Below are 115,028 nucleotides of genomic sequence, written 5' to 3' on the forward strand. Positions count from 1 at the left end.
CTTGCAGTTTTGTTTCAGGTTTCCGCCGTTTTATCCGATGCCCACCGGAATGGCGTCAGGCTGTGGTCCGGTTTTCGAACGCGCCCAGACGGACGGAGTAATGTACCATAAAGGCAGTCGCAATGATCGGAGCCACAAGGTTGACCAGCGGCACGGTCATCAGGAATGTCAGGCCGATCCCGGCAAACCACAGTTTCATCTGGCGGCTCTTGCGAATGGCATTCACCGTGTGCACATCATAACGACGTGCGGCGACCAGTTCAAAATATTCGCGCGAAAGCAGATACCCATTCATCGCATAGAACGCGATGATGTAGACCGGTCCGGCCAAAAGAAGCGGCAGTATCAGGATGTTAAGCGCCAAAGCGGTCAATGCGAATTTAAGGCCGCTGATCAGGGCTTCGGTGATCGGTTGCGGGCGGGTGTCGGGCAGGGTTGGATAATATTTATCTTCAACCGCATCGGCGATCTGATCAAGCAGCAGGCTTGAAATCAGCACGGTCGCCGCCGGGAACATCAACAGCACCAAAAATGCCAGACCAACGCCAAGCAACCAGTCTGCCGCGGTTTCCATCCAGCCGCCATCGGCAAAAAAGGTTACCGAATTCAGGCCAAAGCCAATCAGTATCCAAAGCCCGACAATTGTTGCCAACGCGCCGGCAACGCCGATCCACACAACCTTGCGAAAACGCGGGTCGGAGAACTGGGAAACGGATTTCAGAAAGTCATTGATCATTGGCGGATTTTATCCTGCTGGCACTGTCGTAAATACATTCCAAGGGAATCATGCCAAACATTACTAGGCAATCAAAATTAACAGGCCGTGAAATCGGTAGCGGATTTGACAGATTTTTTGCCCAAAGCGTTGGATATCGTATGTGTTGGGCAGAAAAAAGGCGTCCGGTCAGGGGGGAGAACCGGACGCCAGCGCTCCGATGATCTGGAGCGTGAGGAAAGGTAGGGGAGACCTGTTCCTCACACTTGGCTCCCACATCAAAATTCGGGAACCTTGTGACAGATTTTCATATAGGGACTATAACCCCCGTCTGCCATAGATCAGGGCCGCTTATCGGCGATAAATTTCGTGGATGCAGGTGAAAAATGTCATACCAATTGATCGTTGCGAAACAATAATGTTTGCAAGAGTTTGAATCGGAATGCTTAACCGCTTTGTCAGGCAGATTTGACATTTTCGTGAAGTTGACCGGGAATTTTGAAATCAGCCGCGCTGATTGGGCCAGATGCGGTCAAATTTGAATAATGCCGGGTCCAGCTTCATGCCTTCTTCGGTATTGAACAGGGTCACGGTCGTCTCTACCCCGGCGGGGTCGGTGACAATCCATTGACGCAACTGCATCGGATTTTCCTGAAATACCAGTGTGACACTGCCAGCACCCGGATCGGATTTGCGCACCATTTCAACCCGCATGGTTTCGGCGGTACGTTTGAAATCAACAACCTTGACCTCTCGCGTCAGCGAAACGTCCTTTGCCAGAATGATACCAGCCGGGGTTTCGTCGATATTGAAATAGGTGGGCGCGTTGATTTCCTTGTCATAATAAATGAAATCAGACCCGGTGGAGACCAGCAGGATTTGTGCGGGCGGGTTATATTCAAACCGCATCTTGCCTGGGCGTTCCATATAAAGCTTGCCTTCTGCGGCACCGCCATCCGAGGAAATCTGAACAAAATCACCTTTAAGTGTGGTGATGTCCTCAAGATAGTTTTCGATTTTCTCAATGGTGGCCTGATCAATGGCGCCCGACTGCGCCAATGCGCCTGTCGGCGTTAAGCTGATCGAGACCGGTGCGGCAATCGCAAAGGCCGTGGCAAAGACGGATGCCGTCGTCATGGAGCGGAAGCGCGCGCCCACCTGTTTGATGCGGAATTTGCCGAATTTGCTGAAGAATGCCATGTGACAGCCTGTCTACCCGTTTTAAGAAATTCTGTGATCGCGATTGCGAAACCGGAATGGCGAATGATAAAAATTCAGCCAAATTGTAACCAACCACAATATGTACAACATATCGCATCATTTGGCCGGGAAGGCCAGCCGGGTCAAGTCACGCCCGCAAATGATCACAATTGGCCGGGTTTGGCCGCATTTGCAGCAGTGATCGGCTTTCCGGCAACAGGAGAAAGCGCTTTATGAGTCGTATCGTCGCCATTCAGATGGATCCAATCGCATCGATCGATATCAAGGGGGATTCAACCTTTGTGATGGGGCTCGAAGCCCAGTCACGCGGTTATGATCTTTTGCACTATCATCCCGATGACATGTTTTATGACCGCGGTCGGATCAAGGCCGAAGTCCGCCCGATGACGCTTCGTTACGACAAGGGCAATCACTATGATCTGGGTGAGGCAAAGATCATAGATCTCGCCAAAGAAACCGATGTGATCCTGATGCGTCAGGACCCGCCGTTTGACATGAATTACATCACGGCGACCCATCTGCTTGAAGCCGTTCATCCGGAAAGCTTCGTGGTCAACCACCCCGGCCATGTCCGCAATGCGCCGGAAAAGATTTTCGTTACAGAGTTTCCCGATCTGATGCCGCCGACCCTGATTACCCGGTCGGCTGCGCGTATTCGGGATTTCCGCGAGGAATTCAAGGACATCATTGTCAAGCCGCTGTTTGGCAATGGCGGGGCTGGTGTTTTCCATCTGAAACCGGGTGACGAAAACCTGAATTCGTTGTTGGAACTATTCGCCGCGCAGTCGCGCGAGCCTTTGATGGTGCAGGCTTACTTGCCCGATGTGCGAAAAGGCGACAAACGCATCATTCTGGTCGATGGCAAACCTGTCGGTGCGATCAACCGTGTCCCGGCCGAGGGTGAGGCACGGTCGAACATGCATGTTGGCGGCGTAGCGGAAAAATCCATGCTGACCCCGCGTGAACTTGAGATTTGCGAACGCATTGGGCCGGAACTGAAAAAGCGCGATCTGATCTTTGTCGGGATTGACGTGATTGGCGATTATATGACGGAAATCAACGTCACCTCGCCGACCGGGCTTCAGGAAGTGAACCGTTTTGACGGATCGAAACTGGAATCCCTGATCTGGGATGCGATTGAAACCCGCTTGTCCTGATCGGATTTGACGACGGGACGATTTTCGGGGCAAGCGGTTTAACCACTTGCCCCTTTTTCTGGCCCCCTGTCTGGTCGGAACGGATGGCCGCGAAATGGCCGGATTTCATCGGCAATTCTGCACCAATTTGCTACCTATATCCGTTGATGTGACCGAATTCATGCCCGCAGGCTGGAACCAAATGTCTGTTTCTGCGTATGATTTTGGGATCAATCATCATCAAGGCGGAATCCGATTGCATGGCGGATAAGCAAAACAGCGCAATTTCAACAAACGGTACCTTTGGCCCGTTCCTGTTCGCGCGTGGCAGCGACGATAAAACGGCCCGTCTGGCCGCCCTTGTTGTGACGCCGGAAGGAGCCGATCCGGCCGAGTTTCGAATCATGGGTCAGGATATTGTAACCCCGACAAAGCTTGCGAACCGGTTCGGGCGTCATTACTGGCGTTATGATTTCGAGCTGCCGGTTGCGTCGGATGCGCGTTACAGTTTCGATATCGAAACATATTATGTGAATACCGATTTGACTCATGACCTTCGGATCGGGTTTGTCTCGTGTAACGGACAAGAAGACGGCGATCTGGACCGACCTTTGGCGGATCGTAATGCGCTGTGGATTGATTTGGCCCGCGAACATCGAAAACGGCCTTTTTCCCTGCTTTTGCATGGCGGGGACCAGATTTATGCCGACGGGGTCTGGGGATGCCATCCTGATATTGTCACCTGGAAAAAGACGAGACGTCAGCAGAAACTGGCAGCGGATTTCACCCCCGAGATGCGCAATAGTGTTCTGAAATTCTATCTGGAACATTATCTTGAAATTTATGGGCAGCCGCAGATCAGCCATATACTGGCGCGGGTGCCATCTTTGATGATGTGGGATGACCACGACATTTTTGACGGTTGGGGCAGTCACAAGAAATGGTTTCATGACAGCATGGTAGCAAAGGGCATGTTTGCCTGTGCGCGAGAAGCATTTTGCCTGATGCAGCTTTGCACCGCGCCCGACGAATTGCCGCAGAAAATACTGGACCGTTCGGGGCAAAGCCTTGGCTGGCGTACGGATTTCCCCGGATTTTCGGTGATTGCGCCCGACTTGCGGTCGGAACGGACCCCGCATGCGATCATGGGCGAACATGGTTGGCGGGACATGATTGCGGCACTCGATACGATTCCGGAACATCATCGTATTTTGTTGATGTCGAGTGTGCCGGTGATTGGCCCGCGCCTATCACTGGTTGAGGCGATCCTGCATCTGATGCCCAGTGCGCAGAAATACGAAGATGACCTGCGCGATCAGTGGCAAAGCCGTTGGCATCGTAAGGAATGGTGCCGTTTTCTGGAAACCATTGAAGATGTCGTCGTCAAGCGCGGTTATGACATGACCCTGCTTTCGGGGGAAATTCATGTGGCGACCCGGGGCACGTTTGAAACCCATGGCAAGTCCATTCACCAACTGGTGGCATCGGGCATTTCGCACACTGCCCCGCCGGTGGCGTTTGCGCGTGCGCTTGGTCTTTTGGCATGGATTGGCGATAATCCCCTGCCCGGTCGCCCGACCAAGCTTAAGCCGCTTCCTGGGCGGATTGGCACCTATTGCGCTGCACGCAATTACCTAACACTGGACCGAAAGGGCGAAAACTGGCGTGCCAACTGGCATCTGGAAAATATTGGTTGGACACCGGATTTAACAATCTAGGGAGGATCCCATAGTTCCTACCATGCAGCTTTACTATTCGCCGACATCGCCCTGAAGGTGCGGATCAATGTCCGCGAATTGGGATTGGAAGGCGATATTTCTGAAATTATGATCAATCCTTGGACGGATGCGGCTTTGCGTGACGGTATGATGTCCTCGACCGGGCGGTTATACGCCGATAGCAAACGCCCGGAAACTGAACGTTCCGATTTCGTAATGGATCGTCAGCGTGCCGCGGTTCATGCAAGCATTGACGCTATAGAAGCCGGGATCAGCAGCCTCGCAACAGATAGGCCAGATATCGGCACTCTTTCGGTGGCCGCGGCCCTTGAATATGTTGATTTCCGCTGGCCCGATGGGTGTTTTGCTGTTTCAGACGATCTGCGCCATTGGATGGCGGGCATGGCCAATCGCCCAGCCATGCTTGCCACGCGGTATCATTTGCTTCCGGTTTGACAGATCTGATCTGCATGGATGCAATATTGTCCGGGCCGGTTAAACAAGCTATAGCGTGGCGGGGCAGCCAGATGTGTTATGATGTCGGGCAGCAACTTTTCAGATGAAACGGGTTTCATGACCGACATTACCAAATCCATGCGTGAACGGGCCTGGGCCCGGGCCGGAAAAATTCAGGGTGAAGATTCCGCCGAAGTGCGCAAGCACCGTTCCAGCGGCATCACGATGAAAAAAGAAAGTTTTGGCAAGTTCCGCAATTTTGGCTGGACCGTTGTAGATGGCGTTGCTGTTCCATGCCGCAAGGAATTCCTGCCGCCGCGTGACGGCGATGCGACTGATGGCGATGCATCTGAAGATCTGGCCAAATCCGAACCTTCCGAAGACTGATCATCTGATTCTGTCCTAGCCATTCGTCAGGTTGATCAAATCTGTCAAAAGGTGGCGCGAATCGGAATTCGCGACCAGTGCGTTGAGGTCTTTCTGGGTTTTTTGCCAGATCGGAAAGGCTTTAACAAGCAACGCCATTCCCTGATCGGTTAGAGTCAGCAAACGACTGCGTTTATCCTTGGGGTCGATATCGATTGCAACCAGCCCCCGTCGTTCCAGCGGTTTAAGATTGGCGGTCAGTGTTGTGCGATCCATCGCCAGCAAATCAGCAACATCTTGCATGTGCGGCGGGTGTGGCCGGTTAAGCGACATAAGCAAGGAATATTGCCCGCTGGTCAGGTCAAGCGGGCGAAAAGCATCGTCGAACCGGCGCGCAATCGTGCGTGCGGCCCGCCGCACATGCAGACAAAGACAACTGTCACGCACCATCAGCGTCGATGAAAACGGAACTTTATCGTTCTGGTTGAAATCTTTTTTTGACATGAATTAATTATGTTGATATCAACGTATTTGTCAAACGGGAAAATAAGAAAAAACTGATCAATCGTTTGGTTCATAAAGCGCCACCACGCTTCACCTGATTTCGAATTCACTTCTGAACGGCAAGGAGGAAGCCCGATGCAGAAGATCAGCCCCTTTCTATGGTTTGACGGCAACGCCGAAGAAGCCGTCAATTTTTATGCGTCCGTTTTTCCATATGCCACGATCAGCAAAATTCTCCGCAGCAGCAAGGCCGGACCTGGACCGGAAGGCCATGTTTTGACCGTAAGTTTTGAGCTTGAAGGTCAACAATTCACAGCCCTTAACGGCGGACCGCAGTTCAAGTTTACCGAGGCTGTTTCCTTCACCGTGTCCTGCAATGATCAGGCAGAAGTTGATTATTACTGGGACTGCCTTTCTGAAGGCGGGGAACCTAGGCAGTGCGGCTGGGTAAAGGACAGGTTCGGTCTTTTCTGGCAGATCACTCCGGTTCGCCTTATCGAACTGATGAACGATCCGGATCCGGATGTCGCAGCCAGAGTGGCAACAACCATGATGTCTATGGAAAAATTCGACATCGCTAGGATTGAACGTGCGGCCAAAGGCACCTGAAAACTCCACGCAAAATTTTTGCCCACCCCTCGCACCACCAACGCAAGGAAATGCCCCATGACTGATAAACAAAGTGAAGACAAAGCTGCCATCCGCGAGATTTTTACCCGCTGGTCAACGGCCGCACGTAACAAGGATCTCGACGGAATCATGGCGTTATATAGCGATGATATCTGTTCCTACGATGCGGTCGGTCCGCTGCAATTCAATGGCCGGGATGATTATCGTGCCCATTGGGAACGCTGTATGGCGTTTGATGATGAATTCATCATGGAGCCGCAGGAACCCTTTATCCGGGTGTCAGGTCATCTGGCTGTGGCACGGTTCCTGATCCGGTGCGGCATGCGCAAGGAAGACGGGACCGAACAGGCAAGCTGGATGCGGTCAAGCTATCACCTTGAAAAGCAGGGTGGTGAATGGCGCATCGCGCATGAACATTTTTCCGTGCCTTTTGACTTCGAAAACAGTGCCGCCCAGTTCGGGTTGCAGCCGTAAATCCCCAAACCCACCAGATTTTACACATAAAGGAACGCCCCGATGAAACTGATCACCTATCTGAATTTCGACGGCAATTGCCGACAGGCATTTGAATTCTATCAGTCCATCCTGGGCGGCGAGCTGATCATGATGCCGTTCAGCGATACGCCGATGGCCGGTGACGAGCCTGAGCATAATGACAAAATTGCTCATGCCTGCCTGATGGGCGATGGCTGGCATCTGATGGCATCCGACTGCCCGCCGGAATATTTCACCAAAATGCAGGGCATCACAGCATCTCTCCATTTTGAAAAAGCGACTGATGCCAAAAAAATGTTCGATGCTCTTTCCAAAGGCGGTGAGGTGACCATGCCGTTAGAGGAAACCTTCTGGTCGCCGGGTTATGGCATGTTTACCGACAAGTTCGGCACGCCCTGGATGATCAATACCGAGATGTCGCCAGAAGACGGAGCAGGTTGTGCCTGATCACCGGGGATAAACGACTTGTTGCCTTGATCCCCGTTTCCCGCCAAAGTGGTATATATAACTTGGGGTTACGGGGATCAGTACCACATGACAGCACGGGTTATGACCGTCGCCTTTGCCGGGATTGATACAATTCCGGTCGATGTGCAGGTTCAGATGGCAAGCGGATTGCCCGCTTTTAGCGTGGTTGGCTTGCCCGACAAGGCGGTTTCCGAGGCGCGCGAACGTGTGCGATCCGCGCTTTCAGCGATGGGGTTGGCATTGCCACCCAAGCGCATCACAATCAATCTGGCCCCCGCCGATTTACTAAAGGAAGGATCGCATTTTGATCTGCCGATTGCGTTGGGTCTTCTGGCCGAGATGGATGTGATCGGGCACGAAGACATTGCGAATTTTGTCGTGCTGGGTGAATTGGGGCTTGATGGCAGTATCACCGGCGTCGGCGGGATTTTACCGGCGGCCATGCAGGCAAGTGGCTTGGATCGGGGGATTATCTGCCCGGCAGATAACGGTGCGGAAGCGCTTTGGGCAGGGGAACTTGAAATTCTGGCACCATCGCGTTTGACCGGATTGATCAACCATTTCAAAGGAACTCAGATCCTGTCGCGGCCATGTGCTCCGAAGGTTAGCTCATCTCCCTTATCATTGCCAGATCTACGCGATATCAAGGGGCAGGAAAGTGCCAAACGCGCGCTCGAAATTGCTGCGGCTGGCGGTCATAATTTACTGATGAGCGGCCCGCCCGGTTCGGGAAAATCGATGCTTGCCGCCCGTCTGCCGGGGCTTTTGCCAGAATTGAATGCCAGACAGGCCCTTGAAACTACCGTGATCCATTCGGTTTCCGGGATGCTGCCCGAAGGCGGTCTTATCCGCACAAGACCCTTCCGACAGCCCCACCATTCGGCATCCATGCCTGCACTTGTTGGCGGTGGTGTAAATGAACACAAAATATGAGACTGTAAAATTAAATATGAGAACTTGTGTCGGAAAATATGAGAATGCCAAAATGGTACGGGTGAATCTCAAATTTTCGTTGTGAAGACAGTATTCAGTTTCACATACGAATTTAATTGAACAGCACCATATAATTTTTATATTAGTCATAGTGTGAGTTGCGGGATCAGTTCCCTCGTGCTAGCGAGAAAACCCTGCAGCAAGAGAATTGGAGCGGGTGACTTAGGTTGCGCCGCTTTTTTTATTTAACTTGATTTATCCGATGCGGACGCCCTAGTGATCGTATCAAACGGAGTTTTCGGGATCGCTTTGATCCGTTGAGAACTCCGTCGTATCGGCTAGCTATTCAGATACCCCTGTCTGTTTTGCTGCTGTTGTATTTCGAGATCGATTTTATCAGTTCAAATATCCGTTCACGCAACACATCATCCTCAACACCGTAATAACTGCGTACAAGTTCTAAAGTTTCTCGCCGCTGCATAGGGTCCTCACGAGAAACGAAGAGTTGAGTAACAATCTTGTTGCGTTGAGCAATAGACTTGTCAGTAAGATCGCGTGGTATGTCATCGTAGAAATAACTGACCGGAACTTTGAGTGCTTGGGCAATATCATATAGCCTTGATGCACTTACTCGATTGGTTCCCCGCTCATACTTTTGAACCTGCTGGAAAGTAATACCCAAAAGTTTAGCAATTTCTGTCTGCCCGAAACCGTTAAGCATGCGGAGCTCGCGCAATCTTCTACCGACATGAAGATCAATTGGGTGAGGTCCTACTGTTTTTGTTTTTCGCCGTCCGTTACGCATTGGTTTGCGACGGCGATTATCGTCTGGCTGTTTAGAAGGCATGCTTGTCTGATTCCGCGGACGCATTGAGAGAATAATATTCTAAATAATGCAAATTCGGGAGCTGTTGCTATTCATGTTTGAGCATTTTGATAGTGAAGAAATGTAAGTGATCAGCTCTCTTCTGCACTATTAAAGCGCAATCAGCTTATCTACATTGTGCTGCCTTTCAAATTTTCTGAGAATGGAGCTCTCAATCATCCCTCCTCAAACGGGGTGTGGGAGAAACTATCGGACGTTTTGCGTGGAGGATTGCAAAGCTTTTCGTCTCGGTTATCTGCTGACAATTAGATAGGCTACTGCAGAAAATCCGTTGGCGCGCTGACCTTTCTAAAACGCAAGAAGCCGCCTACCAGGTGGTTAGTCTGGATCAAAGGCGGCTTCTCTAATTGAGAGGTGATTGCTTTAGATAGAACCAACTCGGTATCAGCTGAACCAATGTGTGATTTATTGACGGTATTGTCAATAAATCCCCGATCACAAAACACCCCAGGTATGAGGTCTGTACAATCAATAAATCGCCCATTAAGCGTGCTCAAAACAACACCTTTGAAATCAGACTGACATGCAGTCACTCTCATCATGAAACAAAAAAGAAAATCAGGTTGAACATCGGGTATCATTCATGACCGGTATAATGCTCCGTCTCTAGATTGAAACAATTGTTGGCTATGCAATCATTGTCGTGAGCTTCGTGGGTATCAGTATCGGCATCCGGCTCGGAAGTCATATTTCGGTCGATCTCCTTGATGCTTTTGTCCCGGAAAAATACGTTCCGGCGTTACATGCGATTGCCATGGCCCTCGGGATTATATTTGCCATTGCGCTAATCTATTATGGAGGAAAACTCTTCCTGCCCCCTTGGGCGCGGTCAGTTATCCCCGCCTCTTACAGCATGATCCGGAGACTGATTTTATCATTACTGACAGCACTGCGCACTGAACTGATTGAAGGTAAGTCGAGGGCGCTCACCCCGCCATTTCCATGACAAAGACAAATGAATCACAAGCAACGGATATCACTCAAATAACTTTTATCTCGGCCCTGACACTTCGAAAGGATGTTTGACAGTTAGACTGCTCGAACAGAACTCAGGAATGCTTGCACTTTCTCACGCAATTTGTCTGTTTCATGTAATAAACTGCCCGAAGCATCTAATACTTGTTCAGCTGCTCCACCTGTCGAAACCGCAGCTTCATTCACACTAATAATACTACTAGTGACTTCGGTGGTACCCCCAGCGGCTTCTTGGACGTTGCGAGTGATCTCGAGTGTAGCAGCTCCCTGTTGCTCAACAGCGCTTGCAATTGCTGCCGAAACTTCACTAATCTCCGAGATAGTGGAAGAGATTGCAGCGATTGCCTCAACCGCACCATCAGTCTCACTTTGGATATTTGAAACCTGCGCAGTAATCTCATCAGTTGCTTTTGATGTCGCTGTCGCCAAATTCTTGACTTCTGCAGCCACCACAGCGAAACCCTTACCCGCGTCACCAGCACGAGCAGCCTCAATCGTCGCATTTAGAGCAAGAAGGTTAGTTTTCTCGGCAATATCGCTAATCAGTCCAACAACGTCACCAATCTTTTGCGCTGCATCCGCCAACCCACGTACCCGGACATTCGTTTCTTCCGCATTTACAACGGCTCGAGCTGCAACCGTGGATGACTGCCCCACCTGTTGATTTATTTCGCTAATCGAAGCGCTTAACTCTTCAGTTGCACTCGCTACTGTTTGAACGTTAGTCGAGGCCTGTTCGGCCGCTGTCGCAACTATCCCAGCTTGCCGACTTGTCTCTTCTGCAGTATTGGTCATTCCAGTCGCAGTCGATTGCATTTCCTTGGCCGCAGTTACGAGGGCTTTGAGCACAAAAGCCATTTCACTGTCAAACTCGGCGGTAAGTTCGCTTATCTTCTCGGCTCGTTTTTCTCTTAATTTTAGCGCTTCAGCTTCTTTCGTGGCAAGCTGATCAGCACGAATCATGTTTTCTTTGAACACCAATACTGCTTGAGACATTTCTCCAATTTCATCTCCACGATGCTCACCTGGAACATTTGCTTCTTTGTCCCCCGCAGCTAACTTTTTCATCACTTCAGTAATTTGCACGATAGGTTGAGAGATGCCCCTCCCAATTAACCACGCGAAAATTACACCAATGATGATTGCAGCACCCGCTAGTATCTCGCTGATCAAAACAGATCTTTTAGATGCAGCAGCAGCGCGCGGGCCGATCTCATCTTGCTCTGCTTTTACGTCAAGCTTGAGGTCTTCTAACTCACTGGCAACAATCGGCCCGATACGCTCTAACTCATTGGAAACCAAATCGCCACGTACTGGATCAAAAACCGAGAGCGAAACGATTTCTTCAAAAGATTCAGAATATGCTGTCAAGTTATCTGAAACTACTCTCGAGGCCTCTTTTCGGTTTCCTTCGGACAGTAAAGACCCTAGTTCTTGATTCAACAGCTTAGTCGTGTCGAGCATATCAAGTACTATTTGGGCATCTTCAGGGCTATTGCTTAATAGATAATCTTTAACTGCCACCCGTGCCTCCAACAGCTTCTCCTGCACACGGACCGCTTGATTTGATTGGAGAACAACTTCTCTGTAACGCGTAAAGTCTGTCCCCACACTACTCATGGAAACGACGCCTAACACGGCAACGGTTGCCAGAAGCAACAGGATGAGCGCAAAGCCTCCGAAAACTTTTGTCGAGATTTTTAAGTTACGCATTAGATTAGTCATCGCTTTCCTCCGAACGGCCAGCATTCGCTGGCTGCTGCTTCCAATTGTTATTCTAAGCCAGATGTGTCATTGGCCCTTTTATAATTAGAGATCGAAGATATTATGCCATTTTATTTCAGTAAATGAAGTCGCGTCAGCCAGGATAAACATCTCCTGAGGCTGGAAATAGACATGCGCACGCGAGTAATCCGCTACGCACAAAACTAACCGCGACGCTTACCCTAATCGACGGTCGGGATGCAGCACTGGGATAACTATAGACGAAACGGGATCGGTAAAATGCAGTGACCATGAGCTCCGCAGCATAAAGCTGCCGGTAAAAAGTCCAATCTCGGGAAAATGCAATATCAAACAGCCCTATGACATCGCGAAAAAAAGGGAGGCATGAAGCATATGCGCACACCTCCCTTGCACAACTGGAACGCATCAAGCTCCAGGAACTTTTTGATCCTTCGCCTCTTTCGCTGAGGAGGGTGACGTTGAGAAGTAGTTTCGTGCAAGTAGTGCACTGCCCACAACAATCGCACCCAAAGATACGAGCATGTACGGCGCGACACTGCCAACAGCGACGCAAATGAACAGGCTTCTCATTAGCCGCGACAGAGTGCCATTCATATAGCCCTCTATTGCAGCCGCCAGTGAAATCGTTCCGATAACACCGCCGATCACGGCAAGCCCAATCTCAATGGATGAACCGGAACCGATGATAGCAGGATTCCAAATAAAGACGAATGGCAGCAGAAAGCCGACTGCGGCAAGTTTGACTGCATCAAACGCAATCTTGAATGGATCCTCTTCTGCAATGGCCGCTGCCGCCAGCGCCGCAACCGCAATCGGTGGCGTCAAGGCCGACAGGATCGCGTAGTAAAGCAAGAACATATGAGACTCAAGAAGCGGATATCCCAACTTTGAAAGTGCTGGCCCAACGAGAACTGCTGCAAGAATGTAAGCACTTGGTGTTGGCATCCCTAAACCGAGAATGATGGTCACCACAGCGGAAATCATCAAGGTGATAACCGGATCCGCACCACTGATTGTCATGATCACGTTTGCCGCTTTCATGCCAAGGCCCGTCATAGACAGACCTCCGATTACAAGTCCCGCAGCCGCGCACGCGCCAGCAACGGGGAGGATGCGCAGTGTGGTTTCACCAAGGCCTTCAACTACACGCCAAACGCTCATGCGGGTTCGCGCAGAGCAAGCCGCTGCAATGACGACAGAAGCAGCTCCCAAGCCTGCCGTCATGGTTGGCGAATAACCAAGCGACAGTGCGAGTATGATCACCGCGATCGGGACAATAAACATCCAGCCATTAATGAGGGTTGCCTTAAGCGTAGGGACATCATCTGGATAGGAGCGCAGATCGCGTTTGACCGCGCGCAAGTGAACCTGCGAGAAAACGCCAAGATAGTAAAGGATCGCTGGAATAATCGCGGCGTAGACGACTTCGCGATACGCAAACCCTGTGTACTCAGCAAGAATGAACGCGGCTGAGCCCATGATAGGCGGCATGGCGCTGCCACCTGTGGATGCAGCAACTTCAACTGCGCCGGCGAAACGCGATGAATAGCCAAGGCGCTTCATGATTGGGATCGTTATCGAGCCCGTCGCGACGACATCAGATACGGGACTGCCTGAAATCGTTCCATACATGCCTGATGAGATAACAGCGACCTTTGCTGGACCACCGGGGCTCTTTCCAGTCAGCGAGGCAGCAAGGTTAAAGAAGAAGTCCCCTCCGCCAGCAAATGACAGCAACGTCCCGAACAGAACAAATAGGAAAACATAGCTAGCGACAACCTGGATCGGGACACCAAAGACACCGTCCGTTGTAAAGATTAGCGCATCCAGCAGGTAGGTGTATTCGATCACTCCGTGCCCAAAGGGCGGGGGTAGCAAGTGACCGAACAGGTTGTAGGCCATAAAACCGAGAACAACGATCGTAAGACCTGCACCCGTCGTGCGACGCGTCGCTTCAAGTGACAAGAATAGAAGTGACGACCCGAAGAAAAGTTGAGCAGGTGTAAGCTCTTCAAGCAAAGTAATCCGGCTTGAAATCACACTTGCATTCACAAGGAAAAACACTCCGGTAGCGAGGCTCAGTACACTTAACACCCAATCAATAATGGTCGGTTTGTCCCGTGCATTAGTTGTTGCACCGACCACCAAGAAGAGCATCGAGAACAAGGCGCTAAGAAACAGAATGCCAATTATAAGCGGGTCCGAGATAACGAAGAGGTTGCCGTAAATAACCCCGATCGCAAATAGCGCCGCCAAGCTGATCAGAACTTTGTGGGGTAGGGCCGCAAACGTACGTTTGCGGCCTGTGTTTACAAGTGACTTCATCATTTGAGAAGTCCTGCCTCGCGATATGCCCGTTCTGCACCGGGATGGAACGGCAGAACATCCTGATCAGCCATAAGCTCCGGGGTCAGCGCCTTCATAGAACCGTGAACCGCCTTGATCTCGTCAACATTTGCAATCAAAGCCTTGGTAAGGTCATATGCAGTTTCTTCCTCCATCTGATCCGTCGCCACCAGAAGAGCACCAAGGGCCGACGTTTCGACATCATTTGGCTGATTGGAATAACTTCCTCCGGGGATTGTATAAGTTTGAGTTCCGAAACGGGCATTCGTGGCATCAATTACATTCTGGGGAATGTCGAGGACAATGACTTCATTGTTTTCGTCAATTGCGCGGAATGAGGAATGAAGAACAAAGACACCATTGGTAACAATGTCGATACGACCATCCTTCAGCAGTTCTGCCTGGTCGTTTGCCCCGGCCTGAACAATGCGTCCACCATTTGCCTCAACAGCTTCCGTGGTTAACCCAGCTTGTTCGAGCATGAACAACGCTACGTTGGACGTAATGTTACCCGAACGGTTTACACCAATACGCACCGGTGCTTTTGCTGTTGCAAGATCGTCGAGGCTATCGATGTTGTATTCGTCGGCAATCGACTTCGCCAAGAAGAAATGCATCGGCGCCCAATTATACATGTAACCAATTGCACGCATGTTGTTTACAGGAGCCTTGAAGGGTTCTTCACCTGCCAGAGCAATCTTCACTTCAGCGTTGTGAACTAATCCCGTATCCGTCCGGTTTGCTCCCAGCAAACCAATATTTGCAAATCCACCACCAGTTGCCTGATATGTTACAACGGAATTTGGGTCTGATTGTTTTACGGCACGGTCGATACCTGCGCCGAGAAGGGACCACAAGCCACCCGGATTGCCACCTGAGAGCGTCAGGTTTACCGGTTCAGCCTGTGCAGTGTTAACGCCGAAGGCCAGTCCAATAGCCGCGGCAAGAGTCAAAAGCCTCATTCTTTCCTCCCTAATGGGTAAGATCTCAATTTATAATTTCTGTTATTTTTATTGGATGCCGACCGTCAAAGGTCCCACTGGAACGGCATCAGGCCTCGAAAGTGATATTGACGTTCTTTTGCTCGGTGTAAGACAGCATCTCGCCCAAGCATTCTTCGCGTCCGATGCCGGATTGCTTCATCCCGCCATACGGTGTGCCAAGGAAATGGTCGCTGGAATTGTTGACCCAGACATACCCGGCGCAAATGTCATCAACTGCACGCATAGCTTGTGAGATATCGCGCGTCCAAACCGAGGCAGTGAGCCCGTAATCAACCCCATTTACCGCTTCGATCAGGGAGTCATAGTCACTCCATTTGAGGACGCTCAGCACCGGTCCGAACACTTCTTCTTGCGCAATGCGCATATCGGGGGTGACGTCAGCAAATACAGTCGGTCGAACAAAGAAGCCATGAGACAGCTCTTCGGGTACATCGCCGCCCGCCACCATCCTGGCACCTTCATTCTGCGCTATTTCTATGTAACCGCGGACCTTGTCATACTGACCGCGCGTCGAGAGACAGCCCATTTCGGTACTAGGTGAGAGTGGATCGCCCGGCTTTACTGCATCAAATGCGGCTGCCAACTGATCAACGACGGGATCATATAGGCTTTCATGGACGAATACCCGACTGGTCGAGCCACAAGACTGTCCTGCTGTCCATGGCAGGTTCATGCCCTTGACCGCGCTTTGAACAGCCTTTTCAACATCCGCATCCGGGAACATGACGAGTGCGTTCTTTCCGCCCAGTTCCAATGACACATGTTTAAGTGTATCGGCAGCCTGACGCATGACGGCACGCCCGGTTGCGGCACTGCCGACAACGCTGACGCTGGCGATACCGGGATGGGTTGAAAGTCCTGCCCCCAGATCAGGGCCGCCATTCAGCACATTCAAAACGCCTGGTGGGAAAAGTCCGCCAATAAGTTCGGCAACCTTTAGGCTTGAAAGCGGTGTTTCTTCCGATGGTTTGATGATCACACTGTTGCCAGCCATGATTGGCGGCGCAAGCTTTGCGCAGGCGAACATCAGCGGGTGATTAAATGGGACGATGCGTGCCACGACACCAACAGGCTCTCGCACAACATAGTTCACTTTCCCCGCCCCAACCGGGACGGTCTCACCTTTAATCTCCGTGGCCAAGCCCGCAAAGAATTCCATCAAGGTAACTGCGATATCCACGTCAAACAGCATCCCCCGCAACGAGTTACCGCTGTCGAGAGCGTCAAGTCGCGCGAGTTCTTCCTTGTGCTCCTTGATCTTGCTTGCAGCTTCGCGCATAACACGCGACCGTTCCAAAGGGATCGTCTTCGCCCAAATTTTCTGACCTGCAGTTGCAGCTTTTACAGCGGCTTCAAGTTCTTCCTCGCCGGCACTGTCAACTTTGGCAACTTCTTGTCCGGTCGATGGGGAATAAACCGGTATCTGCTGGCTAGAACTTCTATGCCAAGCTCCACCATAATAAACCCCTTGGGGGAGTTTGTTGGGCAATGTGCCCAGGGCTGCAGAAGCGGCGACTACCTGCTTCATGTGATTTTTCCTCCCGGGAATTTCCGTGTTTATTATTTTTTGTAATCACGGAAAGGTCTCTCTGGTCTTTTTTATAAGATATCTAAATTAAATGGCAGCAAAGGAGATCAGTCAACCATAAAATTAGATATCTTAGTTTTGTTCGAAAAAAATAGCAGGCTCTCAAACGAACCTGCTATCAAAACCTTATTCGGCAGCGACACTTTTCTCTTCCACAAGAGTTCGCCAATCCACTGTCTGCGGATAGACCCCCTCGCGCGAAGCGATGTCTGCATGCGGAATTCTTGGCTCGACGGTACCGATCGCATCGCCACCGGCAGCAACTTTTCTGGCTGCATCAACCATCAAGCGGCGAAACTCGACAATCGCGAGATCGGAAGCCCCAAGAATATCTACCGATCGATCAACAATGGCACCCATAGATACCCACATCACAATATCCTGATTGGGAATACCCTTAACACCCGTGAAACTCCCGAGCTTCATAGCCTGGCGATCCTGCAGGAAATTATTGTGCAATTGACGCTGGGAGACCCAACGATCATCAAGGTGAATGCCTTTTTGTGCGTGATTGAATTTTCGCCACTCTTCGGTTGTCGGACAGGCCTTTCCACCCCAGGCAATGAAATGGAAATGAGTGGTTTCATCGTCAATAGGAACGATAACACTCGCAACATTATAATTGTTATTCGGCGGGATCAGAGATGTATAGGGTGCAATATACTCGGTAATACGAAGATAGTTATGGGTACTAGGATTTTTGATCGGCTTACGGATCGCAGCATAGTGGAAGCCGTAGCTGGTCGTTTGGGTCTGCATGCGCGGAGATTTATCCGTCGAAGGGCGGTACCATGCCTGATCATCCGCGGAAGCGCCTTCAACGCGGGCCGGCTTCATATCCGATGAATGCAAACTGGACGAATGTGCGGAATCGATCTGCCCTTCGGTAATCTGCGCCCAGTTGGCCGGAATCCTGATTTTCAGGATTGAAACCTGGGTATCTTCGGTCGGGGCAAATGCAGGTGGCGAAAACGGATACATGTCTTCTTCTTCGCCAAGCCATGCCCAAACAAAGCCCCCCCATTCGACGGTCTTGTAAGACTTGTGCTTTACCTTCTCATGTAGCGGACTGCCTTCGGGTTCGGACGACATGGCAACACAGTTGCCTTCAACATCGAACTTCCAGCCGTGATAGAGGCACCGCAGTCCGCAATCTTCGTTACGACCAAAAACCAGAGATGCACGTCTGTGCGGGCAGAGCTCATCAAGAAGACCAAGCTTTCCGTTTGAATCCCGAAAGGCGACATAGCGATTGCCAATCGCCTCCACCAGCAGCGGTTTGCCATCCGCTTCGGCAACTTCTTCAATGAGGCAAACCGGCGTCCAGTGCTGGCGCATCAGCTTCCCCATTGGCGCATCACCCGAGACGCGGGTTAACAGGTCATTCTCTTCATGGCTGAGCATAACGTGAACTCTCCTCCTTTGTGTTTTCTTAGATATCAAAGAATCAATATCACATCATTACAGGCATCTAGTGACTTGACAAGAATTATTAGATATCTAATTTATTCATCAAAGTTACTTCGGGAGGAAAAAATGTCAACAGAATTAGAAAGCATAAAAATGCGCGTAGAGGCACGGCGTCAGCTAACGCCTTATATTTGCGAGTTTACGCTTTCCCCCGTGGATGAGATCGAACTCCCTGCCTTTGCGCCGGGATCGCATATCACCGTCGAAACGCCATCCGGCGCGATGCGCCGCTATTCGCTTGTTAATGATGGGGAATTTCCGGAAACCTACGTGATTGCCGTGAAACGCGAGCCTGAATCGCGTGGCGGATCATCCTCAATGCACGAGTCAGCTACTGAAGGTAGCGAGATTACAATTCAGGCACCCGAGAACTCGTTCGCACTCAAAAATGCACCGAAATATTTGCTGATTGCAGGCGGAATCGGGGTCACTCCAATTTACGCAATGGCCAATCACCTGTCTGCGCAGGGCAAGCCGTTCGAGATGATCTACTGCACCCGATCTGCCGAGGAAACTGCATATCTGGATGATATCAAAAACGCATTCGGATCACGCGTTAAGTTTCATCACGACAATGGCGATCTCAATCAGGTTTATGATTTCTGGGATCACTTCGAAGAGCCCGGTGCCGGGCATGTCTATTGCTGCGGTCCATCCCCCTTGATGGAAGAAATCAAAGCCATCTCAGGCCATTGGCCGGAAGGGCGTGTGCATTTCGAAGACTTCAAAGCCGTCGATGCCGTGCGCGAAGACGATAAACCGTTTGAAGTGAAAGTCGCCAATCTCGATACCACCATCACGGTTCCTGCTGACAGGTCCGTTCTCGAAGCACTTCGTGATAATGGCATCAAAACGGTAAGCTCTTGTGAAAGCGGCACCTGTGGCACTTGCCGCTGCAAGCTGATCGAAGGGGATGTTGACCATCGCGACATGGTCCTGATGGATGAAGAAAAAGACAGCCAGATCATGATTTGTGTCTCCCGCGCAAGGGAGGGAAATCTTGTCATCGAACTCTAATCAGCCGAAGCTTGAGGCGCCCTTGCGCCTTGGCGTCATCGGGCTTGGTCGCGGGTTCATGCTGACATTGCCAAGCATCAATGCAGATGATCGGGTGCAACTTGTTGCGGCATGCGCACCGCGGGAATCTTCACGTGCGGCGTTCGAGCAGGAGTTTGGCGGGCGCACCTATCAGAACGTCGAGGATATTTGCGCCGATCCGGACGTCGAAGCCGTCTATATCGCCACACCGCATCAAATGCATGTCGATCACGTGGAAATTGCTGCGAAAGCCGGAAAGCATGTTTTGGTTGAGAAGCCACTTGCGATCCATCTTGAAGACGGCATCAAAATGGTCGAAGCCTGTGAGAAAGCGGGCGTGCAACTGATTGTGGGCCCCAGCCACAGCTTTGATGGGGCTGTAATGTTGGCCCATAAGATCATTCAGTCTGGCGATGTCGGCAACGTCCGCATGATTCATGCAATGAACTATACCGACTTCCTATATCGTCCGCGTCGACCGGAGGAACTCGTCACAGAAGAAGGCGGCGGAGTGATTTTCAGTCAGGCTGTCCACCAGCTTGATATTGTCAGGCTTCTGGGTGGCGGCATGATGAAAACCATCACTGCGGCCACCGGGAACTGGGATCCGGCCCGCCCGACTGAAGGCGCATATAGCGCATTGGCTACATTTGAAGGCGGTGCCTTTGCCTCTTTGACCTATTCGGGCTACGCGCATTTTGATTCCGATGTATGGCAAGGCTGGGTTGGCGAACTTGGCTATCCGAAGGACCCTGAAAGCTACGGTCAAGCCCGCAAAGCCTTGACCAAGGTTTCAAGCCCGGAAGAAGAATCCGCCCTGAAATCCGGTCGAACATATGGCGAAACCCCGGCACGACCACCCGCGCCAAACCACGAACATTTTGGCCCGATCATTGTCTCGTGTGACGGCGGCGATCTGCGGATTACGCCCAACGGGGTTTGGCTGCACGGCCATTTCGAACAGAAATACATTCCTGCACCGCTGGAGATGGGCCCACGCGCCGGCGTTAACTCCGCCTTGATTAAAGCTGTCCGCTTTAACGCTCCGCCATCACAAACCGGGCGCTGGGGCCTTGCCACGCTTGAAGCGTGCCACGCGATTTTGCAATCCGCAGAAGCGGCAGCACCGGTCAAGCTGCTTCATCAAATACAGACACAAAAAACAAATATTGGAGGAAACTCGTGAGTAATCTGACACTTTCACTTGCCTACGGAGACTATGATCGCACCAGGCCGATTTTTGATGGACGCGTCAAAATTGATGGCGTAGATCCCGTATCAATGCTGCTGTCCCCGGAAGAAATGTTCTTCCGGGCATTCCGTAACGAAGATTTCGATGTCAGCGAGCTTTCATTTTCGTCCTACTGCGTAAAACTCGCACGAGAAGAATCTCACTATGTGGCAATTCCGGTCTTCCTGTCGCGCGCCTTCCGCCACACGTCGGTTTACATCCGGACGGACAAAGGCATCAATAGCCCCGAAGACCTCAAAGGACGCCGCATCGGTATTGCGGAATATCAGCTGACGGCAAATGTCTGGGTGAGAGGCATTCTTGAGGATGACTATGGGGTAAAACCATCCGACATCCATTGGGTACGTGGTGGCATGGACACGCCGGGTCGGCCGGAAAAGATCAAGGTTGATCTGCCCGATGATGTCAAAATGACCCAGGCGCCAGACGGTGCGACGCTTAATCAGATGCTGATGGACGGTGAGATTGATGGTTTCATTGGTCCGCGTTGGCCAAAATGCTTTAACGAAGGTCACCCGCATGTCGGGCGCCTGTTCACTGACAGCATTTCAGCGGCAGAAGACCACTATAAACGTACATCGATCTTCCCGATCATGCATGTGTTGGGTGTCCGCAAAAGCTTGGCTGAGCAGCATCCATGGCTTCCCGGGGCGCTGCTTAAGGCGTTCTCGCAATCAAAGAAGATGGCGCTTGATGCGCTGAGCGACACGTCCGCGACGAAGGTCACGATGCCGTTTGTCGAAGACACGCTTGATCGCGCGAAAAACCTTCTGGGTGATGATCTTTGGCCCTATGGCGTTGCGCCAAACCGCAAAGTCATCGAGACGTTCCTTGACTATCACTACCGCCAAGGACTTTCACCGCGCAAACTTTCGATCGACGAGCTTTTCCACCCCTCCACGCGTGAGGTCTTCAGCCTATGACCAATACCATCGCAAAAACATCTGCAGTCATGCCCTCCTTGCCGCACATTCTGATCGAGGAAGGCGTTCGCGCCGCCCTTAAGGAGGATCTTGGACGCGCCGGCGACCTGACCACGGATGCAACAATTGGTCCTGATCTCAGTGCAAAAGTATCTTTGGTCTCGCGTGAAGCCGGGCGTTTATGTGGCGTCGATTTCGCACGAAGTTCCTTTGCACTTGCCGGTGCGGGGCTGGCGTTTGAGGCATTCAAGAAGGATGGAGATGTTCTGGCCCCGGGTGATGAAATCGCCCGGGTGACCGGCAATGCACGTGCCATACTGTCATCGGAACGCGTTGCGCTAAACTACCTGTGCCATCTGTCAGGCATCGCAACGACAACCGCAAAGTTCGCAGATCTAATTGCTCATACAAAGGCACGCATTTGCTGTACGCGGAAAACCACACCGGGCCTGCGCGCATTTGAAAAGTATGCGGTGCGCTGTGGGGGCGGTGCCAACCATCGCTTTGGTCTTGATGATGCCGTCCTGATCAAAGACAACCACATTGCCGTTTGCGGATCTATCACCAACGCAATTGAAGCTGCCCGCAATTATGTCGGCCATCTTGTCGTAATCGAGATCGAAGTCGACACGCTGATACAGCTTGAAGAAGCCCTTGCAGCGGGCGCATCAACGGTGCTGGTTGATAATTTCGGCATCAACGGTCTGAAAGAGGCGGTTGCCCTTAATGCCGGCCGTGCGCGGATCGAAGCATCCGGTGGCATCAATATCGACACCATCAAGGACGTTGCTGAAACCGGGGTTGATTATATCTCAAGCTCGAAAATCACGATCTCGGCACCAACCCTTGATATTGGCCTCGACGTAACACTGGGATAGGAAAATGAAACAGTTTCAGCCAGGCGATGTGATTGAGGTCAAACTTCCGGGTGGTTTTGCCTATGTACAGATCACACATAATCACCCGGCCTATCCAGAAGTCATTCGTGCATTGCCGGGTTACTACAAAAAACCTCCGGAAAACATTCTCGAACTCGCATCAGGTCAATCAGTCTTCACGGTTATGCTGCCGTTATTTTCCGCAATCGAGCGAGGCATGCTTGAAGGGCGAAAAGTGACAAGCACGAAGGTCCCCTCCAGTGACAGCACCTTCCCGACATTCCGTATTCCCATCAGGGACCGACAAGGAAATGTTGTCTATTGGTGGTTCTGGGATGGTGAAGGACTGAATTATGATGCAAATCCAGATGCCGGAAGCGAAAACATGCCGCTTCGCGAAATAACCACGACCGATACCTTTATCGAGAGGCTTTCTGCGACCGCGCCGTGTTAAATACCTGAAAAAAACTTAAGTCGGAATGCGGGTAGGAGGGACCTTTCGCCCCTCTTCACCTGCTTTTCGCTCATCCTCTTCAAGATTATCCAGAATCAGAAGCATCCCCTTACGGATTATATCCAACTCGGAAGATGACAATCCTGCCAGCGCAACCTCGTTCACCTCTACGGCAAGCGGTTCAAGTTCGATGCGCAGTTCTTTGCCACGCTTGGTCAGAAACACATGCTGTTTTCGCTTGTTTCCGGCTAGCGTTCTTTTTTCAAGAAAACCAAGCGCTTCAAGCCGCTGCAGAGCCGTGTGGGTTGTGGGTTCAGTTAATCCGGCTTCTTCACTCAACTCACGTTGTGTCAGACCTTCCTGCTCCCACAGGATGCGTAAAAATATCCACTGCCCGAACGTAACATGATGAGAGGCCAAACGTATTTGCAAAGACCGGTTAAAACCCCGAGTTGCCAACCGGATAATATGAGCAAGACGCTCTCGCGAATTGGGAACTCTGTTTTCTTTATCGGTCATGAACAAAACGACGCCCTTAAAGCCAACTGAAATATTTTGCGTTTGACTGATACAGTCGTCGTATAGAGGAGTCAAACATGCTTGATACACAGCATATCAAGCATGGTTGACACATGCCATATTTACTCTGCTGTTTCATCCGCCGTGCGGGTCATTCCCGCAGACATTGCTTTGCTGTAACCCGGGGTGATGCGTGCATCGATAACGACAGCATTGCCCTGTCTGACATCCTCGAGTGCCACCTCAATTGCCGATTTCAAATCACGCGCATTGGTCACGGGACCAATGGCCTTTACCCCTTGCGCGCGGGCCATGGCGGCAAGATCGATATCAGGTCCTCCAATATGCTGACCGATCCATTTGTTTTCAACTGGACGTTCACGGCTGACGGCAACTTTTTCCTGATGGATTTCGTCATTATAGAAAGATCGATTATTGGCAATGATCGCGAGGAAAGGGATACCGTAACGGGCCGCGGTCCAGAAGGCCGAAACACCCATAAGGTAATCGCCATCCCCCAACACGGCAACGGGTAGCCGATCTGTACCCTTCAGTGCCAGTGCTGCCCCGACCAGCATACCCGGCCCTGAGGCAATACCTGCGCCACCGTCATAGCCAAGATAGTCAAGTGGATGACGGAAATGCCACAAATCCCCGCCCCAACTCAATGGCAGACGAACAAGAGACACAACCTCGTTTTTAAGCCCATCGCCGAGGGCCGCAGCAAGGGTATCTACATCCATAGGTCCCAAATCATCTGTCAACTTTCCGGTACTGAAAGCCGGCAAGTTCTGCGGTTTCAATTGGGGTGTTAAACCGACCTCTTTACATAGTGTACGTATGACGATGTCGGGCTCAGCCGCAATATGCAGATCAGCTCGAACCGCGGCCTGATGATCAAGGCTCCAGCCATTGTGAAGTTGGTGATCAACCGATAGCTGAACGAGTGGTGCATTCTCGGCCTGAGCGCCAGCCTGTTTGAGTGTGCCCGCAACGTCTACCCAGTCAAAACTGACAATCAAATCAGCTTCGTTGAGGACTTTTGCACCATCAGGGGAAAGGAAAAATCCTGGCGTTCCGGAATGAAGAGAATGGTCTGTCGGAAAGGCCGCACCCAGTTTGATATCGGTGAGAACGCGAGCATTGAAATGCTCTGCCAAAGCCACTCGGTATGCCCAGTCATCTGCAGACCGAGAAACTCGGCCCATAAGAAATACTGGGGACCGGGACTCTTTTAGCCGCGTGTGAAGTTCCGCAAGCGCGTCGGGCAATAATCCCTGTGACATAGGCAACTTAAAACGCCTTGGATCGGGTGTCTTGATCGGGGCTGTGACAGCCTCTTCCTGTACTACAACATCAAAACAAATATACACAGGAGCCATGGGTGCTGTTTTTGCAATTAAAGCGCCGCGAATCATGGCCTCAAGCGAAGCAGATAACGATGCAGGTTGATCATCCCATTTGACATATGGCCGAACAATCGCCGCCTGATCGCGCGACGTGTGGATCCAATCTATCCAAGGTCGTCGTTCCGTCGCATCGACAGGACCGGTTGCCCCAAAGACCATAACAGGGACTCGGTCACACCAGGCATTGTAGATAGACATTGTCGCATGCATTAAACCGACATTTGCATGCACAATCGCGGCCATAGGCCGTCCGGTTACCTTCGCCCAGCCATGTGCAATTGCGACGGTATGTTCTTCATGAAGGCACAACAGCATTTGAGGATTTTCGTTGCCCAGATGATTAACAAGGCTGTCATGCAGCCCACGAAAACTGGAACCGGGATTAAGCGCTACATATTCGACATCGAGAGCACGCAGCATCTCCGCGATCAGATCGCTCCCCCACAAGCCTGTTGTCTCGGATATGACAGGCCGCTCGACCTTTTCCATCTCTTCCTCCCGATTTTTTACTTTAGTTGGTGTTCTTTATAGTCTCCCATTTAAGTACTTCGATATCTAATATCATGTCAAACGGGTTTTCCGATGCTATCTGCGGCTCTGATCCTCGTGACGGAGCAATCTGCTTCTGTTTTTCCGTCTGGGTAGCTAAGCGGGACTTCCTGCTTGTTTGGGAGCGGATGGTGAGGCCGTCGCCGGGCACTTGAATGTGCACTGGAAAGAGGTGGTCGATAAATGCGCGGTTCGTGATGTCACTGCGACGTGCTGCCCTAGACGATAAACAGACCTGCTCTTACACGCCGCAAAACCCTGTCCCTTTACTGGACCAATGGCGGCTCCACCCTTGACCAAACTCCGTATCCGCAATCGTGCTCAATGCTACGAATGCGTGGCACTGTTTGAGGAATAAACTCTAAGAGCAGTCTGACATGCAGGAGAGGGAGTCGACCAGCCAGTATCTCGGTTCGGAGAGTCATTTCGCCTCGATGGCAGATGACTCACCTTGGTCAACAGTTTCAAAGCAATCTTGGCTATTGCCGGTATCTGATCTGAAACCGATACGCGCTATCACTGTCCGTCCAGACAGTTGTCTAGATATTGCCGGGTTGTAAGCAGAGCTGGCAATCCATCTGCGATCATGACATCAAGGGGTTTCGCCCCAAGAAACAGCGGCCCCTGATTGGGCAGCAATATCCAGGAGCGGGCGATCGGCGTGTTAAAATACAGCTCAAGGCTGCGATAGATGCCGATCAGTGCGCTCAGCCTGAGCATCTGATCGACATTGATCCGGCCGCGATAGTTCGGGCGGCGCGCGCCGCGCCATTTTCCCGGGGACATATCGGCAAGGGCGGCTGCCTGGCGGGCGGGCAGCGCCCAGTTGTCTGCAATATTGCGATAGGCCTTGAGCGCGACCTCGGTCGCTCTGGGGTTCTGGCTGAATTGCCCTGAAGTCATCCGTGCCTTCCGTTTTGTCTCTTCTGCCCGTCGACAGGCTGGAAATTTCGTACAATTTCGCCCATCATACAAGGGTGACATGGTTCGAGAGTTGGATGCATGACAAGGGAGGTCCTTATGGATTCCATCAGCATCAATCTTTTTCTCTTTGGCACCGGGGCCTTTTTCGTCCTGCTGCTCATTGGCATAAAGATCGGCGAATATCTGGAAAAGCACCCGAAGCCGGACTGACCCTTTTCCCTGCGCGAAAGATAGTCGGTGCGATGCGGCCTGGCCTCTCGGCAAGCCGATCGTTTCGGAGAAGCCAAAGCCCGCCGGGGATTGACGGGCTTTGACCGATGTCTGTCGGGGGAGGCTTAGAGCCAAACGGTGCCGACAGCCCAGAATTGAGATGTTGGGTGAAGAGGATACCCTGTCAAGCAGGCGGGCAATCGTTTCGGCTGTGATTTTGTCCGTTAAGGACTTTTAACGGACAAAACATTCAAAACATTTTTGGACTTGGTGGGAGCATTGAACGTTCTTCCAAGAACATCGTATTCTCGGGATATCCGAAAAAGATATCCCCATCGTCGCTCTCCCAACTAGGTATGTTAAGTCCGGCGGCTAGAGACTTGGCCTCTGAAATGCGATGAAAGAAATCGTCTGGATGATAAATACGATCATTTATTGGTAGGTTTGGTGAGAAACCGCTGAATCCAAAACATACTCCATTCGATGAGAATGAGCGCATTAAATTCATGGCTTGTTTCACAAACCACTGGTGACGGAACTCCTCCTTTTTCTCCACAAGCACAATTAGGTCTCCAATCAGAAATGCGGATTCAGCGAATAGCGGAATACTCTGATGCATCAGTCGAAATAAGGTTTTAGCTGCCAACTCGATAGCTGCATGAATTCTCATTCCACTTTCAATTTTACGACATGCACGGATAAGCCGCGCATCAGGTATCTGAGGATTCCAGCGAGCAAGGTTATCAAGCCAATGCTTAGGTAAATTTTCCCAGTCACGTTTGCGCAACAAGTAATATGCTGCTGCAGTTGCAGCAATCGGATCTTGGACTTTTCTGTACAAAAGTTCATTTGTTAGTTCACTTCCAGGATCCAAAAGTGACTTCAATGAACTTAACCTGCTATCATGTAAGAATGCCATTATTGATTCTGCATTTGGGCTATAGTCACTGACAAATAGTTCTGGGAAGAAGCCTCTTGATGAATCTTGCGAACATTTAAATTCTATTTTGCTTTTGGTCGTAGGAAGTGAAACAACTTTGGGAATGTTTTCCCCGACGTTGGCAACCAGTGCTCGAGAGTTTCTTGATTCTCCAAATTCAAACTGTACAGACTCAATTGATACTTGGCGTTTCGTGGGGTCAACAGGGACATTGACCCAAGTATCTGTTCCAATCGGCTTTTCCCACAATTGAAACCAAACGGCGCTCATTGTGGCCCGAATGCTCGATTCTTCGTGGTATGGGTTTGCATCTATACGCGGCGAAGCCAAGTTCATTCTTGCGGATGAAGAATGCTGCTTTCGCAAATCAAAGGTTACCTCTTCGTTCCAAGTGTCACTTCCTTCATGCTGAAGTGGTCGGATTTCTGAGGTGCCACTAGGCAATGACAATCGGATAAAGAGTGGGCCTTCGTCTCGTTCGTATTTTAGTTCATTTAGTTTCTTATTAGATATGACACCAGTATGTTTGATGGTTCCGTAGCCATCAATGATATCTATCGGAAAATAGTTTGCTCCATCATCGACCGTGTTTGACGTTTTGAGGCGAACAAAGACTCTAGGTAAGGTCATGGCTGTACTTCCAGTGGAAGACGGAAAAGAGGCGGGTCCAAATGTTCACTGCAATTTTTGTAGTGCTCTTGATCGTGCTGCGAACAGATTTTTACCTCGTAAATTCCTTTTGGAGTTTCTGCTTTCCAAACTCCTTTAGTCTTCCCGCCGGTGATAGCAGCAATACTTTGATCGCTTGAATGTCGAATTTCGTAGTGGCTATTTAAGCAATGTTGCTCTGGGGAAAGTTCAATTTCGACTTTTACGATTGGGAGATGATTTATTACATGTAGCGGTGCATCAACAGTGCCAGCTGTATAAGGGTTGCATAATTGAGGTTCACTGTTCCTGCTTTCTCTATTCATCAAGTCAAGAAGCTTGGGCATTGCCATACTAAGTGCGTGCCCGTTAACAAACCAATCTCTCGTACCGGGTTTTCCGTCTCCACAATAGCCTGTTAGCGCCATTCGCAAGGCGGCAGTGAAGCGGGAAATCTCATTGCTGCTCCCATATGCCGACTTATTATCCGTTGCAGAAGAAATATGGGTTAAACCAGTATTTATATACTTAGTCCTTACACCATCGTGAAGTAAAGCATCTGGATTTGACCCAATTGCCATACCGAACTCGTCAGCATAAGTGCGGCAAGCATCGACGAAAACATAGAGTGGTGCCTCTACTTTCCGGCAAAGTGCTCTAATTGTATTCGATAGATCAAAACTGCCAGTTTCAAATGGGCGGTTTTCACTCTCTCCATGGTCATCCAGTAGTAGAATTTGCTCGTTTCTAGTCCCTGTAATCCCATGACCACAAAAGTATATCATTCCAATATTATTTGGATGTTGTTTTATCTCAGTTAGCCAGCGGTCAAAGGCCAATTTTACATTTGGCAGAGATGCACGTTCAATGTTGTAATTTGTTCCACAGTGATCCAGTTGTTCATTTTGTGCTGCTGAGATAAGAACCTCTAAGGTCCCAAGGGGGGCACTAGGGTTATGAAGGCCGACTTCGGTGATTCCATCACCACTAAGTATCCACCGTGCTATGCTCATCGCTGAGACTGGTGGCGAGGTTAACACTCTCAAACCCATGTGTGCACCGTTCTCAAACTGCCCCCCTCGTAAGTGACGATAGTGTCCAACGCCGATGATTAGAACATGCGTTTGTGGTGTTGCCCTTTGAGGGTTTACTCGGATCTGCGTCATCGAAAGTTACCCCCCCTCAGAAAGGCGGGCGGCTAGTCGCTTGTAGAAGCTTGGCCACTTGAAATACCCAGAATGTGCACCGGTTACCGCATAGCCAGTATTGTACTTATAATCTTTTACTGTACCGGGGTTTGTCGCGGTGAAGGTTGGCAGAACTGCGAAACCGAGTACGTCATTGGTATCAAAGATGTTGATCCAACGTTTGGCTTTGACCGGTGAGGGAACGGCTTCTCTCGGTAATGAATTTTGGTCGTGTCGTCCTGGGCTTGTGAGCAACAAGGACATTTCTTCAAATAGGCCCACCTGAGATCCAACCGTGATCCACGTATCAATCTCAAGATCTGATCCATCTGCGTACTTAGTGAGAATATCGTATAAGATCTCTCCACCGAAGCTGTGGCAAATAACAACCAGCGGCTCTCCCGTTTCGACAGATATCTTTTGGCCGTCACGTAATGCACCAAGGACTGTTGAGGCGATAGGGCCAGGATTAGAGCCGTCTCCACGCTCATCTAAATACCGATAAGAGTCGCCAACGAAGGTGGCAATCTTGTGAGTTAAGGTTCGGCGCGTGAGTCTGACCAAAGCATGAGACAGTTGATCAGTTGGGAAGAGAGAAAGCCGTCTTGCTCCCTCATTGAGCATATCCCACAATCTTTGTCCGCCGAAAACCTCTTCTGCTTTCGGGCCCTCCATTTCGTCCAATATCTCTGTTAACAAACCGTTCTGAGAGTCTCTTGTTAGCCAAGATGAGTCTGTTTGGGCGAGCCGATTTTGAGCCGATTTATATGCTCTGGCTATAACTCGGAAATCGGTTTCCGATAGAGCGCCTTGGGCGATTGAGTCGAACAAAAGGTCGATAGCTACATGGGGAGCTTTGTGAGCAATTGAAACCAGAGAGTCACCTTCTACGATCTCACCATTAGCATGAGCGATTCCAATTGAAGGTAATAGTTCTTCTTCTTTCCCAAATGTCTCGGTTTCGTTGCCAGACGGAATGACAGCCAAATCACGCCAAAATTTAACCCCGTCTCCACCCCAAAAAGGTGCAATTATGTCATGTGATGGGTTAATACCGGCAACTGGTGCAACGATTTCTTTCAGGAAAGCTGCGCGTAACTTTTCTTCTCTGATATAGTCTGCATCTTTGCGATTGTTCACGCCGTGGACAAATACGAATGGCATAGAGTTTCACTCCCCCTTACAGCCTTATTTTACTAATGTAATATAAAAAGGTTGATTGTGGAGAGAAAACTACACTTCTTGCGTGCGTTATCCTCAGGCGGAACATCGTTTAATGTTATGTTGAAAGCTAAAATGTTGCTTTTAGAGGTTATGAAAGGTGCGGTCTCATAGCAAGCAGCCCTTGAGTTTTGTGGAAAACTGCGTCCGTCTCAAAGATAGAGAAATGTAATATATTAACTATCTTTTCCGTCAGTACCATGACAGTTGGGAAATGTATTCACTCTTCCTCTTATGCTTCTACTAACAGAAATATATTATGCTGCGGGAAAGGCTGGGCCAAAAATCTTGCGCCACATCTGACGTCGCGACCACACTTGTCCATTCTGGTCATGTAAAATTGCCTGCACGGATTGGTTATAAGCAACACGGGCTTTCCAATGGAAATGTCCTTTCTTGGCAACATTTGATCCGCTTCCAGGTGCGCGCCAGTAGCTTTGGTTTGTATCCAAAGCAGCCAAGTAGGCAAAGAAGTCACGTGCCATATAATCATGATACAAATAAGATTTATCGCGGTGCACCCAATTTGCTATAAATTGATAGGCAAGCGTATCAATCAGCATCCCACTCATGGGAACGTTGTTATAATCGCGCCAAGCGCGCATCATGCGGCACAGTCGTTTAAGGTTCTTGTTCGTCTCTGAATTGCGTTTTTTTACTGCTGCGATTTCAGCGCGCGGGTTGCAAGTTTTCCATGATCCACCGTGATTGGTATTTGGATATATCCAGCTTTCTCCATCTACGTGTTCGAAAACCGGTAAAACTTCAAAAGTGATGTTGTCCGTAAACTTCACGACAACAACTTGACCGTCTCCAAAACTATCCGAGGTTTTGTAGGTTTTTCGGATCGAAGTTTTGACAGCCTGTAGAAGAGCAGACTGTCCATTGTATTGATATCCATTATATTTATGATAAAAAGCCACCGGCAATACGAAACCGATATCTAGATCGCTGAGGCCTCGCGCTGCGGTGTCACGACCATAAGAGCCTGCATAGAGACTATGGGCTGTATCTGAGGCCGTATTCCAAAAATCGCTGTTTAACTGACGTGTGATTCGCCGGTATCGATAACTGATAGATGCAATGGTATCGCGATCAATGTTGTATGCATTGTTAAATCGAATGAAATCATCGGCAACGCTCATTTAAACCCCAAACCTTATGCAATATTGACGATAAATGGGCTGCTGCGCGCAACGAGATACTCGTTTTTGACAATAAAACACTCAATACTATGTGTGCCTCGATAAGAGGCTACCTCTATATGCACAAGTGCATCTTGCCCTTGTTTGCTCTCATCGAATCCACCTCGAAGTTTCTTATCTGCTTTCGCCTCTGCGCCAGTATTTACGATCTGCCAATAGACTCGATAAGGCATTTGCACATCTGTGATAGCTTCAAATCTGAGTTCGCTGTTGATAGCAACAGGCGTGTCATCACTGATCAAAGTTTTTGGATGACTGTGCTTTAGTTTGGTGGTTGCACTGACAATTGTGACTGTTCCACCTGATGTCATCGGCCAATTAATCGGGCGACGATGAGGTGCATCGAGGAGGCGTTTAATTGCTGTTGTCGCACGATCAAAAACGGAAATCTGTGTTCTGGTGAGTGGATATTTCCGGCTGACAGCGTCCTCGACCAGCTTCCTACCCATCCGAGGTGCCAAAGCATCGACAAAGCCTGTTAGGTTGTTTTGTCGTGCTGCTTCGGCAAAATCCGCTCGTGCGGTTTCGAGCCAGTCATAAAAATGCTCGTGCTTCGAAGATTCTTTTTTCCAGGCATCGGCAAAATTTTCGCGCGGGTCTGAAGGGTTGGCGATCCAATAATCTTCGCCGCGGCGTTCGATAAATTGATCCATGCGCTCAAGAATGCTGAGCAACGCTCCTGTGATTGTGTCTTCCTGCTGATAAGCTTGCGCGGCCAATGTTGTAATTACAATAGATGTTGGTCGTTTTTCCGGCTCGTCAGCAAATCTCATATCACGATGACGCTTGAGCAATTTAATTGCAGACTGAAGAGGTGTCTTTACACGGAATACTGGAATTTCAGAGATTTCTGCTTTTGCCTCATCAAGCATCATCTTGTGTCGCTGTGAGGCAAAGACTTGTTCCATGCGCCCATAGAACCATTTAGCGTAGCCATTGGGATTGCTGGCAGGCCATTCGTTATCAATAAAAGGGTAATTTATGTGGTTCTTATCTGTGATTGAAATAGACTGGTCGACGTAATCCAGTGTTAGAGCCTCTTCAAGGCGCAGGCGTCTCTGGTTTTGTCCGTCTTGAACTGACGGCAGTACATCCATGTGAAATTGCGCCCCATCAGCATAGTTGAGCGTCCAGCATCGATCCCACGAGGATGGAGCTTCCATATTGTGACGGAGTGCGTACAGCTTAAGTTCTTCGCCAAAATCGTCAGCTAATGCCTTTTGGGTAATGTGCGCCTTGCTGATTGAGAACTCGCAGACAACATCAAGGTCATAGTGCTCATTCGCCTCATATGGCTTTATCGCTGTCCCAAGACGAAAGGAACCTTGAGTATATACATTAAAATCTACTGTTGAAAATCGGGACTCTTGTCGTTCCAACCAACTGCCAACTGATTTGTAACTACGTTCTGCCGATTCGTAACGTGAATCTGGAACGTCAAGTTCAGATGCAAGCTGTTCGATCAAGGCCTCTCCTGTCGGTCGCAAATTTGTCACAGGTCAGTCTTTCTCAAGGATTTCGGAACGAACATATCGATTTCTTCGTCCGAGAATGTGTAATCTTCATTATCTTTGAGAGCTTTTTGTGCATCAGCATATGCTTCGGCTTCTGTTTGTGGAGCTGCTTGATATATTGCCGCCAGCTTCTCTTGGAGCTCGTCACGCCATTTAGCGGCTTCCTCTCTAGGAATCTTGGCACAGCGCAGATCTGTTAGAAGTGAAAGATAGGACTCTCGGATAGGCCATATTTCCTTGGCGGTATCTCGATGCGCTTGCGCAATGCCGCCTGGATCAATTCCCTTGAGATATCCGCTCAGTACAACACCTAAAAGGGACAGAATGGCCGTGGCAGCCTTCAGATATGTTTGATCGAAGAAAAGTGTGGAGCAGATACCAGAGGCGATGATCGCGGAAATCACAATTTGAGAAATTTTCAGTCTACGCAATTTGGTAGAATAGCGTTCCGCCATCTTTTCATGAGTTTTATGGGTATAGATCACTCGACCGAAGCATTCTCGAATTTGATCTTCTAGATGAGTAAACTCAGTCATAAGACGATACTCGTTTGCATTGATAATTAAGACTTTTACAATACATAAACGTGTATTGGTTTGCACATAGTTTAAGATGCAATGCATCCCTACTCCTATAGGGGCGCTAATATGAAATAATTAAGAGAAAGCTTCCGAAATATTTGTCGCTTTAACCAAATTCGGATCTGCTCAGGGAAATTTCTCGGAAGCGTTTTCTCATTTGCACAGAAACATCTTCTGAATAGATCAGCTCCTTTCCATCGAGCTGGCTTTAGGCACTGCGCTTTCCGTGCCGCAAACCGTTTCTTAATGCGGTTATCCGGGGAAGGACAGTTATCAGGGTAAGATCATATCGATCGCTTTAACGTCTACTCTTCGTTGTCGACTTCCGTTTCGATAGAAATACCCATCTCTTCAATCTCGGTACCCATCATAAAACGAAACTGGTTATAGGTGTCGTCCTCTGAATCGCTGCTTTCCAAGGTCAGGACAAAAGTTGCCTCATGCGCACGTTCCCGGATTGTTGCGTCTTCAAAGAGGAAACGATGACGCCAAAATAATCTGGCGCCGACTTCTAATCGGTTTTCTTTCAGAAATGGGCCATTTGTTTCTGTAAACTGCTTTTCCAGAAACTGCACCGGTTGCCATTTTTGCTCTTCTTTGCGTGCCTTATGCTCATAAGTGGTTGGTTTTTCAGTTCCGAGAAGGCCAGTCCATTTCTCTTTATCTTGCGGTAAATGGCGCACATTCGTTTGGATACGTATGGAGAAATACTCGTCACCAGCGCGCTCTACAGTTGGTTCCAAAATCGCAATTAGTCGAACCCGTCCGACCAAACGACCGTTTTTGATCATGCTCGGCGGAACGGCAATATCTGTCCAATAATAGGATTGCTGAGCGCGCATGGCTTCGGACCAAGCCATGATCACCATGTTGGGTGGACAGTTCCACGGCTCATTGATCAGCACTGGCGATCCATAACCCAAGTGCTCATCATACTTCCCCTTTGGCAGATCTGCGGCATTCAGGATCAAGCCACGGACCAAGTCCGGCGTGGGGTTGCTTACGTGTTCGAAGCAATGGGCTGCTAGACGGGAAACCAGCGGTGCGGCAAAACTCGATCCGCGCACTGTTGCTCCACCGAGGACCCGATGTGTTGAGAACCAGCTGAGGTCGGGTTTGAACATCAATTCAGGCCCGAATGCAGTTCGCGAAATGTCACATTTACCGCCTAAAGCCTCAAAAAGCCCCGTCGTGGAACGACCGGCAACGACCAAAGCAGCATCACAATCTGCAGGTGGTGAAATGATATCCGGGCTGCCGGGCTCTCGATTACCGCTGGAGATCACAATGAGGTTCTGATGTTTTCGACACACACCAGCCAGTAGATGCGCCATTTCGCTAACTTCGAATTCGTGAGCTGCAAAAGGTGTATTTGCCGAGAGATTCCAGACACGGGTCTCTGGTTGATCTGCCATGACCTTGTCGAGATGCAGAACCAGATCTTCTGCTGTGACTGGTGTGACGAGTATGTCGTCACGTTGCACGGCCTGAACAATACCCAAGCGGCACGGTAGATCAGGAATCGGGAGGCTGTTGCTCCAGCGTGTGGCATCAACAATCATCGCAGCAAGCATATTACCATGGCGCCGATCCGCTTCATCGTCAGTGACCAGCTTGTCACTTTGCCAGGCAACTGCATTCAGGTAGCTGTTGGCGTGATACCCGCCGTCGATGACACCAATGATTGGTGCGCGGTCAAGATCATAAGGCAGTTCTTCGGGCTCTCGTCCCGCGCCAGGGCTAACACTGCGCGGTGTTGTAATTGGCTCCCAGCGTCCGATTGAGCCGCTTAGGAGGAGTTCGCTAATGCGGTCAGTTCTAGATAATCCAAGAACCAGGGTTTTTGGTTGGCTTCTGCCTGCATCATAAAGCGTGAGAGTTCTTCCTTGCGCAGGCACCAAATCGCGTGACCTGGGCTGATCAAGGGTTTCTTCTGCTGGTGGCAATATCCAGGCATCACGCAGGACATCTTCCAGATAAGAACAAACAGCATTTTGACTGTCTGTTGAGATGTAGGGAGCAACTGTAAAACGAACCCAGATGCGGTTTTCTGCATCACGGTACGCTTGGCTTGCTAGGTCAGAGTGACGTTCATACTCACGTTGAAGAGCGGACGTAAATGGTTCGATATTCAAAATGTTGGAGATATCGATCTGGGCTTGTTTGGTGGGATTGTCGATTCGGCCTCTAAGGTTTCGTAAACCTTGTTCTGTGAGTTCGATGACATAGCCCCCACGCCAGGGAGCCGTGATCTGACAACCTGAAACCCCACACAATTCGTTAGGGGTATGACTGGGTGCAGCAGAATCATGATAAAACTGCATCCAGACCAGCATCCTCTCTGAAAAACGAGGTAGGGTAGAAAACTGATCAAGCAACCGTGAAACACGCTCATATGCGCGGCGACGGCAGGTCTCATAGCGTTCGGCGCGTTGCTTTTCGAGTTTTCGTCCACCCGTCGCACGGATCTTCTGCTCACTCGGAGATTTTGTGAGTCGCAGTGCCGGGTTATTAAAGACAGGACGATTGTCTGCCACAGGATATACCTCCAGATAGAGATATTATCCTATAGGTTGTTGTTTGGTTATTTCAACAACTTACTAATATGCTGGCGTGTTGTGGACAGCAGGTCACCTATTTCAACCTGACGTAAGCCCCCCCGTTGTTGAAGCTGTTTTGCAAGCTCCTCCATCTCGCTGGTTGTCAGGGACGATGCTTTCGGGCGTCGGATTTTTCCGGTTTCGCTTGCCAAAACAGCAGCCGTGACCTGAGCTAGTTCAATGGGTTTGCCGGTAATTACTGCACGCCGCCTGGCTGCTAGTGAAATTTCACGGATATCGGAGCAGCTCAGATGGTTAGAGCATACTGACAGTGCCTGAAGTGGTCTCTTTTCGGCTTCATCAGAGAAAAGATAATAGTTCCATAACGCGCTTCGCAATTCTTGTGATGGCAATTCGACTTCGATACTATGCGTAAAACGTCGCCAAATTGCTGGGTCGAGAATCTCGGGATGATTTGTTGCGCCGATAACGATGCTGGTCGGTTCCAAGTTATCCAGTCCCTGCAACAGGGTATTTACCACCCTCTTTAACTCCCCCAGTTCCTTGCGATCATCCCGGAACTTTGCCAACGCATCCAGCTCATCAAGGAACAAGATCGCATTGGTGCCGTCGACAAAATCGAATAAAGCGCGGATGTTTTTGGCCGTATCGCCCAGCAGAGATGAGATCACGCTGTCAAGACGCACGATATTGAGCGGCCGTCCGAGGCGTTGCGCCAGATGGCGGGCGATGTGAGTTTTGCCTGTACCGGGGGGGCCATAAAGCAAAAGCGTATTGTTGGTTTCAAGTCCGGCTGCAGCCAGTTGCTCCGCATGACTGAACTCTTCAATGATCAAGAGCAATTCTTCCTCGAGACTGTCTTCAAGCAGCAGAGGTTCTCGTGGATCGCTATCAGGTTGAAGAAGCGGTGTGCGGGTTTTGGCATCTACAGGAAGTCGTTCCGCACTTTGAAGAGGGCGCAAATTAACGAGCGGTTTTTTGGTCAGCCGCATTAACTGATCCCGCACTTCTTGTTGATCTGGTCCCGAATAATGACGAGAGATATCAGCCAGCTTGCGAAGCAGGCTGGTATTGTCACCAGACAGTGCTGTACGGGCCAAATCAACCAAATCCCTGCCCGGAGTGAGTGGTTCGGCAACCAATGTGTCTGGATCACGAGATATCTGTTTCATGGCCGACCTGCCTGAGCTTTGAACTTGGAATCGAAAGCCCGACAGATGCGCTGCACACGATGTGATTGCTGCTGTCGGGCAACCACAAGAGTCGCCCAGAATCGGGATTCTGTCAACAGATTCGACAATTTTGTAAACGGATTTCTAGGTTTTGTCACCGGAATTACCTGTTTTGTAAACAGAAATTCAAAGGTTTGGGTGACTCATTATTGCGCGATATATGTGCTTATATACGCTTTTGGGTTGAAAATTGATTAAGGAGCTTGCTGGAGTGAAGGCAGCTTCTCAGAGAGGCAATTTCTATCTTGTTCTTGGTTTGTTTTTTCTGGTACCGTTTTTTCTCTAGTGATTTGCACTTACTGTAGGTTTGGAACGGATCATATCTGATAGCTCCTTTCTTGAACTCGCCAACCGGGCGGGACGCATTATGGATCAGGCGTTGGCGCCTACGACGCGTACTCGCTATCTCGCATCCTGGCGACGATACGAAGCCTGGTGTGCGGCCAAGGGGATTCAAAAGCCAAATTCCGACCCCAAGACGATTACGCTCTTTCTGACAGAGCGCTCAGCCAAAGTGGGACAAAGTGCTCTCGAACAAGATCTCGCGGCCATCCGCTTTATGTGTGCGATGAACGGTGTCGAGTTTAAAGATCCTCGAAACTATTTGCGTCGTTTCATGCGAGGTATTCGCCGGGAGCGAGGTCATGATCCCAAACGCAAACGCATGATCGCTCCCGTGTTATTGGGGCAAATGCTGGATCATTTGCCAGAGAACGGTCCAAAGGCGTCCCGGGACAGGGCCGCTTTGCTGATCGGATTCTCTCTGGCATTAAGGCGCTCCGAGATTGTTGCAATCGGTTGGGATGACATTGTTTTTGAAGATGCTCACCTGATCGTGCGTCTGAAACCATCAAAGAACCACAGCAACGCCGTCTTCCAGTGGATACCCAAAGTGCCGTCCTCGCTTTGCGCCTTTAACGCGATGCAGCACTGGTACCAGCTGAGTAACAGACCCATTGATGGTCCCTGTTTTCCCGCAATCCGTGATGGGAAAATTCAGAAAAGAGCGGTTTCTGACCGCTACATCAATCGTCTGGTCAAGCGATTGCTTTTGTTGTGTGACAAGGTTCCCCAAGAGTTTGGCGCACACTCACTACGAAGCGGAATAGCAACAGCTGCGCATTGGGAGGGGCTATCGGATGCGGATATTCGCAAGATTACCCGCCACAAAAGTACCGGTGGCCTTTTACCTTATCTGCAGCCCAAAGATGGCCTGTTGCATGAACAGATTTTTCGATCTTTCGATAATGAGGGGTGACGTGCAGGATCGGGAAAATAGTTTGTTAAGAGCACAATATGTTCTGTCGTCTGATGTCATCAGATACGGGGCATCTGATGAATTTGGCAAAATACACATGTTGGGGGTCCATGTCTGATCGCATCCCGTCTATTGAAACACCGCAACTGCGTACTGCTCCTTTTAGAACCCCCCACATTCTTCTCGATGTCGTCGGTTTCACACATGATCCCATAGAATCTCCAAATCTTGGCTATCGTGCAGACCAGATTTGGGGTGTCGCCAGATTTGCGCCTTGTGAGGACGTTTTTCCGACATCGAAGAATAAATCGGGAATTGATGTTGTTACGTATCTGGCTGCTCGGGCGCAAACCGAGAGCTGGGTTTACCGCAAGTTTCCAGTGCGGGAATTCGGGTTGATGAGAGAGGGACGCGTTTGGAATAATCGCATTCACTCACCTATTCCTGATCTGGAAGTCTTCCATGCGACTCTTGATCCCAAGACTGCGCGGCTTGAGTGGCTCACCCATAGCATGGCCCACTATCAGTGGATCAATATTCCAGACAATCTGGAGAAGTTTGGTCCAGTAGAACTTCCCTCTCCCCGATTACTCGTTTCCGGTCGGCTAAAGGGGGCAGATCACCAAACACAGTTCATTATGAGTTGTGCAGATTTTCTCTGGTATCTGACTGGATATTGTTCCGAGCTGTTAGTTGGCCTGATGAACGGGAAAACGCAGCCCGTTGTCGAACGGTTTTACCGTGAGCCATTTGAGCTTGAGCATGGGCATATTCGAATCTATCCAAAAAACTATAACGCTGGCGCCAAATTTGCGGCGGCGATTGAGTTGGCTAACATTTTATCAATGGGAAAGAATGCGGAAGCATTTTTGGGGCAATGTGGTTCGCTGATTTTGAAGGGGTTAAGCCCGTATCGTTGGCCAATTTGTCCACCAAGATTGATTTTGCCATTTAGCGATCCGTTTGAAATCAAGTTCGCGGGCTTTTCAGCAGGCCTTACATCTGACATTCGCCTGCCTCTGGAATATGACATCACCGAAAGCTCCCATGCGATTAACGTCCTTCAAATTCAGAGAATTAGAGCGTTGCGCTTGGCATCTACGATTCAGGTCGTTGTTCCGGCAAAGCCTGAGAAAATGGCGTTTGAAACGGAAGACGGAGTATTCTCAGTCACGAGAGTCGGTGGGCAAGAGATCATCGGTGTAACGTCCGAGCCAGCTGATCTGGGGTTTGATGGGGAAACTCTAAATCTGGAAGCCAGTGACTTTGTTCCGCCAAACGCAGATATTCGCATTGAAAAGCATCAGGAACAGCTGGAGCAAAATCAGGTAGGTCCGAGATACCAGTTTGTTGAGGGCGATGTTGCAAGCGGGTCATTCGCTGAGCCGTTCTCGAGCGGGACTTTGCACTCAACACTGGAGTTTTCTCCAGACGTAGATATCGAAATAGCGAAGCAGCTACGTAAACGAAAAGCGACGGCTGCGCGTAACCTGTTCGATTGTTCACCGGATATCCCGTTACGTCCTCACCTCGTTGAACTGGTCGACGATGGTCAAAATGAAGAGCTGCGGCCAGAACCTGGTGGAGATCCGATCGATTACCCCTTACCTGATTTGGCAAGAGCTTTGGCAACTCTCCAGCACAAAACCGGAAATCGGATTGCAACACTCGGAGATGATTGGGTTCCTGTAGCTGACGGTAAATTCGCTGTACTAGAGTTTCCGAGTGCGCGCGAATGGCCGGGATGTATTCCACTCAGAAAGGCAGGCAACGGCCGAAATTTGCTGGTCATGGTCTGTCGGGTGCCTAACCGCGGAAAATTTAGTTATTTGATGTTTATTGAACGAAGATTGCGCAATGGCCTCTATGAGGGACGCCCCGGATTCGTGGCCCACCCAGTTACCTTGCCGGAGCTTCCAGATAGTTTGATCAGAGATATTCTGTATTTCACGATGCGGGCGGATCACGAAGTGGACGGGATGAATGGTTGGCCTACCACGTTAGATTTGTTGAGTACCGTGAACTGCTATGCCAAACGATTGGAACGTGATGATCCCAAGCCTGAAAACATGCCCCTGATCATTGAAGAACTTTTGCAGCTATCCTAGTTTGGAGAAAATGTCAGGTAACGTGTGGCGGTTTCGCTAAGTGCCGGATGCGGATTATTTAAATCTTTAAGCAGGAACGAATGCCAGCAATCTGCACGCATCGCATATGCAATAAGCCGCCATGGCCAGTCTTGAAGTGCCCGGCCGGCGATGGCCATGAGTTTGTGTCTATCTTCACAACTGAGGCTCTCCAGCCTTTGCGATTTTTGTTCCCCTTCAAAGCTAAATTCGGGGCCGCCTGACATTTCTCGTATGACTTCCCGTAACCTTGCGACACGAGGTGCTCGATGATGCAATATGCTCATGAGGTCATAAACGAGTTTGGCATACGATTGAGGGGATGGCATCGGTACATCCCAGAAAAGTGTTCCTGTACGAAAACCCTGTTCGAGCCTTTTCTGCAGTCTTTCTGCATGACTGTCTATTGGTAAAGCTTCAGCTTCCCGGCGATCAAACCCGCAAGAATGACAGGTATGCCAGGGACTGCGATGAAGACATACAGGCTCGCCGCACTGACAACATCGATCATGCAGTCTTTGAGAATGGGTTGTGCATTGGGTAATGAACACAAGTCGCCACGACAATCGGTAGTAACCCTCATCAGCCAAACATTGAGGGCAGAAGGCTTGGCCATATTTGCGATGGGTTCTGTGATAAACTCCCAGAACTGTAATCATCTGCTGCACATTGTTCGGCTTCAGCATGGGAAACACGCGTCGTTCCAAAAGATGGATGGTTGTTTCGGCGGCCGCTGAAATTGGCGTGCCTGTCAGACGGGCAAGGTCGCAGACAATCTGCTTATCTGTTGGTCGGTCAGTATCCCGTGTAAAAAAATGCTGATGCTTTGACAGGAAATGGCAGAAGGTACCGACAGGTATGCCGTTTGCGTTCGCGACGCGGATCAGCCAGCTTGTGAAAGACTCATCGACTTGAGGCTTTGGGCGAACCGGTAACATGGTCATTTACCCGGCAATTTGTTCGGCTTCTGCTTTGCGGCGTGAAGGTGATGTATAGTCCGCAATTTCAAAATGATGTGGTTTGAGATGAGCGGAACTTTCATCAAGCGCAATGAAAGTCGCTTCTTTCACATACGAAACCATCTCTCCAACAGTCCGTTCTGAAACTGTTAGAATGGTCCTTGCCAGTTCAGATTTATGCAGGTTCGATGGCTCTGGAAGTGGCAAAGTAGATTCGAGAAAATAGAGAAATCTTCGATAATCCTTTCCGTCTTTCCATTCCGGAAGATTGTATGGTTTGAAGCGATTAGCCAGCTGATCATCGGTTTGGATGGTCCGGATGGCTTTCTTGGTTCCGGCACAGATAAAGGAAAGCCTAAGCTCATTGCTCAGAAAGCGCAGCATATTGAGGAACTGACGCTGCTGGGTAAATTTACCCTCAGAGATGTTATGAAGTTCATCAATAATGATGAGGCGCGTACCAACACCCTTAAGAACGTGCAGTACCTGGCTTTCGAGATTTGCTGTCGTATCGCTGGGTCGATGAACCGCTCCAACTTTATCGAGGACCTGTTTGTAGAAGCGTCGAAGTTCAGGCCCTGGTGGCATCGTGATAAAAATTACCGGGATTTGGTCGGCTTCTTCCTCTGGAATTGAGCGACGCGGATGACGGCTCAGAGCTTCCTCCAAAATCATGGTTTTCCCATTATTGGTTTCGCCGACCAGCATCATGGATGGCATGCGGTGCGTTGGCGGGTGCTTGATCATTGCTTCGATCTTTTCAAGCATCCGATTGCCAGTATCGTAAGGGAACCATTTACGGGTGTTCAGCCAATGAATCTGGTCGTCCCGTGATGCTTCCAGATATTTTGCCGCTTCACTATGAAGGTGCTCAGTCATCGAATTTTGATCTCCGATTCAATCATTGAGGGATCGAATTCAAATTCCAGATCGTCATTGGATAGCGTCTCCCGAGGCTTAGCCGGAGCAGGCTTGGTCGCGTGCGTATGCGCCGCATGAGGATTCATACGGCGCTTTTCGGTTCTACGCTGCTTTTTCGCCTTTCGAGTGGAGGCCACTGACTCTGCGATGCGGTTTTGCATAGCTTCATAACCGGCAAAAATACGCCCTTCATCGACCTGATCTTTACCCTCTCGCCGCATCCTATCCTTGATATGTCTGAGCTCCCAAATGCTCATGGAAGGCTGGCTCAGGTCGCGATAGGGAAGCTCATAGTATGTCTTGTCTTCTGGATGATAGAGATACAGCATCGAAATATCTCTAGGGTCGCGTCGAAGTTCAAACTTCCGCTTGTCCCCATCAAACAATATCTGTCCCAGAATGTCAGAATAGTAGTGGATGCCGTCAACACGTACGCCGTAGCGCTGAACGGTGCGTGTCATGACAGGTAGAAAATCGATCAGGAATGCTTTTTGATTGCTGGGCAAACGTGGGCGCCGGATAATTGAACGGGGATCATTTCCGCCAAAACCTTGTTCGAACTTTGCGGCAGGAGGCATGCCAATACCTTGGTGGAGCCTCTGATTGTAGACGTTAACAATAAACTCCAGCAGGTAACCTTCCAACTCCTTAAGAGTCATACACGCTCGTCCCTGGGAGTCGTATTCGTCTCTATGATGACTGCTCGAAAAAGTCGTCCCGGGAATATTGTGGGATCTATGGTTCAGCGTTTTGATGAAACGCTCAATCACAGCACCAAATTGCGGTGCTCCTTTAGGACGATAATCAAGGGAAATACCATGTTGATCGCAGCCTCGTTTGAAGGCTGCGCTATGGAAATCCGAGCCGTTATCGACGAAAATATTCTCCGGAAGTCCCTGCATTGACCAATTGCCAGAGATCTTATGTTCACGCAGCAGTTGCTCTTTCGGAAGGACAGCTTGTGTCAAGCAAAGGGCGGTAGATAGTGAACTTGGCGCTCCGAACGAAAGATAGAAGCCCATACAAGCGCGGCTGTATGAGTCGACTGCCGTCGTGATCCAGGCTCTATCAATTGCTTCGCGTTCTTTAGGATCAACAAGAGTAATATCGGTCGGGGTGTGGTCGATTTCGATTTGTTCAAGAGGACGAGTTGCCGTGGTTGCAGAACCCTTGTGTGGCTCAAAAAGCTGTTTCGCTTTCTTTTTAGAATAGCGATGTTCTGTCGCTATGAAAGCTGGGACGTCTGCAATTCGACGATAAATGGTAGGTTTTGAAGGAGGTGAGAGCTTGGCTTTGAAGCACCTTAACTCGACTTCTTCGACAACACGTGCCCGTATCGGACGCTCTTTTGTCAGATAAAGGTTTTTAATTACATCAGAGATAATTTTTTCGACGTCGGGATGGAGGCGTTGTTTGGTCTTGTTGCCTCTGTTAAGGCCAACCACAAGACTCGAAGTCTGATGATCCTTCCTGAAATTCTGTACCCAGCGATAAAACGTCGGGACACTGCAATTCAATTTAGCAGCAAAGTCTGCAGCCAGTTCTTTGGTCGGGTTGGCAATTTCAAGCCATCGTTCAATAACCCGCCGACGTTCGAGCGCGCTTTCCCAGCGCTCGTCATCAATTTTGTCGGGCTGAGTGTTTTGAAATGTCAAATCCTTAGCCTACCTAAAAACATAACGGTATCGAAACTATCATAAATAGATCGATAAATCAGCATCTAATCTACTCTTATAATCGGCAAAAAGCTGATGTGTCGCAAGCATCTTGAGAACTTCTGTGTGAACCTGTTCTGCAGAAAAATTGTGAAGAGCATCTGCGATTTTCCTGATTGTTGTAACTTTGTGCCGTCGAACAAATAGGTAAACAGCACGTTCTATCGGCGTCTCGGATTCCAGGAAACGGTAGGGTAGGAGTTCTCGAGTGCGTTCAAGTTCTGATGTTCGGATTTCTTTCTCGGTGAAGACGCTAAATGACCAGCCTTTGAACTCGGCCCATTGTTTTGCGTGCTTGAATTTTTGCAAAAGAGTTGGCTGATTTTTACCATTAAGGTCGGAAGTGTATTTGATTTCCACCAGCATGGTGTGCAGACCAGATTCCGGCTGCTCCAACTCATGACGATAACGCGTGATTAGAAAGTCGGGCGTGTAGGTTCGTTCTTTACCCAGGTCATCCAGATATCTGATGGTGACCGGCTGAGCTTCGATTGAAAAAACACCCCTTCTTCCGGTCATCAAGATAGCAAAATCGCGCTCCAGTGACGATTCGAAGGGTATTTGTGGTTGGTCAGGGGCTACTTTTAGCAGACCCGTTATTGATCGGTCGGTTGGCCGAATTTCCCGTGCGCCGCGTGTTTCGGCGGAGATGTCATTAAGGGTTTCAAAAAGACTTTCAGCAAGGCTGTAATTTTCGCCGAGTCTCATATTTTGTGTTTCAGTCTCATATTTAGTGAGCCAATCCACCCATAAGTCTTTGTTTTTTCTCATACCTGTAAGTCTCATATTTTATGTTTCTTTACAGGTGGCCATCGTGTTCGCCCTGGCGAGATTTCCTTAGCCCATCATGGCGTTCTGTTTTTGGATGAATTACCGGAATTTCAGCGCAATGTCCTTGATGCATTGCGTCAGCCACTTGAAACCGGGCAGGTATCGGTTGCGCGTGCCAATGCGCATGTAACCTATCCGGCGCGCGTGCAACTGGTGGCGGCAATGAATCCCTGCAGGTGCGGCTATTTGGGTGATAATGATCTGGCGTGCACGCGGGCACCGCGATGTGGCGAGGATTATCAGGCGCGGCTTTCCGGCCCGCTTCTGGATCGTTTTGATATCCAGATTGATGTTCCCGCAGTCACACCCGAAGAACTTGACCTTCCGGCGTCGGGCGAGACGACGCAGGTGGTGCGCAAACGGATTTTGGTGGCGCGCGAAACCCAGTCATTACGATATAAAAATGATAATATTTTGACCAATGCTGAAGCAGATGGCGAGGTCTTGCAAAAAGCAGCGGTTCTGGATGAGGATGGGCGTGCCTTGTTGCAGGATGCCACGCGTCAGATGAAGCTTTCAGCTCGCGGGTATCATCGTGTTTTGCGTGTTGCCCGCACGATTGCCGATTTGGCGGGCATGGATAACGTCAAGCGCGGGCATATCGCCGAAGCCCTTGGTTACCGGCATATGGCTTATCGGAGATGATCAGGCAACACGGGAAATCCGGTAAACGGACGATGGTGGTACATTGCGCATGATCGTTCCGATCCGGCTGGCGCGAAGGCCCATCCGATCAAGAATGGTGCTTGGAATCGGGCAGCGCGGGCCATAGGTGAACTGATAGAGGGCACCGGTAGGTCCAAGATAACGGAATGCACCATTCAAAACGCCCATCACTTGGCGGGGTCGCATGGAAAGCAATGGCAGGCCGCTGATGGCAGCACCCAGATCATTGGATGGATAAAGCGGGTTTAAGGTGATTCGGCTGGCATCCATATGCAGCACCCTGGCACGTGGATAACGATCTGAGAGCAATCGGGCAAATTCGGCCCCGGCTTCGACCAGGGTCAGATCGCCCTCATCAAGACCGCGCGCGATCAGGGCCCGTGTAAAAACACCGGTACCCGGACCAAGCTCAAGCACGGAGCCGGTTGCGGGGGAAATTTCGGATGTAATCAATTCTGCCAATGCCGAACTGGAGGGGGAAATGGCCGAAACCCGTTTGGGATCGGCCACCCAGGCCCGAAAAAACGGCAACAGGTCCGACATCGCATTTACTGCCTTTTGATCGAATTTCGATAATGACGTCAATCTCATCATCCTTCATGTCGCCAAAAGTGCAGGTTTGTGTTCATTTTGTGAGAACACGTGAAAAACCGGGATATCGCGATTAATGTGTGTTCCGACGCAGATCATCAATCAACTGTGCCTTGGCTGGATCAGTATGGAAACTTGAAGGGATGATCATCATTCCCTTGGTGCCATCGCGGGCTTCGATCATATAAAGGGTGGCATCATCCCCTGGATCGGTACCTGCATCGACACTGTTGCTGTGCACGATTTTCAGATCTGCCGGATCATAGACCGGGCCGCCCCCATCACAACGTAATACGCCATCTTCATAAACGAATTGATGCGAAAAGCCGTGGCGGATGGCATTTTCCTGCAGTTCTGCGAGATTCATGACTTGGCTCCTTGCTCGTTTTGATATCCGTGTTTCATAAACGCGCAAAGAGAATGACTGTTCCGTCAGGATTAAGGATTGCCCGATTTGCTCTCGCGTTGCTGACTTCGCAAATGGTCAATCAGTTCGGCTTTTTCATGTTCTGTGTAAAAACTGCTCGGTACGATCAGGGTGCCACGCGTACCGTCGCAGGCCTCGATCATATAAAGCGTCGCATCATCACCCGGATCGGTGCCGCTATCGACGGATCGACTGTCGATAATAGTCAGATCATTGGCGGAATAGCTTACTTCCTTGCCATCGCAGGTAACATGGTTTCCAGCCGCACTGAAATGATGGGTGAAGCCCTTAAGTGTGGCAATTTCCTGCAGTTCGGAGAGATTCATGGTGTAAGCTCCGTTTGCCGGTGTTTCGTGGGATTTCAATCATAGCATGATAAGGCTGAGAAATATTGCCATTACTATGACAGAAAACCTCAGATTTCCTTTTTCATGCCTTCGTGGCTGGCGACAAAGCCGAGCCGTTCGTAAAAGCGGTGCGCATCCTTTCGGCTTTTATCGGTTGTGAATTGCACAAGCGATGCACCAAGTAATTTCGAAATCGAAATGGATTCGGTAATCAGCTTTTTCCCCACATTCTGACCGCGACATTTTGACGACACCCGCACCCCTTCGATCTGCGCACGCAGACGGCCTTTGCGCGAAAGCCCGGCAATCAGGGTCAGTTGCAGACAGCCAACAATATCATCACCGCGACACGCCAGCAGGTATTTGTTGGGAAGGGCTTCGGTGCTTTGGCTTTGCATGGCATCGAACGCGGCATAATAGACATCAGGCAGCGGATCGCGCAGTTCTTCGCGGGTTTTGCCCTTTTCGTCATCGGCCAGAAGCGCAACGATGGCCGGGAGGTCTTCGTGGGTGGCGTAGCGGAAGGTAATATCGGTCATAAAGGCATCCTTGTTCGGGTCGAGGTGCCATCATGGGTTAAAATCAGGGGCTTGCCAATTTGCTCGGTGGAGTTTTTGCGAGTTTCTTGTCGCTGTTTTGGCAATAGGGCCATTCGTAGAACGGCAAAGGTGCCGTCCTCATGTTTGCAGGACGGCACCTTTGCGTAATCACCCTGTCGCGCGGGATCTGGGAAAAGCGGCAGGGCAATCAATTTAATGATCGGGATCAGGCAAGGCCGCCATTGGCGCGCAGCGTCTGTCCATTGACCCAATCGGAATCCGGCCCAGCCAGGAAGGAGACAACACCGGCGATATCTTCTGGCTGTCCGAGGCGTTCAAGTGGCGGCATTTTGGAAAACTGCGTAATCTGTTCGTCGGTCTTGCCGTTCAGGAACAGCTCGGTAGCAACCGGGCCGGGGGCTACGGCATTGACCGTGATATTGCGGCCGCGCAGTTCCTTGGCATAAACACCTGTCATGGCTTCAACCGCCGCCTTGGTTGCATTGTAGACCGCATAACCCGGCAATTTCAGATGAAGGGCCGTGGTTGAAAAGTTGATTACCCGACCGTTATTGCGCAGGCGTTTGGCCCCCTCGCGCAGCATGTTGAAGGTACCGCGTACATTGGTATCCATCATCGAGTCATAGACCGCGTCACTCATTTCCGAGATCGGCTGTGTGGTCATGACGCCAGCATTATTGACGATGACATCAACCCCGCCAAAACGGGTTTCGGCGTGATCGAACATCTGTTTGACGGCATCGGCATCGGTGATATCGGCCTTGATTGCCATCGCCTGATGGCCGCTTGTTGTCAGTTCGTCGACAAGGGCGTTTGCGCTGTTGGCACTGTTGGCATAGTTGATAACAACGGCAAAGCCATTCTGTGCCAAGCGTTTGGCAAGGGCCACACCAATGCCACGTGCGGCACCGGTGATAATGGCGGTTCTGGTTTCATTTGCATTTGTCATGTCGGTTTTCCTGCCTGGTGATGAACCAATTTCGATGGGCGGAGTATGAACCGGATGACATTTGGGATAATTACCCCATAATCGACAATACTGTTCGATAAATCATAACAATTTGAAATGCGATGGACCGGTTTGAGGAAATGCGCAACTTCGTTCGAATTGTCGAGCGCAGAAGCTTTACCAAAGCAGCGACGGATCTTCAGATACCACGCGCCACGATGACCAACGCCATTCAGCGCCTTGAAGAACGGTTGGGTACTCGGCTTCTGAATCGCACCACCCGGCAGGTTCGACCAACTCTGGACGGCGAAGCTTATTACAAGCGCTGTATCCGGATACTGGGCGAGCTGGAGGAAGCCGACGGCCTTTTTCGGCCTTGTGCGCCCAAGGGGCTTTTGCGCGTCAATCTTCAGGGGACACTGGCCCGGATGTTTGTCATTCCGGCCCTGCCGGGCTTTATGGATGAATATCCTGATATCACGCTTGTGGTGGCGGATGGTGATCGGTATGTCGATCTGGTTCATGAGGGATATGATTGCGTTTTGCGCAGTGGGGAACTGGTCGATTCATCCATGATCAGCCGTCGTTTGGCAACAATGCCCGAGGTGACGGTTGCAAGTCCCGGCTATCTTGAAAAATATGGCATGCCCGAGCGGATCGAGGATTTTGAACGCCAGGGACACCGGGTTGTTTCCTTCCTTTCCGGTGCGGATGCCAAGTCGATGCCGATTGATTTCACGATTGACGGTCTTGTGCGGCAGGTGGAGATTCCTGCCAATATTTCCGTGACCGGGGCGGATTTATATATCGCGGCGGCTATTGCCGGGCTTGGGATCATTCAGGTCCCGTATTACCGCGCGGTGGCCGATCTGAAGGCTGGTCGGCTGGTCGAAATCCTGCCGCAATATCCGCCGGAATCGATGCCTGTATCGGTGCTGTATCCACATAACAGGCAACTTTCACCGCGCGTTCGGGTATTTACCGACTGGCTGGGGCAGCTTTTTGCCAATGGGATCGAAGGACTGATGGCAAGCTGATTGCGGTTCGAGGTGACTAACGTTGGCAGGCAGAATGGACTGGCATAGCCAACCATTCTGCTCCTTTACCAACGATGCGGCTTAATATCCTGTTTTACGATCAACAAGGCCGCGCGGGGTTTCGCCGCGTGAGATGCGATCAATATTTTCGGCGATCTGATCGACCGATTCCTCAATCCGTGTCGCGGCCGCGATATGCGGCGTGATGCGGATTTTCGAATGATCCCAGAACGGGTGGCTTTCGGGTAGCGGTTCGGTTACCGCCACATCAAGGAACGCCCCGCGCAGATGCCCGGTATCGATCAGGCGCAGAAGATCCGCCTCCACAATCATCGCACCGCGCGCGGCATTGATCACTGCGGCATTTTTTGGCAATTGGGACAGAGTGTTTCCGTTCAAAACGCCCTCGGTTTCGGCGGTACGCGGCAACATGCAAACCAGGATGTCGGATTGTCCAAGGAACTCGTTGAGGGTTTCGGCCCCGGCATAGGTGGTGATGCCATCAATCGCCTTCATCGTGCGGCTCCAGCCGGATACGGCAAAGCCAAGCTGGGTCAGGGCGGTGGCGACCGCCGCACCAAGTGCACCCAGCCCCATCACCCCGACCCGGCATTTCGAAATACGTGCGACATCGTGCTGGGTCCAATCGGCCTTGGCCTGCTGACGGGCATAAATATCGAAATCGCGCATGAAATGCAGCGCGGCATACAGATGATATTGCACCATCTGATCGGCCATACCGGCATCTTCAAGGCGAATGACTGGCACTTCTGTCGGAAGGCTGGGCGCTGAAAGTACATGATCAACACCCGCGCCAAGTGAGAAGATCGCCTGAAGTCCCGTCAGGCTTTTAAGCAATCCCTGCGGCTGTTTCCACAACAAGGCAAAATCAATCGTTTTGGGATCGTAATTTTCACATTGTGTGACGATATTTGCATCCTGCAGGCGGGCGACCATGGCCTCTTTCCAGCGATCATCCTCGCCCGCCGCCGCAATCAGGATGCTGGGGGTTTTGCGGGTAGCATTGGCGGAACTGGCGGCGGACATGGGCAATTCTCCTGACGGACGGATGATGTGGATCGACGATTTAGGGATGTCGCGGATACCGATCAGAACCGGCATCGCTCATATTACCTGATCATATAACGCATTGCAGGGCAAAGCGTTCCGCGACATCAAAGCCAAAGTCTGATCATCTCTGCCTGAAATGCCAATTAATGCGCAAAAATCATCGCCGGATCGCGGAATGTCTTGAATTCCAGACCATTGCCGGCCGGGTCTTCCACAAAGAAAGTTCCCTGTTCGCCCGGTTCATCTTTAAAGCGGATTTTCGGCTCCAGCAGGAATTTAACCCCCGCTTCTTTCAGGCGATCTGCCAGATCATGCCATTTATCCCATTCCAGAACCGCGCCAAAATGCGGGATTGGCACCGCATCACCATCCACATTCCCCGCGCCGGCATTTTGTCCTGCTTCGGGGCGAACATGGGCAGAAAGCTGATGACCAAAGAAATCAAAATCAATCCATGCCTCGGTCGAACGACCTTCGTCACAGCCAAGGATATCGATATAAAACGCGCGTGTATCGGCAATCGATTTAATCGGAAATGCCAGATGGAACGGGGGCAGTGACATGTGAACCTCGTAACGTTAAGGAAATTGCTGCGGCCTAGGCCTTTGGTTTTCGAAGATAAATGCTGTGCAACAAATGGTCTTTCTTCGGGCCAGTTATTTTTATTTTAGTTTCGAAATGATTTTCATCATGCCAGATCATGCAATGATGATAAAAATCATCACCACAGGGATGAATGTCTCGTGCACAAAGCACATCGGCAGCATTCTCTCCAAATTGCAGCAGGACATAGCGATTGCCAAAGCTTAACGGATCGCGAAACAGAAGCTCAATCCCGGGCAGGTCTTCATGCAGAACGAAGTCGTATTCGCGGTAACCGTCAAAGCGTTTGCCATCCCCGCGCTCAAGAACTCCTTCCTCCCGATAGCGTATAATTCCGGTCTTTTCAGGCTCTATCAGACGAAAAGTCACATCGCCTTTGAACTTTCCTGTGGGACCAATATCTCGCACAAGCGTCCAGTCACCCGGAAGGCTTTGGAAAATCATAGCGGCGGACGAGATATCTCGGATCATGACATTCCGGTAAATCAAAAAGGCAGGGACGCCATAGCCGCCCTGCCCCGAATTCTAGTCTTGCAGGCGTTAACCTTAGTCTTTTGGCAACATCAGGCCCAGCTTTTTGCCGCCGATGATATGGACATGAAGATGCGGGACGTCCTGGCGGCCATGGTCGCGGGTATTGGCGATCAGGCGATAACCGTCCTCGACAACGCCTGCCGCGGCGGTGATTTTGCCGATTGCGCGTGTATAGGCGATAACTTCTGCGTCCGATGCATTGGCTGCAAAGTCGTCATAGCTGGTATAGGCACCCTTCGGGATCACAAGGATATGGGTCGGGGCCTGCGGGGCGATGTCGTGAAAGGCAAGGACGTGATCGTCCTCAAAAACCTTGTTGCACGGGATTTCGCCACGAAGAATTTTGGCAAAGATGTTTTGCGGATCATAGGCAGAGACGGCCATGGGGATGCTCCTGATCTTGACGGGATATGACCCTATTTATCGGTGCGGGATGCCTTTTCGGCAATACCGGAAATACCCTGGCGTTCGGCCAGTATGTTCCATACATCTTCCGGTTTTACCCCCTGATCGGCCCAAAGAACAGTCAGATGATAGAGCAGGTCGGCACTTTCGGATGCCACTTTTTCCGGGGTTTCGGCAAGGGCCGCGATCACGGTTTCAACGCCTTCTTCGCCAACTTTCTGGGCGATTTTTGCCGTGCCCTTGGCAAAAAGTCTGGCGGTGTAGCTCGTTTCTGGATCGGCACCCTTGCGGGCGGCAATCACAGTGTAAAGCTGATCAAGGATATGTTTATCAGTCATAATCACCCCTCGCGGACCGGGATGCCGGCGGCTTTCATGTGGTCCTTGACCTCGCGGATACGATAGGTCCCGAAATGGAAGATCGAGGCAGCCAGAACCGCCGAGGCATGGCCTTCGGTCACACCTTCGACCATATGGTCCAGCGTCCCGACACCGCCCGATGCAATCACCGGCACATGTACGGCATCCGCAATTGATCGCGTCAGCGGCAGGTTAAAGCCCGACTTGGTGCCATCGCGATCCATCGAGGTGACCAGGAGTTCCCCGGCGCCATATTCCGTCATTTGTTTTGCAAACGAAACGGCGTCAATCCCGGTTGGTTTGCGACCACCGTGGGTAAAGATTTCAAACTTGTCCGGGCCGGTCGATTTGGCGTCAATCGAAACCACAATACATTGTGATCCGAACTTGCGTGCCGCTTCGCGCACGAAATCGGGGTTATTGACCGCGGCCGTATTGATCGAAACCTTGTCGGCACCTGCCAAAAGCAGTTTGCGAATATCTTCAAGCGAACGCACGCCGCCACCGACTGTGACGGGCATAAAGCATGCCTCGGCGGTGCGGGCAACAACGTCGAAAATGGTATCGCGATTGTCGCTTGATGCGGTGATATCAAGGAAACAAAGCTCGTCTGCGCCTTCGGCGTCATAGATACGTGCTTGTTCCACTGGATCGCCGGCATCAATCAGATCAACGAAATTGACTCCCTTGACGACGCGACCGTCCTTGACGTCGAGACAGGGAATGACACGGGTTTTCAGCATGGTCGGTTTCCTGTTTGGGTCCGCTTAGGACAATGCCCTGATAGCTTCTGCCAGATCAATCCGGCCATCGTAAAGTGCGCGTCCGGAAATCGCGCCGTCAATCCCGGCATCGGTATGTTTGGCAACTGCAATCAGATCATCCAGCGATGAAACCCCGCCCGATACGATTACCGGGGTCGAAATCGCGCTGGCAAGGGCTACCGTGCTTTCGATATTCGGGCCGCCCATTGCACCATCGCGGTCAATATCGGTAAAGATGATTGCGGTGACACCGCAATCCTCGAATTTCTGAGCGAGCTCAAGCGCGGTGACTTCGGATGTTTCGGCCCAACCTTCAACCGCGACATAGCCATCGCGGGCGTCAATGCCAACCGCAATACGACCCGGCCATTTTGCACAGGCTTCTTTGACAAAATCTGGATTACGCAGGGCGACAGTGCCAAGGATCACACGGGTGATGCCCTTGTTAAGCCAGTAATCAACCGTTTCCATCGTGCGGATACCGCCGCCAAGCTGGGTTTTGGCCTTGCCTGCGACTGCGGCAAGGATGCGGTCAACCGCGGCTCCATTGACCGGTTCACCGGCAAAAGCACCGTTCAGATCGACGATATGGACCCAATGACAGCCGGCAGCGACAAATTCACCGGCCTGTGCACCCGGATCGTTGTTGAATACGGTGGCCTTGTCCATATCACCGCGCAGCAGGCGAACGCATGCACCATCTTTAAGGTCGATTGCCGGATAGAGATTCACTGGTCAGTGTCCTGTATTTTCTTGGTGTAGTAGTAACCTTCGACCATTTTACCGTTGACCATTGCGTAATAGGGATTGATGCCCCAACGGACATAACCCAGCCCGTTATAAAGTGCGATGGCAGCAGTCTGGGTTTCACGAAGATCAAGTTTCAAAACCGAATAACCGCGTTCGCGCGCATAAAATTCGATGCTGCGCACGATGGCCTTGCCATTCCCGCGCCCGCGCGCCCACGGTGCCACGAAATGGCCGGTGATCTGGGCCGAATGCCGTTGTGCTTCAAGGTTGGACGGCGTTTCAAGCAACTGGGCGGCCCCGGAAATCACGCCGTCAACGCGCGATACAAACAGATGACGCCCCGGCATCAGCAAAACGCCGCGCCAGTATTTTTCCATATCCGGACGATCCGGCGGGGTCAGCCAGCCAAAACCTCCGCCTTCGACGATTGCCTGGGTACAGGCATCAACGATGTCGGAAAGGTCGCCCGCGCTCAGTTCCGTAACGCGTTCGGCGGTAACACCGGGTTCGATCGTATTGCTCGGTGCGGTCATGGTTTCCATCCCAGGAAGTTACCAATGATGGTAAGTCCCGTTTTCTGGCTTTTTTCCGGATGGAACTGGGTACCGATCATGTTGTCGCGCCCGATCATCGCCGTAAGCGCGCCACCATAATCGACCGATACCAGCCGTTCATCCGGATTTTGAACATGCATGTGATAACTGTGCACGAAATAGGCATGATCGCCATCCGATACACCCGACAACACGGAATGCGATTTGCCAGACAGATCAAGGACCAGCTCGTTCCAGCCCATATGCGGGATTTTAAGCGACGGGTCTGCGGGTTCAATTGCAACCACTTCGCCCTTGATCCAGTCAAGACCCGGGGTGTCGGCAAATTCGCGACCAACCGTCGACATCAACTGCATGCCGACACAAATGCCAAAGAATGGCTTACCACCTTTGATGACCTGCTCGTTCAGAACTTCGACCATGCCGGTAACGGCATCAAGGCCGGCACGGCAATCGGCATAGGCACCAACACCGGGCAGGACGATATGGCTGGCATTGCGGACCTTTTCCGGATCATCGGTGACAATGATATCGGCGGAAATGCCGGTTTCGCGGGCCGCGCGTTCAAACGCCTTGGCAGCAGAACGCAGGTTGCCTGAACCGTAATCGATAATCGCAACACTCATGGGTAGGGGGTGCTCCCGGATAAGGGGGTGGGCGCAACATTTTGCAGGGTATCGTGAACAGCGCGTCCGCCACGCAGGCGATCAAAGAAACGATGTTCGGCTGCATTTTCGTTGGGGCCTGCGACAATTTCGACAAGCTTCCAGCCACCGGCCGCGAGCTTTTTGCGCCGCAAGTCATTGGCAATCAGGCCAAAACCGATGCCGGTCGCAAGGGCGAGGGCAAAATCCATTTCCGGACCGCCATCGAATAGATAGATCACAAGATTGCAAATCAGCGATACGCCGATCAGACCAAAAAAAGCGGCCCACAAACGATGATAAAGCGCCCAGATGCCGCTAAAAATAAAGGCCCAGAAATTAAAGCCTTCGCGGATCAGGATCGCATTTTCCATCGGATTGGCATCGCCGGGATGGGTATGGACTGTGTAAACCTTCATCGAAAACCGACTTCCTGTTCCAGGTGATGCATCACCCGGTCATTCGGATCATACTAGGGGCATCTGGCGGGTTAAAGCGACCCGCCGAGAACACCCTTGGTCGAGGGAATGGCATCGGATTTGCGCGGATCGATCTCGATCGCGGCGCGCAGGGATCGTGCCAGCGCCTTAAAGGCACTTTCGACGATATGATGGTTGTTATCGCCATACAGATTTTCAACATGCAGCGTCAGGCCAGCAGCCTGTGCAAAGCCCTGGAACCATTCGCGGAACAGTTCGGTGTCCATATCCCCGACCTTGTCGCGAGTAAACTCGACATTCCAGATCAGATAAGGACGGTTTGAGCAATCCAGCGCCACACGTGTCAGTGCCTCGTCCATCGGAAGCAAGCAACTGCCGTAACGATTGATGCCCTTTTTATCGCCCAGTGCTTGCGAAAACGCCTGACCGATTGCGATGCCTGTATCTTCGGTGGTGTGATGGAAATCGATATGCAGGTCGCCCTTGGCCCGGACTTTAAGGTCCATCAGGCTGTGGCGTGAAAGCTGTTCGAGCATGTGATCAAGGAAGCCAATCCCAGTCTCGACATCGTATATGCCGGTCCCGTCAAGATTAAGCTCGACCGTGATCTGTGTTTCGTTGGTATTGCGCTCTACGCGGGCCTTGCGCATGCAAAGCTCCTTTCCTGCAGGTATCAATGCATCTGTTGGGTCGTATTTAGCAATAACAGCAGCGAAAAGCCAGTTTAACCGGCTAAGTATTGGCCACAAAACGTAACCGGTATTTGTCATTGTTAAACTGTCCGGTTTGATGGCTTAGACAAAGTCGAACTTGTCGACGTCAAACAGGCCCTTGTCCGTCATTTTCAGGTGCGGGATTACCGGCAAGGCTAGGAAAGCGACCTGCAGGAACGGTTCTGGCAGGATGCAACCAAGATCCTTGGCGGCAGCGCGTAGCGTGATCAGATCCTTCTCGACCACCTCAAACGGTTCCGTACTCATCAGTCCGGCAACGGGTAACGCCAGTTCGGCCGTGATCCTGCCACCATCTGCAACGGCAAAGCCGCCACCCAGTTCAATCAGTCGATTGACCGCGGCGGCCATGTCGGCGTCATTGGCACCGACCACAGTGATATTGTGGCTGTCATGCCCGACCGAAGATGCAATTGCACCGCGTTTCAAACCAAAACCACGGACGAAACTGCGCCCAATATTGCCGTTCTTGCCGTGGCGTTCGACAACGGCCACCTTGATCACATCCTTTTCAAGATCGGGTTTGAGGCCGTTATCGCCAATTTCAAGGGTGGCTTCATCCCGGAAGGTCAGGATCAGGCCCGGTTTGACGCGTATCACAGGCGTTTGGTTCTGACCCGGTTTGGGTTCGGCCATGAATGCCTCGGCGGTGACCGGTTTGGCCTTCATCGAGGTCAAGCCAATTGGCGCAACGGTTTCGCGGGCGTCAAACAGACCGTTGGTGACCAGACGGCCACCGGCAATCACATCGCTGACCGCGCAGGTTTCCAAATCATCAAGTATGGCTATATCGGCCCGCCAACCAGGCCCGATCAGTCCGCGGTCACGCAAGCCGAAAATGCGGGCCGCTGAATGCGATGCAGCGCGATAGACATGATGGATAGGGCAATTACGTGCTTTTAAATGACCAATTAATCGTTCAATAAGACTATCAAGGTGACCCTCTTCACCAATATCAAGCGGATTGCGGTCATCTGTGCATAGCGCAACGAAGCTTGACGTATTTTCATCCAGAATTTCGGCCAGCGCCTCAAGATCCTTGGAAACAGATCCTTCGCGGATCAGGATCGCCATGCCCTTGGCAAGCTTTTCGCGTGCTTCGGCGGCTGATGTTGCCTCGTGATCGGTGCGGATGCCCGCGGCCATATAGCCGTTCAGTGCCGTACCCTGTACCAACGGGGCGTGACCATCGATATGGCCGTCCTGAAAGGCTTCAAGTTTTGCCATGATGCCGGTATCAAGGTTCAGAACACCCGGATAATTCATCATTTCGGCCAGCCCGACGACCTTGGGATGGTTTCGGAATGGCAGAAGATCATCGATTTCAAGCTGCGCACCCGATGTTTCAAACCCGGTTGCCGGAACGCACGATGACAGATTAACGCGGATATCCATCACGGACCGTTCGGCGCAATCCAGGAAGTATCTGATCCCGTCCGCTCCCAGCACATTGGCAATTTCATGTGGGTCACACAGGACCGTGGTCACACCGTGCGGCAAGACGCAGCGATCAAATTCAAACGGCGTGACAAGCGAGCTTTCGATATGCAGGTGCGTGTCGATAAAGCCCGGGACGGCGAATTTACCGGCACAGTCAATTTCGCGGTCGCCCTCGTATGTGGCATGCGTACCAACAATCCGGTCACCCACAATGGCAATATCGGTTTCAGTTACCTTACCGGTGATGACATCAAGCAATCCGATATTGCGCAGGACCAGATCGGCCTTGATCCTGCCCTGACCGGCCAGAATGCATTTGCCAAGATGGGTTTGCGCAAGGTCAGGATTGCTCATGATCATTTTCCTTCGTTCTTTGAAATTCTTTTATGGTCCAAGGGTAAAGCATGTGGCGGTGATACGTCCTGAATTTTTTCTGTTCCGTCGCATTGAAACAGTGTTTGTGATCCGGGGATGGTGGTTCGCGGGGCTTGGCCCTTGACCGGGCGGTTGTGCGTGCTAACTCTTGATCGAACGCATTGGATGAAAATCTAGGGATTATTTATGAGCGAAAAATCGCAGCCGAGCTGGCATGGCACGACGATCCTGTCGGTGCGCAAGGGCAATGAAGTGGTGGTTGCCGGTGACGGTCAGGTTTCTTTGGGCCAGACCGTGATCAAGGGTAACGCCCGCAAGGTGCGCCGCATCGGCCAGAAAGGCGAGATCATCGTCGGATTTGCCGGGGCGACGGCGGATGCCTTTACCCTTTTGGAACGTCTTGAAGCCAAGCTGGATCGTCATCCAGGCCAGACCATGCGCGCCTGTGTCGAACTGGCCAAGGACTGGCGCACGGATCGCTATCTGCGCAAGCTTGAAGCAATGATGGCCGTGGCCGACAAGGATGTTTCGCTGGTCCTGACCGGAATGGGCGATGTTCTTGAACCGGAAGACGGCATTATCGCCATCGGATCGGGCGGGAATTATGCACTTGCCGCGGCGCGGGCCCTGATTGATCTGGACCTGAGTGCCGAGGAAATTGCCCGCAAAGCCATGGCGATTGCCGGTGATATCTGTGTTTATACCAATGACAGCGTTACGCTGGAAAAGATCGAGGATGCGAAATAAGGGTGCCGTTTAGGGCCTGACATCGCATTTCCGTCGCAAGAACTAACGGATAAATTTAATGACCCAACATTTCAGCCCGCGCGAGATCGTATCCGAGCTCGATCGCCATATCATCGGTCAGAAAGATGCCAAGCGGGCGGTCGCCATTGCCTTGCGCAACCGTTGGCGCCGCCAGCAGCTTGACGACACGATGCGCAATGAAGTGCTACCCAAAAACATTCTGATGATCGGCCCGACCGGTGTTGGCAAAACCGAAATCGCCCGGCGTCTTGCCAAACTGGCAGAGGCCCCGTTCATCAAGATCGAAGCCACCAAATTCACCGAAGTTGGTTATGTCGGTCGTGATGTTGAACAGATCGTTCGTGACCTTCTGGAAGTGTCGCTGGACCTGACGCGTGAAAGCATGCGCAAGAAAGTCCGTGCCAAGGCCGAAATGCAGGCCGAGGAACGCATTCTTGATGGTCTGGTTGGTGAAAATGCCTCGGCTGATACCCGTCAGAAATTCCGCAAGATGCTGCGAGAAGGCGAATTGCAGGACAAGGAAATTGAAATCCCTGTTCAGGAAAACAGTTCTTCTTCGATGCCGACCATCGATATTCCCGGCATGCCGGGCGCACAGATGGGGATGCTGAACCTGTCGGACGTGTTCGGCAAGGCATTTGGCGGTCAGACCAAACCAAAACGCATGACCGTCGAGGAAGCGTTTGAGCGTCTGATAGACGAGGAAGGCGACAAGCTTCTGGATATGGACAAGGTCACCGCAGAGGCCATCGAAAACGTTGAACAGAATGGTATCGTGTTCCTTGACGAGATCGATAAGATCACCGCGCGTTCCGAGCGTGGCGGTGATGTATCGCGCGAAGGTGTGCAGCGCGATTTACTGCCGTTGATCGAAGGGACAAGTGTCTCGACCAAACATGGTACGGTCAAAACCGACCATATCCTGTTTATCTGTTCGGGGGCATTCCATCTTTCAAAGCCATCGGACCTGCTGCCGGAATTGCAGGGCCGTTTGCCAATCCGGGTCGAGTTGAAAGCCCTGACCGAGGAAGATTTCCGCCGTATTCTGCTGGAACCGGAAGCATCCCTGATCAAGCAGTATGTCGCACTGCTGAAAACCGAGGATGTTACGCTGGAATTCGCCGACGATGCAGTTGATGAACTTGCCCGTATTTCGGCCAGCGTCAATGAAACGGTGGAAAATATCGGCGCACGTCGACTGCATACGGTGTTGGAAAAGCTTTTGGATGACATCAGCTTTACCGCAACTGACCGCGGCGGTGAAACGATTAAGATTGATGCGAATTACGTCCGCGAGCAGGTCGATGGCCTTGCCAAGGATGCGGATCTTTCGAAGTTTATTTTGTAATCGAGATGTTCGATTAGGGCAGATACGCAAAGGGCTAGCACGATGTTGCTAGCCCTTTTACTTTAACCCTGCGCGGTTTGATCTTGGACTATAATTAGGGCATGTATATTGAATGGGTACGGTCATGTCATATGACATTGTTTATCTGGCAGACAGACCTGATTGCGTTGATGCCTGTGCGGCTTGGGCATATGGGCGTTGGGGCGTGCAAAAGACTAAGAGTAGTCTTGAAAATGCCAGGGCTTACTTTGCTCAATGCAGTCAGAAGGACGGTCTTCCGATGACTCTTCTGGCGATCAACCGCGATACCAACCTGCCGATCGGGATGATTAGCCTTTGGCCGCAGGATGGGCAGAAATGGCCGGATAAAACCCCATGGATTGCTGCAGTCTATACGCTTTACCGCTATCGCGGGATGCGCATTGCAACAACGCTTGTCGAGCGTATCCTGCAAGAAGCAAAACGTTTTGACTTCGATATTGTTTATCTTCAGGCCGGAAGTGCTGCCGGGATGTATCGAAAATTGGGATTTCGCGAAATTGAACGCAGAGATGCGAGTACTGCTGCCGCCGGTCATGAAATCCTGTTCTGCAAGGATATGTGATTGTTGCCCAAAGCGGTTCAGGCGGTATGGAGTTTGCGGATATTATCGCTGGCCTTGGCGGGCAGATAGACGGTGAATACCGAACCAACCCCCTGTTCGCTGTCGATGATCATGGTGCCACGGTGGCGTTGCACCAGATGTTTGACGATAGCGAGACCAAGACCGGTGCCACCAACGGCACGCGACCGTGCCGTATCGACCCTGTAAAACCGTTCAGTCAGGCGTGGCAGATGTTCGCGTGCGATTCCGTCGGAATGATCCCGGACGGCAACGGCCAGAACACGGTCATGCCGGTAACGGGCCAATGCACCCGGGGTGTTTTTGGCCAGTGTGATCGATACATCAATACTGGTTTTGGGATGTCCGTATTTGATGGCGTTTTCGACCAGATTGACAAAAACCTGGGTCATTTCCTTTTCCTCGCCAACAATTTCGGTGTTGTCGAGGTCGCAGGAAATCCTGATTTCCATGCCCTTGGCTTCGGCCTTCATCGCCAGTGTCTGGGCGACTTTGTCGATGATCTTGCCGATATCGCAATCATCAGATGGCGGTGTATGTTCGTTCAGCTCGATCCTTGCAAGTGACAGCAAATCTTCGATCAGGTGCTGCATACGCTGGCCCTGATCACGCATGACCGGCAGGAACTGGTGCAACGCATCGGGATCGTCCTTTGCCGGGCCTTCAAGCGTTTCGATAAAGCCCAGCAACACCGAAAGCGGGGTGCGTAGTTCATGCCCGGCATCGGTCGCGAAATCGGCGCGCATCTGTTCAAGTTTGCGAAGCTCTGTCAGGTCCGAGAAGGACAGAACAAAGTTCCGGTCCCCGGTTGCGGCTGGCAGGCGCGCGGTCAGAACATCGAAATGACGATGGGCGTCGCTTGCCAGAACGAATTCGGCATGTTTCATCTGTTCGCGTTCGCCCGCGACATCATCAAAGGCATCAAGCAGGATCGGATCGCGGATATATCGTGTCAGATCGCGACCGGTTTCCAGATTGTGGAACAGGCCGCGTGCGGCCTGGTTAAAACCGGTCACAACGCGTTGCCGGTTGACCATTACAACCGGGTTCGGCAGGTGATCAAGGATTTCGGCATCGGTGCTGGTCTGGGCTTCAAGATGGGCGATGCGTTCGCGAAATGCGTTGGTGATCTGGGTATAAAGGGACGACAGCTCGGACGCCGCACCGAAAAAAAGATGCTGTGGCGGGGTGCCGCGGAACTTGTCACGCAATGCGGTAGCGTAACGCGCAACACGGCGCAGATCATCGAAATAGATACGTAAAACCCCGGCGACACCGACCCACGCCAAGACCGCACACAGAATCGCTGTGCCCCAGCCAAGCAATTCCATCGATGCCAGTACGATAAAGATCGCAGCATTCGGGAATGCAACCGCAAATGCGGTCATTAACAACTGGCGAAAGCCCAACGGATGCTCCTGATGTCGGGTACCCCAGAGGGTACGCATTAACGCATGCAAAAAATTTCGACTAAAATGATTATGCGCCGGTAAAGATCAAATAAAAGTTAGATGACAGTTTTCAAGTATCGGAAAAGCTTGAAAAAATACGTCGTCCGAACCCTGATCATACAGGTGTATAATCCGATTTTGCCAAAAAATCTGCGAATGCGCCAGCGCGGCCATCTCGCGTCGGTTTCGACTTCAGATAGAAATCAGATAATTTCGGCACCTTCGTCAAACGCAAGGCGAGGGCTGCGATCAAACAGTTTTGAGGGGTCGCCATAGCCGATATTGATCAGGAAATTGCTTTTGACCGACGTGCCCGCGAAGAATTCCCCATCAACCTTGGCATTGTCAAAGCCTGACATCGGGCCGCAATCAAGTCCAAGGGCACGTAACGCCAGAATGAAGTAGGCTGCCTGTAATGTTCCGTTACGAAACGCGGTGGTGGCAATCAGGTCATCATTGCCTGAAAACCACGATTTTGCATCTGTATGCGGGAACAGTTTCGGTAATTTTTCATGGAATTCCATGTCATAGGCAATGATGGCTGTGACCGGAGCTGCCAGGGTTTTTTCCCGATTTCCTTCGGAAAGTGCCGGTTCCAGACGTTGCTTGGCGTCCTGTGATTTAACAAACTTGATGCGCATCGGTTCGCAGTTGGCGCTGGTCGGGCCCATAACCGTAAGGTCCCACGCCTTTTTCAGAAGCGCTGTGTCGACATCGCGATCCTGCCAGCCATTGTGGGTTCGAGCTTCATTGAAAAGAATGTCGAGTGCGTCTGAATCCAGCATGCGAATCTCCCTTAATACTGCGGTTGAATTGAGTGCCTTTCAGGTAGGTTGCAGTGAACTATACACAAGCCGAGTGACGAAATTGTGGAAAAACAATTGGTTCGCTGGTAGGTTCACAAAAAACATAATTACCGGAAACCATAAAATGAAGACTGTGGTTTTGGGGGCTGCAGTGACCAATGAGTGGGGTCGCAAAAAGATGGATGTGGCAATGCAAGCACAGACCAATGGGCAGCAAACTTCTGATGCTGTTGCGCGCGCCAAACGCGCAAACATGTTTCGTTGCATGGTATTCGGCACGGCCTTTGCGGTCGGTCTGACATTTGGTGTCTCGCCGGGCATGGCTCAGAATGCCGATACAAGCGGTACTGCAACGGAAATCCAACCTCCTGCTGCTGATGTGTTGCAGTCTGATAATCGCCAAAGCAACAATGATGCCTCCAGGGACGTACAGGCACCATCGGGTGATGCGACGTCGGCCGTTGTGTTTATGTATCATCGGTTCGCGGAAACCGATTTCCCGTCGACCAATATTCGTGGTCCGCAGTTCGAAGCCCATATCCGCGAACTGACAAGTGGCAAATATACGGTCATGGGCATCCCGGAAATCATTGATGCCATGCAAAATGGCAAAGGACTTCCTGATTATGCCGTCGGTATTACGGTCGATGACGCCTACCGTTCGGTTTATGACGTTGCGTGGCCAGCCTTTAAAAAGCACAATATCCCGATGACGGTATTCGTCGCGACCGAGCAGGTTGATGCCGGGTACGAGAACTACATGACCTGGGATATGTTGCGCGTACTGGTCAAGGACGGGGTAACCATTGGCGGCCACAGCCAGCATCATTCGCACTTGCCAAGCTTGCCAATCGAGGAAGTGAAGGCCGAACTTGCGCATTCGGCGCAGCGTTTCAAGGAAGAACTGGGCTTTGTCCCGGACATCTTTGCATATCCGTATGGCGAGGCCAGCGACGAAGTTGTCGCAGCGGTCAAGGAAGCCGGTTATAAGGCGGCATTTGGCCAGCAAAGCGGCGCGATGAGTACGGAATCGGATATGATGTATTTGCCGCGCTTTGCCATGAACGAGAATTACGGCGAAATGGACCGCTTTATTCTGGCGGCAAATTCCCTGCCGTTATCGGTCAGCGATGTGACACCGCCAAATTACACGCTTGAACGTAATCCGCCAGCATTCGGCTTCACCCTTAAGCAGAAGGCAGCCCACATAGCCTGTTACCCTTCCGAGGGCGAACCGACCATGAATCGGCTGGGCGATGAGCGGGTTGAAATCCGTCTGGATGCCCCGGTTTCATCGGGGCGGTGGCGGATCAACTGTACTTCGATGGGGCCGAATGGACGGTGGCGCTGGTTTGGAATGCTTTATACCGTTCCCTGATAAATCATTGAGAATGAACAATGAAATGGCGCCATGGGTTTTACGAACCTGTGGCGTTTTTTCTGATCACTTTGGACGCTTGCGCGCAATCAACGGAGAAGGTAGGTTAATCACACTTCTTCAACGTAAATAGCTGGTAACCACAGTGCAGGCAGGAAAAAATATCCTTCTGATCATCTCGGGCGGCATTGCCGCCTATAAGGTTCTTGAGGTGATCCGGCGGTTGCGTGACCGGGATATCAATATACGCGCGATCCTGACCAAAGGCGGTGCAGAGTTCGTTACACCGCTGTCGGTGGCGGCCCTGACCGAGAACAAGGTTTATCAGGATCTTTTTTCTCTGACCGATGAGGCCGAAATGGGCCATATCCGCCTGTCGCGTGAGGCCGACCTTGTTCTGGTCGCTCCGGCAAGTGCCGATATCCTTGCGAAAATGTCCACCGGACAGGCGGGTGATCTTGCAACGACGGCCCTGTTGGCTACCAACAAGCCGGTGATGGTCGTTCCGGCGATGAATGTCGAAATGTGGAACCATGCGGCGACACAGGCAAATATCGCGACCCTTGAAGGGCGTGGCGTGATGTGTGTCGGGCCGGCGGCGGGTGATCTGGCTTGTGGTGAAACCGGATCGGGTCGTTTGGCAGAACCTGCTGAAATCATCGCAGCGGTTGTTGATTTTCTTGAAGGACAGCCGGTTTCAAAACCGCTTTCAGGGAAAAAGGCCGTTGTAACCAGTGGCCCGACATACGAGCCGATTGATCCGGTGCGCTACATTGCCAACCGGTCTTCGGGCAAGCAAGGGCATGCGATTGCCGCGGCTCTTGCTGCGGCCGGTGCAGATGTGACGCTGGTTAGCGGCCCGGTAAGCCTGCCTGATCCGATGGGTGTCAAAGTTGTGCGTATTGAAACAGCCCGCCAGATGCTTGATGCGGTGCTGGCCGCCCTGCCCGCCGATATTGCGGTTTGTGCTGCCGCAGTTGCAGATTGGCGCGTGGCCGAAGAAGCAGGTCAGAAGCTTAAAAAAGATGGCTCTGGTGTGATTGCAGACCTGAAGCTTTCGGAAAATCCGGATATTTTGGCGACACTCAGCCAGAAAGGTCCTAAACGCCCGCAATTGGTTGTTGGTTTCGCTGCCGAAACGGAAAATGTCATCGAACATGCCCGCGCCAAACGGGCGCGCAAGGGGTGTGACTGGATTCTTGCAAATGATGTCGCCCCTGGAACCGGGACCTTTGGCGGTGATCATAATGAAATTTTCCTGATTTCCGGGGTGGATGCCACCAGTGACGAAACTTGGCCTCGTCAGGGTAAGAACGGTGTGGCGCGGGCGCTGGCAGAACGAATTATCCAGCATTTTGCATGATATTATGGATTTAACCCGGTCAGTGTTTGTGTGGCATTGCAACGCATCTGACCAGAAAAGTGAAGACAAGGATTGTTTATGACGCGTTTGACTGTCGATCTGAAACAGCTGCCCCATGGTGCGGATTTTCCGCTGCCCGATTATGCCACCGCACAGTCGGCGGCCGTCGATTTGCAGGCAGCGATTGACGATACGCTTGTGATTGCACCGGGTAAACGGGCCATGGTTGAAACCGGTATTGCGATTGCCCTGCCCGCCGGGTTCGAAGCACAGGTTCGCCCGCGTTCGGGGTTGGCTGCGAAAAATGGCGTCACGGTTCTGAACAGCCCGGGGACGATCGATGCGGATTATCGCGGTGAAATCAAAGTAATCCTGATCAATCACGGTGACGCGGCATTCACCATCGAGCGGGGTATGCGCATCGCCCAGCTTGTGGTCGCACCGGTAACCCAGGTGGCGTGGAATGCAGTTGCCGATCTGGATGAAACGGCGCGTGGTGCCGGTGGCTTTGGATCGACCGGTGTTGCTGCACCGGCGGTAAAAACGGTCTGATTGCCGTAAATACAGCAGCAATATCATCGAAAGCATTTGGGTTATCTGATGATGTTGCTGCGTTGTGAACTCTGATAATCGCCAGTCCCGATATTTCCGGGGGGATCAGCGGAACTGCAAGGGGAGCATGAAAGAGACGATGTTAAAACTGTCAAAGAAGATGCTGTTCGCCATAGAGGCGGTGGTGGACATCGCCTATAACGCTGCGGGTGAACCGGTGCAAAGTCGCGATATCACCGCACGTCAGGGCATTCCGAAACGTTATCTTGAACAGACCCTGCAACAGTTAGTGCGTGCCGACATTCTGGTCGGTGTGCGCGGTCCGCGCGGCGGGTATCGTCTGGCACGTGAACGTCGGCGCATTACCCTTGCCGATATTGTATCCGTCATCCGGTCAATGGAAACATCCGACGACCCGATCGAGGATCCGGCAGGATCGCCGTTGGGTAAGGAAGTTGTCCGTCCGCTTTGGCGGGAATTGCAGGACGAAATGATGGTGGCGCTGACCCGGATCACGGTCGAGGATCTATGCAACCGTGCGCGTGACGCAGGCCTGCGCAGCGGGATTGAGGAATCACCGGATTTCATTATTTAGTCGTCGGAACGGGCTGCGGATTGTTGTATCGTTAAACCACAAGAATCCGCTGCGGTTCATATCCAATACACAGGCATCGGAAACCGGCCAAACCAGGTTTTGCGTAAAAACTGTTTAAACCCAATTGACTTGGGTGTTAAACGGGATAAATACAAATCAAGAATGTGATTGGTTTTAAATTACAAGAAATTGCGAGGAAAACATGACTGAGTTTCGCGGCAAGATTTACGACAGCATCATCGACACCATTGGTGCGACGCCGCTGGTTCGTCTTTCACGTCTGGCAGCGGCCGAGGGTGTGAAGGCCGACCTGATTGGCAAGCTTGAATTCTTCAACCCGCTGGCCTCGGTCAAAGACCGTATCGGTCTCGCAATGATCGAGGATGCCGAAAAGTCCGGTCGGATCAAGCCGGGTGCAACACTGGTCGAACCGACATCTGGCAATACCGGTATCGCGCTTGCTTTTGTTGCGGCGGCCAAGGGTTATAAGCTGATCCTGACCATGCCCGAAAGCATGTCGCTGGAACGCCGCAAGATGCTGATGCTTTTGGGCGCGCAGATTGACCTGACCCCGGCAGCCAAAGGCATGAAGGGTGCTGTTGCCCGCGCCGAGGAACTGGTCGCCGAGATTGATGGCGCGATCATGCTTCAGCAGTTTGAAAACCCGGCAAACCCGGAAATTCATCGCAATACGACGGCCGAGGAAATCATCAAGGATACCGCAGGCAAGATCGATATCTTTGTTGCCGGTGTCGGTACTGGCGGGACATTGACCGGTGTTGGTGAAGTCCTGAAAAAACATAATCCGAATATCCAGATCGTCGCGGTCGAGCCCGAAGACAGCCCGGTTATTTCCGGTGGCGCACCTGGACCGCATAAAATCCAGGGCATTGGTGCCGGTTTCATTCCAGGTAACCTTCATACCGATGTGATTGACAAGGTCATGACGATTGGCAATGAAACCGCCTTTGCCACCGCACGCAAACTTGCCAGCATCGAAGGTCTGCCGACCGGGATTTCGTCCGGTGCGGCCGTTGCTGCCGGTATCGAGCTTGGCCAGTTGCCGGAAAACGAAGGCAAACGTATCGTGATCATCATTCCGAGCTTTGCCGAACGTTATCTGTCGACCCCGCTGTTCGAAGGTCTGCAGTAATCCGGTTTTGCTGACCGAAGCATCTTAAGAAGGCCCGGATTTTCCCGGGCCTTTCTTGTCTGAGGCATGCGCGCTATATGCAATGGCAGACCCGTTTGGCATGAATGAAAGAAACCGCCTGTGAGTGATTTTGATTTCAGCGAAAATGAAGTGCAGCGCTATGCCCGGCATATCGTTCTGAAGGATGTTGGCGGCACAGGGCAAATGAAGCTGAAGCGCGGGCGGGTGCTGATTGTCGGCGCGGGTGGACTTGGATCACCATTGGCAATGTATCTGTCCGCGGCCGGGGTTGGCAGCATCGGGATCGTCGATGCGGATACGGTCGAACTTTCCAATCTGCAGCGTCAGATCGTGCATGGCATGAAAGATCTTGGCAGCCCCAAGGTCGAAAGTGCCAAATCTACCATGCTTGATATGAACCCGGAAATCACCGTACGGACGCATGACGTGCGGCTTGATGCGTCCAATGTTATGGACCTGATTGCGGATTATGATGTGATTGCCGATGGGTCGGATAATTTCGAAACACGATTCCTGCTAAACGATGCATGCTATTTTGCGGGCAAAACGCTGGTGTCGGGTGCAGCCCTTCGGTTTGACGGGCAGGTTTCGACATTCAAGGCGCATCTGGGCGATCCGCATCCCTGTTATCGCTGCATCTATCACAGCCCACCGCCCGAGGATGCCATTCCGTCCTGTGCGCAGGGGGGTGTTCTTGGTCCCGTCGTGGGCATGATTGGCGGGATTCAGGCAACCGAAATCCTCAAGGAATTGATGGGGATTGGCGATGGTTTGTCCGGCAGGCTTGTGATTGTCGATGCACTTGGTGCATCCTTCCGAAAGATCAAAGTCCCGCGCGATCCGGGCTGCCCGCTTTGTTCCGAAAACGCCAGTATCAAGGACCTGTCCATTCATGAGCATTGAAACCGCGAAACAGTCGGAAAGCCCACGGAAATTGTCACTGGTGGTGTTTTCAGGCAGCTTTGAAAAGGTTCATTACGCACTCGTAATGGCATCTGCGGCACTGGCTTCGGGGCGCGAAGCCACCCTGTTTTTCACCATGGAAGCCTGTCGTGCGGTTCTGGCTCCGTCGGGCTGGCGTCATTTGCGGACAGAGGCCGAAGGGGCAACGGCTACCTCGATTGATCTCAGTTATTCCATACGTGGCATCGGCACGTTCGAGGAACTGCTGTCGGCCTGTGTCGCACTGGATGGTAAGTTCATGGTTTGCGATATGGGTCTTCGTGCGCTTGGCCTTGAAAACGAAGCAAAGCGCGAAGAACTTAAAATCGAGACGGGCGGCGTGGTAACGTTTCTGAATGACGCCCGTCAACAGGGCGAAATGCTGTTTATCTAAGACGTTGAAGAATTCAGTTGGTGCTTGTCAGTAGCTTGATGCCAAGTCCGGCAAGACACAGGCCCACCCCACGTTCAACCCAGATTTTAATAGCTGCGATGCGCGCTTGCACCGAAGGCAGTGTCAACGCGACCGCGACCAGTGCAAACCAGATCATGTGGCATGCCGCGATATACAAACCGTAACCGATTTCCATCAAAACCGGTGTATCGGGTGAAATCATCTGACTGAACAATGAAACGATGAACAGCATCGTCTTGGGGTTAAGGGCATTGCAGGCAAAACCGATCCAGAAAGCGGATCGGTTCCGTTTTTGATCTTCTTCCGGCCTGTTAGTGCTTTTGTTTGTCATTCGAGTCTGAAGGGCCGCGGGTCTTTTCGAAAATAAAGGCCGAATATCTGGCCAAAGTGCGGATATCCCCAGCCATATCAGATAGGCAGCACCCAGATAGCGCAAGCTGGTCAGAACCCAGACATTACTGGCAAATACAACGCCAAGCCCGATCAGCGTATAGGCCAGATGTACTGAAACACCGCTGCCGATCCCGATAGCGCACAGAACACCAGCGCGACGACCCCGTGTAAGTGCAATACGCGTCACCATGGCGAAATCCGGTCCGGGGCTGATAACGGCAAGAATGGTGATGATGGCGACGGCAATGACTTCGATCTGGGCAATAACGGGCATATTCGTGGTCCTTGATCTGTGAGTTGATTCAGTATCAAATTGAAAAGATCATCAGAAAATCGAAAATTCGTGGGAAATTTCGTGAGTAATTTTCACAGAAAGCGCAATCTGCCGCCACTTGCTGCGTTACCTGCCTTTGAGGCCGCGGCACGGCATCAAAGCTTTTCCCGCGCTGCCGAAGAATTGCACCTGACGCATGGTGCGATCAGCCGTGCAGTCGCGCAGATCGAGGAACGGCTGGGTATTGATCTGTTTGTTCGTCGCAACCGGCGTGTCTGGTTGACCCCGGCAGGCGAACGGCTTTTCAAGTCGGTCGTAACAGCCCTGGACGGGCTGGATGGCACGGTCGAGGAAATTCACCGCCATGACAGTGCATCGCCGATACTGTCAGTATCGTGCGAACCCAGCCTTGCCATGCGCTGGTTGATGCCAAGGCTGGGTGCGTTTCGCGAAGCTAATCCTGACTTGAATATCGATCTAAGGCTGGCCGGTGGGCCGGTTGATCTGCTGGTTGAGGGATGCGATCTGGCAATCCGGCGGGCCGATTTCGGCATTGCCGAGGATTACGAGGTAACCCGCCTTTGGCCGGAATTTGCCGGGCCGGTTTGTGACCCGGATTGCTGGGAAGGCATTCTGGTTCGCGATTTGTCCAATGCGCGATGGCTGCATAGTCGTACGCGGCCGGATGCCTGGGATATTTGGAAACGGGCGAGTGGAAGTAATGCAAGTCCGGCAAGCAAGCAATATTTCGACCATTTCTTTTTTACACTTCAAGCCGCTGTCAATCGTTTGGGGACTGCAATCGGGCCTTTGCCGCTGGTTTATGATGATCTCGTGGCTGGCCGATTGGTTGCGCCGCACGGTATGGCACCTACCGGCTATGACTATGTCCTGATTACATTGGATAGACCGGGGCGCGACCCGCGGATTTTGCGCTTCTTTGACTGGATGATGGTCGAAGCCAAGGGAATTGAAAGTGGAGTCGTGCCGCAAGACTGATTGATATCGGGCTGCCCGATTGACCGTTGGTGGAACAATGCACGAACAGGGTGCGTTTCGGTCTGTATATCAAACAGATTAAGCGCGAACTGGAAGCGGCATGACCAATCTTTCCTATCTTGCAACCGTCGAAGGCTATTTCGATATTGCGGTAATCGACATGATCCTGCGGCTGTGCGCGGCAACCGTCATTGGCATGCTGATCGGGTTAAACCGGGATGTGAATGGCAAGCCGACCGGCATGCGCACATTGGCATTGGTAGCACTTGGTGCGGCGGTTGTGTCGGTGGTTGCTGTACATTTCGAGGATTTGATCGATCACCCTGATGCACTATCGCGCGTCGTGCAGGGGATTTTGCAGGGCGTTTTAACCGGCATCGGCTTTATCGGGGCGGGTGTTATTCTGCGCCATCCAAAGGATATGTCAGTCAGCGGCCTGACGACGGCGGCAACCGTCTGGATCACGGCGGCACTTGGCATCGCATGCGCCCTTGCGGCCTGGCATATCGTGGTGATCGCGACGGTGTTGACGTTGATTGTCCTGATTGTTTTAAAACCGGTCGAACTGATGCTGGTTCGGCTTCTGGGTAGCGACGAAACGGTGGAAGATATCAGGAAAGACAACGAAGGCTGATTGCCATCGATCAGAAATCCTCCCCCTCCCGGAAGGCGGCGAGGTCATCAATCCGCCGATAAGGCAGCAGCGTTTGCAGTTCTTCGGCGGGTGTGCCGGTCATCAGGCTGTGCAAATGTTCTGACAGGACTTTTCCAACCTTGCGTTGCGGCTGGTAGTAATAGGCAAGTTTCTGTTTTGAAAGCATACGGAACGGCATGCCGCCAAAGCCGACAACACCAATTCCGTCACGGATCGTATCCATGTCCAGTTCCAGCAATGCTTCGAGTGCACCAATCATTGTCATCTGACTTGCGCAGACCACGGCAGTAGCATCGCGCTGATCAGTCAGCAGGCGGATGGTGGCTTCGCGGGCCGCGCGGACGGAAACATCCGAAGTCATCCAGATCAGGCTTTCTGGATCAAGTCCTGCCTCGATCATGGCGCGGCGCGCACCGCGTTTGCGATATCCGAAAAAGGTCAGGTCTTCAGGCGGATCAATCATGCCGATTTTGCGGTGGCCGTCATCAATCAGGCGTTTGACCGCATCATATGCCGCCTGTTCATCATCGTGATCGACAAAGGCATGCGGAGTTAAAAGTTCGGTACGGCCAAAGCTGACAAAGGGAAAGTCATGTTGCAGGCAGTATTTGGCGCGGCTGTCCTGCAATGTGGTGCGCGAAAAGACAACCGCATCGGCCATGTGTTGCGTATGTACGCGGCGAACGGGTTCAAGTGGATCTTCGCTGCTGGTCTGGGCCAGGACAACCAGTGAATAGTGATCGGCCTCCAAACCTTTTGCCAGGCTTTCAACCTGGGCCAGAAAGCCCGGGTCGCCATAATCACCAACTTCGGGGGAATACAGGATCGAACAGACCTGCATGGTTTTGCCGGTGCGCAGCATGACGCCACGGGCATCGGGGTGATAACCGATTTCGGCCGCCGCGGCTTTGACGCGTGCGACCGTATCAGGTTTGACCTCCGGCCCGTCTTTCAATGCACGAGAAACCGTTGTGACCGACAGGCCAAGACGGTCAGCAATAGTGCGAAGGTTCGGGCGGGAGGCTGACATACACAGGTCCGTTCATCTATTCTTTGGCGGACAATCTAATCGCCCGTTTGTGGTTAAGGCAATGCGTTGCTTTCGATCACGCGCCGCATGAAGTCATAAGACGCCTTTGGCGTCCGTTTCTGCGTGTTGTAATCGACATGCACCAACCCGAACCGCTTTTCATAGCCATATGCCCATTCGAAATTATCAAGCAGGGACCAGGGCATATATCCTTGCACATTTGCGCCTTCGTCAACGGCGCGCAAAAGAGCCGAGAGATATTCACTGTAGTAGGCAATGCGATCCTGATCTTCGATATAGCCGTCATGACCGGGAAGATCGATGAAGGCACCGCCATTCTCGGTCACGAAAACCGGCGGATTGCCGTAGTTCTCCTGCAGGATTTTCATGGTGCGATAGAAGCAGTCACCATCAATCGCCCACCCCATTTCTGTGCGACGGAAATATTTTGGCGGTTCGGCGTGTTTGAACGGCCATGCGCGTCCTTCAGTGGCTTCTATATAGCTTGGAAAATACTGGTTCAGGCCCTGAAAATCGACTTTGGTTTTGATCGCTTCAAGGTCTCCATCCTGAATATGGGGTTCCATGCGATCAATAATCAGCTCGGGATAGCGGCCGAAATAGACCGGATCAAGGAAGGTGCCATTCCATTTGGCTTCGAACAGATCGACCAGATGGGCGTCCTGTTCGCGCCGATGCGGCAATGTATAGGCCTTGTGCATCGGCAAAACGAATCCGACCGGTGCATCGGGATAATGATGCTTGATCACGCGGGTCGCCCGCGCATGGCACATATTCAGATGATGGGCGACGCGCATCGCCGCGCGTGGATCGGTAATGCCCGGTGCGTGGCGGCCTTCTTCGTGACCGACCCATGCAACCACGTTGGGTTCGTTAAATGTAACCCATGATTTGACCCGGTCGCCAAACCGCTTCACCAGCAATTCGGTGTAATCGCCAAACCAGTCAACGATATCGCGATTCGCCCAGCCCCCGCGATCCTGCAACGCCTGTGGCAAATCCCAGTGATAAAGACAAAGCCAAGGATCAAGACCGCGTTCGCACATTCCGTCAATCAGCCTGTCGTAAAACGCCATGCCGACTTCATTAACTTCGCCGGTGCCATTCGGTATGACACGCGGCCACATTACCGAAAATCGATAATGTTTCGCGCCAAGCCGGCGGATCAGGTCAAGATCCTCGGCCCAGCGATGGTAATGATCGCAGGCGACGCTGCCGTTGTCGCCATTGGCAACCCGGCCGGGTGTGGCGCAGTAGGTGTCCCAGATGCTGGCGCCGCGCCCGTCGTCGCTCGCGCCGCCTTCAATCTGATAGCTTGAGGTCGAGACACCCCAGCGGAAACCGTTGGGAAAAGGTTTAATCATGATTGCTTCCTTGCCCTGTCGCGGATCACATTCGTTGGCAGATCCAAAATCGTAACGTTTCGGAAATTTCGGCAAAAAAATAATGCCGGATCGATTTCGCCTTATTATGGCCGGGTTTTCTTGATTGACAAGAGTGAATAAAGCGCTTATCAAAAAAATCGAAACGTTACGAATTTTCGACCATTTAAGAAGTCGGGCGCGAACGTATCCATTAGGGAGGACATCCGTTATGAAGAAATTTTCAAGGGTTGCAGCACTTGCGACATTTCTGAGCGCCGGTGTTTCTGCCGGTGCGCTTCACGCCCAGACTGCCGAAGTTCTGCATTGGTGGACATCGGGCAGCGAGCAGGCTGCTTTGGGCGAAATCCGTACCGTTTTCGAAGCACAGGGCGGTAAATGGGTCGATACACCGATTGCGGGTGGCGGCAATGCCCGCGCGGCTGCGGTTAACCGCATGCTGGGCGGCGACCCGGCGACTGTTTTCCAGTTTTCCATCGGGCAGCAATTGCGTGAATTGGCCGATCAGGGGCTTCTGGCCGATGTAAATGCGGTGGCCGAGGAAGAAAACTGGGATGAAAAGCTGCCGCCACTTATCGTTCAGGCGGCAAAATATGATGGTGATTATATCGCTGCCCCGATCAACATCCATGGTGAAAACTGGATGTTCTACAACAAGGAAGCGCTTGAAAAAGCCGGGATCGAGGTGCCGAAAAGCTGGCCGGAATTCGTTGATGCGGCCAAAAAGCTTGAAGATGCCGGTGTGATTCCGATCGGCCTTGGCGGGCAGCCGTGGCAGGAACGCATCCTGTTTAACAGTGTCCTTCTCGGCGTTGGCGGGCGTGAATTCTACGCCAAGCTATACAGCACGCTGGATGATGAACTTCTGGCATCCGACACCATGCGCAAGGTGTTTGAAGCCTTTGCAGCGCTCAAACCCTTTGTCGATGAAGCGAGCCCGGGTCGTAACTGGAACGAAGCGACCAATATGGTCATCCGCGGCGACGCCGCGTTTCAGTTTATGGGTGACTGGGCCAAGGGTGAAATTATTGCGGCCGGTGTCGAACCGGGCACAACGGTCGGCTGTGCCTTCGCCCCGGCCATCGATACCGCCTATATCATGACGGTTGATGCCTTTGCCTTTTCCGCGATGGACAGCGAAGAAGCACAGGCGGCCCAGGAAAAAATGGCGCATGTGATGCTGGAGCCTGATGTCCAGATTGCGTTCAATAAGAAAAAGGGTTCGATCCCTGCCCTTCTTGATGTGCCGGGTGACAGTTTTGATGTCTGTGCACAAAAGGCCATGGCGACATTGCAGGACAAGAAAACCCATCTGGTCAGTACCGGTCTGTTTGGTGTTCCAAGTGCCGTTTCCGGGGCAATTGATGACAGTATCTCCAATTTCTGGAACAGTGCTGACATGAGTCCGGAACAGGGGCAGGAAGAATTCCGTCAGGCGATTTCCTACGCCAAGTAAGGCAGATGGAATGACACGGCTTTGCAGGTGTGCCGCTGCTTGATGCAGCGGCACCTTTACAAAGAAGCGAGATTACTTATGGCCGAACCGGCACAGGGTGCGTTGAAAACTTCGCACGACGGCAGACGGCGCTGGCGTCCGCAATGGACGGCAAGAATGGCGCTGATCCCTGCCATGACGATTACCATCGTCTGTTTTTATGGCTTTATTATCTGGACCTTTGTGATTTCGCTGACGCGGTCGCGTCTGTTGCCGGTCTATAAATTTACCGGCTTTGACCAATATGTGCGCCTGTTCGCCAATGAACGTTGGTGGACGGCAATGCAGAATATTGCCATTCATGGCTTCCTGTTTATCGGTGGATGTATCGTTTTCGGTTATTTGCTGGCGATTCTGATTGATCGCGGGATCAAGGCCGAGGGCATGTTTCGCACGGTTTTCATGCTGCCGCTTTCGATGTCTTTCATCGTGACAGGTGTCATCTGGCAATGGGTGATGAATCCGGGTTTGGGGCTTCAGGATGCTGTGCGCGAACTGGGCTGGACTACATTTGAGTTCAACTGGATCGTGCGTCAGGACCGGGCGATCTATACCCTTGCCATTGCCGGAATCTGGCAGCAGGTCGGGCTGTGCATGGCGCTATTTCTAGCAGGGCTGCGTAATGTCGATCCCAATATCTGGAAGGCATCAAGGGTGGATGGCATTCCGGTCTGGCGGGTCTATCTGCATGTGATTACGCCGATGATGCGCACCGTATTCTTTACCGTATTCATCCTGATGAGCGCGATTGTCATGAAGGCCTATGACCTTGTCGTTGCCCTGACCGGCGGCGGGCCCGGCTTTTCATCGGATTTGCCGGCGAAATTTGTGGTCGATCATATCCTGAACCGGCAGGAACTTGGCCTTGGTGCGGCCGGTGCATTTGTATTGCTTTGTACCGTGATTGCAGTCATTTCGCCCTATATCCATTTTGAACTGCGCAAAGCACGCGACGGTGGGGGGCATTGACCATGCGATTTAACTGTCTTGCGCTTTATGGACTGCTCGGGATTGCTGCCCTGATGATTTTGGCGCCGGTTTTTATCATGGTGTCGACATCGCTTAAACCGATGGATGAAATTCGTGATGGCAGCATCTTTGCCCTGCCGGTGGAACCAAGTTTTGACGCGTGGCGCGAAGCATGGTCTGGCGATTGTAGCCAAACCGCAGGCGGAAATTGCGGTGGTCTGTCATCCTCCTTCCTGACATCAGTCAAAATCGTCATTCCGGCGCTTTTCCTTTCGGTCGGACTTGGTGCGGTTACCGGTTATGCCTTGGCAGCGTGGAAAATACGCGGGGCCAATCTGATGTTTGCTGCCCTTCTGGTTGGCATGTTCATCCCGCCACAGGTAACACTTTATCCCCTGATCATCATGGTGCGCGAACTGGGAATATTCGGATCCATTCCGGGATTGGTTCTGGTGCATGTCATATGGGGCGTTGCCTTTACCACCATGATGTTTCGTAACTTTTTCAAAACCGTTCCACAGGATCTGCTGAAAGCCGCCCGCATTGACGGAGCCGGTTTCTGGCCCTTGTTCTGGCATGTCATGTTGCCCCTTTCGTTGCCGATCCTCGGTGTCGCGATGATTTTGCAGTTCACATATATCTGGAACGATTTTCTGTTGGGCCTGACCTTTGGTGGGCGATCCGGACAACCGATGACGGTTGCGCTCAATAACCTTGTCGGATCGCAGTTCGGCGAGAAGGAATATAACGTGGATATGGCTGCCACCATGCTGACGGCGCTTCCGACATTGGCTGTTTATCTGCTGTCGGGGCGGTTGTTTGTTCGCGGAATTGCGGCTGGTGCAGTGAAAGGATAACGGACATGAACGGCGTTGAATTACGTGGTGTGACCAAGGCCTATGCCGGTCTGACCGTGATGAAGGATATCAATCTCGAAATCGAGGATGGTGCGTTTCTGGTCCTGTTAGGGCCGTCGGGGTGCGGCAAATCGACGATCTTGAACATGATTGCCGGTCTGGAACCCGTCACCGGCGGATCAATCCACATCGCCGGGCGGGATGTCACGGAACTGGAGCCTGATGAACGCGATATCGCGATGGTGTTTCAGTCCTATGCGCTCTATCCGACCATGTCGGTGCGCAGGAATATCGGTTTTGGCCTTAAAATGCGTGGCATGCCCAAGGCCGATATCGAAAAGCGTGTCGATGACATTGGTGAACTTCTGCAAATCACCCCGCTTCTGGATCGCAAACCGTCGCAATTGTCCGGCGGGCAGCAGCAACGCGTGGCGATCGGCCGTGCGCTGGTGCGCGAACCATCGGTTTTCCTGTTTGACGAGCCTCTATCGAACCTTGATGCCAAATTGCGTGCCGATATGCGTGTTGAATTGAAACGTCTTCATGAACGGCTTGGCCGGACCATTGTCTATGTCACCCACGATCAGATCGAAGCCATGACGCTGGCAACCAAGGTTGTGGTATTGGACAAAGGGTCTATCCAGCAGGCTGATACACCGGAAAATGTTTATCGCCGACCGGCCAACCGGTTTGTCGCCAGCTTCGTCGGTGCCCCGACCATGAATTTCATTGATGGCAAACTGGTTCAGGTGGGTGACGGAATTGCGTTTGACGGGGGATCGGGCCAATTGCCATTGGTAGATTTGCCCGGCCGCGCCCGTGAACTTATCGGCTGCCCCATGACATTGGGCGCGCGGCCGGAACATCTTGTATTTGATGATTTTGGTGCAAATGCCCGGGTCCTTCTGGCAGAGCCGACCGGGCCTGATCAATATGTCCGTCTTGCCGTCGCCGGGGCGGAGGTTACGGCCCGTACAGGCCCCGAACAGCATTTCAGTTCCGGCAGTGATGCCCGGATCATGATTGATGGTGCGCGTGTATCGCTGTTTGATCCGGAAAGTGGTCAGGCCGTACTATAGAAACCGGGCCGACCGCGTGCTTATTACGGTTGGTCCGGCAACTTTGTTGCCCAATCAATTATTTCATCATGCTTTGCGGCAGGGAACTGTCGGAAAACAGGGGATAATTGCTGCGTGCGTTAGGCAGTTGATAATGCCACCATTCGTGGCTGTAATATTCGAAACCCGCACTAACCATGATGCCCAGAAGCAGCAAACGGTTGGCCTCGGCGTCTTTTGAAAGCCCGTCCGCTCCATGATAGGACCGGATATGCATTTCATCAAACCCTGCCCCCATATCCAGTTCCTTGCCGTTTGCGTCCAACAGCGTTAGATCAATGGCAACACCACGGCCATGTGGCGATCCAAGATCGGGATTGGCGATGAAATCGGGATTGGGTGTATGGTTCCAAAGAGCCCGCTGGGCTTCTTGTGGGCGGAAGGCATCCAGAATACGAATGCGTTTACCGTGACGTCGCGCCATGGCGACAGCCTTTTTCAGGCAGTCCGCCGCATCACGATGAAGATAGCAGGCAGGCCGTGAATAAATCGGTGCCCCGGTGAAATTGCGATCCGTGGCATAAACAATATCAATTTCGACATCATATTCTTGTGGCGTAATTTCGACCAGCGCCATTGCCGGAGGCCCCCTGTTCTTGTCGTTTACCGATTACATCAAAAAAATGCTGACCGGTCAGTTGCGTAACAATCCCCATAGCGCAGATCAGATCGCACCGCAAACGTCATCCGGGGCCATTGAAAAAACGGGCCCAACGCTTTTGGCTATCGACACCGCGTCAACGTCACTTTCAACTGCCGTGCTGGTCAATGGCGAGGTCAAGGGCGAGCTTTATGAGGATATGGAACGCGGGCAGGCAGAAAACCTGATGAGGTTTATTGCCGAAAGTCTGGATCAGGCGGGAATCACCTTTGACGAGGTTGATGGTGTCGCCGTCACCGTCGGACCGGGCGCTTTTACCGGTATGCGGATCGGCCTTGCGACCGCGCGTGCGCTTGGGCTAGCACGTAAAATTCCGGTGGTTGGTGTCAGTTCGCTTGAGGCGGTGGCCTATGGCGTTTCCGAACGTGATCAGCAGGGACGAAATATTCTGGTGGCACTCGACAGCAAGCGGAACGAAATTTTTGCCCAGGCCTTTGATGGCAAGAAGCGCCCGCTCAGTGCGCCGGAATGTGTTGCACCCCGACAGGCTCTGATGATGGCTCCACCGGGCGATACGCTTCTGGCCGGCGATGCTACCCCGCGCCTTTTGACTGCGGCTGCCCACGCGCCGGATGCGTTTTATGATTGCACGACGCCGGGGCTACCGCGAGCCGGGAATGTGGCGCGGATTGCAGCGGCGCGTTGGGGAACGGATGAAAACCTGCCGCCTGTGCCAATGTATCTACGTGCACCCGATGCGCGCCGGATCGAGGATCAGGGACCGGCAAAAAACAAGCCGGTACATGAGGAATGAGTGCTTCATCCCACCAGCCGGAAGTTGAAGACGGGATTGAAGTCGTTCCCCTGACTGCGGCGTTTTGCAATGTTGCAAGTGCGCTTCATGCTGAAGGGTTCGAAGATCAGGATTGCTGGTCGGCGGATGAGATGATCACACTGCTTGATGTGCCTGGGGCCTTCGGGTTTCTGGCCTTTGCACCGGGGAATGAGGCGGAAAACCGCCTTGATATCCCACTTGGTTTTATCCAGATGCAGGCAGTGCTGGACGAGGCGGAAATCAATACCATCGTTGTCGCAAAGGAAGCGCGTAAACGCGGCGTTGCCAGAAAACTGTTGTCTGCGACCTTTGATCGCTTGCGCGAAACCGGTGTCGGGCGGGTTTTACTGGAAGTGGCCGATGATAACGCACCGGCGATTGCGCTTTATCGTGATTGCGGCTTTGCCGAGATCGGGCGGCGCAAGAGATACTATCGCCGGAAGTCCGGGCGTGAGGTTGATGCGCTGGTTATGGAGCGTGATCTTGGTGCTTGTGTTTTGGGCTGGGGCGATTAATGCAAGCTGGATGTATTCTATTTCGCTATATCCACATCAAATGTGTGGTTTTGACCGTCAAGCTGTTATAGTCTAGGCCTTGATGACGACGCGCGGGATTTGTTCAACCTTTTCGTATCGTTAAACGGTATGTGTTCGGTGCGTCGGCAAGTTCGACAAGGTCAATGACGGTGTCGCCCATTTCGGTGACAGAACGCGGAACGTTTTTTAACGGTTCGCCAGCGCCTAGTGTTACTTCGAGAACCTGACCCTGTGTCATGGTTTCAAGTTTCAGTCGGGTGCGAACAAATGTCATCGGGCAGACATCCTTTGTGATGTCGATCTTATGATCGGGCGTGATGTCGTCCATATGCTGTCTCCTGATTGGGCACCGGAAACGTGAAGTAGCGTTTCATCGGGCTGGAGGCAAGCTGGAGAGAACAAATTATCGCTATTTGTACCTTGCGATATGTGACAGTTTTCTCGATATTTAGCCCACATGAGAGCAAAAGCCTGGGAGCATCCTGGCTGGGGACAGGCGGAACCGGAAACGAGAAACAAGACTATGCTTACAGAATCAACCATCGAGCAGAAGTGCATCGACGCGGGTTTGAAAATGACCGGCCAACGCCGGGTGATTGCCCGGGTCCTGTCGGAATCAGAAGATCATCCCGATGTGGAGCTCGTTTATCGCCGGGCGACCGAAATTGACCCGAAGATTTCGATTGCAACCGTTTATCGGACCGTTCGCCTGTTTGAAGAGGCGGATATTCTTGAAAAACACGATTTCGGTGATGGCCGTGCACGTTACGAGGAATTGACCGAGGAACACCACGACCACCTGATTGATATGCGATCAGGTAACGTGATCGAGTTTTCGAACGAAAAAATCGAAAAGTTGCAGGAAGAGATCGCCAGAGAGCTTGGTTACAAGCTTGTCGGTCATCGATTGGAGCTTTACGGCGTTCCGATGAAGGACGAAAAGTAACCGATTTCTGACAATACGGTTGCGAAAATCGCAGATTTCAAGCCACCCGTTCATGCTGAGCGGGTGGTTTTTCATATTCCTGTTACGCGTTCTTAACAAAGCCTTCACTCGCCCCTGACGCGAAACTTGCGCAAAATCTGCGCAGATGAACGAAAGGGAGTTGCGATGAGCGACGATCGACAGCAGCGGTTAGAGGTGCGCCTCGCCGAAACCGAGGACGAAATCCTCGCCAGTCAGAAACTTCGCTACAAGGTGTTCTATGAGGAACGCGGGGCAAAGCCCAGCGCGGAAATGGCTGCGGCCGAGCGCGACTTTGACAATTATGATCCTTTATGTGACCACCTGCTGGTAATCGATCACAATCGCGGTCAGGGACCAGACGGTGTTGTCGGAACCTATCGCCTGCTGCGTCAGTCGGTTGCAAATCAGCATGGCGGCTTTTACAGCGCTGATGAATACCACATCCAGTCAATGCTTGATGCGGCACAAGGCAGCGGCGAGATCATGGAACTTGGTCGTTCCTGCGTTGAAGAAGCCTATCGCACGATGCCGACCCTGCAACTTCTCTGGCAGGGAATTGCTGCCTATGTTTTCAAATACGATATCAAGCTGATGTTTGGCTGCGCATCTTTCCATGGCACCGATCCGGATGCCTTTGGCGATGTTCTGACCTATCTGCATCACAATCATCTGGCACCCGAAGAAATGCGACCTCGCGCAGTCGAAGGCCGGTACGAGCCGATGGCGCGCACGACGATTGATGCAATTGATGCACGACAGGCGCTTCGCGATCTGCCGCCATTGATCAAGGGCTATCTGCGATTGGGTGGTTTCGTCGGTGACGGTGCGGTGGTTGATCATCAGTTTAATACCACCGACATTTGCATCGTGTTACCGACGGAAAAGGTAACGGATCGTTACTACAAGCATTATGAGCGGACCGCGAGGGTATCGTGAACTGTTATGCGTGTGCAGCCATCCGGCTGTTGGCCTATGCCCTGCTGACTTTGATCCTGATCCCGGTTCAGGTGATGGCAATTGCATTTCGACTGCGATTGGCCGATGATCTGCCGCGGTTTTATCATGCGCTTTGCCTGAAAATCCTTCATATTGAGCTTCGCGTTTCCGGGGCAGAGTTGATGGACGGTCCGGGTATTATTGTGGCCAACCACGCATCCTATCTCGATATTCCGGTGCTGGGGGCCTTGGTTCGAGGCAGTTTCATTGCCAAGACCGAGGTCGCCAGCTGGCCGATCTTCGGAACGCTTGCCAAGTTGCAGCGATCCACTTTTGTCGAGCGTCGCCCGGCCCGCGCTCGCGAGCAGAATGACCAGATTTCCCGGCGTCTTGCCGATGGGCACAAACTGATCCTGTTCCCGGAAGGCACAAGCAACGATGGCAACCGTGTGCTGCCGTTCAAATCGACTTTGTTCGGTGTTGCCGAACGCACCCTGCCCGATGGATCGCAGGTAAAAGTCCAGCCGGTTTCGATTGCGGCTACCCGTCTTGATGGAGCACCGATCGGACGCGATTTGCGTGCTTTCTATTCCTGGTACGGTGATATGGACTTGGCGCCGCATTTGTGGCAGTTTCTGGCTCTTGGCAAAGTAACGGTTGAGCTGGTTGTTCATCCGCCTGTGACCTTGGCCGATGCCGGGTCGCGCAAGGAACTTTCCCGGATGTGTGAAACAGCTGTTGCGCGTGGACATCATGCAGCACTGACCGGCATGCATCAGGGGGTTCCGGTTCCGCTGATTGATAATGGACGTACCGGTGATCTGATTGGCTTTTCGCCGCTGGCCATTGTTTCCGAAGATTTTCGTCTGTTCGGACCGGATCGTCAGTTCGGCTCCTGACCGTTTTGCCGTATGATCCGATTGCGTGAATTGGGTTTCATGTAACCGGAATTTCAGATATCGAAGATGTCCGGTCTGCGGTGTGAGCTTTCACACCGCTTTTCGGCGTATTCGAGAAAGCAGAAAACGGATCCAGAAGTGAGTGTGACGAAAAAGCTTTTTGTAAAAACCTATGGCTGTCAGATGAATGTTTATGACAGCCAGCGCATGCAGGACGTATTGGCGCCGCTGGGTTACCAGCCGGTCGACGATGCCGCAGGTGCCGATATGGTTATCCTCAATACTTGCCACATCCGCGAAAAGGCTGCTGAGAAGGTCTTTTCCGATCTTGGCCGTATTCGTAAACACAAAAAAGCCAAGGAAGCCAATGGCACGGACAAGATGATTGTCGCTGTTGCCGGTTGTGTTGCGCAGGCCGAAGGTGCGGAATTGATGCGTCGCGAACCGATGGTCGATATGGTGTTCGGGCCGCAGACCTATCATCGTTTGCCGGAAATGGTAGCGCGCGCCAATCGCGCAGTCGGGCGTGATCGCATCATTGATACCGATTTCCCGGCCGAGGAAAAGTTTGACCACCTGCCACAACAGGTTTCAAGACAGGGTTATTCGGCCTTTCTGGCGATTCAGGAAGGTTGCGATAAATTCTGTACCTTCTGTGTTGTGCCTTATACCCGTGGTGCCGAATATTCCCGACCGGGCATGGATATCATCAATGAAGCCCGCCAGCTCGTTGAAAAGGGCACCCGTGAAATCACTTTGTTGGGTCAGAACGTCAATGCGTATCACGGCGACAGCCCGAATGGCGGCGAATGGACGCTTGGTCGTCTGTTACGCGAATTGTCCGAGATTGATGGACTTGATCGCATTCGTTACACAACCTCGCACCCGCGCGATGTAGATGATGACCTGATTGCAGCCCATCGTGACCTTCCCAAACTGATGCCGTTTTTGCATCTTCCCATTCAGGCAGGATCGGATCGTGTGTTGCAGGCGATGAACCGCAAGCATGATGGCGCATCTTATCGCGAAATCGTTACAAAACTCAAAGATGCCTGCCCTGATCTTGCGCTGTCGTCTGATTTTATCGTGGGTTTTCCCGGCGAATCCGACAAGGATTTCGAAGACACGATGCAAATGGTGCGCGATATCACCTTCATTCAGGCTTTCAGCTTTAAATACAGCCCGCGCCCCGGCACTCCGGCATCGGCCATGGAACTGCAGGTTCCCGAGCCGGTAAAGACCGAACGGATCATGCGTCTTCAGGCGCTTCTCGCCGAGCAGCAGCTTGAATTCAACCGAAACTGTCTTGGTCGGGAAATGGGTGTCCTGCTGGAACGCCACGGCAAACTTGAAGGACAGCTTGTCGGAAAAAGCCCTTATATGCAGCCGGTTCATGTCAGCGGTTTGCCAGAATCCGCATTGGGACAGATCGTAAGGTTGAAAATCACCGAAGCACTGCCTAATTCCCTTGGCGGTGAACTGGTCGATGCCCCGGTTCAAAACCGGGATTCTGAAAGGAAAATTGCGTGACTGCCACTTCAGCCAAGGCAAAAAACACGGCAAAAGCCAAGTCTTCGACCAAAGACACCGACCAGATCGAATTTGCAGATAATGCACTTGCCCAGCTTTTATATGGGCCGCAGGCCGAAAACCTGACCCGCCTTTCCGAAGGTACCGGGGTTCAGGTTTCCAGTCGTGGATCGGTTGTGACCCTTGCCGGGCAAGGTCCCAAAGTAGCCCAGGCCAAAAAGGTTCTTGGTCAGCTTTATGCGCGCTTGCGCGACAAGGAAATAGATCATGTCGATGTCGAAACGGTTGATGGTGCCATCCGTTTGTCCGAACCCGACGAAGCTGACCCCTGGACCGGGCAGACCAAAGATATGTTTGGCGGGTCGCGTCTGACCATCCAGACCAAAAAACGCCGGATTTCGCCGAGATCCAAACGCCAGAAGGATTATGTCGAGGCCATGCTTGATCATGAGCTGGTCTTTGGCATTGGTCCGGCCGGAACCGGCAAGACCTATCTGGCGGTCGCAATGGCGGTCCAATCGCTTATTCAGGGTCAGGTTGATCGTATCGTCTTGTCACGTCCTGCGGTCGAGGCCGGCGAACGGCTTGGTTTCCTGCCGGGTGATCTGAAGGACAAGGTAGATCCGTATCTGCGTCCGCTTTATGATGCGCTGCATGACACCTTGCCTGGCGACGTCGTGATCAAGCGAATGGAAAGTGGCGAGATCGAAGTTGCCCCGCTTGCTTTTATGCGTGGCCGTACTTTGGCCCATGCCTTTGTCATTCTGGACGAAGCACAGAATACGACAGCCATGCAGATGAAAATGTTCCTGACCCGTCTCGGCGAAGGATCGCGGATGGTGGTGACGGGTGACCTGACTCAGGTCGATTTGCCCGATGGCACAAAATCGGGTCTGCGAGATGCGCTTGAAACCATCGCGGATGTCAAAGGTGTCGCGACGATCAAGTTTGATCAGCGCGACGTTGTTCGCCATGCGCTTGTCACCAAGATTGTTCAGGCTTATGACGCGGCAGATGCATTGCGGGACAGACTGAAAAAAGGCTATCGCGGAATCAAAGACGAGGATCAGGGCGATGACAGCACCGCTTGATCTGGACCTTGATGTTGAAGCGGGCAATTGGACCAAGGCCGACATTGATGCGATTGAAAATGCTGTGCGTGCCGCCCTTGATGGCGCTGTGCGTGACGGTGCGCTTTGGGAAGAAGATGCGGCTCCAGCCGATGGCACACCCGACCAAGGAGATGGTGCATCGCTTTTAAGTATTGCGCCGGTGGTTGAGGTCGGTGTTCGGTTATCCGATGATGCGTCTGTCCGGATATTGAACCGTGATTATCGCGGCAAGGATAGTCCGACCAACGTTTTATCGTTCGCAGCGCTTGAAAGTGCGGATGATGCAGCAGCTTTCATGATGTCATCCGATATGCCCCTGATGCTGGGTGATATCGTCATTGCACGTGAAACATGCGAACGTGAAGCTTCGGAACAGAACAAGACACTGATAAATCATCTTGTTCATCTGATTGTACATGGCACGCTACATCTTGTCGGCTATGATCATATGGTTGATGATGAAGCCGAAGAGATGGAAGAACTTGAACGGCAAATTCTTGCCGCACTGGGGATCGATGATCCCTATGAACCGATTGAAGATCAAGATATCGAAACAGGACAATGAACGAGAATAGTCAGCGCGACGACGACCACGAGAGTACGAGCCCTCGCCAGGGCGGGGAGAATGGTCAGGACTCCGATAACGGATCCTTGTGGGGAAATGTCGCATCGGCATTAGGCCTTAAGCGCGGCAAGCCAAGGAATGGTGAGGCATCGCTTTCCGACACACTTGAAGAACTTGCCGAGCGCAGTGAAGAAGATGACGAGCCCGTCTCGCTTCACGAACGATCACTTTTTGAAAATATCATCGCACTCCGCGATATGACGGCCGAGGATGTCATGATTCCGCGGGCCGATATCGTTGCGGTCGAAAAAAGCATCACGCTTGACGAGCTTGTTGACGTGATGGTGAAAAAAGCTCATTCACGACTACCGGTTTATGGCGAGTCCCTCGATGAAATTGCCGGTATGGTTCATATCAAGGATGTGCTGGGCTGTGTCGCTGCCGGCAAGGAATTCAAGCTACAATCCCTTTTGCGTCGGGTGTTGTTCGTATCGCCCGCCATTCGGGTGCTTGATCTTCTGTCCGAAATGCGTTTGTCGCGAACGCATATGGCATTGGTCGTCGACGAGTTTGGCGGCATTGACGGGCTGATCACGATCGAGGATCTGGTCGAGGAAATCGTCGGCGAGATTGATGACGAACATGACATTGATCAGACACCGAAACTGATCCGGCTTTCCGATGGCTGTTATATCGCCGATGCCCGCTACGAGGTCGAAGACCTTGAGGAAAAGCTGGGATTCGGCCTGTTGGATGAAGACGAGGACGAAGATATCGATACATTGGGCGGGCTGGTCTTCTCGCTTGCGGGGCGTGTGCCTGCGCGTGGGGAACTGATCGAACATCCGTCCGGTATCCAGTTCGAAGTCCTTGATGCCGACCCGCGCCGAATTCGGCGTTTGCGTATTCATCTGGTCCGGACCGAACCGGCCGAGATCAGTGACGAAAGTTCCAAACAGGGATCATCGAATGATTGACAGACTGGCGGTGCGCCTCGCCAACCTTTCGGGTTGGCGCAGGCGCTTCCTGTGGTTGGTGTCTGGGGCGGTTGCGGTTTTGGCGTTACCGCCTTTCTTCTTTTTGCCGGCCTTGCCGGTGGCTTTTGCCATACTGCTCTGGTCGCTTGAGGGGGTTAAGTGCAACAAGGGGGCGCTTTCCGCCGGTTGGTGGTTTGGTACCGGGCATTTTGCAGCTGGGTTCTATTGGATCAGTCATGCGTTTCTGGTTGAGCCGGAAATCTATGGCTGGATGATTCCGTTCGCTCTTTTGGGACTTGGTGGGGGGCTCGCCATTTTCCCGATGGTTGCTGTTTGGGCGAGCTGCCGGTTGACGCGAGAAATTATTGGTCGTGCCGTAATGCTGGCAACTCTTTGGGCCGTGGCGGAATTCGTCCGCGGTCATGTGTTGACCGGATTTCCGTGGAATTTACTGGCGCATGTCTGGGCTTTTGATCCGGCACCAATGCAATTTGCCTCGGTTGTCGGTGTTTACGGATTATCCGTCATTACGGCGTTGTTTTCGACGCTACCTGCAACGGTTATTGCCGGGCGCGCTGGCAGAATAAGTGCGATGGCCGGTATCATGATTGCGGTTCTGCTTTGGGGTGGTGGTGCGATCCGTTTGGCGTTGATTGGTCCCGCAACGGCGGATGCAACCGTTTCCGATGATCTGCCAGTGGTTCAGGTTGTCCAACCCAATATTCCTCAGCGTGAAAAATGGATTCCCGAACTTCAGGATCAGCATTTTGCCAAATTGCTGCGATTGTCGCGTCGTCCGGTTGATATGTCATCTGATCGCAAACGTATCGTGATTTGGCCGGAAACGGCTGCGACATTCTTTGTGGAAGCGCAGCCTGTTCGCAGGTTGCAGATGGCATCGATTCTTGGGCCCGATGATATCCTGATTACCGGAGCACCAAGAACTTATCCGCGGGATACGGATGACTTCAAGGTTTGGAACGCCGTTCAGGTTCTTGATAGCAAAGGAGAAATTGTTGCGAGTTTTGACAAGTTTCACCTTGTTCCATTTGGCGAATATGTGCCGTTCCGTGAATGGATTCCGATCCCGAAGCTGACTGCCGGGCGTACGGATTTTTCATTTGGTGAAGGGCCAAAGACGCTTGACGTGGCCGGAATGCCGAGTTTTTCGCCGTTGATATGTTACGAGGTTATTTTCCCGGGCGATGTTATTGACGATGCTAATCAGCCTGAATGGCTGCTTAATGTGACCAATGACGGGTGGTTTGGCAAAAGTGCTGGTCCCTATCAGCATCTGGCAGCAGCGCGGTTCCGCAGCATTGAAGAAGGTCGACCTATGGTCCGGGCGGCCTATACCGGCGTATCAGTGATGTATGACGCATATGGCCGGGAATTGGCAAAACTCCCCTTAAGAACAGAGGGATTCATGACTCACACCCTTTCGGGGGTGTATAACCATACTACAGTATATTATTTGTGGCGCGATATTCTATTTTACGGTATTGTAACCTTTCTAGCCGTTCTCGTTTTGGGATATAGTAGGTTATTCAAGTCCCTTAAAGCGGCTGTGTGAAGCACCGAACCGCTCCCTGATTGTCCCACCAAAAATAAGAGCGGGTAGGTCGGAGTGAGAGAAGGACAACACAAAATGTCGCCTAAGGATGAAAACACGATGGTCAAGAATACCCGTGGTAGAGGTCGGGGCCGGACCGCAAATGGCAAGCCTAACCCCGTCGACATTCATGTCGGTGCACGTGTTCGGTTGCGCAGAACCCTTCTTGGTATGAGCCAGGAAAAACTGGGTGAGGCCATTGGGCTGACATTCCAGCAGGTCCAGAAATACGAACGCGGTGCAAACCGTGTCGGGGCTTCGCGCCTTTATGATTTGTCGCGCGTTCTGGAAGTACCGGTTTCATTCTTCTTTGATGATATGCCTGACGAGATTTCGACGAAATCCGTGCATGAGCGTCGCGAAATGTCGGAAAGCCCGGATCCGTTCGATAATGATCCGATGAACCGCCGTGAAACCCTTGAACTGGTACGTGCATATTATCGGATCACCGATCCGACCCAGCGCAAGCGTGTTTTCGAGCTGGTTAAATCGATGGGCATTCTTGTTGCCGATAACGAAAATGCGAAATAGAAGACACCCGAAATTATGATTTCAAAAAGCGCATTTGCCAGAAAGTTGCAGATGCGCTTTTTCTTTGTTTCCTTCGAGTTTCTGGCCGAAATGCGTCAGGCGCGTTACGCTTATGCGTCGATCTTTCTTGACCCTAAAATGTCATTGGGGCAAAACCGCAGCTTGGGTGATAAGCCCGATTGAATACGTGGACGGATTTGGACCGCTTGCCACCACGTTAAAAAAGGCTAAGTGGGCGCAATTGGTGCAAACTTGTACCGATGCCCTCCGGTCCAGTTTTGGAACTCCTTTTTTACCGGAGAAGGTTTTAATGTCTCTTTCCGAATATCTTTTTACCAGTGAGTCGGTTTCCGAGGGTCACCCGGACAAGGTCTGTGACCGCATTTCCGATTCCATCGTTGATGCGTTTCTGGCCGCCGATGAAGATTCGCGCGTTGCCGTTGAGACTCTGGCAACCACCAATCGTGTGGTTCTGGCTGGCGAAGTTCGCGGTCCTGAAAGCGTTTCCAAGGAAGTCATGGTCGAAGCTGCACGCGAAGCCATTCGCGCCATTGGCTACGAGCAGGAAGGTTTTCACTGGAAGACTGCTGAGATTGAGTGCCACGTCCACGAACAGTCTGCAGATATCGCTCAGGGTGTCGACTCCGCTGGTGAAAAAGACCTCGGCGCGGGAGATCAGGGCATTATGTTCGGTTATGCTTGCAACGAGACGGACGAGCTGATGCCGGCTCCGATCCAGTTCTCGCACCGTATCCTGCGCAAAATGGCCGAAGACCGCCATTCTGGAAAATCAGCCGAGTTCGGTCCGGATGCAAAAAGCCAGGTTACCTTGCGCTATGTAGATGGCAAGCCGGTTGGGGCGACGTCGGTTGTTGTTTCGACCCAGCACGCAGATGGCCTTAATCAGGCCGATGTGCGCTCGCTTGTTATGCCCTATATCCAGAACATTCTGCCGGAAGGCTGGATGCCAGCCGAAGACGAGATTTACATCAACCCAACGGGTCGTTTTGTTATTGGTGGCCCTGATGGCGACGCCGGTCTGACCGGTCGTAAAATCATCGTTGATACCTATGGTGGCGCTGCACCGCATGGCGGTGGTGCATTCTCGGGTAAAGATCCGACCAAGGTTGACCGCTCGGCTGCTTATGCTGCTCGTTATCTCGCGAAAAACGTTGTTGCCGCTGGTCTTGCTGAACGTTGCACCATTCAGGTTGCCTATGCGATCGGTATTTCCAAGCCGCTGGCTCTTTATGTGAATAACCATGGCACCGGTAATGTGGATGAAATCAAGCTGGGCAGTGTGCTGCGTCAGTTGATGGATCTCAGCCCACGTGGCATTCGCGAACATCTTTCGCTGTGTCGTCCGATTTACACCCCGACTTCTGCGTACGGTCATTTTGGTCGTCAGCCGCAGGAAGATGGTCACTTCTCTTGGGAACGTACCGATCTGGTGGGTGATCTTAAGTCGGCATTCGGTGCCTGATTGGCTGAAAAGCCAACGCGCGAATTGCCAAAATCGTGTGGCATGATATGAGGCGGGCGGCCCCGATACAGTTCCGGGGCCGCTCGTTTGATTTTGGACCCCTTTTTCGAACCCGTCCTGACAGATAAGACAATGCGCAACAGCAACCGCCCGCTACCAACTCCGGATCGTCCAAATTTTTATGGCCGTCGTGGCAGCCGTCCTCTTAAGGATTCGCGCCGGGCGCTGGTCGACGAACTGTTGCCGAAAATCGGGATTACCTATCCCGATCAGGCTGATGTCGATCCGAATGGCTATTTCGCGGAGAAACCGGAACAGCTTTGGCTCGAGATCGGCTTTGGCGGGGGGGAACATCTGGCGGGCCAGGCTCAGGCCAACCCGCAGACGGGGATTATCGGGGCTGAACCGTTTATGGACGGGGTTGGCAGCCTGTTGCGCCATATCGATGAGCGCGGACTGACCAATGTTCGGGTCATTGCGGACGATTCCCGACCACTGCTTTATAAGCTGGTTGATGCCTGCTTTGATCGGGCATTCCTGCTGTTCCCGGATCCGTGGCCGAAAAAGCGTCATGCTGAACGTCGATTCATTGGCCCCAAAAACCTTGCATTGCTGGCGCGTCTTCTCAAAGATGGGGCCGAGTTCCGGGTGGCCAGCGACGATATGCAGTATATTTCCTGGACACTGCAACATCTGCACAATCATCCGGATTTCGAATGGCTTGCTGAAAGCCCCGAAGACTGGCGCAATCCGCCCGTTGATTGGGTCAAAACCCGTTATGAACAAAAAGCACTCCGTCAGGGCAAAAAGTGCAACTATTTGCGGTTTCGTCGTAAAAAGCGTTCCTGATCTGCACGGTTTTCTATTGTTATCTGACCCGCACCAAAGGCTTTTCGTTGTGTGCGGGTTTTCTTTTGCGTGAACAACATAACGACACAATTTCAATAAGTTGAAATTTTAATTGAGAATGATTGTCATGTGCGATATTTTATGTTGTTCCACTGATATGACATTGTCGCAAAATCGCTTGTGCCAAATGCCGGTAACAACAATTTCTGCGCATAATTCCAAAGGTCCGAACCGTGACACACTGGGATGTCAACATACTGTTCCGAACCTATCGCTCCCGGTTGCTGCATTTTGTGCAGCGGCGGAAGTTGTCGTGGCACATGGCCGACGACATCGTGCAGGATACCTTCCTTCGGGTTGTGACCACACCATCGCTACCCGATCCGCAATTTGCCCAGTCCTATCTTTTTAGGACGGCCCAAAATCTGGTGATCGATCATTTCCGGCGGGAACGAATACTGACCTTCGTTCAGGAACCCGATAAAGCATTTGAATTCGTTGCCGATGACGCTCCGTCCCCCGAACAGATCGCATGGTCTCGGCAGGAATTGCGCCATCTACAGGCTTCACTGAATGCTTTGCCAAAAAACCTTCGGACTGTTTTCATTCTTGCCCGGCTTGAAGGCAAAACATACGTCGAAATCGGTGAACAACTTGGCATTCCAACACAAACCGCGTTTAGCCGCATGGTCCGTGCCCTGACACTTGTCAAAGAGGCAATGGATAAATCGGAAAAAATTTGAATGTCAGATCAGAAATATGCGCTTCAGGTTCGTCCCAATAGTGAGGGTGTTTGTGTGATACGCCCAAACACCATCTGATCAATGACGCACGGAACCCGGCATTCATGGCTATGACAGGTGAAAATCACCTTGCAAATCTGCCCGATACGGTTTCGGAGCAGGCGATCTATTGGTTTGCACTGTTGCTTGATGGCAGTGAAACCGAAGAAGACCGTCGGGCATTCGCCCGCTGGGTCGAGGCTGATGCGGCGCATCTTGAGGCCTTTGGAGAGATAGAAAGGCTTTGGAGTGGCAGTACTAGCCTTAATCTTTCAACAGGCAATAAGGTCGGTCGACGTGCCTTTATGACGGGAACGGCGGCAGCGCTTGTCATCAGTGCGGGTTGGGCATTCTCCCCGCGTCACCCTTTTGCCGATATCCGGACTGTAACCGGCGAACGGCATAGTTTTTCCCTTCCCGGCGGTGTTGAGGCCGAACTGGCGAGCGATACCGTTATGTCCTACGTCGCGCGTGACGGGATAAACGGTGTCGAACTCCATAGCGGCGAAGCATGGTTCAATCATTCGGCAACAGGCAACGCCTTTTTTGTTGCTGCTGCCCATGGCGCAAGCTGGTCGTGGGGCGGAAGGCTCGACGTGGCTGCTTATGATGGGGGTGTCACGGTAATCGCCGAACAAAATCCGTTGATTGTTCGTGTTGGCGGCGCGCAAACCCAAGTGGCTGCGGGAAATGCCGTGCGCTATCGAGATGTGCAAATCGGGCGGCCTTACGAGGTTGATCTTTCGGCAGAGCTGGCCTGGCGGAACGGCCAGCTCGTCTTTATGGGGAGGCCGCTCGGCGAAGTCGTTCGCGTTTTGCAGCGCTGGCAGAACGGCAAGATCATGATCATCGGCGAAGAACTCAAATCCCGCCCGGTAACCCTTGTGGTCGACCTTGAACGGTTAAAGGATGTTCTGCCGGTTCTGGCTCGTGTTCTGTCGATCAATGTGCATCGGTTTACAGATTACCTGACGGTCATTCGCGCCGCCTGACCCTCTCAAACTCCAAAATCACCAATCGATATGATCCTTCGGTTCGGTCAGAATATTTTGATAATAAAAATTATTATCAAAAAATGCAATGAATATCAGATATCTGAATTTCAGCCTCGTCTAACTGAGTAACGAAATAATGAATGAGACGCAATCTCATTCATATATGCATTCGTGACTCAGGAGACAAAAAGAATGCTCTCGAACGGGGTGGGTCGCATTGTCGACACCAACAAAATAATTCGTAAATCCAGTACACCTATTGGGGGTGTTCGCACAATTGCCCTGACAGCCGTTGGCAGTGGCATGATTGCTTTGATGCCGCTTGCCGTGGGGGCTCAAACCCGGGGCGCAGAAATATTGCAACAGGCTAACAAGGCTGAAATTGCGCAGGTCGCTGAAGAGGGCGTGACCTTGTCAAATGATATGCTCTCATTTGATATATCCGCACAACCGCTTGCCATGGCATTGGTCAATTTTTCGCGTGTATCGGGGATCGATGTTGCCGTGGACGGGACATTGCCCGACGGTACACAAAGCGTTGCCGTCCAGGGGAATATGACGGCTGGCGCAGCCCTTGATCGCATGTTGTCGCAAAGCGGTTTGATCTGGAATGCCGTCAATCCGACAACCATTTCCATCATTGATCCTGTACGGGAAGATGCCGGTAACGCCTCAATCATAACTGTTCCGGTCACCGTAACGGCGACTGAAAGGGCGCTTGGTCCTAATGGGGTACCGGACAAAGTGTATGAAACGCCGGGCTCGGTAGCGGTAATTACCCAGGAAAGTATGCGAAAGTCGCCCGTACGCGAAGCGCGCGAGATTTTCAACAATGTTGCCGGTGTGGATATTTCCAATGACGCGCGTGACCCCGGTTTGACAGTCAACGTTCGCGGTCAGCAGGAAATGGGGCGTGTGAACGTCAATATCGACGGCGCGCGTCAGAACTATAATCAGATGACACATGGCACATCTTCTCGTGTGTATCTGGACCCTGCTTTGTTGGCAGAAGTGGAGATCGAGAAATCCAATCTCAACCAGAATGGTGGTGCCGGGTCTTCTGCAGGTATCGTCACAATGCGTACCCTCAATACACAAGACATTCTTGATGATGGCGAAAAATGGGGCGGCAAGGTAAATGTCAGCCACGGCACGAATGATTACGAATTTGCGGGCGATGCTGCTGGAGGTGTTAGGCTTGCGCCAAGGTTTGACATCTCAGCCGCGGTAAGCCGGAAGGTCATTGGTGACTATAGTCCGGGGAAACGCAATCCAGCCCTGTTTACTGACGGAAACGGCAATTATCACGATGTACACAGTTCCAGACCTGAATACACTTTCCTTCGCCAGACATCCGGTTTGGTGAAAGCCAATGTCCATCTTACAGATGATCAGGAACTGAATCTTGGGTATGTTGGCTCAAAAAGCAATTACACCAAAACCAACGACGTCACGAATACAAGACCGGATCTGAACGAAACCAAAACCCATACCCTGACCGCCAAGCACAACTGGAATCCGTCGACTGATTTGGTCGATCTGGATACGCACGTTTATTGGACCCGAACAGAAAGTAACCAATACAGGCCAACCAGATTTAACACCAGTGGATCAGTTAGCCAGAACCCCTACGACACGGACTATACGCTTGATACGACAGGGCTTGATTTGGCCAACAGTAGCAAGTTCGAGCTATATTCAGTGGGTGATGGCCTGAGCAAGGTTAGCTTTGACTATGGTACCGAGTTCTTTCACGACAGGGCAAAGACAACCTCTGAGGTCGAGGACCTTGGAGGATCAGGTTCTGCCTATCAGGCAGAAGGAACAACCCCATCCGGGGAGCGTGATGTTTATGGTGGACATGTAACGGCGACGTATGGCTGGAACGACGTGTTTCAAATCAGTGGTGGTTTTCGCTACGACCGTTACGAATTGACAGGTGACTCGTATTGGTGTGAAGCGTTACCCGGTGGTTTTACATCACAGCAGTGCGGAAGCGGCAATGACGTACCTTTGGACGTTGATTTGTCGGAGGACCGGGTTTCGCCGTCTTTTGGTGCAAGCGTGACGCCATTCCCCGGTCTGCAATTCTTTGCCAACTATCGCGAAAACCTGCGGGCGCCGACAGTTATGGAAGCCATGTTCAAGGGCATGCATATCGGTGATCAGCCGGTTACCTATTTTTCGAACGCCAATCTCAAGGCTGAGGAAGTTGAAACCAAGGAAGTTGGTGTCAACTTCATGTTCGATAACGTCATAAAGCAGGGCGATGGATTCAGAGCCAAACTGTCCTACTACCGTTCAACAATCGATAATTATACGACTGTTGGTTTCGTGCCTTTGCCCTCACTGCCGTCAGTGAACTGGCCATCGGTTGGGGCGGGCATGGTCAACCTTAGTGACCCTGTCTATATGACCGGTACGGAGCTTGAGGCCTTCTATGATGCTGGTGAGTACTATTTTGGCGGTACGTTGACGACATCGGACATTGATCTGATCGGGAATTATAATCAGTTCATTCTTGATACCACCTATTCTACTGCAGCGCAGAACGCAGCTACTTACGGTACAGTTGGCGGATTGTTTGGCATTTATGCGCCGCCCAAACGCAAATACACGCTTGACGGCGGGTTCCGTCTTTTCGATCAGGATCTTGTCTTGGGAATGCGGGCGACATTCGTTTATCCGGAAGAAAACTATGGTTCCCAGGTCGGGTCGGTAAGTCTCTCGACCGTTGGTGGCGAATATTACAAGTACCGCGTATTCGACTTTTACAGTTCCTATGACATCAACGATGCCGTGAAACTGCGGTTCGCCGTCAATAACCTGTTCGATGAGGGATATGTTCAAGGAAGCGGGGGAACGTATGCCCCGGCACCGGGACGTACCGCGATCATCAGTCTCAGCGGCAACTTCTAGGCCGCTTAAAAGGAAAAATGCCAATCACCGGTCAGGTCATCGACCTGACCGGATAGGTTTGTCTTTCTTTCAACTAAGTATTTGATTTTAAACATTATTTTGTTGACTCATGATGATAATAATAGTCATCCTCATCATGTTGCTCCAATGGTTGGGGCGGAAACAAACCAGGAGATGTCTAAATGACTATTACAATTGATCTGAACGCAGATGGTTCCGGAAACGGTGTTGATCTGCATGGTCTGTTGGAAGATTTCGACGCCAACTTTTCCAAGGGATTGTTCAACTACGGCGAGTTTCTGAATGGTGGGCTCTTTGACGGTCCGCAATACTATCTCAGCGATGAAGACAGTTCATCAAGCTACACCGATGGCTTCCTTGCAACGACCGGTGGCGGAGATGACTTCACCTATGACATCAGCACCCATCAGATTGTCGGAAATCTTGATCAGCTTTCATTCGGGGAAACGTTGGTTCAGGATTCTAGCGGCGACTACAATCTTAGCGACTCGTCGGTCGATATTTCTGGCCTTGACCTCAGCAGCAGCAAGACTGGTATGGTCCTGACCGCGCTTTTTGGTGGTGACAGTTCAGAATTGCAGTCTGTTTTTGCCTCCGAAGGTGTCGAAATCAACGGCAGTTCCGGCGCGGATGTGATCGGCGGTTTTGCAGGTGACGACGTCCTGACTGGCAATGGCGGGGCAGACACTTTCGAGTTCGATACTTCGGCATCGTTCGGTGATGACACCGTTACCGACTTCACCGATGGCACCGATCTTCTCGATATCGATTACAACTCGGTCACGATTGGAGATGATGGTGCTGGCAATGCGCTCATTACCCATGCCAACGGCACCATCACCCTGACTGGTGTTGACTTCAACGACCTTGACGCAAGCGACTTCGTTTAACGAAGACGGCCCGCTCCGCAGGCGGCGGAACGGGCACAAGGTCTTTGATTGCAGGGCACCGCGGAACAGCGGTGCCCACCTCATCCTATCTTTTTCTTTTCCGGAATGGAAACAGCGTGTTCGAACAGGTCCATTCGCAACATTTGTCCAAATCGTCCGTATTCTCGCCGTTGGCGGCCGCCATTCGATCCGTGCGCGGAGCGTTCCTGTCGGTCGCGGCGTTAAGCGGCGTGTCAAATATCCTGATGCTGACCGGGCCGCTTTTCATGCTGCAGGTTTATGATCGGGTTCTGGCGAGTCGCAGTATGCCGACGCTCGTCGCGCTCGTTGTTCTGATGCTGGCGCTATATCTGTTTCTGGGAACTGTCGATGCGCTTCGGGCGCGGATGCTGGTGCGGATTGGCTGGCGGGTGGATGAGCAGGTCGGACCGTTGGCGCTGGCAACCACTCTTGATCAGGTGCTGCGAAATGATAATGCAACCTTAAGGCCGCTCAACGATCTTGATCAAATCCGACAGTTTCTGGGTGGTGCGGGTCCTATTGCGATTTGCGATATGCCTTGGATGCCGCTGTTTCTGGGGATCGTTTTTGCTTTTCATCCCTGGCTTGGTTTTCTTGCCCTTATTGGCGGTATCATTCTGGTGATTTTGACATTGATCGGCGAGCTTGCCACCCGTCGCCAGGTTGAACGGATGAACTGCCAAGCCGTTTCACGTGCAAATCTTGTCGAAGCTGGGCGTCGAAATGCCGAAGCCATTCTCGCGATGGGCATGCTGGCGAGTTTCACAGACTATTGGGCACGTTTGAATGACAGGTATTTACGAGACAATACCGGTGTCGGTGACGTCAATTCGACCTTCTCGGCCTATATCAAGGTCATTCGCCTTGCGATGCAGTCCGGCGTTCTGGCACTTGGTGCGTATCTGGCGATCCTGCAGGAAGTCACACCGGGTGTGATGGTTGCCGCCTCAATCCTGACAGCGCGGGCATTGTCCCCGGTCGAACAGGCGATTGGCAACTGGCGCGGATTTGTTGGTGCCCGTCAATCGCGCCAACGTCTTGAACGCTGCTTTGCCGACACACAAAAAACGTCTGAACGCCTCGAACTGCCTGCCCCGCAACAAAGCCTGCATGTTTCCAATCTGATCGTTCGGGCCCCTGCAAAGCGGGTGGAAGGAAAGCTGGCCGCACCGGGGCGCGTATTGCTGCGCATCAACGACGTGTTCCTGAAAGCAGGCGACGGGCTTGGCATTATTGGGCCAAGCGGATCGGGGAAATCTACATTCGGTCGCGCACTGGTCGGGATTGGTGCGATCCAGAATGGCACCATCCGCCTGGATGGGGCGGAGCTTGATCACTGGGAGCCGGATCGGCTGGGGGCGCATGTCGGTTATTTGCCGCAGGACGTCGATCTGTTTGACGATACTGTTGCCCGCAATATTGCGAGGCTACGTAGCGATGTGGACTCTGCGGCAATCGTTAAGGCCGCGCAATTGGCCGGGGTGCATGACATGGTCCTGTCTCTGCCCAAGGGATATGACACGCTGATCGGAAGTGGCGGGCTTATTTTGTCGGGTGGGCAACGCCAACGGATCGGGCTGGCGCGTGCCCTGTTTGGTGATCCGTTCCTGATTGTCCTTGATGAACCCAATTCCAGTCTCGACAGTGCCGGGGAACAGGCCCTGATCGAAGCGGTCCGTCTGGCCCGGCAACGCGGGGCGATTGTTGTCATGATTGCCCATCGCCCCGGCGCACTGGCAACGGTCAATCTGGCGATGGTTATTCAGGATGGACGCCAGATTGCCTTTGGTGCGCGTGACGACATTCTGCGCAAAACCATGCGCCAGGTCGGAGAAAGCGCATGAGCCGAAAACAGTCGCACACGTCGTCAAAAACTCCATTCGTCAGCCCTGCAATGCATAGTTTGCGCCGACATACCCTGTTTGGCGTAACCGTGATGCTGGCATTGTTTGCTGGTTTGGGAAGCTGGATGGCGTTGGCCAATCTTTCCGGGGCGGTGGTTGCCACCGGCAAACTGGTGGTCGAAAGCAATGTGAAGGATGTGCAGCACCCTGACGGAGGCATTGTTGGTGAAATCCACGTGCGTGACGGGGATCGGGTGCAGGCCGGTGATCTTCTGATCCGGCTGGACGATACGATGGCACGCGCAAGCCTTGGCATTGTCGATAGCCAGATCGATGCCTTGCGGGCACGCAAAATGCGACTGGTTGCTGAACGGAACGAAGCGAAAATCGTTGCTGTGCCCGATTTGTTCGAGGCCCGTATGCAGGACCTGGCAATCGTTGAGCTGGTTGCGGCCGAGACAAAACTATTCGAAGCAAGGCGTAAAAGTCTGGAGGGTGAAAAGGACCAGCTTCAGCAAAAACTGTTGCAGCTTTCGGAGACGATCATCGGGCTTGAGGCCCAGAAAGCTGCCAATGAAGAAGAAAGCCGCCATATTCGCGATGAACTTGACGGGCTTGAAATGCTTTACAAAAAGCAGCTTGTACCGATTACCCGTGTTGCGGCATTGCGTCGTGAACGCGCCAGTCTGGGGGGCAAACATGGGGAGTTGACGGCACAGATTGCCGCGACCGGCATGCAAATCTCGGAAACAGAAATGTCGATCCTGCAGCTTGACCGGAACCGCCAAACAGAAGTCCTGACGGAACTGGGTGAAATTGATCAACAATTGGCCGAATTGATGCAAAAGCAGGTTGCGTTGCGCGATCAACTGCGTCGTGTCGACATCCGAGCCCCCTATGACGGGACGGTCTATCAGATGACGATACATACGATTGGCGGCGTGGTTGCGGGCGGGGACCGGATCATGAGGATTGTGCCTGATCAGGATGAGCTGGTGATCGAAGCCCGAACCAACCCGCGCGATATTGATCAGGTCCATCCAGGGCAAAAGGCGATGCTGCGTTTTACTGCCTTTAATCAGCGCACAACACCGGAACTTTCCGGGACGGTGTCCTTTGTGGCAGCGGACCTTTCACGCGATGAACTGACAGGCGAAACCTACTATAATGTCCGGGTGAAAATTGCCGGTGGCGAGATGGAAAAACTTGATGGGCAAGGTCTGATGCCCGGCATGCCGGTTGAAACCTTTATCGCAACGGGGGATCGCACCGCACTTAGCTATCTTGCCAAACCACTTACCGATCAGTTTGCCCGCGCGTTCCGCGAAGAATAATTTTTCACCGGTTTCGGATATCGAACGCCCCGAATCGTTTCTGCTTTGAAGGGCTGCGAATTCATGCGGCATTTGCGGACAGGGACGAAAGGTAATCGGGATGACTTTGGATATAACAGCAGACGGTGTGATAAAAACCCGCCTTCAGAACCTCAAACAGGCAACAACCGGCGACCATCAGCACATCGATGACATGGTGATGGAAATGGCACCGTTTGAAAGCCGCGATAACTACGCCCGGTTTGTCGGGATGCAGTATGTGTTTCACCGCGCTGTAAAACCGCTTTATGACGCCAGTGACCTGAACGCCCTGATACCCGGGCTTTCGATGCGCAGTCGGTTCGATCATGTCTGTGCAGATCTTGCAGACCTGCAATGCAGCCTACCTGAAAATACCAAACCATTTCCTGTTCCCCAAACCGGAATGGGTCGTCTGGGATGGTTATATGTTTGTGAAGGTTCGTCGCTTGGGGCGGCATTTTTGCTGAAAGCAGCCGGAAATATCGGGCTGAATGCCGAGTTTGGTGCCCGTCACCTGGCTGGGCACGAAGACGGTCGCGGCAAGCATTGGCGCGAATTTGTTGATCAGGTCAATGGCTTGGCTTTAAGCGCTAAACAAGAACAGGAAGTGATTGATGGTGCTATTGCTGCCTTTGACTTTTTCCGAACCCTTTTGATCGAAGATCGCAAGCTTGCCGCATAGGCGCAAATCCCTTGGTTGAAAGGCTTGCAGAGACAGGATCGTGACTTGATTTCTGGCAAAGTCGGCTGTATAAAGCCGCCAAGCTTTTTGTAAATTCTGACAAAGAGTGGGCCCTTCGCCCGCTCTTTTGTGCTTTTTGGGGTATGGCATCGCTATATGGCTGAGCTGATCGGACAACAGTTGAAAGACCCGCTGATGATGCGGATCACGGAGATTATCGAGCCGTCGATCAATGCGCTGGGTTTCGAACTGGTACGTGTGTCCATGATGGGCAAGGACAGTAATGTCTTGCAGATCATGGCAGATCGTGCGGATGGCAACGGCAGCATCAATGTTGAAGATTGCGCCGAAATCAGCCGTACCGTCTCTGCCCTGATGGATGTCGAGGACCCGATTTCCGGGGCTTATCACCTTGAAGTCAGTTCACCGGGTATTGACCGCCCGCTGACCCGTGCCAAGGACTTTGATGTCTGGCGCGGGTTCGAGGCAAAGGTCGAGCTGGTGATGGCCCAGAATGGCCGTCGCCGTTTCAGCGGAAAGCTGGATGGAGTTGAGGATGATGCGGTCGCCCTGATTGTCGATGGCGAACGTGAATTGTTGCCGTTGGCCGATATCGCAAAGTCGAAATTGGTGCTGACGGATGAATTGATCGCGCATGTCACCGGCAAGGGCCGGTCTGACGAAAACGCAGAATAGAGGTTGGATATGGAAGCAACTTCGGGAATGCCGCGGCCGGAACTTTTGCAGGTTGCAGATGCCGTTGCCCGTGAAAAGGGCATTGATCGTGATGAAGTTCTTGGCGCAATGGAACAGGCCATCCAAAAGGCCGGCCGTTCCAGATATGGCCACGAGCATGACATCCGTGCCCATATCGACCGTAAAACCGGTGAAATCAAGCTGGCCCGTTTCATCGAGGTCACGGATGATATCGAAAACGACTTCACCCAGATGTCGCTGGAACAGGCGCGTATTCGCAACGAAAATATCCAGCTTGGTGAATTCCTGATTGATCCGCTGCCGCCGATCGATTTCGGACGTATTGCTGCGCAGACCGCAAAACAGGTTATCGTGCAGAAGGTCCGTGATGCGGAACGTGAGCGTCAGTTCGAAGAATATAAAGACCGTGCCGGTGAAGTGATCAACGGCGTCGTCAAACGAGTCGAGTTTGGTAATGTTCTGGTCGATATGGGCCGTGCAGAAGCCATTCTGCGCCGCGAAGAACTGATCCCGCGTGAAACTGTCCGTCAGGGTGATCGCGTTCGTGCGCTGATCCTTGATGTGCGTCGCGAACAGCGTGGGCCGCAGATCTTCCTGTCGCGTACCCATCCGACTTTCATGGCAAAACTGTTTGCCCAGGAAGTTCCGGAAATCTACGACGGTATTATCGAAATCAAATCGGTTGCCCGTGATCCGGGTTCGCGCGCCAAGATTTCCGTTCAGTCGTCGGATAACTCAATCGACCCGGTCGGGGCATGTGTCGGTATGCGTGGTTCGCGCGTGCAGGCTGTTGTTGGCGAACTTCAGGGCGAAAAAATCGACATCATCCAGTGGTCGGAAGACCCGGCAACCTTCGTTGTGAACGCATTGGCTCCGGCCGAGGTCACCAAGGTTGTTCTTGATGAAGAAACCAATCGTATCGAGGTTGTCGTCCCCGACGATCAGCTGAGCCTGGCCATTGGCCGTCGTGGTCAGAATGTGCGTCTGGCGTCCCAGCTGACCGGATGGGATATCGATATCCTGACCGAGGAAGACGAAAGCGAACGTCGCCAGGAAGAAGCCCGTAAACGGGCGGAGATGTTCATCAAGGCACTTGATGTTGATGAAGTCATTGCCCATCTTCTGGTCGCCGAAGGCTTTACCTCGATCGAGGAAGTCGGTTACGTGCCGTTGGCCGAACTGGCAGAGATCGAAGGTTTCGAAGAAGAAATCGCCGAAGAGCTGCGCACGCGCGCTCGTAACTTCCTTGCCGAAGAAGCCGAACGTCTTCAGAAGCGTCGTGAAGAGCTTAAGGTTGCCGATGACCTCGTCGAATTTGGCGGACTGTCGCTGGCCGTTGTTGTTCGCCTGGGCGAGAACGATGTCAAAACCCTTGAGGACTTCGCGGATCTCGCAAGCGACGAGCTGATCGAATATGTCGGTGATGCGGACAACATGACCATGGATCAGGCCAATGACCTGATCATGGACGCGCGTCGTCAGCTTGGCTGGTTCGAAGGACTTGAAGAAGAAGTTTCCGAAGATGCCGAAGAAGGCGAAGACGCCTGAGGGCTGATCGGAGGACGCCATGTCGCACCGTAAAGGCGGCAAGGTAGCCGAGGTTCCGGAGCGCCGGTGTATCGTCACCGGCGAAGTCCGGCCTAAGGAAGACCTTCTCAGGGTTGTGATCGGACCGGATGATTCGGTTGTTCCCGACCTTGAGGAACGGTTGCCTGGACGGGGATTATGGTTGTGCCCGTCGCGGGATGTGATAAATACCGCCTGTGCAAAAAATGCCTTTGCCAAGGCGGCGCGGCAAAAAGTCGTGATTGATCCTGCGCTGGCAGACCGGATCGAGAAGCTTTTGCTTCAGAAAAGTCTCGATCTGCTGTCGCTTGCGCGCAGAGCCGGTCAGGCGGTTGCCGGTTACGAAAAAGTCAGGGCCCAGATTGACGAGGGCGCGGCAATGATATTGGCAGCCCGAGATGGTGCTGCGGACGGAAAATCGAAGATCGAGGCGAAAGCCCGGGATCTGCCGATTTATACCGTTCTGGATGCTGCCGAGATTGGCGCGGCCTTTGGCCGCGAAAAAGCAGTACATGTGGCTGTTGCGCCAGGTGGACTGGCAAAACAGTTAAGTCGCTCGCTTAGGCGGCTAGAAGGATTTCGCGCGGTCTGAAGGCAGGCTTGCGCAGAACGGACAGGACAGGACAGGCAAAGGATGCCGGTCCCGCAGGAAATGAGGAAGTTGGACGGATTATGAGTGATCGCGATCAGGAGAAGAAACCGCTGAGCCTCAACAGATCGAAACTTGAACTGAGCAAGACGGTCGAGGCTGGGCAGGTACGGCAAAGCTTCTCGCATGGACGGTCCAAATCTGTGACTGTCGAAGTGCGCAAGAAGCGGACTTTCGAAAAGAACGAATCCGGCCGCTTCCGTGAAGTGAAGAAGGATGCGGTTGCTGAACAGCAGCAGCAAGCTGCCGCACCGGCGCCGGCGGCAAAACCCGAACCGGTTGCCAAACCGGAACCGGTTGAAGACCACGGCAATCTTACCGATAGCGAGCGTGCAGCACGCATGGCTGCCCTGAAAGCAGCCGAAGAGCGCCGCAAGCAGGAAGAAGCCGAAGCAGCCGTACGTGCCGCTGAGGAAAGCAAGCGCAAGGCAGAAGAAGCCGAACGTCGTAAACAGGAAGAGGCCGAAGCAGCAAAAGCTGCTGCGGCAGAAACCCCTGTGCTGGAAAAGGATGCCCCGGTTTCTGTAGAAGAAGTCGAGAAAGCCCTTGAAGCATCGACGACCAAAGGCAAATCCAAACCGAAGCCTGCTGCTGTTGCCAAGAAACAGGAAGAAATCATTCCTGGCGAACCGGCAGAACCGCTGGTTCCGGAAGAACGCCGTCGTGCCGATCCGTCCACCGTCAAGCCGAAAAGCCGCAAGGAACTGGACGAGGAAGAAGCCCGTACCGCAGCCGCACGCAAACGCGCCGAAGAAGAAGCTCTTGGCCGTGCCGCGCGTACGAAGGGTGACGAAGGTCGCCGTCGTGGCAAGCTTTCGATCAATAATGCTATGACCGGTGACGAAGGTGGCCGTCGTCGTTCGATGGCCTCGATCAAGCGTCAGCAGGCAAAAGCAAAGGCCCGTATGCAGGGTCAGCAGAAGCCGAAAGAGAAAATCGTGCGTGATGTTATCGTTCCGGACGTTATTACCGTTCAGGAACTTGCCAACCGTATGGCTGAACGTGCTGCCGACGTCATCAAGTGCCTGATGGGCCTTGGCGTTATGGCAACCATCAACCAAAGCCTTGATCCCGATACCGCACAGCTGGTTGTCGAGGAATTCGGCCACAAGATGAAACGCGTTTCGGATGCCGATGTTGAAGAAGCGCTGGTCAGTGCCGTTGACAATGAAGATCAGCTGATCGGTCGTCCGCCGGTTGTGACCGTCATGGGTCACGTTGACCATGGTAAAACCTCGTTGCTTGATGCCCTGCGCAAAACTGACGTTGTCAGTGGCGAAGCTGGCGGCATCACCCAGCATATCGGTGCCTATCAGGTGACGATGGAAACCGGATCGAAGATTACCTTCATCGATACCCCGGGCCACGCTGCCTTCACGGAAATGCGTTCGCGCGGTGCCAAGGTTACCGACATCGTCGTTCTGGTTGTTGCTGCTGACGACTCGGTCATGCCGCAGACGATCGAAGCCATCAGCCATGCGAAAGCAGCCGGTGTGCCGATGATCATCGCGATCAACAAGATCGACAAACCGGGTGCAAACCCGTCGAAGGTTAAAACCGAACTGCTTCAGCACGAAGTCGTCGTCGAGGAAATGGGCGGTGAAGTTCAGTGTCTTGAAGTTTCCGCCAAACAGGGCCTTGGCCTGACCGAGCTGGAAGAAGCCATTCTGCTTCAGGCCGAGGTTCTTGACCTTAAAGCCAACCCGGCACGTGTTGCTGACGGTGTTGTGGTTGAAGCCCGCATGGAAAAAGGTCGCGGCCCGGTTGCCACGGTTCTGGTTCAGCGCGGTACGCTTAAAAACGGTGATATCTTTGTTACGGGTGCCGAGTGGGGCCGCGTTCGTGCGTTGGTCAACGATCATGGCGTTCGCATCGAAGAAGCCATTCCGGGCATGCCGGTCGAAGTAACCGGTCTGAACGGCGTGCCGTCTGCCGGTGATGACTTCGTTGTTGTCGAAAACGAAGCCAAAGCGCGTGAGATTTCCGACTATCGTCAGCGTCGCATCCGTGAAACGCAGGCTGCTGCGATGAAGAAATCGGCACTTGAGAACATGTTCTCAAGCTCGGGCGACGTCAAGGAACTGCCGATCCTTATCAAAGGTGACGTGCAGGGTTCTGTCGAAGCGCTTATCGGTACCCTGCAGAAGCTGGGTAACGAAGAAGTCAGTGTACGCGTCCTGCATAGCGGCGTTGGCGGGATCAACGAGTCCGATGTCACGCTGGCGCGTGCGTCGAATGCGCTGATCATCGGCTTTAACGTGCGTGCCAATCAGCAGGCCCGTGAACAGTCCCGTCGCGACAATGTCGACATTCGTTATTATTCGATCATCTATGATGTTGCAGACGACATCAAAAAGATGCTGTCGGGCATGCTGTCGCCGGAAGTTCGCGAGAAGTTCCTGGGGTACGCAGAAATACGCGACATCTTTACTATCTCGGGCAACAAGATTGCCGGTTGTATGGTTACCGAGGGTACCGTCAAGCGTGGTGCGGGCGTTCGCCTGCTTCGCGACAACGTCGTGATCCATTCGGGCGAGCTGTCGACACTGCGTCGCTTCAAGGATGAAGTAAAAGAAGTCCGCGAGGGCTATGAATGTGGCATGTCATTCGCCAAGTATAATGACCTGCAGGTCGGCGATATGATCGAGTGCTTCGAGCAGGAGGAAATCGCCGTCGAACTTTAAGACGGTGGATTGACGATATGGCGAAGCAACCGGCCAAAGCACCAAGTCAGCGACAGTTGCGCGTGGCGGAGGAAATCCGCCAAGCCCTGTCGCAGGCACTTGAGCGCGGAGATATTTATGACCCGGACCTGACCCGGCGCCCGGTAACCATTACCGGCGTCAGTTTGAGCCCGGATATGCGCAATGCCATGGTATCCTTTACGCCGCTTGGCGGGGGCGAGGCGGAAACCTCGCTTAAGGCGCTAACGCGGCAGAAGGGCCATTTGCGTACCCATGTGGCGCGTACGGTTCATATGAAATACGTACCGGCGTTGCGTTTTGTGGAAGACAAAAGTTTCGATGTCGCCGACCATATCGGTGCCCTCCTGCGTGACCCGCATGTCGCACAGGATCTTGCGGCGGACCGGTCGGACGACCATGAGAATGAGGACGACTGATGGCGCGTCGGCGTCGCGGTAGAAGCATCAATGGCTGGCTGGCAGTCGACAAGCCCTTGGAAATCACCTCTTCGACGGTGGTCAATCAGGTGCGTCGTCTGCTTGATGCGGCAAAGGCCGGTCACGGCGGGACACTTGACCCATTGGCGAGTGGTGTCCTGCCTATTGCATTTGGCGAGGCGACAAAAACGGTTGCCTATGTCATGGATGGTAGCAAAAGTTATCGTGTGACGCTTAAATTCGGCGAAGCACGCAGCACCGACGATGCCGAGGGCGAGGTTACGGCCACCTCGGATCATCGTCCGGATGCAGACGAAATAAAGGCCGTGCTGGGTGAGTTTATTGGCGAAATCCAGCAGGTGCCGCCAAAGTTTTCGGCGATCAAGGTTAATGGCAAGCGTGCCTATGATCTTGCCCGTCGCGATGAAGACGTGGTGCTTAAACCGCGTCCGATTCTGATCAAGGATCTTCGACTGGTCGATATGCCGGATCGCGATCATGCCGTTCTCGAAGTTGTTTCGGGCAAAGGGGCATATATGCGGTCTTTGGCGCGCGATATTGCGCTGCGCCTGGGTTCTGTCGGCCATATATCCGCCCTTCGCCGCACGTCGGCGGGGCCGTTTCCTGAAACGAGTTCCATTCCGCTTGCGGAGTTGCTTGAAATGGATCCGGATGCGGTGTTGGAGAAATTGCTTCCGGTCGAGACCGCGCTGGACGACATCCCGGCGCTGGCCCTGACCGAAGTCGAGGCGCAGCGGCTATCGAGTGGGCAACCTGTCGGGTTGTTGCCGGTGGCAAAACGCAGTGCCCTCGAAACCCCCGTCGTGCAGGACGATATCGTCTGCGCCATGCTCCATGACCGCGCGGTTGCGTTGGCGGAGATAAGTGGCGGCGAAATCCGGCCTGTACGTGTTTTTAATCTCTAAAGGCGAAAGGATGCCTGATGTCGATTACTGCTGAACGCAAAGCTGAGCTGATCAAAGAATACGCTCAGAAAGACGGTGACACCGGTTCCCCCGAAGTCCAGGTTGCAATCCTGACCGAGCGGATCAAGAACCTGACCGAACACATGAAAGAACATAACCACGACTTCCATAGCCGTCGTGGTCTTCTTATGATGGTTGGCCAGCGCCGTCGTCTGCTGAAGTACCTGCAGCGCAAAGACCAGTCGCGTTACGAGACCGTTATCGAACGCCTCGGTATTCGCCGCTGATATCGAACTGCGGCGGAGGTGGTTGATCCCCTCCGCCGTCGTTTTTTTAATGTCCCGAGCGGATCGGGAAACACGGGGAAGCAGGGTCGGATGGGCCGACCTCTTTGCTTGGTCCGGACCCATTAATTATGCAGCTTTTATGAAAGCCTCATAATTAATGTGTTCGGAACTCGTGTATGACTATCCGGGTCCGCTGAAGGTTTGTAAGAGGAAGAGAAAATAATGTTTAATGTCGTCCGCAAGGAAATGCAGTGGGGCAATGCCAAGCTGGTTCTCGAAACCGGTAAGGTCGCGCGTCAGGCCGATGGTGCCGTCATGGTCACCTACGGCGAGACCGTTGTGCTTTGTACCGCTGTTGGCGCGAAATCACCGCGCCCGGATATCGACTTTTTCCCGCTGACCGTGAACTATCAGGAAAAAGCATTTGCTGCCGGTAAAATCCCGGGTGGTTTCTTCAAGCGTGAAGGCCGTCCTTCGGAAAAGGAAACTCTGGTTTCGCGTCTGATCGACCGTCCGATCCGTCCGCTGTTCCACCCGCTTTATCGTAACGAAACCCAGATCGTTTGTACCGTTCTGTCCCATGACATGGAAAACGATCCGGACGTGGTTGCGATGATCGGTGCGTCTGCGGCGCTGACCATTTCCGGTCTGCCGTTCCTTGGCCCGATCGGTGCTGCGCGCGTCGGTTACAAAGACGGCGAATATATCCTGAACCCGGCAACCGAGTCGGTTAAGGAAAGCGACCTTGATCTGGTTGTTGCCGGTACCCGTGACGGTGTGATGATGGTTGAATCCGAAGCCAGCGAGCTTTCGGAAGAAATCATGCTTGGCGCCGTTAAATTCGGTCACGAGCAGTTCCAGTCGGTTCTTGATCTGATCATTTCGCTGGCCGAAGATGCCGCGAAAGAGCCGCGCGACATTGCAGAACTGCCGGAAGGCTATGATGCGCTGGTCGAAAAAGTCGCTGCCCTTGGCACCGATGGACTGACCAAAGCATACAGCCATGTCGTCAAGCAGGAGCGTTCGGCTGCTGTTTCTGACGCCAAAGCCGCGATTGCGGGAAAACTGGCCGAAGAAGAAATTGCCGATGCCCTGAAAGGCAAGGTTTCGTCGATCATCAAGGATCTGGAAAAAGACATCGTTCGCGGTGCGATCCTGAAAACCGGCAAACGTATTGATGGCCGTACAGGTGCTGACGTTCGCCCGATCCTTGGCGAAGTTTCGGTTCTGCCGCGTGCACACGGTTCGGCGATTTTCACCCGTGGTGAAACCCAGGCACTTGCCGTTGCCACCCTTGGCACCGGTCAGGATGAACAGATCGTTGACGCGCTTGACGGCGAATATCGCGAAAACTTCATGCTGCACTATAACTTCCCGCCCTACTCGGTTGGTGAAGCTGGTCGTATGGGTTCGCCGGGCCGTCGTGAAATCGGTCATGGTAAACTGGCATGGCGTGCCCTGCACCCGCTGATGCCGGGCAAGGACGCCTTCCCTTACACCATTCGTATCGTTTCTGAAGTAACCGAATCGAATGGTTCGTCCTCGATGGCGACCGTTTGCGCAACCTCGCTTGCGATGATGGATGCCGGTGTTCCGCTGGCACGTCCGGTTGCCGGTATTGCCATGGGTCTGATCAAGGAAGGCGATGATTTTGCCGTTCTGTCCGACATCATGGGTGATGAAGATCACCTTGGTGATATGGACTTCAAGGTTGCCGGTACCGAAAAAGGTATCACCTCGCTGCAGATGGATATCAAGATCACCTCGGTGACCCCGGATATCATGCAGATCGCACTCGGCCAGGCCCGTGACGGCCGTCTGCACATCCTTGGCGAAATGTCCAAAGCGCTTCCGGAAGCACGTGGTGAAGTTTCGGGCAATGCACCGACCATCACCCAGTTCTCGATCCCGCGTGACAAAATCCGTGACGTTATCGGGTCGGGCGGCAAGGTCATTCGCGAAATCTGCGAAGAAACCGGTGCGAAGGTCGATATCGAAGACGATGGCTCGATCACTGTTGCACATACCGACGGTGCAAAAGGCAAACAGGCAGTCGATTGGATCAAATCGATCGTTGCGGAACCTGAATTGAACCATATCTATGATGGTAAGGTTGTTAAGGCTGTCGACTTTGGCGCATTCGTCAATTTCTTTGGCGCGCGCGACGGTCTGGTCCATATCTCCGAACTGGCGCAGGAACGCGTCAAACAGGTTTCGGATATCGTCAAGGAAGGCGACGCGGTCAAGGTCAAGGTCATTGGCTTTGATGATCGCGGCAAGATCAAATTGTCGATGAAACGCGTTGACCAGGAAACCGGTGCCGATCTCGACGCCGGCGACGCTGAATAATCCGATCTGATAGACCGGACGGCGATAACAACAACACGCCGTCCGGTTTTCCAAATGCGATGCCGGGGCATCGCTGGCGATGAAAAGCCGAATGGGAGAGACGAATTTGAAAGCCCTTAAACCGCTCGTCATGTCTGGAAAAGAGGTCTTGCCACTGATTGAAGGTGGCAAAGGTATCGCTGTTTCGACGGGTAAAAGTTCCGGCGCATGGGCAGCTGCTGGTGGCATCGGGACGTTTTCCGCCGTCAATGCCGATTCTTATGACGAAAATGGCAATCTGGTTCCGGTCGAATATGCCGGAAAAACCCGCGGTGAGCGCCATCAGGAACTGATCGCCTATGGCATCCGCGGCGGTATCGCCCAGGCACAGATCGCACACGAAATGCGCGGCGGTGAAGGCCGACTGCACATGAACGTTCTGTGGGAAATGGGCGGTGCGGAAGAAATTCTGCGTGGTGTGCTTGAGGGCACCAAGGGTCTTGTCCATGGTGTGACCTGTGGTGCGGGTATGCCTTATAAGGTATCGCAGATCGCAGCCCAGTATGGCGTGCATTATTACCCGATCGTCTCGTCGGCGCGCGCATTCCGTGCCTTGTGGCTGCGGTCGTATAAAAACACCCCGGAATGGCTTGGCGGCGTGGTCTACGAAGATCCATGGCGTGCCGGTGGCCACAATGGCCTGTCAAATTCCGAAGACCCGCTTGTGCCCGAAGACCCGTTCCCGCGGGTTGCAGCCCTTCGCGAATACATGAATTCGGTCGGCCTGAATGAAGTTCCGATCATTATGGCGGGTGGCGTCTGGTTCCTGCGTGACTACGAAGACTGGCTTGATAATCCGGAAGTTGCCCCGGTGGCGTTCCAGTTTGGAACCCGTCCGCTGCTGACCAAGGAAAGCGAAATTTCCGAAGAATGGAAAAACCGTCTTCTGACGCTGCAGAACGGCGACGTGTCGTTGCATAAATTCAGCCCGACCGGTTTTTACAGCTCGGCTGTTCGGAACGACTTCCTTGAAGATCTTCATCAGCGTTCCGATCGTCAGGTCCGTTATTCGCGCACCGCAGAGGCTGATCTGCATGTCGGTATTCCGCTGGGTCGTCGCGGTCGTCCAATCTATGTCCGCGAAGATGATGCCGACAAGGTTCGGGCATGGCTTGATGCTGGTTATACTGAAGGCATGCCGACACCCGATGAAACCATGGTGTTTGTCACGCCTGACAGTGCGCTGACGATCAAGAAAGATCAGATCGATTGCATGGGGTGCCTGTCACAGTGCCAGTTCTCGAACTGGGAACAGCATAGCGGCACCACCGGCAAGCGTGCCGATCCGCGTTCATTCTGCATCCAGAAAACGCTTCAGAACATTGCACATGGTGCGATGGTTGAAAACGAGCTGATGTTTGCCGGTCATAATGCCTATAAATTTGGTGAAGATCCGTTCTACGCCAACGGCTTTGTCCCGACGGTCAAACAGTTGGTCGACCGGATCGCCACGGGCGATTAGGTTAGACAACAAATCAGACACTGGACTTTTACGGATCAAGAAGGGGTCGGGTTTCCGACCCCTTCTTGTTGTTTGATCCCCTATAGGCCATTGAAAATCGGTATGATTGGAGTTGATCAAAATCAAAGAAAGGTGCGTCTTGGTTCCTTAATATACGCTTGGATTTGATCGGGAACCGGGCATTGGCCGGTCCTGAAAAGCGTATGAAGGGACAATTTCATGACGACGAACCCGCGTCCTTACACCCATGCCCTGAACCGCCTGAAAGAGGCCGGGTTGCGCCCGACCCGTCAGCGCTTGGCATTGGCCCGCCTGCTGTTTGATAATGGTCATCGGCACATCACCGCCGAACAGCTTCATTCCGAAGCCATGAGCCAGAATATCAAGGTATCCTTGGCGACCGTATACAATACGTTGCACCAGTTCACCGAGGCAGCGCTTCTGAATGAAATCGTGATCGATTCCGGTCGATCCTATTTCGATACCAATACCGCCCCGCATTACCACTTCTATTGCGAAGAAGACGGCATGCTTAGCGACATACCCGCTGATGCGGTGCAGCTTGCACGCGTCCCCAATATGCCCCGTGGTACGGAATTGGCGTCGGTTGATCTGGTGTTTCGTTTGCGGCGCCAGTCGGCCCGCAACGCTGCCTGATTGCTATTGGGTCGGTTTATTCGGCAGGGCTGTGTCGCAAATATAGCGGTGCGGTGACAGCGAAATGACGCGTCGATGAAAACCGCCTGAAATGGCGCGAAACGTCCCTTCAGTGCTTGACGGGCAGGGTTTTCAAGACAAATACAGAGGCGACGGTTCCACATGGAACGGTCGCCCTTTTTATACCTATGTGTGTGACAGCAACACCGCATATTTCAGACTTCAATGACAAAAAAGGAAGCCCGTAATGGTGCTCAAGGGAACACGGACCGAGGAACTTCTGCGTGCGGCATTCGCATCTGAAGCACAGGTCAATCGTCGTTATCTTTATTTTGCGCAGCAGGCCGATATCGAAGGCCATCCGGAAATTGCCGAAATGTTCCGCGCCACCGCCGAAGCCGAAACCGGCCATGCCTTTGGCCATCTCGAATTTCTTGAAGAGGTCGGCGACCCTGCAACCGGGCAGCCGATTGGTACCACTAGGCTTAATCTTGAAGCCGCATTTGCCGATGAACAGAACGATGCCAGATCCCGATATCCCGAAATGGCCCGTATTGCGCGCGAAGAAGGTTTTAACGATATTGCCGACTGGTTTGAGAGCCTTGCGCGTGTCGAAGATGCCCATGCCGCCCGAATGGAACGCGCCCTGGCATCTTTTGGGACTGTTTCCGAACCGGTGGAATAAGGTTGAAGACAATCCGACGATGCTTTTACAGATATAGCGCCTTTCTGCTTCTGGTGATGTTA

Annotated in this window: 112 protein-coding genes and 2 pseudogenes (1 of these 114 only partly in view); 66 read left to right on the top strand and 48 right to left on the bottom strand. The window is 52.3% G+C overall.

Annotated features, from left to right (window positions below; genetic code table 11):
* Positions 1-101, top strand: the 3' portion of a protein-coding gene (locus IT971_RS22485) for a hypothetical protein (RefSeq protein ID WP_223304931.1). The gene continues 259 nt to the left of window position 1, outside the view; 101 of the gene's 360 nt are visible here — the last part of the coding sequence; its start codon lies off the left edge, out of view; its stop codon occupies positions 99-101.
* On the opposite strand, the gene IT971_RS21360 is transcribed toward IT971_RS22485, so the two are convergent.
* A complete protein-coding gene (locus IT971_RS21360) occupies positions 56-736 on the bottom strand; it encodes an EI24 domain-containing protein (protein WP_063092258.1) in 681 nt (226 codons plus the stop codon). The two genes, IT971_RS22485 and IT971_RS21360, sit on opposite strands and share 46 nt — an antisense overlap.
* Positions 737-1,219: 483 nt before the next feature.
* Positions 1,220-1,915, bottom strand: coding sequence for an outer membrane lipoprotein carrier protein LolA (locus IT971_RS21365; RefSeq protein WP_063092257.1), 696 nt, complete (start codon positions 1,913-1,915; stop codon positions 1,220-1,222).
* 233 nt (positions 1,916-2,148) lie between these two features.
* Between IT971_RS21365 and gshB the strand changes: the two genes are divergently transcribed.
* The 4 genes from gshB (at position 2,149) to IT971_RS21385 (ending at position 5,633) form a co-directional block, all read left to right on the top strand.
* Positions 2,149-3,093, top strand: coding sequence for a glutathione synthase (gshB, locus tag IT971_RS21370; protein WP_063092256.1), 945 nt, complete (start codon positions 2,149-2,151; stop codon positions 3,091-3,093).
* Positions 3,094-3,332: 239 nt separating this feature from the next.
* Positions 3,333-4,790: an alkaline phosphatase D family protein gene (locus IT971_RS21375; protein ID WP_063092357.1), complete on the top strand. Its 1,458-nt coding sequence runs from the start codon at positions 3,333-3,335 to the stop codon at positions 4,788-4,790.
* A 108-nt stretch (positions 4,791-4,898) separates the two neighbouring features.
* Complete coding sequence (locus IT971_RS21380; RefSeq protein WP_139189991.1) at positions 4,899-5,246, top strand: hypothetical protein; 348 nt, start codon at positions 4,899-4,901, stop codon at positions 5,244-5,246.
* 117 nt (positions 5,247-5,363) lie between these two features.
* Complete coding sequence (locus tag IT971_RS21385) at positions 5,364-5,633, top strand: hypothetical protein (RefSeq protein ID WP_174441865.1); 270 nt, start codon at positions 5,364-5,366, stop codon at positions 5,631-5,633.
* A 15-nt stretch (positions 5,634-5,648) separates the two neighbouring features.
* Here the strand turns inward: IT971_RS21385 and IT971_RS21390 are convergent, their stop codons facing one another.
* Positions 5,649-6,116, bottom strand: coding sequence for a MarR family winged helix-turn-helix transcriptional regulator (locus tag IT971_RS21390; protein ID WP_007088485.1), 468 nt, complete (start codon positions 6,114-6,116; stop codon positions 5,649-5,651).
* 135 nt (positions 6,117-6,251) lie between these two features.
* Between IT971_RS21390 and IT971_RS21395 the strand changes: the two genes are divergently transcribed.
* The 4 genes and pseudogenes from IT971_RS21395 to IT971_RS21410 form a co-directional block, all read left to right on the top strand.
* Entirely contained in the window at positions 6,252-6,725 is a 474-nt protein-coding gene (locus tag IT971_RS21395; RefSeq protein ID WP_007088484.1) for a VOC family protein, read from the top strand.
* A gap of 57 nt (positions 6,726-6,782) precedes the next feature.
* Positions 6,783-7,220, top strand: coding sequence for an SgcJ/EcaC family oxidoreductase (locus tag IT971_RS21400; RefSeq protein ID WP_007088483.1), 438 nt, complete (start codon positions 6,783-6,785; stop codon positions 7,218-7,220).
* A gap of 42 nt (positions 7,221-7,262) precedes the next feature.
* The gene (locus IT971_RS21405; RefSeq protein WP_007088482.1) at positions 7,263-7,688 is read left to right on the top strand and encodes a VOC family protein; all 426 of its coding nucleotides are present in this window, start codon (positions 7,263-7,265) and stop codon (positions 7,686-7,688) included.
* A gap of 87 nt (positions 7,689-7,775) precedes the next feature.
* Positions 7,776-8,621 (top strand): annotated as a pseudogene (locus IT971_RS21410) (YifB family Mg chelatase-like AAA ATPase); the annotation flags it as partial.
* A 367-nt stretch (positions 8,622-8,988) separates the two neighbouring features.
* On the opposite strand, the gene IT971_RS21415 reads toward IT971_RS21410, so the two are convergent.
* The gene (locus IT971_RS21415; RefSeq protein WP_223304932.1) at positions 8,989-9,489 is read right to left on the bottom strand and encodes a helix-turn-helix domain-containing protein; all 501 of its coding nucleotides are present in this window, start codon (positions 9,487-9,489) and stop codon (positions 8,989-8,991) included.
* Positions 9,490-10,147: 658 nt separating this feature from the next.
* Here IT971_RS21415 and IT971_RS21420 point away from each other — a divergent pair.
* The gene (locus IT971_RS21420) at positions 10,148-10,474 is read left to right on the top strand and encodes a TRAP transporter small permease (RefSeq protein WP_223305230.1); all 327 of its coding nucleotides are present in this window, start codon (positions 10,148-10,150) and stop codon (positions 10,472-10,474) included.
* An 83-nt stretch (positions 10,475-10,557) separates the two neighbouring features.
* On the opposite strand, the gene IT971_RS21425 is transcribed toward IT971_RS21420, so the two are convergent.
* From IT971_RS21425 to IT971_RS21445, 5 genes are all read right to left on the bottom strand, one after another.
* Positions 10,558-12,228, bottom strand: coding sequence for a methyl-accepting chemotaxis protein (locus IT971_RS21425; RefSeq protein WP_063086832.1), 1,671 nt, complete (start codon positions 12,226-12,228; stop codon positions 10,558-10,560).
* A gap of 426 nt (positions 12,229-12,654) precedes the next feature.
* Positions 12,655-14,577, bottom strand: a complete 1,923-nt coding sequence (locus IT971_RS21430) for a TRAP transporter fused permease subunit (protein ID WP_063086242.1) — start codon at positions 14,575-14,577, stop codon at positions 12,655-12,657.
* Entirely contained in the window at positions 14,574-15,557 is a 984-nt protein-coding gene (locus IT971_RS21435; RefSeq protein ID WP_063086240.1) for a TAXI family TRAP transporter solute-binding subunit, read from the bottom strand. Before IT971_RS21435 ends, IT971_RS21430 begins: the two co-directional genes overlap by 4 nt.
* An 88-nt stretch (positions 15,558-15,645) precedes the next feature.
* Positions 15,646-17,127 carry an aldehyde dehydrogenase family protein gene (locus IT971_RS21440; RefSeq protein ID WP_063086238.1) on the bottom strand — a complete coding sequence of 494 codons (1,482 nt, stop codon included), beginning with the start codon at positions 17,125-17,127 and terminating at the stop codon, positions 15,646-15,648.
* A gap of 186 nt (positions 17,128-17,313) precedes the next feature.
* Positions 17,314-18,591, bottom strand: a complete 1,278-nt coding sequence (locus IT971_RS21445; protein ID WP_063086236.1) for a Rieske 2Fe-2S domain-containing protein — start codon at positions 18,589-18,591, stop codon at positions 17,314-17,316.
* On the opposite strand from IT971_RS21445, the gene IT971_RS21450 reads away from it, so the two are divergent.
* The 5 genes from IT971_RS21450 to IT971_RS21470 are packed head-to-tail and all read left to right on the top strand — an operon-like array spanning position 18,580 to position 23,202.
* A complete protein-coding gene (locus IT971_RS21450) occupies positions 18,580-19,674 on the top strand; it encodes a PDR/VanB family oxidoreductase (RefSeq protein ID WP_223304934.1) in 1,095 nt (364 codons plus the stop codon). The two genes, IT971_RS21445 and IT971_RS21450, sit on opposite strands and share 12 nt — an antisense overlap.
* On the top strand, positions 19,658-20,881 hold the full coding sequence (locus IT971_RS21455) for a Gfo/Idh/MocA family protein (protein WP_223304935.1): 1,224 nt from the start codon (positions 19,658-19,660) through the stop codon (positions 20,879-20,881). The genes IT971_RS21450 and IT971_RS21455 overlap by 17 nt, the downstream gene beginning before the upstream one ends.
* A complete protein-coding gene (locus IT971_RS21460) occupies positions 20,878-21,870 on the top strand; it encodes an ABC transporter substrate-binding protein (protein WP_175494872.1) in 993 nt (330 codons plus the stop codon). Before IT971_RS21455 ends, IT971_RS21460 begins: the two co-directional genes overlap by 4 nt.
* Positions 21,871-21,899: 29 nt before the next feature.
* Positions 21,900-22,748: a carboxylating nicotinate-nucleotide diphosphorylase gene (nadC, locus tag IT971_RS21465; RefSeq protein WP_196871246.1), complete on the top strand. Its 849-nt coding sequence runs from the start codon at positions 21,900-21,902 to the stop codon at positions 22,746-22,748.
* A 4-nt stretch (positions 22,749-22,752) separates the two neighbouring features.
* The gene (locus IT971_RS21470; RefSeq protein WP_063086230.1) at positions 22,753-23,202 is read left to right on the top strand and encodes a hypothetical protein; all 450 of its coding nucleotides are present in this window, start codon (positions 22,753-22,755) and stop codon (positions 23,200-23,202) included.
* Positions 23,203-23,217: 15 nt separating this feature from the next.
* Here the strand turns inward: IT971_RS21470 and IT971_RS21475 are convergent, their stop codons facing one another.
* From IT971_RS21475 to IT971_RS21525, 11 genes are all read right to left on the bottom strand, one after another.
* Positions 23,218-23,721, bottom strand: a complete 504-nt coding sequence (locus tag IT971_RS21475; RefSeq protein WP_063086228.1) for a MarR family winged helix-turn-helix transcriptional regulator — start codon at positions 23,719-23,721, stop codon at positions 23,218-23,220.
* Between the two features lie 122 nt (positions 23,722-23,843).
* Entirely contained in the window at positions 23,844-25,619 is a 1,776-nt protein-coding gene (locus tag IT971_RS21480) for a thiamine pyrophosphate-binding protein (protein WP_063092254.1), read from the bottom strand.
* Positions 25,620-26,195: 576 nt separating this feature from the next.
* Positions 26,196-26,582 carry a hypothetical protein gene (locus IT971_RS21485; protein ID WP_063092253.1) on the bottom strand — a complete coding sequence of 129 codons (387 nt, stop codon included), beginning with the start codon at positions 26,580-26,582 and terminating at the stop codon, positions 26,196-26,198.
* A gap of 481 nt (positions 26,583-27,063) precedes the next feature.
* Positions 27,064-28,383 carry a hypothetical protein gene (locus IT971_RS21490; protein WP_063092252.1) on the bottom strand — a complete coding sequence of 440 codons (1,320 nt, stop codon included), beginning with the start codon at positions 28,381-28,383 and terminating at the stop codon, positions 27,064-27,066.
* Positions 28,380-29,567 carry a caspase family protein gene (locus tag IT971_RS21495; RefSeq protein ID WP_082822651.1) on the bottom strand — a complete coding sequence of 396 codons (1,188 nt, stop codon included), beginning with the start codon at positions 29,565-29,567 and terminating at the stop codon, positions 28,380-28,382. The genes IT971_RS21490 and IT971_RS21495 overlap by 4 nt, the downstream gene beginning before the upstream one ends.
* Before the next feature lie 6 nt (positions 29,568-29,573).
* Positions 29,574-30,752 carry a hypothetical protein gene (locus IT971_RS21500; RefSeq protein ID WP_063092251.1) on the bottom strand — a complete coding sequence of 393 codons (1,179 nt, stop codon included), beginning with the start codon at positions 30,750-30,752 and terminating at the stop codon, positions 29,574-29,576.
* A 314-nt stretch (positions 30,753-31,066) separates the two neighbouring features.
* Complete coding sequence (locus tag IT971_RS21505; protein ID WP_063092250.1) at positions 31,067-31,954, bottom strand: nucleotidyltransferase; 888 nt, start codon at positions 31,952-31,954, stop codon at positions 31,067-31,069.
* A gap of 14 nt (positions 31,955-31,968) precedes the next feature.
* Entirely contained in the window at positions 31,969-33,480 is a 1,512-nt protein-coding gene (locus tag IT971_RS21510; RefSeq protein ID WP_196871095.1) for a nucleotidyltransferase, read from the bottom strand.
* A 26-nt stretch (positions 33,481-33,506) separates the two neighbouring features.
* Complete coding sequence (locus tag IT971_RS21515) at positions 33,507-34,064, bottom strand: SLATT domain-containing protein (protein WP_063092355.1); 558 nt, start codon at positions 34,062-34,064, stop codon at positions 33,507-33,509.
* Between the two features lie 350 nt (positions 34,065-34,414).
* Positions 34,415-36,646, bottom strand: coding sequence for a S8 family serine peptidase (locus IT971_RS21520; RefSeq protein WP_139189992.1), 2,232 nt, complete (start codon positions 36,644-36,646; stop codon positions 34,415-34,417).
* A gap of 47 nt (positions 36,647-36,693) precedes the next feature.
* A complete protein-coding gene (locus IT971_RS21525; RefSeq protein WP_063092248.1) occupies positions 36,694-37,842 on the bottom strand; it encodes an AAA family ATPase in 1,149 nt (382 codons plus the stop codon).
* A gap of 427 nt (positions 37,843-38,269) precedes the next feature.
* Between IT971_RS21525 and IT971_RS21530 the strand changes: the two genes are divergently transcribed.
* Together IT971_RS21530 and IT971_RS21535 are read left to right on the top strand one after the other, a co-directional pair.
* Positions 38,270-39,160 carry a tyrosine-type recombinase/integrase gene (locus IT971_RS21530; protein WP_063092247.1) on the top strand — a complete coding sequence of 297 codons (891 nt, stop codon included), beginning with the start codon at positions 38,270-38,272 and terminating at the stop codon, positions 39,158-39,160.
* 110 nt (positions 39,161-39,270) lie between these two features.
* A complete protein-coding gene (locus tag IT971_RS21535) occupies positions 39,271-41,268 on the top strand; it encodes a hypothetical protein (protein WP_065701876.1) in 1,998 nt (665 codons plus the stop codon).
* Here the strand turns inward: IT971_RS21535 and IT971_RS21540 are convergent.
* Genes IT971_RS21540 through IT971_RS21555 form a run of 4 tightly spaced genes read right to left on the bottom strand, consistent with a single transcriptional unit; the run spans position 41,265 to position 45,652 of the window.
* Positions 41,265-42,224, bottom strand: coding sequence for a TniQ family protein (locus IT971_RS21540; RefSeq protein WP_175494873.1), 960 nt, complete (start codon positions 42,222-42,224; stop codon positions 41,265-41,267). The genes IT971_RS21535 and IT971_RS21540 overlap by 4 nt on opposite strands.
* Before the next feature lie 6 nt (positions 42,225-42,230).
* Entirely contained in the window at positions 42,231-43,124 is an 894-nt protein-coding gene (locus tag IT971_RS21545; protein WP_063092244.1) for a TniB family NTP-binding protein, read from the bottom strand.
* Positions 43,121-44,821, bottom strand: coding sequence for a Mu transposase C-terminal domain-containing protein (locus IT971_RS21550; RefSeq protein ID WP_063092243.1), 1,701 nt, complete (start codon positions 44,819-44,821; stop codon positions 43,121-43,123). Before IT971_RS21550 ends, IT971_RS21545 begins: the two co-directional genes overlap by 4 nt.
* 39 nt (positions 44,822-44,860) lie before the next feature.
* The gene (locus IT971_RS21555; RefSeq protein WP_065701877.1) at positions 44,861-45,652 is read right to left on the bottom strand and encodes a TnsA endonuclease N-terminal domain-containing protein; all 792 of its coding nucleotides are present in this window, start codon (positions 45,650-45,652) and stop codon (positions 44,861-44,863) included.
* A 33-nt stretch (positions 45,653-45,685) separates the two neighbouring features.
* Between IT971_RS21555 and IT971_RS21560 the strand changes: the two are divergent.
* Positions 45,686-46,357 (top strand): annotated as a pseudogene (locus tag IT971_RS21560) (ATP-binding protein); the annotation flags it as partial.
* On the opposite strand, the gene IT971_RS21565 reads toward IT971_RS21560, so the two are convergent.
* The 5 genes from IT971_RS21565 to IT971_RS21585 all read right to left on the bottom strand — a co-directional run bounded on the left by IT971_RS21565 (position 46,358) and on the right by IT971_RS21585 (position 49,252).
* On the bottom strand, positions 46,358-46,969 hold the full coding sequence (locus tag IT971_RS21565) for a class I SAM-dependent methyltransferase (protein WP_063092241.1): 612 nt from the start codon (positions 46,967-46,969) through the stop codon (positions 46,358-46,360). It abuts the pseudogene before it with no gap.
* A 73-nt stretch (positions 46,970-47,042) separates the two neighbouring features.
* Entirely contained in the window at positions 47,043-47,336 is a 294-nt protein-coding gene (locus IT971_RS21570; protein ID WP_063092240.1) for a hypothetical protein, read from the bottom strand.
* A 71-nt stretch (positions 47,337-47,407) separates the two neighbouring features.
* Entirely contained in the window at positions 47,408-47,722 is a 315-nt protein-coding gene (locus IT971_RS21575) for a hypothetical protein (RefSeq protein WP_063092239.1), read from the bottom strand.
* 89 nt (positions 47,723-47,811) lie between these two features.
* Complete coding sequence (locus tag IT971_RS21580; protein WP_063092238.1) at positions 47,812-48,282, bottom strand: GNAT family N-acetyltransferase; 471 nt, start codon at positions 48,280-48,282, stop codon at positions 47,812-47,814.
* Between the two features lie 226 nt (positions 48,283-48,508).
* Positions 48,509-49,252: an SDR family oxidoreductase gene (locus tag IT971_RS21585; RefSeq protein ID WP_063092237.1), complete on the bottom strand. Its 744-nt coding sequence runs from the start codon at positions 49,250-49,252 to the stop codon at positions 48,509-48,511.
* Between the two features lie 122 nt (positions 49,253-49,374).
* On the opposite strand from IT971_RS21585, the gene IT971_RS21590 reads away from it, so the two are divergent.
* A complete protein-coding gene (locus IT971_RS21590) occupies positions 49,375-50,289 on the top strand; it encodes a LysR family transcriptional regulator (protein WP_063092236.1) in 915 nt (304 codons plus the stop codon).
* An 81-nt stretch (positions 50,290-50,370) separates the two neighbouring features.
* Here the strand turns inward: IT971_RS21590 and IT971_RS21595 are convergent, their stop codons facing one another.
* The 12 genes from IT971_RS21595 to ade form a co-directional block, all read right to left on the bottom strand.
* Positions 50,371-51,336, bottom strand: coding sequence for a glyoxylate/hydroxypyruvate reductase A (locus tag IT971_RS21595; RefSeq protein WP_065702163.1), 966 nt, complete (start codon positions 51,334-51,336; stop codon positions 50,371-50,373).
* A 167-nt stretch (positions 51,337-51,503) separates the two neighbouring features.
* Positions 51,504-51,923, bottom strand: a complete 420-nt coding sequence (locus IT971_RS21600; RefSeq protein ID WP_063092234.1) for a VOC family protein — start codon at positions 51,921-51,923, stop codon at positions 51,504-51,506.
* 34 nt (positions 51,924-51,957) lie between these two features.
* Entirely contained in the window at positions 51,958-52,434 is a 477-nt protein-coding gene (locus IT971_RS21605) for a DUF6314 family protein (RefSeq protein WP_063092233.1), read from the bottom strand.
* 75 nt (positions 52,435-52,509) lie between these two features.
* Positions 52,510-52,881 carry a histidine triad nucleotide-binding protein gene (locus IT971_RS21610; protein WP_063092232.1) on the bottom strand — a complete coding sequence of 124 codons (372 nt, stop codon included), beginning with the start codon at positions 52,879-52,881 and terminating at the stop codon, positions 52,510-52,512.
* Between the two features lie 32 nt (positions 52,882-52,913).
* Entirely contained in the window at positions 52,914-53,240 is a 327-nt protein-coding gene (locus tag IT971_RS21615) for a phosphoribosyl-ATP diphosphatase (protein ID WP_007088470.1), read from the bottom strand.
* A 2-nt stretch (positions 53,241-53,242) separates the two neighbouring features.
* Positions 53,243-54,004, bottom strand: coding sequence for an imidazole glycerol phosphate synthase subunit HisF (gene hisF, locus IT971_RS21620; RefSeq protein WP_063092231.1), 762 nt, complete (start codon positions 54,002-54,004; stop codon positions 53,243-53,245).
* 24 nt (positions 54,005-54,028) lie between these two features.
* Positions 54,029-54,757 (bottom strand): 1-(5-phosphoribosyl)-5-[(5-phosphoribosylamino)methylideneamino]imidazole-4-carboxamide isomerase, encoded by a 729-nt coding sequence (gene hisA, locus IT971_RS21625; RefSeq protein ID WP_037989078.1) that lies wholly within the window; start codon positions 54,755-54,757, stop codon positions 54,029-54,031.
* Positions 54,754-55,308 (bottom strand): GNAT family N-acetyltransferase, encoded by a 555-nt coding sequence (locus tag IT971_RS21630; RefSeq protein WP_037989259.1) that lies wholly within the window; start codon positions 55,306-55,308, stop codon positions 54,754-54,756. The genes hisA and IT971_RS21630 overlap by 4 nt, the downstream gene beginning before the upstream one ends.
* A complete protein-coding gene (gene hisH, locus IT971_RS21635) occupies positions 55,305-55,955 on the bottom strand; it encodes an imidazole glycerol phosphate synthase subunit HisH (RefSeq protein WP_037989080.1) in 651 nt (216 codons plus the stop codon). Before hisH ends, IT971_RS21630 begins: the two co-directional genes overlap by 4 nt.
* Positions 55,952-56,392, bottom strand: coding sequence for a DUF2628 domain-containing protein (locus IT971_RS21640; RefSeq protein WP_063092230.1), 441 nt, complete (start codon positions 56,390-56,392; stop codon positions 55,952-55,954). The genes hisH and IT971_RS21640 overlap by 4 nt, the downstream gene beginning before the upstream one ends.
* 71 nt (positions 56,393-56,463) lie before the next feature.
* Positions 56,464-57,063, bottom strand: a complete 600-nt coding sequence (gene hisB / locus IT971_RS21645) for an imidazoleglycerol-phosphate dehydratase HisB (RefSeq protein WP_007088464.1) — start codon at positions 57,061-57,063, stop codon at positions 56,464-56,466.
* Between the two features lie 144 nt (positions 57,064-57,207).
* The gene (ade, locus tag IT971_RS21650) at positions 57,208-58,938 is read right to left on the bottom strand and encodes an adenine deaminase (protein WP_063092229.1); all 1,731 of its coding nucleotides are present in this window, start codon (positions 58,936-58,938) and stop codon (positions 57,208-57,210) included.
* A gap of 207 nt (positions 58,939-59,145) precedes the next feature.
* Here ade and hslV point away from each other — a divergent pair, with 207 nt between their 5' ends.
* From hslV to IT971_RS21665, 3 genes are all read left to right on the top strand, one after another.
* On the top strand, positions 59,146-59,706 hold the full coding sequence (gene hslV / locus IT971_RS21655) for an ATP-dependent protease subunit HslV (protein ID WP_007088462.1): 561 nt from the start codon (positions 59,146-59,148) through the stop codon (positions 59,704-59,706).
* Between the two features lie 58 nt (positions 59,707-59,764).
* Positions 59,765-61,075 (top strand): ATP-dependent protease ATPase subunit HslU, encoded by a 1,311-nt coding sequence (gene hslU, locus IT971_RS21660; protein WP_007088461.1) that lies wholly within the window; start codon positions 59,765-59,767, stop codon positions 61,073-61,075.
* Positions 61,076-61,199: 124 nt separating this feature from the next.
* Complete coding sequence (locus IT971_RS21665; RefSeq protein ID WP_223304937.1) at positions 61,200-61,679, top strand: GNAT family N-acetyltransferase; 480 nt, start codon at positions 61,200-61,202, stop codon at positions 61,677-61,679.
* Positions 61,680-61,696: 17 nt separating this feature from the next.
* Here the strand turns inward: IT971_RS21665 and IT971_RS21670 are convergent, their stop codons facing one another.
* Positions 61,697-63,145, bottom strand: coding sequence for an ATP-binding protein (locus IT971_RS21670; RefSeq protein ID WP_230729271.1), 1,449 nt, complete (start codon positions 63,143-63,145; stop codon positions 61,697-61,699).
* A gap of 206 nt (positions 63,146-63,351) precedes the next feature.
* A complete protein-coding gene (locus tag IT971_RS21675; RefSeq protein WP_063092226.1) occupies positions 63,352-63,933 on the bottom strand; it encodes a malonic semialdehyde reductase in 582 nt (193 codons plus the stop codon).
* Between the two features lie 145 nt (positions 63,934-64,078).
* On the opposite strand from IT971_RS21675, the gene IT971_RS21680 reads away from it, so the two are divergent.
* The 7 genes from IT971_RS21680 (at position 64,079) to IT971_RS21710 (ending at position 70,352) form a co-directional block, all read left to right on the top strand.
* The gene (locus tag IT971_RS21680) at positions 64,079-65,332 is read left to right on the top strand and encodes a polysaccharide deacetylase family protein (protein WP_063092225.1); all 1,254 of its coding nucleotides are present in this window, start codon (positions 64,079-64,081) and stop codon (positions 65,330-65,332) included.
* Between the two features lie 145 nt (positions 65,333-65,477).
* The gene (gene coaBC, locus IT971_RS21685) at positions 65,478-66,695 is read left to right on the top strand and encodes a bifunctional phosphopantothenoylcysteine decarboxylase/phosphopantothenate--cysteine ligase CoaBC (protein ID WP_063092224.1); all 1,218 of its coding nucleotides are present in this window, start codon (positions 65,478-65,480) and stop codon (positions 66,693-66,695) included.
* A gap of 78 nt (positions 66,696-66,773) precedes the next feature.
* Positions 66,774-67,247, top strand: a complete 474-nt coding sequence (gene dut, locus IT971_RS21690; protein WP_063092223.1) for a dUTP diphosphatase — start codon at positions 66,774-66,776, stop codon at positions 67,245-67,247.
* Between the two features lie 139 nt (positions 67,248-67,386).
* Positions 67,387-67,842, top strand: coding sequence for an Rrf2 family transcriptional regulator (locus IT971_RS21695; RefSeq protein WP_007088455.1), 456 nt, complete (start codon positions 67,387-67,389; stop codon positions 67,840-67,842).
* Positions 67,843-68,044: 202 nt separating this feature from the next.
* Positions 68,045-68,995, top strand: a complete 951-nt coding sequence (cysK, locus tag IT971_RS21700; protein ID WP_007088454.1) for a cysteine synthase A — start codon at positions 68,045-68,047, stop codon at positions 68,993-68,995.
* Positions 68,996-69,115: 120 nt separating this feature from the next.
* Positions 69,116-69,919, top strand: a complete 804-nt coding sequence (locus IT971_RS21705) for a molybdopterin-synthase adenylyltransferase MoeB (RefSeq protein ID WP_063092222.1) — start codon at positions 69,116-69,118, stop codon at positions 69,917-69,919.
* Positions 69,909-70,352 (top strand): DsrE family protein, encoded by a 444-nt coding sequence (locus IT971_RS21710; protein WP_063092221.1) that lies wholly within the window; start codon positions 69,909-69,911, stop codon positions 70,350-70,352. Before IT971_RS21705 ends, IT971_RS21710 begins: the two co-directional genes overlap by 11 nt.
* 13 nt (positions 70,353-70,365) lie before the next feature.
* Here IT971_RS21710 and IT971_RS21715 read toward each other — a convergent pair whose 3' ends face one another.
* The gene (locus tag IT971_RS21715) at positions 70,366-71,040 is read right to left on the bottom strand and encodes a LysE family translocator (protein WP_063092220.1); all 675 of its coding nucleotides are present in this window, start codon (positions 71,038-71,040) and stop codon (positions 70,366-70,368) included.
* A gap of 81 nt (positions 71,041-71,121) precedes the next feature.
* Between IT971_RS21715 and IT971_RS21720 the strand changes: the two genes are divergently transcribed.
* Together IT971_RS21720 and IT971_RS21725 are read left to right on the top strand one after the other, a co-directional pair.
* On the top strand, positions 71,122-72,039 hold the full coding sequence (locus tag IT971_RS21720) for a LysR substrate-binding domain-containing protein (RefSeq protein ID WP_063092219.1): 918 nt from the start codon (positions 71,122-71,124) through the stop codon (positions 72,037-72,039).
* A 100-nt stretch (positions 72,040-72,139) separates the two neighbouring features.
* Positions 72,140-72,673 carry an MgtC/SapB family protein gene (locus IT971_RS21725; RefSeq protein WP_063092218.1) on the top strand — a complete coding sequence of 178 codons (534 nt, stop codon included), beginning with the start codon at positions 72,140-72,142 and terminating at the stop codon, positions 72,671-72,673.
* Positions 72,674-72,683: 10 nt separating this feature from the next.
* On the opposite strand, the gene IT971_RS21730 is transcribed toward IT971_RS21725, so the two are convergent.
* Entirely contained in the window at positions 72,684-73,724 is a 1,041-nt protein-coding gene (locus tag IT971_RS21730; protein ID WP_063092217.1) for a LacI family DNA-binding transcriptional regulator, read from the bottom strand.
* A 53-nt stretch (positions 73,725-73,777) separates the two neighbouring features.
* Entirely contained in the window at positions 73,778-75,109 is a 1,332-nt protein-coding gene (locus IT971_RS21735) for a GH1 family beta-glucosidase (protein ID WP_063092354.1), read from the bottom strand.
* Positions 75,110-75,338: 229 nt separating this feature from the next.
* Here IT971_RS21735 and IT971_RS21740 point away from each other — a divergent pair, with 229 nt between their 5' ends.
* From IT971_RS21740 to IT971_RS21755, 4 genes are all read left to right on the top strand, one after another.
* Positions 75,339-76,583 (top strand): ABC transporter substrate-binding protein, encoded by a 1,245-nt coding sequence (locus IT971_RS21740; protein WP_063092216.1) that lies wholly within the window; start codon positions 75,339-75,341, stop codon positions 76,581-76,583.
* Between the two features lie 156 nt (positions 76,584-76,739).
* On the top strand, positions 76,740-77,591 hold the full coding sequence (locus tag IT971_RS21745) for a carbohydrate ABC transporter permease (protein WP_063092353.1): 852 nt from the start codon (positions 76,740-76,742) through the stop codon (positions 77,589-77,591).
* Positions 77,592-77,593: 2 nt separating this feature from the next.
* Positions 77,594-78,448, top strand: a complete 855-nt coding sequence (locus IT971_RS21750) for a carbohydrate ABC transporter permease (protein ID WP_063092215.1) — start codon at positions 77,594-77,596, stop codon at positions 78,446-78,448.
* A 5-nt stretch (positions 78,449-78,453) separates the two neighbouring features.
* Positions 78,454-79,527, top strand: coding sequence for an ABC transporter ATP-binding protein (locus tag IT971_RS21755; protein WP_063092214.1), 1,074 nt, complete (start codon positions 78,454-78,456; stop codon positions 79,525-79,527).
* A 58-nt stretch (positions 79,528-79,585) separates the two neighbouring features.
* Here the strand turns inward: IT971_RS21755 and ddpX are convergent, their stop codons facing one another.
* Positions 79,586-80,143 carry a D-alanyl-D-alanine dipeptidase gene (ddpX, locus tag IT971_RS21760; protein ID WP_007088442.1) on the bottom strand — a complete coding sequence of 186 codons (558 nt, stop codon included), beginning with the start codon at positions 80,141-80,143 and terminating at the stop codon, positions 79,586-79,588.
* 19 nt (positions 80,144-80,162) lie between these two features.
* Between ddpX and tsaB the strand changes: the two genes are divergently transcribed.
* Both tsaB and IT971_RS21770 read left to right on the top strand, forming a co-directional pair.
* A complete protein-coding gene (gene tsaB / locus IT971_RS21765) occupies positions 80,163-80,981 on the top strand; it encodes a tRNA (adenosine(37)-N6)-threonylcarbamoyltransferase complex dimerization subunit type 1 TsaB (RefSeq protein WP_063092213.1) in 819 nt (272 codons plus the stop codon).
* Positions 80,978-81,517 (top strand): N-acetyltransferase, encoded by a 540-nt coding sequence (locus tag IT971_RS21770; RefSeq protein ID WP_063092212.1) that lies wholly within the window; start codon positions 80,978-80,980, stop codon positions 81,515-81,517. Before tsaB ends, IT971_RS21770 begins: the two co-directional genes overlap by 4 nt.
* Positions 81,518-81,620: 103 nt before the next feature.
* Here IT971_RS21770 and IT971_RS21775 read toward each other — a convergent pair whose 3' ends face one another.
* Positions 81,621-81,866, bottom strand: coding sequence for a sulfurtransferase TusA family protein (locus tag IT971_RS21775; protein WP_007088439.1), 246 nt, complete (start codon positions 81,864-81,866; stop codon positions 81,621-81,623).
* Between the two features lie 195 nt (positions 81,867-82,061).
* On the opposite strand from IT971_RS21775, the gene IT971_RS21780 reads away from it, so the two are divergent.
* From IT971_RS21780 to IT971_RS21920, 29 genes are all read left to right on the top strand, one after another.
* The gene (locus IT971_RS21780; RefSeq protein ID WP_007088438.1) at positions 82,062-82,484 is read left to right on the top strand and encodes a Fur family transcriptional regulator; all 423 of its coding nucleotides are present in this window, start codon (positions 82,062-82,064) and stop codon (positions 82,482-82,484) included.
* A 165-nt stretch (positions 82,485-82,649) separates the two neighbouring features.
* Complete coding sequence (locus IT971_RS21785) at positions 82,650-83,441, top strand: GNAT family N-acetyltransferase (protein WP_007088437.1); 792 nt, start codon at positions 82,650-82,652, stop codon at positions 83,439-83,441.
* The gene (locus IT971_RS21790) at positions 83,438-84,340 is read left to right on the top strand and encodes a 1-acyl-sn-glycerol-3-phosphate acyltransferase (protein WP_063092211.1); all 903 of its coding nucleotides are present in this window, start codon (positions 83,438-83,440) and stop codon (positions 84,338-84,340) included. Before IT971_RS21785 ends, IT971_RS21790 begins: the two co-directional genes overlap by 4 nt.
* Before the next feature lie 144 nt (positions 84,341-84,484).
* The gene (gene miaB / locus IT971_RS21795; RefSeq protein ID WP_063092352.1) at positions 84,485-85,870 is read left to right on the top strand and encodes a tRNA (N6-isopentenyl adenosine(37)-C2)-methylthiotransferase MiaB; all 1,386 of its coding nucleotides are present in this window, start codon (positions 84,485-84,487) and stop codon (positions 85,868-85,870) included.
* Entirely contained in the window at positions 85,867-86,961 is a 1,095-nt protein-coding gene (locus tag IT971_RS21800) for a PhoH family protein (RefSeq protein ID WP_063092210.1), read from the top strand. The genes miaB and IT971_RS21800 overlap by 4 nt, the downstream gene beginning before the upstream one ends.
* The gene (gene ybeY, locus IT971_RS21805) at positions 86,945-87,547 is read left to right on the top strand and encodes an rRNA maturation RNase YbeY (RefSeq protein ID WP_063092209.1); all 603 of its coding nucleotides are present in this window, start codon (positions 86,945-86,947) and stop codon (positions 87,545-87,547) included. Before IT971_RS21800 ends, ybeY begins: the two co-directional genes overlap by 17 nt.
* Positions 87,544-88,524 (top strand): hemolysin family protein, encoded by a 981-nt coding sequence (locus IT971_RS21810; protein ID WP_082242524.1) that lies wholly within the window; start codon positions 87,544-87,546, stop codon positions 88,522-88,524. The genes ybeY and IT971_RS21810 overlap by 4 nt, the downstream gene beginning before the upstream one ends.
* On the top strand, positions 88,517-90,097 hold the full coding sequence (lnt, locus tag IT971_RS21815) for an apolipoprotein N-acyltransferase (RefSeq protein ID WP_063092208.1): 1,581 nt from the start codon (positions 88,517-88,519) through the stop codon (positions 90,095-90,097). Before IT971_RS21810 ends, lnt begins: the two co-directional genes overlap by 8 nt.
* 75 nt (positions 90,098-90,172) lie before the next feature.
* Positions 90,173-90,667, top strand: coding sequence for a helix-turn-helix domain-containing protein (locus IT971_RS21820; RefSeq protein ID WP_007088430.1), 495 nt, complete (start codon positions 90,173-90,175; stop codon positions 90,665-90,667).
* 310 nt (positions 90,668-90,977) lie between these two features.
* A complete protein-coding gene (gene metK / locus IT971_RS21825) occupies positions 90,978-92,150 on the top strand; it encodes a methionine adenosyltransferase (protein WP_063092207.1) in 1,173 nt (390 codons plus the stop codon).
* A 132-nt stretch (positions 92,151-92,282) separates the two neighbouring features.
* Entirely contained in the window at positions 92,283-92,999 is a 717-nt protein-coding gene (gene trmB, locus IT971_RS21830) for a tRNA (guanosine(46)-N7)-methyltransferase TrmB (protein WP_063092351.1), read from the top strand.
* 233 nt (positions 93,000-93,232) lie between these two features.
* On the top strand, positions 93,233-93,742 hold the full coding sequence (locus IT971_RS21835; RefSeq protein ID WP_065701880.1) for an RNA polymerase sigma factor: 510 nt from the start codon (positions 93,233-93,235) through the stop codon (positions 93,740-93,742).
* 104 nt (positions 93,743-93,846) lie between these two features.
* The gene (locus tag IT971_RS21840; RefSeq protein ID WP_063092206.1) at positions 93,847-94,773 is read left to right on the top strand and encodes a DUF4880 domain-containing protein; all 927 of its coding nucleotides are present in this window, start codon (positions 93,847-93,849) and stop codon (positions 94,771-94,773) included.
* A 195-nt stretch (positions 94,774-94,968) separates the two neighbouring features.
* On the top strand, positions 94,969-97,695 hold the full coding sequence (locus tag IT971_RS21845; protein ID WP_063092205.1) for a TonB-dependent receptor: 2,727 nt from the start codon (positions 94,969-94,971) through the stop codon (positions 97,693-97,695).
* A 182-nt stretch (positions 97,696-97,877) separates the two neighbouring features.
* Entirely contained in the window at positions 97,878-98,606 is a 729-nt protein-coding gene (locus IT971_RS21850; protein WP_063092204.1) for a heme acquisition protein HasA, read from the top strand.
* Between the two features lie 116 nt (positions 98,607-98,722).
* Positions 98,723-100,471, top strand: a complete 1,749-nt coding sequence (locus IT971_RS21855) for a type I secretion system permease/ATPase (RefSeq protein ID WP_082822649.1) — start codon at positions 98,723-98,725, stop codon at positions 100,469-100,471.
* Positions 100,468-101,805 (top strand): HlyD family type I secretion periplasmic adaptor subunit, encoded by a 1,338-nt coding sequence (locus IT971_RS21860; RefSeq protein ID WP_063092203.1) that lies wholly within the window; start codon positions 100,468-100,470, stop codon positions 101,803-101,805. The genes IT971_RS21855 and IT971_RS21860 overlap by 4 nt, the downstream gene beginning before the upstream one ends.
* 100 nt (positions 101,806-101,905) lie before the next feature.
* Positions 101,906-102,508 (top strand): biliverdin-producing heme oxygenase, encoded by a 603-nt coding sequence (locus IT971_RS21865; protein WP_063092202.1) that lies wholly within the window; start codon positions 101,906-101,908, stop codon positions 102,506-102,508.
* Positions 102,509-102,664: 156 nt separating this feature from the next.
* A complete protein-coding gene (gene rimP, locus IT971_RS21870) occupies positions 102,665-103,204 on the top strand; it encodes a ribosome maturation factor RimP (RefSeq protein ID WP_082822658.1) in 540 nt (179 codons plus the stop codon).
* Between the two features lie 9 nt (positions 103,205-103,213).
* Positions 103,214-104,773: a transcription termination factor NusA gene (gene nusA / locus IT971_RS21875; RefSeq protein ID WP_037989105.1), complete on the top strand. Its 1,560-nt coding sequence runs from the start codon at positions 103,214-103,216 to the stop codon at positions 104,771-104,773.
* A gap of 19 nt (positions 104,774-104,792) precedes the next feature.
* Positions 104,793-105,383: an RNA-binding protein gene (locus IT971_RS21880; RefSeq protein WP_007088418.1), complete on the top strand. Its 591-nt coding sequence runs from the start codon at positions 104,793-104,795 to the stop codon at positions 105,381-105,383.
* 80 nt (positions 105,384-105,463) lie between these two features.
* Complete coding sequence (infB, locus tag IT971_RS21885; RefSeq protein ID WP_063092201.1) at positions 105,464-108,124, top strand: translation initiation factor IF-2; 2,661 nt, start codon at positions 105,464-105,466, stop codon at positions 108,122-108,124.
* A gap of 17 nt (positions 108,125-108,141) precedes the next feature.
* The gene (gene rbfA, locus IT971_RS21890; RefSeq protein WP_007088416.1) at positions 108,142-108,561 is read left to right on the top strand and encodes a 30S ribosome-binding factor RbfA; all 420 of its coding nucleotides are present in this window, start codon (positions 108,142-108,144) and stop codon (positions 108,559-108,561) included.
* Positions 108,561-109,487, top strand: a complete 927-nt coding sequence (gene truB / locus IT971_RS21895; protein ID WP_007088415.1) for a tRNA pseudouridine(55) synthase TruB — start codon at positions 108,561-108,563, stop codon at positions 109,485-109,487. Before rbfA ends, truB begins: the two co-directional genes overlap by 1 nt.
* Positions 109,488-109,504: 17 nt before the next feature.
* Positions 109,505-109,774 carry a 30S ribosomal protein S15 gene (gene rpsO / locus IT971_RS21900; protein ID WP_007088414.1) on the top strand — a complete coding sequence of 90 codons (270 nt, stop codon included), beginning with the start codon at positions 109,505-109,507 and terminating at the stop codon, positions 109,772-109,774.
* Between the two features lie 222 nt (positions 109,775-109,996).
* The gene (gene pnp / locus IT971_RS21905) at positions 109,997-112,123 is read left to right on the top strand and encodes a polyribonucleotide nucleotidyltransferase (RefSeq protein ID WP_063092200.1); all 2,127 of its coding nucleotides are present in this window, start codon (positions 109,997-109,999) and stop codon (positions 112,121-112,123) included.
* A 106-nt stretch (positions 112,124-112,229) separates the two neighbouring features.
* Positions 112,230-113,624 (top strand): nitronate monooxygenase family protein, encoded by a 1,395-nt coding sequence (locus IT971_RS21910; RefSeq protein WP_037989291.1) that lies wholly within the window; start codon positions 112,230-112,232, stop codon positions 113,622-113,624.
* A 219-nt stretch (positions 113,625-113,843) separates the two neighbouring features.
* The gene (gene irrA / locus IT971_RS21915; protein WP_007088411.1) at positions 113,844-114,281 is read left to right on the top strand and encodes an iron response transcriptional regulator IrrA; all 438 of its coding nucleotides are present in this window, start codon (positions 113,844-113,846) and stop codon (positions 114,279-114,281) included.
* 247 nt (positions 114,282-114,528) lie between these two features.
* Entirely contained in the window at positions 114,529-114,966 is a 438-nt protein-coding gene (locus IT971_RS21920; RefSeq protein WP_063092199.1) for a rubrerythrin family protein, read from the top strand.
* The last annotated feature ends 62 nt before the right edge of the window (positions 114,967-115,028 follow it).

The sequence above is a fragment of the Thalassospira sp. B30-1 genome (assembly GCF_015767575.1).
Lineage (GTDB): Bacteria > Pseudomonadota > Alphaproteobacteria > Rhodospirillales > Thalassospiraceae > Thalassospira > Thalassospira xiamenensis.

What these genes read in the sequence shown, in the direction of transcription:
- IT971_RS21360 (WP_063092258.1), bottom strand. Translation starts at nt 736, where the DNA reads ATGATCAATGACTTTCTGAAATCCGTTTCCCAGTTCTCCGACCCGCGT.
- IT971_RS21365 (WP_063092257.1), bottom strand. Translation starts at nt 1,915, where the DNA reads ATGGCATTCTTCAGCAAATTCGGCAAATTCCGCATCAAACAGGTGGGC.
- gshB (WP_063092256.1), top strand. Translation starts at nt 2,149, where the DNA reads ATGAGTCGTATCGTCGCCATTCAGATGGATCCAATCGCATCGATCGAT.
- IT971_RS21375 (WP_063092357.1), top strand. Translation starts at nt 3,333, where the DNA reads ATGGCGGATAAGCAAAACAGCGCAATTTCAACAAACGGTACCTTTGGC.
- IT971_RS21380 (WP_139189991.1), top strand. Translation starts at nt 4,899, where the DNA reads ATGATCAATCCTTGGACGGATGCGGCTTTGCGTGACGGTATGATGTCC.
- IT971_RS21385 (WP_174441865.1), top strand. Translation starts at nt 5,364, where the DNA reads ATGACCGACATTACCAAATCCATGCGTGAACGGGCCTGGGCCCGGGCC.
- IT971_RS21390 (WP_007088485.1), bottom strand. Translation starts at nt 6,116, where the DNA reads ATGTCAAAAAAAGATTTCAACCAGAACGATAAAGTTCCGTTTTCATCG.
- IT971_RS21395 (WP_007088484.1), top strand. Translation starts at nt 6,252, where the DNA reads ATGCAGAAGATCAGCCCCTTTCTATGGTTTGACGGCAACGCCGAAGAA.
- IT971_RS21400 (WP_007088483.1), top strand. Translation starts at nt 6,783, where the DNA reads ATGACTGATAAACAAAGTGAAGACAAAGCTGCCATCCGCGAGATTTTT.
- IT971_RS21405 (WP_007088482.1), top strand. Translation starts at nt 7,263, where the DNA reads ATGAAACTGATCACCTATCTGAATTTCGACGGCAATTGCCGACAGGCA.
- IT971_RS21415 (WP_223304932.1), bottom strand. Translation starts at nt 9,489, where the DNA reads ATGCCTTCTAAACAGCCAGACGATAATCGCCGTCGCAAACCAATGCGT.
- IT971_RS21425 (WP_063086832.1), bottom strand. Translation starts at nt 12,228, where the DNA reads ATGACTAATCTAATGCGTAACTTAAAAATCTCGACAAAAGTTTTCGGA.
- IT971_RS21430 (WP_063086242.1), bottom strand. Translation starts at nt 14,577, where the DNA reads ATGATGAAGTCACTTGTAAACACAGGCCGCAAACGTACGTTTGCGGCC.
- IT971_RS21435 (WP_063086240.1), bottom strand. Translation starts at nt 15,557, where the DNA reads ATGAGGCTTTTGACTCTTGCCGCGGCTATTGGACTGGCCTTCGGCGTT.
- IT971_RS21440 (WP_063086238.1), bottom strand. Translation starts at nt 17,127, where the DNA reads ATGAAGCAGGTAGTCGCCGCTTCTGCAGCCCTGGGCACATTGCCCAAC.
- IT971_RS21450 (WP_223304934.1), top strand. Translation starts at nt 18,580, where the DNA reads ATGGCTGAGCATAACGTGAACTCTCCTCCTTTGTGTTTTCTTAGATAT.
- IT971_RS21445 (WP_063086236.1), bottom strand. Translation starts at nt 18,591, where the DNA reads ATGCTCAGCCATGAAGAGAATGACCTGTTAACCCGCGTCTCGGGTGAT.
- nadC (WP_196871246.1), top strand. Translation starts at nt 21,900, where the DNA reads ATGCCCTCCTTGCCGCACATTCTGATCGAGGAAGGCGTTCGCGCCGCC.
- IT971_RS21470 (WP_063086230.1), top strand. Translation starts at nt 22,753, where the DNA reads ATGAAACAGTTTCAGCCAGGCGATGTGATTGAGGTCAAACTTCCGGGT.
- IT971_RS21475 (WP_063086228.1), bottom strand. Translation starts at nt 23,721, where the DNA reads ATGACCGATAAAGAAAACAGAGTTCCCAATTCGCGAGAGCGTCTTGCT.
- IT971_RS21480 (WP_063092254.1), bottom strand. Translation starts at nt 25,619, where the DNA reads ATGGAAAAGGTCGAGCGGCCTGTCATATCCGAGACAACAGGCTTGTGG.
- IT971_RS21485 (WP_063092253.1), bottom strand. Translation starts at nt 26,582, where the DNA reads ATGACTTCAGGGCAATTCAGCCAGAACCCCAGAGCGACCGAGGTCGCG.
- IT971_RS21490 (WP_063092252.1), bottom strand. Translation starts at nt 28,383, where the DNA reads ATGACCTTACCTAGAGTCTTTGTTCGCCTCAAAACGTCAAACACGGTC.
- IT971_RS21495 (WP_082822651.1), bottom strand. Translation starts at nt 29,567, where the DNA reads ATGACGCAGATCCGAGTAAACCCTCAAAGGGCAACACCACAAACGCAT.
- IT971_RS21500 (WP_063092251.1), bottom strand. Translation starts at nt 30,752, where the DNA reads ATGCCATTCGTATTTGTCCACGGCGTGAACAATCGCAAAGATGCAGAC.
- IT971_RS21505 (WP_063092250.1), bottom strand. Translation starts at nt 31,954, where the DNA reads ATGAGCGTTGCCGATGATTTCATTCGATTTAACAATGCATACAACATT.
- IT971_RS21515 (WP_063092355.1), bottom strand. Translation starts at nt 34,064, where the DNA reads ATGACTGAGTTTACTCATCTAGAAGATCAAATTCGAGAATGCTTCGGT.
- IT971_RS21525 (WP_063092248.1), bottom strand. Translation starts at nt 37,842, where the DNA reads ATGAAACAGATATCTCGTGATCCAGACACATTGGTTGCCGAACCACTC.
- IT971_RS21530 (WP_063092247.1), top strand. Translation starts at nt 38,270, where the DNA reads ATGGATCAGGCGTTGGCGCCTACGACGCGTACTCGCTATCTCGCATCC.
- IT971_RS21535 (WP_065701876.1), top strand. Translation starts at nt 39,271, where the DNA reads ATGTCTGATCGCATCCCGTCTATTGAAACACCGCAACTGCGTACTGCT.
- IT971_RS21540 (WP_175494873.1), bottom strand. Translation starts at nt 42,224, where the DNA reads ATGTTACCGGTTCGCCCAAAGCCTCAAGTCGATGAGTCTTTCACAAGC.
- IT971_RS21545 (WP_063092244.1), bottom strand. Translation starts at nt 43,124, where the DNA reads ATGACTGAGCACCTTCATAGTGAAGCGGCAAAATATCTGGAAGCATCA.
- IT971_RS21555 (WP_065701877.1), bottom strand. Translation starts at nt 45,652, where the DNA reads ATGAGAAAAAACAAAGACTTATGGGTGGATTGGCTCACTAAATATGAG.
- IT971_RS21565 (WP_063092241.1), bottom strand. Translation starts at nt 46,969, where the DNA reads ATGAGATTGACGTCATTATCGAAATTCGATCAAAAGGCAGTAAATGCG.
- IT971_RS21570 (WP_063092240.1), bottom strand. Translation starts at nt 47,336, where the DNA reads ATGAATCTCGCAGAACTGCAGGAAAATGCCATCCGCCACGGCTTTTCG.
- IT971_RS21575 (WP_063092239.1), bottom strand. Translation starts at nt 47,722, where the DNA reads ATGAATCTCTCCGAACTGCAGGAAATTGCCACACTTAAGGGCTTCACC.
- IT971_RS21580 (WP_063092238.1), bottom strand. Translation starts at nt 48,282, where the DNA reads ATGACCGATATTACCTTCCGCTACGCCACCCACGAAGACCTCCCGGCC.
- IT971_RS21585 (WP_063092237.1), bottom strand. Translation starts at nt 49,252, where the DNA reads ATGACAAATGCAAATGAAACCAGAACCGCCATTATCACCGGTGCCGCA.
- IT971_RS21590 (WP_063092236.1), top strand. Translation starts at nt 49,375, where the DNA reads ATGGACCGGTTTGAGGAAATGCGCAACTTCGTTCGAATTGTCGAGCGC.
- IT971_RS21595 (WP_065702163.1), bottom strand. Translation starts at nt 51,336, where the DNA reads ATGTCCGCCGCCAGTTCCGCCAATGCTACCCGCAAAACCCCCAGCATC.
- IT971_RS21600 (WP_063092234.1), bottom strand. Translation starts at nt 51,923, where the DNA reads ATGTCACTGCCCCCGTTCCATCTGGCATTTCCGATTAAATCGATTGCC.
- IT971_RS21605 (WP_063092233.1), bottom strand. Translation starts at nt 52,434, where the DNA reads ATGATCCGAGATATCTCGTCCGCCGCTATGATTTTCCAAAGCCTTCCG.
- IT971_RS21610 (WP_063092232.1), bottom strand. Translation starts at nt 52,881, where the DNA reads ATGGCCGTCTCTGCCTATGATCCGCAAAACATCTTTGCCAAAATTCTT.
- IT971_RS21615 (WP_007088470.1), bottom strand. Translation starts at nt 53,240, where the DNA reads ATGACTGATAAACATATCCTTGATCAGCTTTACACTGTGATTGCCGCC.
- hisF (WP_063092231.1), bottom strand. Translation starts at nt 54,004, where the DNA reads ATGCTGAAAACCCGTGTCATTCCCTGTCTCGACGTCAAGGACGGTCGC.
- IT971_RS21630 (WP_037989259.1), bottom strand. Translation starts at nt 55,308, where the DNA reads ATGACCGCACCGAGCAATACGATCGAACCCGGTGTTACCGCCGAACGC.
- hisH (WP_037989080.1), bottom strand. Translation starts at nt 55,955, where the DNA reads ATGAGTGTTGCGATTATCGATTACGGTTCAGGCAACCTGCGTTCTGCT.
- IT971_RS21640 (WP_063092230.1), bottom strand. Translation starts at nt 56,392, where the DNA reads ATGAAGGTTTACACAGTCCATACCCATCCCGGCGATGCCAATCCGATG.
- hisB (WP_007088464.1), bottom strand. Translation starts at nt 57,063, where the DNA reads ATGCGCAAGGCCCGCGTAGAGCGCAATACCAACGAAACACAGATCACG.
- ade (WP_063092229.1), bottom strand. Translation starts at nt 58,938, where the DNA reads ATGAGCAATCCTGACCTTGCGCAAACCCATCTTGGCAAATGCATTCTG.
- hslV (WP_007088462.1), top strand. Translation starts at nt 59,146, where the DNA reads ATGAGCGAAAAATCGCAGCCGAGCTGGCATGGCACGACGATCCTGTCG.
- hslU (WP_007088461.1), top strand. Translation starts at nt 59,765, where the DNA reads ATGACCCAACATTTCAGCCCGCGCGAGATCGTATCCGAGCTCGATCGC.
- IT971_RS21665 (WP_223304937.1), top strand. Translation starts at nt 61,200, where the DNA reads ATGTCATATGACATTGTTTATCTGGCAGACAGACCTGATTGCGTTGAT.
- IT971_RS21670 (WP_230729271.1), bottom strand. Translation starts at nt 63,145, where the DNA reads ATGCGTACCCTCTGGGGTACCCGACATCAGGAGCATCCGTTGGGCTTT.
- IT971_RS21675 (WP_063092226.1), bottom strand. Translation starts at nt 63,933, where the DNA reads ATGCTGGATTCAGACGCACTCGACATTCTTTTCAATGAAGCTCGAACC.
- IT971_RS21680 (WP_063092225.1), top strand. Translation starts at nt 64,079, where the DNA reads ATGAAGACTGTGGTTTTGGGGGCTGCAGTGACCAATGAGTGGGGTCGC.
- dut (WP_063092223.1), top strand. Translation starts at nt 66,774, where the DNA reads ATGACGCGTTTGACTGTCGATCTGAAACAGCTGCCCCATGGTGCGGAT.
- IT971_RS21695 (WP_007088455.1), top strand. Translation starts at nt 67,387, where the DNA reads ATGTTAAAACTGTCAAAGAAGATGCTGTTCGCCATAGAGGCGGTGGTG.
- cysK (WP_007088454.1), top strand. Translation starts at nt 68,045, where the DNA reads ATGACTGAGTTTCGCGGCAAGATTTACGACAGCATCATCGACACCATT.
- IT971_RS21710 (WP_063092221.1), top strand. Translation starts at nt 69,909, where the DNA reads ATGAGCATTGAAACCGCGAAACAGTCGGAAAGCCCACGGAAATTGTCA.
- IT971_RS21715 (WP_063092220.1), bottom strand. Translation starts at nt 71,040, where the DNA reads ATGCCCGTTATTGCCCAGATCGAAGTCATTGCCGTCGCCATCATCACC.
- IT971_RS21725 (WP_063092218.1), top strand. Translation starts at nt 72,140, where the DNA reads ATGACCAATCTTTCCTATCTTGCAACCGTCGAAGGCTATTTCGATATT.
- IT971_RS21730 (WP_063092217.1), bottom strand. Translation starts at nt 73,724, where the DNA reads ATGTCAGCCTCCCGCCCGAACCTTCGCACTATTGCTGACCGTCTTGGC.
- IT971_RS21735 (WP_063092354.1), bottom strand. Translation starts at nt 75,109, where the DNA reads ATGATTAAACCTTTTCCCAACGGTTTCCGCTGGGGTGTCTCGACCTCA.
- IT971_RS21740 (WP_063092216.1), top strand. Translation starts at nt 75,339, where the DNA reads ATGAAGAAATTTTCAAGGGTTGCAGCACTTGCGACATTTCTGAGCGCC.
- IT971_RS21745 (WP_063092353.1), top strand. Translation starts at nt 76,740, where the DNA reads ATGGCGCTGATCCCTGCCATGACGATTACCATCGTCTGTTTTTATGGC.
- IT971_RS21750 (WP_063092215.1), top strand. Translation starts at nt 77,594, where the DNA reads ATGCGATTTAACTGTCTTGCGCTTTATGGACTGCTCGGGATTGCTGCC.
- IT971_RS21755 (WP_063092214.1), top strand. Translation starts at nt 78,454, where the DNA reads ATGAACGGCGTTGAATTACGTGGTGTGACCAAGGCCTATGCCGGTCTG.
- ddpX (WP_007088442.1), bottom strand. Translation starts at nt 80,143, where the DNA reads ATGGCGCTGGTCGAAATTACGCCACAAGAATATGATGTCGAAATTGAT.
- IT971_RS21770 (WP_063092212.1), top strand. Translation starts at nt 80,978, where the DNA reads ATGAGTGCTTCATCCCACCAGCCGGAAGTTGAAGACGGGATTGAAGTC.
- IT971_RS21775 (WP_007088439.1), bottom strand. Translation starts at nt 81,866, where the DNA reads ATGGACGACATCACGCCCGATCATAAGATCGACATCACAAAGGATGTC.
- IT971_RS21780 (WP_007088438.1), top strand. Translation starts at nt 82,062, where the DNA reads ATGCTTACAGAATCAACCATCGAGCAGAAGTGCATCGACGCGGGTTTG.
- IT971_RS21785 (WP_007088437.1), top strand. Translation starts at nt 82,650, where the DNA reads ATGAGCGACGATCGACAGCAGCGGTTAGAGGTGCGCCTCGCCGAAACC.
- ybeY (WP_063092209.1), top strand. Translation starts at nt 86,945, where the DNA reads ATGACAGCACCGCTTGATCTGGACCTTGATGTTGAAGCGGGCAATTGG.
- IT971_RS21810 (WP_082242524.1), top strand. Translation starts at nt 87,544, where the DNA reads ATGAACGAGAATAGTCAGCGCGACGACGACCACGAGAGTACGAGCCCT.
- lnt (WP_063092208.1), top strand. Translation starts at nt 88,517, where the DNA reads ATGATTGACAGACTGGCGGTGCGCCTCGCCAACCTTTCGGGTTGGCGC.
- IT971_RS21820 (WP_007088430.1), top strand. Translation starts at nt 90,173, where the DNA reads ATGTCGCCTAAGGATGAAAACACGATGGTCAAGAATACCCGTGGTAGA.
- metK (WP_063092207.1), top strand. Translation starts at nt 90,978, where the DNA reads ATGTCTCTTTCCGAATATCTTTTTACCAGTGAGTCGGTTTCCGAGGGT.
- trmB (WP_063092351.1), top strand. Translation starts at nt 92,283, where the DNA reads ATGCGCAACAGCAACCGCCCGCTACCAACTCCGGATCGTCCAAATTTT.
- IT971_RS21840 (WP_063092206.1), top strand. Translation starts at nt 93,847, where the DNA reads ATGGCTATGACAGGTGAAAATCACCTTGCAAATCTGCCCGATACGGTT.
- IT971_RS21845 (WP_063092205.1), top strand. Translation starts at nt 94,969, where the DNA reads ATGCTCTCGAACGGGGTGGGTCGCATTGTCGACACCAACAAAATAATT.
- IT971_RS21850 (WP_063092204.1), top strand. Translation starts at nt 97,878, where the DNA reads ATGACTATTACAATTGATCTGAACGCAGATGGTTCCGGAAACGGTGTT.
- IT971_RS21860 (WP_063092203.1), top strand. Translation starts at nt 100,468, where the DNA reads ATGAGCCGAAAACAGTCGCACACGTCGTCAAAAACTCCATTCGTCAGC.
- IT971_RS21865 (WP_063092202.1), top strand. Translation starts at nt 101,906, where the DNA reads ATGACTTTGGATATAACAGCAGACGGTGTGATAAAAACCCGCCTTCAG.
- rimP (WP_082822658.1), top strand. Translation starts at nt 102,665, where the DNA reads ATGGCTGAGCTGATCGGACAACAGTTGAAAGACCCGCTGATGATGCGG.
- nusA (WP_037989105.1), top strand. Translation starts at nt 103,214, where the DNA reads ATGGAAGCAACTTCGGGAATGCCGCGGCCGGAACTTTTGCAGGTTGCA.
- IT971_RS21880 (WP_007088418.1), top strand. Translation starts at nt 104,793, where the DNA reads ATGTCGCACCGTAAAGGCGGCAAGGTAGCCGAGGTTCCGGAGCGCCGG.
- infB (WP_063092201.1), top strand. Translation starts at nt 105,464, where the DNA reads ATGAGTGATCGCGATCAGGAGAAGAAACCGCTGAGCCTCAACAGATCG.
- rbfA (WP_007088416.1), top strand. Translation starts at nt 108,142, where the DNA reads ATGGCGAAGCAACCGGCCAAAGCACCAAGTCAGCGACAGTTGCGCGTG.
- truB (WP_007088415.1), top strand. Translation starts at nt 108,561, where the DNA reads ATGGCGCGTCGGCGTCGCGGTAGAAGCATCAATGGCTGGCTGGCAGTC.
- rpsO (WP_007088414.1), top strand. Translation starts at nt 109,505, where the DNA reads ATGTCGATTACTGCTGAACGCAAAGCTGAGCTGATCAAAGAATACGCT.
- pnp (WP_063092200.1), top strand. Translation starts at nt 109,997, where the DNA reads ATGTTTAATGTCGTCCGCAAGGAAATGCAGTGGGGCAATGCCAAGCTG.
- irrA (WP_007088411.1), top strand. Translation starts at nt 113,844, where the DNA reads ATGACGACGAACCCGCGTCCTTACACCCATGCCCTGAACCGCCTGAAA.
- IT971_RS21920 (WP_063092199.1), top strand. Translation starts at nt 114,529, where the DNA reads ATGGTGCTCAAGGGAACACGGACCGAGGAACTTCTGCGTGCGGCATTC.